The following is a 115,343-nucleotide window of genomic DNA, read 5'->3' on the forward strand; positions in this document are numbered from 1 at the left end:
GGACAACTGCCACCAGAAAGCATCCGCAGTTGCTGGAAGAAACGCAAAAAGGTTTCAAGTTCACAGGTTAAACTGGCAAAACAAATATGGAATGCGCTTTGCCAACCAGATCCTTTGGCGGTGGTTAGCTTGTTGAGCGGTAATACTCAAGCGAGGTTCCCGTTCATTCATCCGGTTCTTATTCGTCATTTACAGCAGCTTCCAAGCGTGAGTCATGGCCTAAGCATGACTTGTTATCTCACGTTGGAAGTATTAAAAGACAACCCTGAAATCACGGTATCTGATCTGTTTACCCGATATCAAAGTAAAGAACCTCTTCCTTTCCTAGGTGATTTAATGTTTTGGGCCATGTTGAAACCTCTAGTCCAATGCGAGGTTCCTCTTCTAACCGTAAATTACAGTCAGTCTAGTTTCTTACAGCACAAGCTAAAGTTAACCGAGCAAGGCAATCAGTGTTTGCAAGGAAAATATGTGCATCGTCCTAATGAAGAGTTTGTTGGTGGGATAAAACTGGCCAAGGATAGTGGTTGGGCTTGGGATCACAAGCAGTTGGCGACGATGATCAAGTACCGCAATGGCAGCTAACACCTCTGTTTGATAATTTGATCCTGCTAATAAAACCATAAAACAGACTTGTAATGCGGCTTATCTTTGCGTTAAGTTCTTTTTGGGGAAGAGGTACAGGAGTGGTTAAAGTATGATTAAACAAATTTTAGTAGCCAGCGTTTTTCTAAGTGCTGTTGCAAATGCCTCTGACATCGCGGAAAAAGAAGCGGCGGCTTGGCTTCAAGTGGTTGACTCTGGGGCTTATGAAGTGAGTTGGCAACAAGCTGATTCACATTTCAAGGAGCAAGTTCCACAAGAAAAATGGATTCAAGCGTTAAACCAAGCAAGAATGCCATTGGGAACACTTGTCTCACGCACCAAGTCTAAAGAGGAAACCGTCGTTAACCCACCAGAAGCACCAAAAGGTGAGTATAGTGTTATTCAATATGTGACGGACTTTTCATCTGCTCAGAAAACGGAAACGGTAACGGTGACCGATGCCAGTGGTGAGTGGAAGGTCATTGGTTATTACATTAATGATCGATAGGTTTATAGGCCTGCTTAAACTTACTGACAAAATCTGACAGTTCAACATTATAAACTTCATATAAACCAGTTGTTTGTATGGAGTTTATATGAAGTTTGATCATCAAAAAGGTCGCTATGTAGCCGTTAACGGTGCATCACTGTATATTGAAGAAACAGGTTCAAAGGACGCTGTTGCAGTAATTCTGCTGCATGGAGGATTGGGTAATCTGACCGAGTACAATGGACTATTGGCTTCTCTGCCAAAAGATTATCGATATATTGGTGTCGATTTCCGTGGGCACGGGCTATCGGAGCTAGGCTCATCCCCTCTCAGTTATCAAGTCTATCAAGAAGACATCGAAGAGCTTTGTCATCAACTCAAACTCAAAGAGTATATCATTGTTGGTTTTAGCGATGGCGGTATTACTGGTTTGCGGTTGTCCGTATTTAACCCAAACAAGGTATTGGGCTTGGTTGCGGTAGGTGCTCATGGTCAAATTACAAAACAGACACCGGGTTACCAAATATTTAGTCAAATGAATGAAAAACTTTGGCGCGAGTACTTCCCAGAGCAGGTCGAAGAATATGAAAAGAGTAATCCTGCCCCGTGTTTTACACGCCTTTCTACTGCCGTGTTCTCTATGTGGTCTTACCTAGATCCTGATAACTATCCGCAGACCGCTATCGAGGGTATAGAGTGTCCCGTTTTACTTGTCAGAGGTGAAGAAGATCATTTGTATACATCGGCGGATTTGAGGGCGGATAGTAGTCTTATTGACAACTGCCAGAGGGTAGAATTAGCTGGTGCTGAACACGATGTGCACGTTCAGAGTAGTTCGGAGTTGGCAAAAGAGATCGAAACATTTTTCTTGTCTCTAGAACAGAATATTAAATAGCGCTTACAAAGTAATTTACTGATATTGATAGTTCTTCCTTGTTTTCTTTGCAGAATTACTCACAGTTGGTTTAAAGCTACTCCAAAATAGGTGGCGGTGGTTGTTCGTTTAGCTAGCCGAAGATAGTTAACTAAAGTAATGAAGGTAAAGGATTATGCAGATAGCACTTGTCACTGGTGGAACAAAAGGTATTGGTTTAAGTGTGGTTCGTCGTTTGGTGGCTTCAGGTGCAACGGTGGTCACCTGTTCGAGAACAAAAGAGAGCTGGCAACACGCTTTGCAGCAGTATCCTGAGTTGGATAAGGTACTCCACAAAACCGTGGATATGACAGTTCAAAGTGATGTTGATGAGCTTTTTTACTTTATTCAACAGACGTTTTCGAAACTCACTATTGCCGTTAATAACGCGTCGCCGGCCATCGCTTCACTGGGTAAGTTCAGGGACCTACCATTTAGTAAGGCAACCCAGACCCTAAATTCTGATTTTCTTGCGCACGCATACAGCCTTCAACATGAGCTTAAACTCATGGAGAAAGGCAGCGTGATAATTAATGTCAGTTCCGTTAACGGTCTAAGGCCGACACCTAATGCTGCGATGTACAGTGCCGCTAAACATGCGCTAGAGGGTATGACTCGGACATTGGCGCTTGAGTCGGTGGCTGAGGGAATTCGAGTCAATGCTGTCGCTCCTGGCGTGACGTGGTCACCTAGGTGGCAAGAAAGAGTCGAAGCCGAACCGGAACTGAAAGTGCAAGTTGAACAGGAAGTACCGATGGGACGCTTTGCAAGCTGTGAAGAGATAGCTGATGCCATTGAGTTTTTAATTAGCGATAAAGCCAAGTACATTACGGGTCATACACTTGTCGTGGACGGTGGTTTAAGTCTGGCTTAGTGACTTATCTCGCCACAGAATATCTATTCATTAAAAGTAACTAAAATTCACTCATTCAATGGCTTCCCTTTGACGTGCGAATTCATTAGACTGAAGCGGTATTTGATGTATATATATGAATTGATCGAAGGAAAGACCATGGATTCAAACAAGATTCTTAATGATTCTCTGATAGTAAGTGGAAGAGATATTCCACTTAATGAGCTTGTCTATGCAAAAAGAGTATTGGATAACTATATGGTCGTTGCTAACGATTCTAGCCCTGTCGAACTGTTGGAAGAAATGAAAAACGCGGCTAAAAGTGTCGAGTACTTTAAGACGACGGAAAATCCGTGTGAAGCTCGCAACTTTATATCGGCTCTGTTTGTTAAGATTGAAAGTGCCAATACATTTGAAGAGTTTAAAACCGTGGCAGGAGAGCCTTCTCAAGCTTTGCTAGAACTGATACAAGATCGCGCTCAGTTAATTAAACAAGAACGCGATTTATTGGTTGCTTCTGGTTATATGTCCGGTAAATAACCTGATATTGATTAGAAACCCGCGTGACAGTCGCGGGTTTTTTAGTTTTTCCACTGGGTAACTTATTACTCGTAGAGACCTGTCTACTCAACTTCCTTTTGGCGCCAAGCAAGCCAACCGTAGGCCAACGCCGAACTCATCAACACTGCTCCGGCAATGAGCCACGAAAACTCTATCGATTGATGCTCAGCGGCAAAGCGAGAATCAAAGAACCTAACAGCCCACCTATTTGCATGGCAAAAGATTCAAATGAGAGCAAGGTCGACCGCTTATCCGATGGAATCGCTTTGTTGAACATCGCGGTATGGGGGGATTCTTTCACGCCATTGATCAAAAATAGTAACCAATAACACAGCGCGAAAAGATAAAGCGTATTGCTTACTGCCAAGGCGATAAGTGCACCACCCATAAACAGTCGCATTACCGTTAATAGCTTGGCGTGGTTAAAGCGAAACAGGCGGCTGAATGGCGTAGCCAGAGCATTGCCCACAGCAGCAAAAAGAAAGTACCCCGCACCCAAATAGCCAAGCATCACTGTAGAGTATTCTTCTGCGGCAATATCTCTTACTTGAGGCTGCCAAAGCATCTCGACACCGGCGATAGCAAAGCACCACATACTAGACGAAATCACCAGTGCGAGTACGTGTTTGTTTTTCACCCCAAAGGTAGCAGCATCAGAAATAATCGACGGGAAGGCCTTCAACCCATTCAAAATCCCCTGTTCACCATGATTCTCTTTGGGTTCTTTTACAAGCCATAGTGTTAGCCCCATTTGGCAAATCATCAAAAACATGATGCTCAACAGGTTTAAAGAGTATTGGTCAGCCCACGTTTTTTCAGCGATGTATAAGGCAAGTTCGGTTTGAGGTAAATAACCGCCTAACAGAGAACTGACCCCTAATGCCAAGGTGACAAAAATGCCCAATTTAGCAAATATGGGTTGGAGATCTTCTTCAGGTGCTTGCTTTTGATAAGTGTCTACAAACCACGCATCTATTGTTCCCGACATCAAGGCGCGCGCCGCACCTAGCAATGCAAAAGAGAACATGACACCAATCAGCGAGTTGGCCAGTAATAGAGCGAGAGCGGCAAAGAAGGTGACGGTTACAGAAGTCAAAAATACTCTGCGTCTACCAATCGCGTCAGCTAAGCCACCAGTGGGGAGCTCGAACAAAATAGTCATTGCAGAGTAGATCGCTAAAGATAGTCCAACATCCGCAAGTGAGAGCCCTTTATCCAATTGAACTAGGGTCATGACGGGTAAAAGTAGACCAGTAGCAAACCATTGAAAAGATTGATTAAACCAATAGATTCTAGCTAAGTTTCTGTTTTTCATAATGTTGTTGGGTTTTTTGATCACGAAACTCTATATGTGAAGTGTTTAATAGTCAAGCGGCTATCTCGCGAGTGCGATCATTTTTGAAATTTATTATTGAACGGTTGCGTACAATAATCTAATTGGATATCTTTTATGCAACGAAGAGGGGGGAACGATGAACGAAAACAAAACGTCGTCTCAAGCAGGAAGACCAATCGATAACAAAAAAACCGAAAGAATCTTTGCTGCGATTAATGAAATATTTGTTAGCCAAGGCATCGCAAAGCTTTCTATGGAGAGAATTGCAAGGCTGGCTGGTGTATCTAAGGTCACGCTGTACAACCGCTTCGGCAGCTTAGAAGGCATTATCGAAGCGTATGTAGAAACACTGACCGAGCAGGCCTTACTTCTCGAACGAACCAATGACCCACAAGCAAACATTGAGGCGTCGTTAGTGCAACTTGGACACCAACTGGTTCACTTGTTGAGCCAACCGGAAATTGTTGCCTTTGATAACGCAATGGCCGCATCAGGAGACAGCTTTGCGTCATTGCGTAAAAAGGTCTACAAAATGGGTCCCGGAAAAGCAGAAATGAAGATCAGCGAGTTATTAAGCGAAGCCGGTTTATCGCACTCAAGTTTTAGTCAGTTAGAACTAGGACGAATGCTTTATCACTTGTGGATCAGCCCATTTTACGATCAGCTAAAGTTCACGGGTTATATGTGCTTAAGCCCAGATGAGTTAAATGAACACGTTGTAAAAACTACGCATTTTTTCTTTCAGCTCAGCAAGCTAGAGGAGTAAATATGGATCGCCAACCAAAAATACTAATAGCAGGTTCAACTGGCTATCTGGGGTTACATATTGTCTCAGAGTTACTGGCTAGCGACGCCAATTTTGTTGCGCTATCGAGAAGTAAAGACAAATTACTCAAACAAGGTGTACGTGATGAGCAAATTTGTATCGCCCAAGTGACCGATCCTAAGTCATTAGTTGGGTGCTGCGATGGCTTTGACGTGGTGATTTCCTGTTTGGGTATTACACGCCAACGAGATGGCCTGACCTATATGGACGTCGACTATCAAGCAAACATAAATCTGCTGGAAGAAGCGAAAAGTGCCAGTGTTGAAAAGTTTATTTATATTTCCGCACTGAACGCCAACCAAAATCAACAAGTACGATTGCTACATGCCAAAGAAAAGTTCGCTCAAACGCTGCTAGACACCGAAGAGTTGGAAGGGTGTGTAATTCGGCCGAACGGATTTTTTTGTGATATGGCTGAGCTTTTCAATATGGCCAAACAGGGGAGGGTTTACCTATTTGGCGATGGCGAGCAAAGGTTAAATCCAATTCACGGTAGAGACTTAGCCAAGTTCACCTTACAGGCGATGCATTGGAAAGATAAAGAGCTCGATGTCGGTGGTCCGGAGATCCTCAGTCATCGCGAAGCGGCAGAGTTAGCGTTTGAAGCAATCAACAAAAAAACCAGAGTGACTTATCTTCCTGATAGGTGGAGACGTGGTCTGGTTTGGGGAGCGAGTCGACTACCTGAACAATGGACGGGTCCTGCAGAGTTTTTCTTAACAGTCAGTGGGAAAGACATGCTCGCACCAACTTACGGCGGCGAAACATTGGCTGAGTTTTATGGCCAACTTGCGGCAAATGATTAAGTAAAATTTCCTAGCACTCTTCTATACCACACTGCTGGCGAAGAAGAGTGTTGGGCAATATTGATGACAAAGGACAACGTATGAAAACATTTCAAGTACCCAAAGCCTTACACGAAGCCCTTGGCGAAACGCAAACTTGGTTCGAAGCGGGCGTTATTCTAGTGTTTACCGTGTTAGTGACAGCCTCTATTTACATATATCAGTTTGATGCTAAGTTCAGCGTGCCTGTATGGTCACAAGTGATCGGTTTTATCATCATTGCCGATATCGTTGCAGGTTGTGTGGCGAACTTTTCGAAAGGTACCAACAGTTTTTACGCGGCTCGACCGAAAAGCCGCTGGAACTTTATTGCCATTCATTTCCACCTGCCATTAGCAGCTTGGCTACTTGGTGGAGATTTAAGTGATTCTTTTGTGGTTTGGGCGTTTACCATTGCCTCTGCCGTGGTGGTAAATTTGCTTAGAGGGCATTCCAAGCAGCTCTTTATCGCAGCAACCTTGTTGTGTTTGGGGATGACGATGACCATTCAAATGAATATGCCGCTTTGGATGACGAGTACCTGTCTGTTTTTTATAACTAAAGTGATGTTTAGCTTTGCTGTTGAACACTACCAAAAAAACGTTGACGATTAATATAAGGTATCTCGTTTACCATCAGAAGACATCGCCTAAGTTCTCCGCCGCAATGCAGGCTATTTAACTTATTGATTTATAGGTCTAACTTTCATTTCAATGGATATTTAGCATTAAAGACGACTTAAATAGCACAAACATTTAATTATTTATAAAAATGCTCTATGATACATTTTTATTACAATTGTTTGTGTTTTTACTCTCAATTTCTAACCCAAGATAGTAATATCTATTAATAATATTTACTAATATTGTAATTTATAGTTTTAATAACATGTTGTTTTATAAATGCAATATTTACTAAGCTTATAAGTTAATAAATATTATAATATATTTAGTTTGACTATTTGATATGGCAGCTACAAAATTTTAGATATAGGCAAATACATAAATAGTAAAAATATTTTGCCTTATTTTAAGATGACGAATTTAGTAGCAGAACATTGTCAATGTTCGGGAGGCCATATGAATACGTTAGTTAGGATTTATTTAAAAACAGCAACTCTACTATTAACCCTGCTGTACTCTCAACTCTCTTTAGCGAGCGACGAGCCTTTTGTGATTTTAGGTGACATAGTTAGTGACTATCGGTCAAGCTTCATGGCAAGAATTGTCAGAATTGAACCTGAAACGAGCAATATATTTGCCGTTTGTTCGGGATCTTTGATTGACGATACTCATGTATTAACCGCGGCACACTGTTTTAATGAGTGGGACGATAATACTTTTGTCGCGTTAGGTACAACAAATGCGAGCCAATTAACTAATGAATTATTAGAAATCAAAAATGTTTATGTTCACGAAAGTTATGAACAAAACAGTTTGGTACACGATATTGCAATTGTAAATATTTCAAAAAGTGCAAAACTAAATCTCTCAAAAATCTCTATATCAGATAATGAGCAAGATTACCGTTCAGAATATTCAATGCTCTCGAAAGATGGTTTGCTATATGTTAACGGGTATGGGGCAACGGACCCATTCTCTAAAACCGCAAACAGCTTTTTGCACTCTGCTGAAGTGGATCTTATTACTCATGATCAATGCTTAGGCTATCGCTCTAACCTTAGAGATACACAATTGTGCAGCCAGTTCTATTCAGACTCAAATGGATCTTTTGGGGCTCCTTGCTTTGGAGACTCCGGTGGACCACTGTATTACGAATCGGAGCAGGAAAGTGGAAAGTATATCCAAGTAGGCATCATTAGTTTTGGTAGCAAGTCGTGTTCTACTATGTCTGGTGATAACCCTACATCTGTTTATACTGAAGTGACCGATTACCAAGATTGGATCTTCGCAGCCATCAACGGTAACCTAGCTACAGTTAACCCCACTTCGAATCAAAATGACCAATCGCCACCTCATTACAGTGAACAGAGTAGCGGTGGTGGTAGTATCTCTGTTTATATAGTTTGCTTAATACTCTTTTTGTCTCTTTACAGGGGGCACCATGTATATAAGCATCGGCAAATTGTATTTGAGTAGCACAATTGTTAACGCCATTCTCGTCTCTGGGAATGGCGTTAGCTGTTGAACAAAGAAAGCTTCACCTTACTTCGTCAAACACGACTTCTCCTTGAAGAAGGGTCAGAATAACTCTGGACTGCTTGATTTCTTCTGGTGTGCTTGCTTTGGTTATATCCTTATCCAATACTGCGAAATCTGCGGACTTTCCTATCTCGATGGAACCAGTGACAGTTTCTAACCCCAAGCTTTCGGCTGCATTGATGGTATAGGCGTTAATCGCTGAGGTAATATCCGGAAGTCCTTTGTTTTGCATCGATAAACTATTAGCAATACCAACGATAGGATTGATGTCGTGTACGTTCCAATCGCTACTTAAGGTGACGTTAGCACCTGAGTTGTACATGCTCCTGAGGTTCATCAAAGCGTGGGATCTTTTTGCCCCAAGCAACAGCTCTGCCCATCTATGGTCTTGCTGTGCGACATAATCGGAACCTACTTGGAAATCAGCGGTTACGTTCAGCTTTGCAAAGCGCTCCACGTCGCTTTCATCGACAAGCTCAATGTGGGTTAGAGTAAAAGGCGTTTCCATTCCTTGTAGTCGAATGTTTTCAATGGCGTCTAGGGCTTCTCTTACTGCACCGTCGCCAATTGCGTGGATGTGTCCGCCATATCCTATGCGAGTTAATGACTCCAACCATCCTGAAAGTGCTTGCGGTGGTATATAGTTGATTCCAAAAGGGTGCTCAGGTAGATAAGTGTTTAGGTAAGGCGCCAACGTTTTTGCCGTTCCATTGATGAAGATACCATCACTGTACATTTTTACTTGATTAACAATCAATAAACGAGCTAAGTCATCAGAATATATGGATTCAAAGTATTTTAGTTGGTTTAGCATTGGTGAGGCGGGATAGATCCAAGGCCTTACTGAAACTCGCGCAGTTAAGTCACCTTCTTGTTCTGCTTCCATCCAGACTTCATACCAGCCGCGTTTCCAATACATGCGCCCGTCACCGATTGTGGTGATGCCGTGAATGGCCGCTTGCTCTAAACCGGCCAGTAATCCCTCGTAACTGGCTTCGAACTGATCATCGATACTGTTCCACGCGAGCTCCATCAATCTGTCACCAGCGTTGTCTAAAAGGATGCCAAGTAGCTTTCCAGTTTCTGGATCTTTGAGTATTTTTCCTCCGGCGGGATCGGGTGACAAGATGGTGATTTTGGCTTTATCGAGCGCAACAGAGTTCACCCACATTGAGTGGATGATTGCTCCATAATAATGATGGGTTGATCGGGGAATATACTATCAATGACTTCCAATGGCGTCATTTTTGCCTGGCTTTCTAGGATCGAATCTATGGTAAAACCGTAACCAATAATCCAACCCTTGGTCTGATCTTCTCTGCGGCATTTTTTGAGATAGGGGACCTGATCTAGTAGCGTTGCATCTGATGCCAGTTCACATCCCCCACCAACGGGCGAAGCCGCTTCAAAAACGTGGTTGTGGTTGTCAATAAAACCAGGCATTACAAAAGCGTTCTCTATGTCGACAATATGGGTGGCATTTTCTCGGTAGATAGCCATATCGACATTACTTCCGATATCCAAAATTTTACCATCTTTTATTGCTAGCGCTTGAGCTTGCGGATGTTGGTAAATGTTAGCATTTATTAAAAGGGTGTCTGCACCTTGAGCGTGTAAAGCCCAAGAGCACGTCAAAGCACAAAGTCCCACCACGACCTTTACTGCGTCTCTCATCAGAGGGTCCTATTGATTATCCACTGCTTAGCTAAGTATAGAGAAAATATAACTTTGGCAAATGGCTGGGGAGGTGAAGTGTTGAGGAGTTATCAATAGTGATAAGTTGACTGTGTGAAAAACAGTCAATTATTCAAAGCTTTACATATAGGTTAAAAAGTATTACTGTCTTTACATACAGTAATTTGGAGTAAAAAGTGGACCATATTTTACAACGCGAGTTTAAATTCGAAGGCCATACAATCAAATATGATGTAAAAGGACAAGGTGAACCTCTAGTCCTTGTGCATGGGACACCGTGGTCGTCATACAATTTAAGACATCTTATCAAGGGATTGTCTCAAAGGTTTAAAGTCTACTATTTCGATTTGTTGGGTTACGGCCAATCAGACAAGCCTGACGCCGACGTCTCCCTAGGTGTTCAAAACCGACTTTTAGACGCTTTAATTAGAGAGTGGGGAATTGAAAAACCCTACGTCGTAGGCCATGACTTTGGTGGGACGACAGTACTTAGATGTCATTTACTTAACAAGCAGAGATTCAAGAAAATGGTGGTTATTGACCCCGTGGTATTCTCTCCGTGGGGATCTCCATTTTTTAAGCATGTAAACCAATATGAGCAAGCTTTCGCTGGGGTACCGGACTATATTCATAAGGCTATTGTTGAGGCATATATCAAAACAGCCGCTTATCAAGAACTCAGTGAAGAGACTTTATTACAAACGATAGGCTTTTGGACTAGAGACAAAGGCAAAGCTGGTTTTTACCGTCAGATTGCTCAAGCGGACATGGCCTTTACACAAGAAATTGAAGAGAAGCTTGCGGAAGTTGATACTCCAACACTTGTTATGTGGGGAGAAGAAGATACTTGGATCCCTGTAGAACAGGCTTATCGTCTCGCCAACGCTATTCCACAGGCACAGCTTTCGACAATAAAGAATGCTGGTCATCTGGTGATTGAAGAGGAGCCAGAAACACTGATTCAATCAATCTCGACCTTCTTAAATTAATGATATGGCCCCACCATGGGGCCAAATGCTGATTGTTAGTTTCAATAGCTGTAAAAATAGACAAACTTATTGAGTACTGTTCGCGGCTTAACACTAATCAAGATAAATCGCTTTCCAAAACCTGAAGCATGAATTTATTGGCAATAATTGGCAGGATTTGGAATGTTGTGCAACCAACTAAGGTCCCCATTTTCACCTGCGATGTAATCATCTAACCTAATAGCGATAAAAACAGTGTTTGACACAATTGCTCTGCTTGAAAGGCGTGAGACATATCGTTTGATATCCGAAAATGTAGTGGAATACATACTCTCGTGCACTAAGCCACAATAACGAGTAAACTAGCATGCAATAAAGCAATTAAGAAGATACAAAATGCAAATTTGGGTCGATGCTGACGCTTGTCCAGTTGTGATTAAAGAAATTCTATTCCGCGGTGCTGAGCGCACGAAAACCAGCGTCACCTTAGTGGCGAATCAGTTTATTCGAACACCACCAAGTCAATACATCAAATCGGTTCAAGTACAGGCGGGCTTTGATGTGGCGGACAATGAAATTGTGCAAAGAGTTCACGAAGGCGACCTGGTGATAACGTCAGATATTCCCCTAGCGGATGAAGTTATTACTAAGGGTGCATTAGCCTTAAGCTAGGGGGGAAGCAATGACCAAAGAGAATATAAAGTCTCGTCTGAACATGCGTGATTTCATGGATACACTGCGCAGTAGTGGGATCCAAACCTCGGGACCTCCGCCATTGTCACAATCCGATCGCCAACAGTTTGCGAATGAACTAGACAAATGGTTGTTGAAAGCACAAAGGTTCAATGCCAGCCAAAAGTAAGCTAGTCCAATGGCGTGGGGTATTGAGGTGCGATGGTCATCGTTTCACGCCCTTTGCGTAAGAGAAGAGACGTCAAAAAATGCTATCGCATCTTTAAGGTGCTTCGATTCGCTTTCTATACTTTGTGCGGTGATTAACAAGTGTTTACTAGTTTGAAGGTTCGACGCAGTGACACTGCTGATAATCTCCATACTCTCGTTGACGGATCTCGCTCGTTCGGATTGGGCAATTGAAGCTTTGGTAATTTCTCTCACGGCGTCAGAGGTTTGATTAATAGACGGGACAAGAGTGTCTAACAGTTTGCCCGCTTTGTTAGCTAGAATGACACTACTATCAGCGATAACACCGATTTCTTCTGCTGCGACTTGGCTTCGCTCTGCGAGCTTTCTAATTTCAGCAGCGACGACTGTAAACCCCTTGCCATATTCTCCTGCACGAGACGCTTCAATGGTGGCATTGAGTGCTAACAGGTTGGTCTGATACGCAATATCATCAATAATTTTGGTTTTTTGAGCAATGTTACGCATGGCATCGACAGTGGCGGAAACCACTTCACTGCCTTGTTGCGTGTTGGTCGATGCTTGAGAAGCGGTCGCTTCAGTTTTAACTGCGCTTTCCCTATTGCTGTTGATAAATGAGGTCATTCTAGTCATGGCTGCTGTGGTATTTTCTACATTTAACGATTGCTGTTGAGCAGATTCACTGATGGTTTTGGCATTGCCGTTAACGGTTTTTGATTCATCGGACAACTGTTCTGAAGAAGAGCGCACTTGGGCTAATACTTTTTTAAAGCGCGAAACCATGTTAGCCATAGCAGCTAAAAGGTCAGCGGTTTCATCATTGCTTTTGATTTCGATAGGAATGGATAAGTTACCTTGTGCCAATTGCCTAGCGATAGAGACAGACTTTTGAATGGGTATGGTGACGGATTTGGCGATGATAAAGGCGGAGCCAATTGCAACGGTAAAAGCAATCAGACTGATTGAAATGAAAAAGACCAAAAAACCTTCTTTTTTCGATTCTAGTTCTGGACCTAAAATATCTTGTCGTTCTTTTATGTCTAGCTTTAGGTCTTCTGCCATAAGTGCAACATCTTGACCAATGATATCCAAGCGATCTCGTTTAAGGGTATTTCTAGTTTCTATGAGCAAAGTAAGCTCATTAAATGCGGCAATATATTTGGGAAGAAGCTTTTGAACTTCTTCAAATAGCCGTCTTCGCTGAACGTCTTGTAGTGCCGTATCTAAACTGATTAAGTTATTTCTAAGCTCGCGATATTCCTTAGTTACCCGATCTTTTTCATCGTTGCCATTAGTGTCTAGAAACTTGGTGACGTAAAGCCTAGCAAGTAATAGGTTTCGGATGGATAAAGAAGCGAGGTAAGCCGCCTCCATGTCAAAATCTTCTTTAGCAGTGACTAAGATTTGAGATAGGGCTCTCTCCATTTGAGGCCCCATAATGTTGAGTTGGTCTCTCACAATAATGTTTCTAGCGTCGATTTTTTCTTCGACTAAAGAGAACACCTGAATGTACTCATCAAACTGAGCCTCGATTTGATGGTAGGTGTCTAATTGGTTGTCAGTGATGGCTTCTGATTTAGCCTGAGACATGAGTTGTTTAAAAAGTCGGAAACGCTGCTTAGAAGCCGCTAAATCAGTGGATTCGTTGTGGATTATGTATCGCAGAGCTGCAATTCTCACACTGAGCAGATTCGCTTGAATTCGGCCAGAATTATTCGTGTTTCTAGCTAGACTTCGGTATTCGCTAAACCCCTCTTCAGCGGAGTATAGTGATACAACGGCCACGGTAGCAATAGATGCGAGAATACAAAGCATCAAACCGAAACCCAGATAAATTTTGCGCGAAATTGAAAATCGAGTTTTCATTTCAACAACCTCGTCGCTTCCATCATGGTGAAATTGATAATATTAACTATAAGTCAGATTGTTACTTTGTGAGGAGATTATGGTGAGTTAGATGAGTTTTGAGCTATAAACAGTGAACATTTTGGCGCCGATGCGCTGTTTAGGTTGACTGAGTTCACCAAATCTTAAGATGGACTTGGCTCTAATACAAAAAGGGTATTAAGAGATCAGCTAAGGCTGCCATATTTTTCTTTCTCCAGACGTGATTGAAACTGGATCAATAGCTCTTCTATCAGTGTCCATCCCGCAGATTTTAAGGATTTACTCACGGTTGCGTTTGATACACCTAACTGTGAAGCAAGCTCTCCGTATGAAATTTCACCAAAACTTCGAAGAAGCGGCAGCATTACTTCGCATTGACGTGAGGTTAGTTCCGTTACTTGTCGGTCTAAGTATTTAGTAAAAAGACTAAACTGCGACGTAATGGCTGGATCACTGCTTTGAAATGACAGGTGATTGTGTTTCATGGTTTTTAAATGGCTTCCAGACATAACAAATGCTGGCCCATGGACTCACCAACTGAATCTCTCAAATAGGCACCAGAGGCGATAGCAAAACTGATTCTGCAATCAAATTTTTTGCCCATTGCTTTAACTCCCACTCGATAGAGGAGGGCATAGTTGAGAGCGGACTCGAAGTTATGTACAAGAGATTGGAACTCATCCCCGCGAGCAATGTTGTGTTGGTTACTCGGATCTCCACGTTGGATTAAAGCCTGAGTTTCTTTAATGTTCATCAATACACGTTCAAACTCGTCAGAGGTTAAGTCTGTTGAGTTAACTATGTCACCAGTTACACGGCGATTGTGCTGTTTGATTTCATTGGTTTATCTACTCAGTATAGAATGAGCTTGTTTTAACCAAATTTGGCTAATTAAGATGGATGTATCTTGATTACTCCAGCTAAGTTGATTAAAGGTGCTTAAAATTATTAAGAATCAATTGGTATGGTTAAATTGAAGATAACTGTAAGATTTGATTACTTTAAAATCAACGTGTTACATGACCAATGTCACAATTACAAAAGTAAAGAGCATTTTGTAGATAAAACATCTTGGCAGATCACGGTAGTCAGCAAAAAGTTTAGGTAGTTATAAAGGTATCAAATTTAATGACCTGATCATCCGTAAAGGGGTAGTTTTATATGCATAAAAAAAATGTCGTTATCACCGCAGCAAGTGGTCTTCACACTCGTCCAGCCGCTCAGTTCGTAAAAGAGGCTAAGAAGTTTGCAGAGGATGTTGAAATCGTTTCTAACGGCAAATCAGCAACAGCAAAAAACTTGTTTAAACTACAAACTTTGCAGTTGGTTAAAGGTACTGAAGTGACTGTTCAGTCTACCAATGCGCAAGCAGTAGAAGAACTCGCAACGTTTATTGAAAACGTTACGGGTTAATTTACTCAGATAGAAAAACGGCCGCCCAGTTAGGCGGCCGTTTTGCGTTCAAAATTCAAAAAGCACTATTTTCTCGACTCTCTTTGCTCGGCTTTTTTGCGTAGTTTCTCTTCTCTACGTTGTTGTGCCTGCGTATGCGCGTCACCACCTACATGAGAATTTCCTCTATCTTTTGCCAGAGACACTTGTTTTTCGCGTTCTCTAAAACGGGTGATCTGTTCTTCGCTGTGCGTTCCAAAGCACTTAGGGCAACTTACGCCTTTTTCGTACTTGTCCGACTGCATATCATCCAAAGTAATTGGGAGACGACAAGCGTTACACATTTCGTAGTCGCCTCGCTCTAGCTGGTGGTTAACGGCAACACGTCCATCAAAAACGTAGCAGTCGCCCTTCCACAAGCTTTCTTCCTCTGGCACTTCTTCAAGGTACTTAAGGATACCGCCCTCTAGGTGATAGACCTCATCAAAACCTTGCTCCTTCATATAGGCAGTTGATTTTTCACAGCGTATGCCACCAGTGCAGAACATGGCTACCTTTTTATGCTTGGCAGGGTCCATATTGTTCTTTACATAGTCTGGAAACTCTCGAAATGTTTCGGTGTCTGGGTTTACTGCGCCTTCAAAAGTGCCAATTTCAATTTCGTAATCGTTACGCGTATCTACCACAAATACTTCTGGATCGGAGATTAGTGCGTTCCACTCTTCTGGCTTTACGTAGGTACCAACAACATGGCGAGGGTCAATGCCTTCGACGCCCATAGTAACGATCTCTTTTTTTAGTTTTACCTTAGTGCGATTAAATGGCTGTTGATCGGTGTAAGACTCCTTGTAAACGGTGTCTTTAAGGCGTGGTTCTTGGTTCAGCCAATTTAGCAAGGTATCAATACCTTCTCTGGTAGAAGCTACCGTACCATTTATCCCTTCAGAAGCGAGAAGCAGAGTTCCGCGAATCTGATTCGCCTCCATCAACTCGGTAATTGGTGCTCGCAATGCCTCATGGTCGTTAAGCTCGACAAATTTGTAGAGAGCACAGACAACGATTTGGCTCATGGGGAATCCTCTTATGGGTGGCGTACCTATGGTACGTACGTTTAGTAAATGTAGATTGCGGCGCATTGTAGCGAAATGTTAGGCCGACAAATACCGAGAGAAAATAGGGTTTTGACCAATGTTTTGTTCAACAATTAAACTTTATGCATATTGTAAAAATGTCAGATTGATCACAAAATTAAAAAACTATAAAAATGACCTAAGTTGTTGATATTAAATGACTAAGTGTATTTTTGGCCAAAGGTTACGATCGTTATAGGATTATCTCATCCATAGCGCGCAAGGGGTTAAAGAAGTGTCAACAGTACGGTGAGTAATAATTAATCACTCAGCAGAAAAGTAAAATAAATTTGAAATGAAAATCATTATCAACTAGATCTAATTGCGCACATATGGTGTTTAACTAGAAAATAAAACACAAGATATAGTTATGGACGTTATAAAAAGAGACGGTAGAAAGGAAAAGGCAAGCCTAGATAAGGTTACACGACGCGCAGAGGCGTTAGCAGATGGCCTTAAAGTAGAACCAATCGCAGTTGCTCAGCGAGTGGTTAGCGGTTTGTACGATGGCATTAAAGTTACAGAAATCGATGTGTTTCTTGCAGAAACAGCAGCAAGTATGGCTGCAGAACATCCTGATTACAGTAACCTTGCTGCTCGGGTCATGGTTAGCTCACTTCAAAAGGAAACAAAAGGGTTTGTTGAAGCGACAAAACAGCTACAAAAAATAGGCATCTTAGACGATGATTACGTGGCATTTGTTGAAAGTAATGCAACACAACTTCAAGAAATCATTGATTATACGCGCGATTATCGCTTTGACTATTTTGGCTTTAAAACACTAGAGCGTTCTTACCTTCTCAAGGTAAACGGTGAAATCGCTGAGCGTCCTCAAGATATGTTCCTAAGGGTTGCAATAGCAGTAGCAGGCAGTGATTTCGATGAGATTAAAGAGCTGTACGATTTGGTCAGTCTTGGCTATTACACTCACGCAACGCCAACTTTGTTCAATGCTGGATGCAAAATGCAGCAGTTGTCGAGTTGCTTCTTGTTGGCGATGGAAGACGATTCTATTGCTGGTATTTATGACACGCTTAAAGACTGCGCTTTAATTTCAAAGTCCGCGGGTGGTATCGGTTTACACATTCACAATATCAGAGCAAGTGGTGCACCAATAGTTGGAACAAATGGTGTTTCAAACGGTATTGTACCAATGCTAAAAGTGTTTAACGAAACCGCTCGATATGTTGATCAGGGCGGCGGCAAACGCAAAGGCTCTTTTGCCATCTACTTAGAACCTTGGCATGCGGATATTGAAAACTTTTTGGATCTGCGTAAAAACCACGGTAAAGAGGAGTTCCGTGCACGGGACTTATTCCTGGCGCTTTGGGTTCCTGACCTATTTATGCAACGCGTGGAAGAAGATGGCGACTGGACACTGTTTAGTGAGCACAATGCAAAAGGGCTATCAGATGTCTATGGCGCAGAATTTGTAAAACTATACGAAAGATACGAAGCTCAGGGCTTAGGTATCAAGACGGTTAAAGCTCGTCAGCTGATGACTCAAATCATAGAGTCACAAGCGGAAACGGGTACGCCTTACATGCTGTACAAAGACGCGTGTAATGAAAAATCTAACCAGAAGAATCTGGGAACGATTAAATCGAGTAACTTGTGCGCAGAAATCATGGAGGTCTCTACTCCTACGGAAACTGCTGCTTGTAACCTTGCATCGATTGCCTTGCCTTCATTTGTAGATGATAACGGCTTTAACTTTGAGAAACTTCACCAAGTGACCAAGGTGGCGATCAAAAATTTAGATCGAGTGATTGACGTCAATTATCACCCCACGGATAAGATCGAAAAGTCTAATCATGCGCACCGACCGATAGGCCTTGGTGTTCAGGGATTGGCAGATGTCTTCTTTAAACTGAAATTGCCATACGACAGTGCTAAAGCAGGTGAGATAAACCGAGATATTGCTGAAACCATGTATCACGCCGCGTTGGAATCTTCCTGTGAAATAGCGAAAAGCAAAGGCTGCTATGAAAGCTACGACGGCTCACCGTTAAGCCAAGGAAAATTTCAGTTTGACTTGTGGGGCGAGAAGCCAAGTAGCCGTTGGGATTGGGATACTTTAAAGCAGAACATCGCAGAAAACGGCGTTCGCAACTCTTTGCTTATTGCCCAAATGCCAACAGCTTCGACTGCGCAAATTTTGGGTAATACCGAAGCATTTGAGGCTCAGACTAGCAACATATACAAACGCCAGACCTTATCGGGTGAGTTTATCCTTGTTAACCGTTACTTGGTTGAGGAGTTGGAGTCTATCGGCTTGTGGAACGAAAGTACGAGAGACGCGCTTATCCTCAATAATGGCTCGGTTCAAGATATTCAAGACATACCAGAAAACGTGCGAGAAATTTACCGCACCGTATGGGAGATTTCGCAAAAAGTCATCATTGATATGTCGGCAGCCCGGGGACCATACGTGTGTCAGTCACAAAGCCTTAACCTATGGCTTGCGACTCCAACCTTTGCTCAAATTAATGCCATGCATTTCTACGCTTGGAAGCAAGGGTTAAAAACAGGTATGTATTACCTGCGTACCAAACCATCGACCAACGCCGTCAAAGTGACAGTAGGTCAGCAGCAAGATGAAGACTGTCTGAACTGTGGTGCTTAATAAGGATTTATTATGATTGTTAAAAACAAATTTAGCCTGTTTCCGATCCAGTACGAAGAGATTTGGGATGCATACAAAACTCACGAGGCGGCATTTTGGACAACAGAAGAACTTGATTTCGCCCAAGACTTAGCCGATCTAGAAAAGCTTGGAGAAGGTGAAAAACACTTTATTCGACACGTATTGGCATTTTTTGCGCAAAGCGAAGGCATGATCAATGAGAACTTATTAACGCGTTTCTATGGTGAAATTGAAATAGCGGAAGCGCGTTGCTTCCTTGCACTTCAAGCGTTTAACGAAGTCATTCACGCGGAAACTTATGCGCTTCAGTTGGAGACGTATATTCCCGACGTGGAAGAGCGAGAAAGGCTGTTTAACGCTATCGATAATGTTCCTACTGTGAAACGCAAAGCCCAGTGGGTTATGAAATGGATCTCTTCGGATCGACCGCTACCTATGCGCCTTATCGCGTTTGGCTTAGTGGAAGGTCTGTTTTTCGCTGGCAGTTTTTGTGCGATTTACTACTTCCGCAAACGCGGATTGCTGGCAGGTTTAGCGGCCAGTAATGATCTGATTGCCCGCGATGAAGGCTTGCACTTTAGCTTCTCTGCGCTGCTGTTTAAAACCTTGGGTCAAGGACAGGTAACTCAAGCTCAGTTCGAAGAAATCTGCCGCGAAGCGGTTTCAATAGAAAAAGAGTTTGTCACCGAAGCTCTACCAGTAGACCTGATCGGAATGAATGCTGAACTAATGTGTCAGTACATTGAACACACCGCCGATGTTATTGCGGGGCTGTTTGGCTTTAGCCCAGTATTTGGTACTGAGAACCCATTTGATTATATGCGTCTATTAGATATGGAAGGAAAAACAAACTTCTTCGAAAAGCGTGTGACCGAATACAAGCGTCCACAAGAAAGACAACTGAGCTTTGATGCGGAGTTCTAAAATGAAAATTGAAATGTATAGCAAAGACAATTGCTCACAATGTGTCAGTGCTGCGCAGTGGTTAACGAGCCAAGGACTGCCATTGCAAACGCTAAAATTAGATATAGATTTTAGTCGAGAAACATTATTGTCCATTTTTCCTCGGGCCCTACCTATCCCCAATTTTCTGTGAATGGTCAACCAGTCGGCGACTTTAATCAGTTAAAAGCGTCCTTGGCGTTTACCCAAGAACCCGCATTTTAAATTGACGTCTAGCGTTAGAAAAACGGCTTCATTTTATGAGGCCGTTTTTATTATAAGCACTAAGTAAAAGATCGAGTTCTAGGCAAACTAATAAAACAATAGAATTATATTGATATGTTGTCGTAGCAAAAATCCCTGAATAATCATTTTTTGTCTATAAAAACAAACAGGTTGAATATTTATGGGATTTAATAAACTGACAACGTTGATACTGCCAATGATTTTTGTTCCAGTATCTGCGCTGGCTGATCAACAGATCTACAACAGGGATGCTTTTTACGTCGGGGCTGATGTGGGGCTGAGTTCATGGTATGACTTGTGCGATGATGCCAATGATACTCTCGCTTGCGATGACTCAAGCTTAGCTTATTTTGGTAAGTTTGGTTATCGTTTCTCGGAAGGAGCTCGATTGGAGCTTGATGCAGGCAAAATAGGCGATTTTACAAAAAATGCCATCGATGGTGATGTGTTATCGGTCGCTGCGCGAATGGGATATGACTTTTATTCTGTCGATGCACATCAGTTTACCGGCTACTTAGGTCTAAAGTGGCGAGATTTTGAAAGTGTTATAAAGGAAGTTGATGACTTTGCACCAGAATTAGGTATTGGATATCAATACTATTTGACTCCTGCATTCAGTTTGGGTCTAAGCTATTTCCACGGTTTAGATATATCAGACAACGATGAGTTTGGGATCCTAAAAGCGGGCTTCCATTATTACTTTGGGCAAAAAGATGATGCGATCAAAGAATCCGTTGAGCCAAGACCTGTCGCTGTAGTTGAAGATCCTAAACCAGAGCCGGTTCGTAAAGAGCTGACAAATCAAGAAAAGCTTGAGCAAAACATCGCGACCAACATCTATTTTGGTTCATCGAGCGCGAGCCCGAGAGGACTGCAATTTTTATCTGATGTGATTGACTATATGAAGGACAACAAGGAAGTAAAAGTTCATTTGGTTGGTCACACCGACTCCGTGGGCAGCGCTGCAAGTAATATGCGTTTATCTGTTGATAGGGCAAATGCGGTACGTTCTTATTTAATGAGCCAAGGTGTGAGTCAAAATCGTATCATGACGTCGGGCAAAGGCGAAACTCAGCCGATTGCGTCAAATGAAACGAGTCACGGTCGGTTACTCAACCGACGCGTAGAGTTAACGACCTTCGATTAAAAATGACGATTGGAATGGAGCTGGCTTGTATTTTGAGCCAGCTTTTTTTGTGCGGTAAGTTGCATTTTACAGAGCAACACAAAACTGAAAAAGTCGATTCACCACCATCAAGTCTCACTTATATCCAACTGCTTTGTTCTTCAATTCCTTGCTATTACTGCAAATATGCACATGATTGCGGTATGGGGTGCTGTTATTTTGGCCTGTTTCTCAAAAAATAAAATGCAAGATGAACGGAATTATTATTCTGGTAGATTGAACTAAGGTCTCATTTTTAATGGTATTGGTTGCAGTATGGGAAAGCTATCATCGTCTCTGATGGAATTATTTGGCATTGGTGCCAATAAGGCCAAAAAAACCAACACAGTTCGAACGGAGTTTTATCGTGGTCATTTGTTGAAGCGCAACATTGCCCATTTAGAAAACTGGAGCGTAGATATTGCTGACAAATGTTTTGTGGGAAAACTTGAATACATTAAGATGTCGGTAGATCAATGGTGTGACAACAAAGTGATCGTTCCACCTGACTACTTTGAAAAGAACGTCAAAGAGCATAAAGAGAATCAAACCGTCGAATACAAAGGTTTTGTTATCAAAAATGATACCGGAAAGCGCAATGATTGGTATGCGACTTATCGCGGCCGCTTGATGAAAGGTTGTAGAAAAAAAATCGAGCAAGCGATTGATGAGATAAGGGAGCGCGAACTGGCTGCGAGAGACTAAGTTTTAAATCATCTTAATTACATGGATTTGACAGTCACTTTTCCCACTTCATAGTGGTATTATCTCTTCGGCTCCGTTGAGGTAAAGAAGACAATGCTGAAGATATCTAATAAGGTCGCAATTCCTGACCATGAAATTGAAATGACCGCAGTAAGAGCCATGGGATCGGGTGGTCAAAAAGTTAACAAAACCAGCAGTGCGGTCCACTTGAAATTTGATGTACCCAAATCGAGCCTACCTGAATTTTACAAAGAAAAACTGCTACGCCTGAATGACTCGAGGGTCAGTAAAGATGGTGTCATTGTTATTAAATCCCAATCTTACCGATCTCAGCAGATGAATCGGGATGATGCATTGCTCAGACTACAGCAGATGATCGCTTCGGTTAATGTTGTCCAGAAAGCGAGACGCGCGACCAAGCCAACAAAAAATTCCCAAAAAAGACGTGTGGATAACAAGAAGAAAAAAGGTCAGGTTAAATCGCTACGCCAAAAAGTGGTTTAGGCGATAATGGGGCGATGTCACGGTACTTTATTTGGGCGAAGCAAGCTTCGCCACACGTGAAATACAACTGGTGTTAAAACACGCCATTGGCATTTTGAATGTCGCCTCCAGAAAATAGTGAATATAAACGCATTGTAAAGTCTAGTGCCTGAATTGAGTCCCAGTGTTCAACAATTTTCCCATCTTCAATTCGCCACTTGTCTATGATATTCATGCCTTTTTCATCATTTCCTCTATCTTCTCTGTTCAGAGTGGCGTGTGAGTGAAAGATGACATAATCACCGTCTGCATAGATGTGCTTAACGTCGTACGTATAGTCTGGATAGTCTTCTACGAACTCTTGTAAGAATCCGACAAGACCGGAAATTTTATCAGGTAGGTTTCGATTGTGCTGAACGTAAGCGCTACTGTTGTAGTTTTCTAATATGTACTCAAAGTCGTGGTCGTTCATAAGATGCTGGACAAAATCTGTCACGATTCGAGCATTCTCTTTCTCTTGTTCCGACCAATTTGGTTTTTGTAAAACGTTTAAGTCTATGGTGAGCTTTTCTTGTTCTGATGCAAAAGCAAACACACTGGTCAACAGAAGCATTACTGATACAAAAGATTTCAACATGGTGCACTCCTCTGGTATAAAATGAGCTGGGAAGTATACATTTTTAGTTATGGTAACTATTAGTAACCTGCGTTACAAGAAGGCACATTATTGTGGTGTAGGCACATTTTGGTAACCCAAAATTCTTCGCAACATAAAGTAGAGAGAAACAATGAAAGAACAGAGAAGAGTGTTTTACAACGATGAATCGTGTCCGGTTCGCAACGTGGTAGCGCAGATAGGCGATAAGTGGTCAATGCTAATTTTGTTTGCATTAGTGGATGGCCCAGACAGGTTTAATTCCCTCAAATCAAGAATTAATGGCATATCTCAACGTATGCTGACGCAAACGCTCAGAGATCTAGAACGCGAAGGCTACGTCAATCGTACCGTTTACCCAGAAGTCCCCGTCAAAGTGGAGTACGAACTGACCGAAATGGGGCAAGGTATTGTTAATCCGCTATATCAACTCGTGTTATGGGCTGAAGAACACAAAGTAAAGATCGAACAAGCCAGAGAAGCTTACGACAATCGAAAATAACGTTTAACCGCAACATGAACGTGCGTTACAAATACCCAAGTTTTCGTTATTAGATGTACGGTTTTCTAGTCGGAAGCAGGATCTTTTGACAAAGTTTGATTATCAAAATATATTTAAGCTAGTAATATTTGATTATCAAACTAAATGGGAAGGCAATGTGACCGCTTCGACTACGCACACTCATAACTTTTCTGAGCACAACCACAAGGGTGAGAAACGCACCATTTATGTTCTCATTCTGACCTTAACCACAATGATCGTCGAAATATCTGCGGGAACGGTTTTTGGTTCCATGGCGTTGCTGGCGGACGGGTGGCATATGGGGACACATGCGGCTGCGTTTTGCATCACTTTGTTTGCCTACCGGTATGCGAAAAAGTACCAAGACAGCGAACGGTTTTCCTTTGGCGTAGGGAAGGTAAGTGTATTAGGTGGGTATACGAGTGCTATTGCACTAGGGATTGTTGCGTTGCTGATGCTAGTAGAGTCTGTCCATCGACTGTTCAATCCGCAAACCATTTATTTTAATGAAGCTATTGCGGTGGCCTTTATTGGTTTGGCTGTGAATTTAGCAAGCATGTTTTTGCTTGGAGATCATCATCACGGGCATTCACATGACCACCATGACGATCACCATAGCCATCACCACGATCACAACCTTAGAGCCGCTTACTTACACGTCCTAGCAGATACCTTAACATCGGTGCTTGCCATTGTTGCTCTGTTTTTTGGTAAATACTACGGTTGGAACTGGTTGGATGCGTTAATGGGGATCGTGGGAGCAGTAGTGATCTCAAAATGGACACTAAACCTTCTCAAACAAACAAGTCCTATTTTGCTGGATGAGAATATTGAAGCAAGCTATCGAGAGCGTGTTCGCAAAGCGCTAGCGCCTTTTGGCGACGTGGTTGATTTACATATTTGGAAGGTCAGTGGTCATCATTATAGTGCGGCAATATCCATTGTTTCCAACAGCGGTCTATCGGCCGAAGATTACAAGAAAAAATTGGCTCAGTTTGATAAGATTAAGCACCTCACTGTAGAAGTTAATTTAGAATAATGTTGAATATTGAAACCCTTAATCACCTGTTGACTGAGTTTTACGACAAAATGTCATCTTGGGAGTTATCAGTGGTAAAAGAAACTGGCTATTCACTAGCACAGGTTCACACGATCGAAGTTTTGGGCAATCACGGCCAATTGAAGATGAAAGAGTTGGCTGAAAAGTTGGGTATTACTACAGGAACTTTAACAGTCCAGATTGAAAAACTGGTATCTGCGAATTTAGTAGAGCGCCTTGCCCACCCAAATGATAGAAGGGCGATTGTGGTTTCACTGACGGATGAGGGGCAAGAAATTCACAAGTGCCACAATCAACTGCATATTGACTTGGTTAAAGACTTAACCAGTAACTTTGAGCCTGAAGATGGTGAGCGCCTAATTGAAATATTGAAAAAGATGAACAGAGAGTTTTGAGGCTAAGCTGTTCTTTCAATCAAGCACATTTGGCGTTCATTCTATTACTGCAAAATACGACTTCAGTTTGGCCCTTAACCACTTGTTAGCAGGGCTATGTTTCATCCGGTTATGTGCCATCAACCTGTATCGTACCGGAATATTGGTAAAAGGCGCTTCTAAGATCTGTAATTCGAGCTTTTGAGCGAACGTGTTGGCCATACTTCTTGTCACCGCTGCAACACAATGGCTATTTGATACCATTGACATCTGTGACATCAAAGAATCGCATTCAGCGGCGACACGCCGTGCGCCAATACTTTCTTTTGTATGGTAGTCCGCAAGGTATGCGTCTTCCCGTCTGAGCTTGAGTGTTATGTGTCTTTCGGAGTAAAACTCGTCCAGTGAAATCGCGCCTTGGATCCTTGGATGGGATTGTTGAGCAATGATACAGATATCGTCATCATACAAATATTCAGAGAAAAAAGACGGCGCGGAGTAATTGGCGAAATCGATCGCCAAATCGGCTTTTTGCTGATTCAAGTGGTGCAGTAGGGATTCTTCATCGAAAAGGGTTGGCTGTAGCTCAATGGTTATGTTTTCCAGTGATTGATCCGATTCAATCTTGGGCAGCAGCATAAGCATGGTTGGTTCAGTAACTAACACTACAAATCGACGGGAATGTGTGACAGAAAATGTTTCAATACCTTCAACGGCGTTTTGAATTTGAACTAAAGCTGGCTCTATCTGGCGAATTAATTCCTCCGCCTGATGCGTTGGCGCGATACCTCGACCAGAACGAACAAACAGCTGAATACCTAACTGTGCTTGTAACCTCTTAAGAAGACCACTGACAGCAGGTTGGGTCAATCCAAACTCTTCAGCAGCAAGGGTAATTGAGCCGTTGCGATAAACAGCTTCACATACCCTAAGTAGGTTCAAATCCAACTTATTTTCCATACCTATACATAACGTTTTGTGATGTTATGTATATATTTTCATCTCTTTATTGTTATTTGTCAAAGCACTAAATTGGTCTTGTACCCACAAAAAATAATGAGGCCGTTATGAAAACTCGATTTACTCCTACCACGCTTTCTATTGCCATTGTGATGTCATTTAACGCATATGCCGATTACGCAAGCTTAGAAAACTACCAAGGAAAGCCTGCTTCGAATCACACGGTAATAGCAAACACAGAGTTAGCACAGCAACTGCCATGGGAAGACAACACGGCATTTGAACGCACAAAGAAAGGCTGATTGCCGAGTTCGGCGCGCATGAGGCGGGAGAACTCAAAAATCGTTTTGATTATATAGCGGATTTGAGTCTTGAAGAGATCCCGCCTACGGTGAATCCGTCGATTTGGCGACAAGGTATGCTCAATTACACTGCTGGTGGCCTTTACCAAGTGACCGATGGCGTCTATCAAATTCGCGGGGCAGATTTGTCGAATATGACGATTTATCGCACCGATAATGGCTATGTTATTCACGACCCGCTTATCACTAAAGAAGCGTCTACAGCGTCTTGGGAATTTGCAAAAATGCACCTACCTGCAATCAATGGCGAGCATAAGATTACCGGAATGATTTATTCTCATATGCACGTTGATCACTTTGGTGGGTCAAGGGGAATTGTTGAGTCTGGAGACTTTGCAAAGGACGCGTTGATCTATGCCCCTAAAGATTTTATTAAAGAATTAGCCGATGAGAACGTTATTGCTGGTACAGCGATGGGACGTCGCGCTAATTATCAATATGGCACCACACTGGATAATACTCCAAAAGGAATAGTAGACAATGCACTTGGCCTTGGTACTACGAGAGGTGAAGTGACGCTAGTGGCTCCTGACCGCGAGGTAGTCGAACGAGAAGAAGTGATCAATATTGACGGTATAGACTTCCATATGATCAATATGCCAGGCGCAGAAGCACCAGCGGAAATTGTGCTCTATGTACCTCAGTATCGTTCACTAAATACCGCTGAACTCACTTATGATGGCATGCATAATATTTACACCTTCCGAGGAGCGAAAGTACGTGATTCACTGGTATGGACTAAATATCTGACCGAACTTAAGTTGCGTTTTGTAGACAGTGGTTTAGTGGATAATATTCACGCTGCGCATTCTGCCCCAGTTTGGAACAATCCAGAAACAGAGGTGAATGAAATATCGCAATACATGACGCTGCAGCGCGACAATTACGGTTTCATTCATAACCAATCAATGCGCTTGGCCAATCATGGTGTGACTATCAATGATGTGGGTAGAGAAATAGAAAAAATTGTACCTCAAAGTCAGTTGAATACTTGGCATACCAACGGCTACCACGGCTCGTATAGCATAATGCAAGGGCGGTAGTCAATTTGTACTTGGGGTACCACGATTTGAATCCAGTGAACACAAATCCCCTGCAAACCCGCGATAAATCATGTGTGTATGTCGAAGCGGCAGGCGAAGAAGCCCTTTACCAAGCGGGCATGATCCACTTTGGTAAGGGGGAGTATCAGCAAGCGTCACAGCTGTTTAACGACTTAGTACAGTGCGAACCATCAAACGTGAAGTACCGTTTTGCGCTTGCCGACAGCTTTGAACAACAAGGCTATCAATCGGAAACTATGGCGTGGCGTAACTCGTATTTGCAAGGGGCAGTTGAGCTGCGTACTGGAGAAATTCGACCGTCCCTAAAAGCCGCTTCTGCGGATGTGATTGCAAACACACCGACGGGTATGTTCTTAGATTTTGTCGCGGTTAAACTGAATGCAGAAAAAGCGGAACAAGCGGGGCTGAATTTTAACTTTGGTCTAGAGCATCCCGATTTAAATGAGAGCTTCTACGGTGAAGTGTCCAACTCCAATATGGCGAACATTCAAGTCGATGAACTGCCCAAAACCGATGTGGTTTTGCGTATTAACAAAGAAGATTTGACTAAAGTGGTACTTGGGGAAACCAGTCTGAAAAGCTTAATCGAATCAGGCACTGCTAGAGTGGATGGGCAAACAGAACTGCTCACTCAATTGGCAAACTGCTTAGATGAATTTGATGGGCTGTTCGATATTCTGCCGATTGCCAGAAAGTAGTTTGATGTCTCTGCAAACTCGCCTCACTGAAAAGTGGGGCGTTTGCCATACATCAAAACATAATAGGCGCTATTTTTCTTCTTCAACCGGCCATTTAATAAAAGCAAACATCCAAATTAAAATTAGGTTGAGCACTGGAATAGCGAGGAAAATAATCCACCAACCAGGAAATCCCGCTTTTTTTGCAATTGGTCGCGCAACAAATATCAAAAATAGAAATGCTAAAGCGTTGATTAGGGTTTTGAACTCACTATCACTCATGGTGTTTCTCCTTGCCTAGAGAGACATCCCATGTTGAGCTGGCGAGATAAACGAGTGTGAAAATAAGCCCAACAAATGGGATTAAAACAAAAAGAGCGACGTTAGGGTTGAGCCCAGCTCTGACAATTATCCGTCTCAGAGGTACCCAGAATAGGATCATCTGAAATAGCACAGCTAAAAATATTTCCATGGTAAGATCTAAGTTTATTCGTCTCTAGATCAAGCATAGATTGAGTCGCCTCCGTTTTCCTGCTGGCCACAATCTTAAAACTCAGGTTTTATCCACTCATCTGCGAGGGCTGACATCAATACCTTGTCGTGGAAGCTACCGTTTCGATAGCCGCTTGTCTCATTACGCCTTCTTTTTGATAACCAGCCTTGGTATAGGCTTTTATTGCCCCTTGATTATTAGAAAATGCAGTCAACTCGATTCGGTGCAAACCCAAAGTTTCAAAACCGTATTGAGTGACACAAGATGTGATCTCTGTACCTATGCCTTTTCCCCAGTACTCCTTGTTGCCGATAAGGATAAAGTATTCACCGCATCGATTGAGTGCACTTATCGAAGCGATCCCGGCGTAACCAATAAGGCGACCTGAAGATTTACAGCAAACTCCAAAAGAAACGGATTTGTCTGTATTGTTAATCGTTAACAGCCAATTAGAGATATCCGTTTTGGATTGTGGGTAGGCAAATGACGAAAGACTGTACTGGGTAACTTGCTTGTCTTTTGCCCATTGATAAAAGATAGATGCATCGTCAGTATCGAGCGGACGAAAAGTAATTCTTTCTGATTCAAACACAATATGACCTCTTAGCTAGACTCAAGCAGACTTGCAAGAAACAAACGCATAACCAAGAGTGTATGATGCCGTTATCACTGATAACTTTCAACGTTAAATCATTAAGTTATATCGCTTTGAATGGATGTGATTCCAGCTGTACGACGAGCTCCAAAGTCTTGCACATTATGTCTTTTTATCACTTGGTTTAACGTAAGTCTAAGCTTGTCATATTTCTATAGCACGGTAAAATCGGCTTGGTAATCTAACACAAGATAGATAGTTTCATTTTGGGGGCAGGATGACTCAGATAGTATTAAATGGGGTCTATCGCGGAAAAATCGCGCAACGATTTGGAATGCGAACGGCAATGGACAAAACATCGACAGAAGAGACGATATTCCTTTCAAAAACCGGACTTGAAGGCGACGAATGTGCCGAGCAGCGTTTCCACGGTGGGCCAGAGCGAGCATTACATCAATATCCCGCTGAGCATTACTCCTATTGGTTAGAACGTTTTGAGATTGATGTAGATTGGAAGCCTTGTGGTATGGGTGAAAATATGAGTTCCGAAGGAATGTTGGAAACCAATGTTTGCATCGGTGATCAGTACCAGTGGGGTGATGCGATTATTGAAGTAAGCCAACCTCGCTCCCCTTGCTTTAAATTAAGTAAACGTTGGGGTATAGAAGATTTTGCGGTAACGATGCAAGAGATTAGTCGATGTGGTTGGTTGTATCGAGTGATTAAGGAAGGGCAGGTAAGCGTAAAGCAACCCGTTGAGCTTATTCACAGGCCGGACAATGCCATGACCATCAAGCAAGTGTGCGACATCTATTTTGGCGACCCACTTAATAAAGAAGGGCTCTCTTTACTGCTTAACCAACCACATCTGTCCGATAGCTGGCGCTCAAAAGTAGAAGAGCGATTAGAAACAGGAATCGTAGAGAATTGGAATTTCCGCTTATTGGGTCACGCATAATCAAAGCACTCTTCTAACCTACTTTAACGCAGCGTACTATGAGTGTTGTTCGTTCAGCATATAGTGCGCTGGCTATTCCAACTCAAATGGCGGGCAGGCCGTGCCTGATGATATTTGAGTTGCCAGTTCATGCCTGTAAATGCCCAAATGGAAGAGCGTTTAGCAAAGTGGCTTACTCGGCCACTTGCATCGATGACCGCAGACTTGTACAAGAGTAGATGAACGGAAGGTTCAAGGGCAATGCTTTGGAACTCTTGAGAGTGGATTTTGGCTAATGAAGGTCTTTCTTCCTTCATCATTTCAATAATGGTTTCCAGATTGTAACTGCGACCTGATTCGCCAACTTCTACAAAACTGGGGTGTAGAAGACGCTCAATTTCGCTAATGTTTTGGCGAACATCGTATTGGTGAAGCGCGGTTTCTTGTTCAATTAGGATATCCATAGCGTGCCTATACAAACAGTATTTAGTTGACCGTTAAACCTCTAATTGACTAATTTATATAGGTTTTTGTCTTTTAGCAACAATAAGTTAAGCGCGATTGTTAGAGGCCGTACTTAAAGCGAAGCTGCTGGTATCGGTTACTTTTCTTGAACTCTTTCATGGCTTGTGTAAAGGCTGCGTACGCGTGACGGTTTTCTCCAGCCTTAGAGAAACCGATGTAAACAGTGGTGGAATACAATACGGGTTCTAAGAACTCTATTTTGTCGATCAACTCTGAAGCTTCGGCTCCTCCTAAATCGGCAGGGCTGACAATTCCAATGTCGTAGCGTCCTTTGGCAACGAGTTCTACGACTTCTTCGGCATTCTTAACACCAGCTTTTTGTACAAAAAGCACTTTGTCAAAGTCATCACCAAAGGTATAACCGTCGATATGTACCAAAGAGAAAGACTCTATACTTTTGTAGTCGCCATCAAAGCTAATATCGGTGCGGTCTTTACATTTGATCAGGTAATGGTCTGTTCCAGAGAGTACATTGTTATCCGAGAATACGATGAACTCTTGTCTTTCCTCATTTTTAGCTAAATAAGAAACGGCGTCGGAACGACCCGTTTTAGCCATTTGCACCGCACGCAGCCAAGGGTAAGTTTTAAAAACGACATGGATATTGGCTTCTTCAGCCACGGCTCTTATTAAATCGATATGAAAACCCGTGAGTTTGCCGTCTTGAATCATTTCAAAGGGAGGCCAGTTACCATCACCACGAGTGACGACAATTTCTGTTTGAGCATAGGTATTGCAAGCAGCAAAACTACCTAATAGGAAAAGCAAAATACCTATTAACTGCTTTGCGGATGTATACGGTTGAGCGAAATAGCGCATCAAAAAACCTCTACCCAAAGTAAGGGTGAACTGCATAGTTATTCTAATGTTTCGTTTGCGTACGGATAACATCACATTAACCTTGTGTTTGCAAGCGAACGAAAGTTTATTAATTGATAGTACAAGGTTTGATAAATCACCAAGGTTTCATTTGCAACAAACTGTGATGTCTAGCATATGCGTTCGAGATATACATTCATGCTGCGAATGGATTAAGCCCGAACGAGTCAGCCTCTTTGATTGCACTAAGTACGAAGGTCTGACTCTTGTTTGGTTGCCTTTGAGTTAGCCCAATAAAAACGGTTGGTTGGGCTAAAAACGAGCTTTAATTTTCTCAACGAAAGCGTCTACTTTTGCTTTTGACACATTCTCACTTTTGTACAGTGACAGGTAGGTAAGCGAGCATTTTTTAGCACAGGCTCCTAATAAGGCGATTTTCAGCACTCGCTGGACTGGTTTCCAAAGTACTAAGTTGTCTACCCACCACGGTGCCCCTAAAGTCGTGACCACTTTCACCTCTTTTAAGTTATCGAGGCGCGGCTTAATGGCACCTAACTCCTTATCGTGGTCGTAGGCGTGACCCGGTGCCCATACTCTATCAAACCAACCTTTTAAAATTGCAGGAAAGCTAAACCACCAAGTAGGGTAAACCAATACTAGGGATTCAGCTTCCTTCAATAGTGTGATCTCTTTTTCAACAGAGCTAGAATCGAACTTAGCTCCGTAATAACTGCTTCGTTCCTCAGTGGTTAATACTGGGGAAAACTCATTCTCATACAGGTCTAATTTAGTTATTTCATAGCCCTTTTCGGCTAAGTGCGAAACAGTTTGGTCATACAAATAATGACATAAGCTTTCTTTGACTGGATGAGCTAAAACCACTAAACACTTCATGCGAACTCTCCTTGTTTATAATGTCTTGTTACCTATCGCAGTGCGTTGCTATAGGTAAGAAATTGCTCTACTGATGCTATAAGTTATTGTTATTTTATTCAAATATATCGAGTGTTTATTTCTCCTCTAGCTCAAGATTAAACAGTGTTTTCGGTATGACAAACAGTTTGGGCCATCTCAAGATCCCATTCACTACTCGCGTTGGTGTGTGTTTTTTTGGTTGGATTTCGAAATTGAAAACAGTGCTAGATTTTTAGCGCGGTAAAATTGGCAAGCTTGTTGTGAGCAGAGGAGTGATAAAAAGATATGGGAGGCGGAGTGTTTTACTCCACCTCTACTTTAATTAGTTTTGGGTCGGGGTGTGTTCTAGAACGAATCGGTATGCAACCGACAAGGCAACGGTGGTAAGCAACGACGAGAAAATACCAAAGATACTGACCACCCAAATTGGTGCGATAAAAGCTAAAGGCATAATAGCTAATCCCAATAACAGGGGAAACAGAAGAACGACTTTAATCATGTAGCTTTGAAAAGGTTCAGTGAGCTTCCACGAGTAGCCAAACGAGACGGCTTTCCCAGTGGCAATCGCGGGAAATACAAGAGACCACCTAGCGGAAATGTAAACACCGATAAACATGGCAGGAACAACCATCCAGGTTGCAATAAAAGCACTCATTATCATAACCACAAACAGTAGAACAATGAGTAAAACGTGGCCAAAGAACCAAAAGAACCCTTTGTCGAATTTTAAGCTGCTAAAGAAAGAGGTCGGTCGAAAATCACTGAGCACCGCTTTGTGAATGCTAAATGTAAGCAAACTGGTCAGCAACAAGGTTAACAGCTGTACCGATATATAGAGACCAAGGTTTTCTGCTTCGGTAAAGGATAAGTCTAGAATGATAACCAAAAGGCTAGGGAACAACATCGCCGTAAACAGTGGCTGTTTATAAGCTTGAATAAAGCGAAAAGTGGCGGAAATGGTTTCTCTTAACATGTACTTACTCGAAGGTGAAAACAAGAATAACGAAGTTTACTTTGGGGCCCTAGTATAGCTATCAATTTCTTAATTGATAACTCTGGGTTGTAAGTTTTTGTTTTGCTTTGCTAATCGAGCGCTAACTCCCATAGCGCAGAACTTTGCAGGTTACTCGGTATTTAGGCAAAAACGCGGGCTGAAATTTAGTTTGGTCGGGCAGGTTTGTAATTTTTTATTGAAAAGGGTAACTGCGCGACTCTTCGACTACTATTAGATAATTAAGTGTATGGATTCATTACACAAGGGCTAAGTAGGCTGAAGTTGTTAGTGATACAAAAAATGCCAGTGATGTGAGCACGTATCGGTTACAAGGGAGAGCGATGATTATAAGACTATTGGTGTTGTCGATAGCCATAGTGGTGCTGGCCTTAATGGTCAAGGCACCTTCTACGTCATCGAATGTCTATGGGGACATTGTTGCTTACAGGGGGGGCGGTCAGGTATCGCTAGGATTGACAGTATCTGATCAAGTTTGCAGTAGCGAAAATATAATCGAAAGCCACAATCCCTATATTGAACACACCTTTCCGGCCATCCACCATGCAATTAATCGAGGGATCGTCAGCCTTTACCTGAATATTCGCCGAACCAGTGACAATGATTTCGCGGTCTTTCACAACGAATCTGTCGACTGTTATACCGACGGTAACGGCAAGGTACAAGAACTGAGCCTGCTTGAACTGCAAGATTTGGATGCGGGTTATCGATATACCTATGACAACGGAGAAACCTACCCGTGGCGCAATCAAGGCTTGATGATCAAATCCCTGAGGGAAATTGTTGAGGTCTATCCGCACCAAGAGTATTGGTTGAGTCTTGACTCACCTGATTTTCACTCGATTGAAAGCCTAATGAATTATCTATCCACCCTGCCTTTTAAAAGCAGTAGACAGCTTGTTGTACTCAGTTCTGATACCGCTGTTGAAAGATTGCAAGCAATAGCTCCTGAGTTAACTTCCGTCAGTGAAGGGACAATACAAAAATGTTTGACTGATTACACTCTCTACGGATGGAGTCGCTTTTTTCCATCCAGCTGTAAAAACACGATTGTTATTTTACGACCGGAATCATTGGAATATCTCTGGGGATGGCCAGAATCCTTCGCTGCGAGAATGGCAGAGCACGGTAGTAGGGTATATCTAGAGACGAAAAACTTAGCGTTTGATCCACAGTACGATTTACGGGAGTCAGGTGTTGGTATCATTAGCGGCGATTTAGCGGCCTTTAAATGATCTTAGTGCATCACAATATGCTAATCATCAAGAAAGCAGTGAACCTTGTCATTTTAAGGACCAACGAAACGTTTATGTATCGGCATACACTAATCAGTACAGGTGAATACCGAACTGCCTGACAAACGCGGCAACGATTAAAAACGCACAAATCGACACAGCGGCGCATATTCCCAATGATACCCAGAATGAGAATCGTTGAATCAGCAGCGGGAAAATAAGGAACATGGGAAGGGTAGGCAACACATACCAAAAAGTATAATAAGAGTGATTGGCGAGTTTCGCTTCTCCTTGTCCTTCCACATACATCCAGACAAGAGCCAAGATGGTCACCGTAGGCAGAGCCGCAACCAGTGCGCCAATTTTGTCACTGCGCTTGGCAACTTCGGAGACCAAAACTACGATGCCCGCTGTCATAAGGTATTTTGTGGCTATCCATAACATTGGTAAACTCCTTGAAGACGAATCTTTATTATAAGATTAATTAGAGCGACTTATTTCATATTAATCAAGCGCTGACGTTCGGATTTAGGCAGTTTTTCCAAGGCGTAGCGAAAGGCAACACGGGGCATCCTACGGTGGTTTTGTTCCAAATATTCAATTACTTGATGGGGTTCTTTTTGGGATAACACTTTTAACATCCAACCATAACCTTTTTGAACGAGGTCGTGAGGATCTTCGATGAGTGCATCAGCGACGGTTAATAAAGGTAACGTTTTATAGCGATCGCTTCTTATGGCGAGAATAAACACCACGGCTGCCGCTCTGCGAACGGCAAAGTGTTCATGTGTCGTCCAAGCCATTACTGATTCAAAATGTTGCGGATATTGGCACAACAGTTCTCCAAACGCATGGGTGCAAAAATCGTCACAATCATACCAATCTTGAATATAGGCGAATAACCACTGCTCAAAGTGATAATAGAGTTCTTGATCATACTGTTTTTTTAATCGGAACGCCCAATCAAAAGCAACCAGTGAGTGGGTGCTAGACTGCGCTTCTAATAAACGGTCGCACATTGGCAATACCGCGTCGATAGATTTATTGCACAACTGCCGATAGTACTTGGCGGACTCTTTGCGTATTGCTCCTGTTGTCGGTAACTCAGTTGTGAAAAGATCTTGGATCATCGCATCAATAGTAAAAGTGGAATGTTGTCTCACGATCGCTGGCCTCGTTACGCAAAGATAGTGTTGCGCACATTCTAATTTGTTCTGTTTCTTTCTACCTCTGCCTTTGTCCTATCTAGGCTAGCAATTGAGAGAGTGGTCTCATCCCAGCGACTAACTCGGTATATTTTTCTATTAACGCCTTACGAAAGGATTTACATTGGTAACCTGGTGTTTACAAATATTTAACTGGGAGTTTTGCTGTTGGTTGAGTTGAGCATTTTATTTGTGGCTGGTGTATTGGGCGGTGTGATAAATACCGTTGCCGGTGGAGGCAGCTTTATTACCTTTCCGACATTGATGTTTGTCGGCGTGCCACCTATTGTCGCCAATGCAACCAATACATTTAGCGTATGTGCAGGATATTTAAGCGGTGCTTACGGTTTTAGGCATGATTTAGCAGAATGCAAGGCCCCGATTGTTTCTACCGTACTTTGGAGTTTATTGGGCGGCGCAATAGGTGCATATCTATTGTTGAACACACCAGAGCACCTCTTTATTGAGTCAATACCTTGGTTGCTTATGTTTGCTACCGCGTTGTTTATGTTCGGTGATAAATTGGCGTCTAGACTAACCACACTCCGCGAGTCGAGCCCTAAGGCCACTGCACTTACCAGCGCTTTCTTTGTTCTACTGCTCGTTTCTGTTTCTGCTTACGGCGGTTTTTTTAACGCTGGGCTCGGCATCATTGTTCTGAGTTATTTAGTCGTGTCGGGGTACAGTGATATTAATCAGATGAATGGCCTTAAACTGCTGGTCTCTTCAAGTGTCTCTTTGATCGCTATTACCATATTCGCATTAGATGGGGCGATTGACTGGTGGAGGGGGGCTGTGGTGATGTTGGGTACTTTGGTTGGTGGATATGTCGCCGCTAGAGTCTCTCGTTCGATGCCTCAGCATTTTATACGTCACTTTGTTTCACTTTCCAGTGTCGCAATGACAGGCTACTTTTTTTGGGATGTATACGCCTAGGATTTGTTTGTTAAATGGTGAGCTTAGCATCTATTCGGAAGACTTTTTTGGGCCGTGATCAATGCCACTAATTCAGCTCTTTTGAGAACGTTTTAGCACACCTTTTTTACCAAAATGGAATAATGCGTATGAAGCTTCATAAACCTTGTTAGCGGTGAAATCGTCGGGGAGGCGCTATGAATAAGAAACTAGGACATGTGATGTCATCCAGTCGCTTGTGTGCATTTATTTCGTTCTTGAGTGGGGTATTGGCGTGGGTTTTAAACATGCCCCTGCTATGGAGCATAGCAGGAATTGCGTTAGTGATTAGCGCGGTTATTTACCTTGGTGAAAGAACAAACAAAGAAAAATTTTCGTAGCGTAATTCTCTTTCAAGTGTTCAGAGTTGAGCCCCTGTTATACAGGGGCTCTTTGGTATTAAAAGAAACCTAATGGACTTACGTCATAACTCACCAGCAAGTTCTTAGTATTTTGGTAGTGGTCAAGCATCATTTTGTGTGTCTCACGACCGATTCCCGATTTCTTGTAACCACCAAATGCTGCGTGGGCAGGATAGGCATGGTAACAGTTAACCCAAATACGCCCTGCTTCAATCTTGCGTCCCATGCGATAGGCAAGATTGGCGTCTCTCGTCCACACACCTGCACCGAGTCCGTATTCGGTGTCATTGGCTATGTCGAGTGCGTCCTGCTCATCTTTAAAAGTAGTAATTGCGATTACGGGACCAAAGATCTCTTCTTGGAACACGCGCATCTTGTTGTTGCCTTTGAGCATAGTTGGTTGAATATAGTACCCGTCGTCAAGCCCATCAGTTTGCTTGGCAATATCGCCACCAATTAAGACCTGCGCCCCTTCCTGTCGTCCGATTTCTAGATAGCTAAGGATCTTGTCAAATTGCTGTTGCGAAGCCTGTGCTCCGACTTGAGTATCGGTATCGAGCGGGTTGCCCTGTTGAATGGTTTTGGCACGCTCAATCACTTTATTAATAAATTTGTCGTATATGGATTCATGGATTAGAACACGCGATGGGCAAGTACAGACTTCGCCTTGGTTAAAGAAGGCTAGCAGCATACCCTCTACGCATTTATTGAGATAGTCATCTTCGTAATCGAATATATCTGGAAAATAGATGTTAGGTGATTTTCCGCCTAGCTCAACAGTGGATGGAATCAAGTTGTCTGCTGCGCATTTCAGGATGTGGTTACCCACTTGGGTTGAACCGGTAAAAGCCAGTTTGGCAATTCGTTTGCTGGTGGCGAGTGCTTCGCCCGCTTCAGCGCCGTAGCCATTGACAATATTGATCACGCCAGCGGGAAGTAAATCTCCAATTTTCTCCATCAGTATCAGAATGGATGTTGGGGTTTGTTCGGCTGGCTTCAGCACGACACAGCAACCAGCAGCAAGCGCAGGGGCAAGTTTCCAAGCCGCCATTAACATGGGAAAGTTCCATGGGATGATCTGACCAACCACACCGATGGGTTCAGGGAAGTGGTAACTTGCGGTATTGGCGTCAAGCTCCGCAGCACTACCTTCTTGTGCGCGAATACAACCAGCGAAATAACGAAAGTGGTCGACCACTAGGGGTAAATCAGCGGCAAGAGTCTCGCGCACCGGCTTGCCGTTTTCCCACGTTTCTGCCACTGCAAGCTCTTCGATGTGCTGTTCAATTCTATCGGCAATTTTAAGTAGAATATTGGACCTTTGGCTAGCACTGGTCGCTGCCCATTCAGCCCTTACGGCGTGAGCTGCATCTAAGGCGAGGTCGATATCCGCTTGTTGAGAACGGGCAACCTGACAGTATTCTTTGCCGTTTACCGGAGAACTGTTGGCGAAGTACTCACCGTTGACAGGTTTGACCCATTCTCCACCAATGTAGTTATCGTAGTGAGTTTTAAATGATACAACAGATTCTTCACTGCCTGGCTGCGCGTAGATCATACTGGTTTCCTTTTTGTTTCTCGTTCATATCCTTCGGCTTGCGTTAGGCCAAAGTCTTATTGTTTGAACAGTCGATGACTGTTTTGATTATTCGAAGGGATAAACGCAAATCACAAGCCAAGTTGACAATACTTGTTGTTAAATTCTTGCAACACTATGATTACCAGCTGGTAACAAATAGATTTACTAGAAAAAACACCCGCACTATGTCGTGTTACAGGTGTTCAAGTGTTCCAAAATGGCACACCCCAACTGTTAACAGGTGGAACAGATATGGACTTACGGACTCAATCACACTCGGATTGGCTTGCGACTTCTTGGCTAAGAAGTTCGGATGCTGGTCTGCGCGAACGTTCATTACCCGATCATCACCCAATTGCGCCTAGTGCGCTCAAACAGCGTCAGACAGACAAAAAATTGGTTATAGAAGCGGTAGAGCTATGTGCTCTCCCCCTGTTTAACCAGATGTTTGCTCATACCGACAGTCGACTGATACTGTCAGATGGTGAAGGAGTGATTGTCGCAAGCTGGGGACAAGAACGGTTTGGCGAAAAACTCACCTCCATCGCGTTGAGTGCGGGAGCGTGTTGGCAGGAGAAGCTAAAAGGCACCAATGCCATCGGTACGGCTATTATTGAGAAAAAACCAGTAACCGTGGTGGGTGAACAACATTATATACGTCAGCATAGGTTTATCAGTTGCTCTGCGTCACCTCTATTTGATCATCATGGACATTTAGTGGGTGTTTTGGATATTACCAGTGAGCAAAGCCAGCACGATGTTTCTACACAGGTTTTGGTGCAAAACATGGTTCAACTGGTTGAAAATTATCTACTTAGTTCGGTTCCCCAAGGAGTGCTACGCATAGACCTTTCACTGGATAAGGAGACCATAGCGTCGGGTTGGCAAGGCATTGTTATCGCCGATGCCAATGGTCAAATCTTGGCACATAACCGCGTCGCCTCTCATCTGTTGCGTTCGAGCAAACTACTGGGTTATCAGTTGGAAAGTGTATTGGATTATGATCACCAACTGCATATTGCCAAGCATCATTTAGAAAGCAAGCCCAAGCGCAGTCGAGTGGTTAGCGCTTCTTGCGAATTGCATCATGGCGACCATCGTATAGAGGCGGCGTGGCAACAAGCGAATAAGGTAATTGGCAAAGAGGTACCGTTACTTATCCTTGGTGAGACCGGTGTAGGGAAAAGCCAGTTTGTTAAAGCTCTTCACAAAAACAATTTGTGTGGTCATGCACCATTGGTGACGGTGAACTGTGGGGCTTTGCCAAAAGATCTTATCGAGTCGGAACTGTTTGGTTATGTGGGGGGCGCGTTTACTGGGGCGAATCCCAAAGGATATGAAGGACGGATAAGACAAGCCAACAAAGGGATGCTTTTTTTAGATGAGATAGGTGAGATGCCGTCTTCTGCGCAGTGCCGTTTGTTACATGTACTGCAAGATAAAGAAGTTGTTCCAGTCGGGAGTAGCTCGCCAATTAAAGTCGACATTCAGATAGTGGCAGCCACGCACCAAGACCTTGCTCTTTTGGTTGAAAAAGGGGATTTTCGACAAGATCTTTTTTATCGACTCAACGGTTTGGCACTAGAGATGCCACCATTGCGAGACCGTCATGACAAAACAGACTTGATTCACGCAATCCATCGTCAGTACACAAAAAGCCAATGCCTTTCAGATGAACTCTTGCAGTTGTTTGATAGCTATCACTGGCCGGGAAATATTAGGGAGCTAGACAACCTGATTAAAGTGGCGAGTTTAATTGCTGGAGATGAAGAAGAGCTTAATATTGGGCATGTCCCTTCAGGTCTCAACAAGGCTTTACTCGATGTAAAAAATGGGGTTAGCAAAGGGTGTCAGCTAAAAGAGACGGTTGATGAAACTTTGCTTTCCACCTTTAACGCAAATGCTCAAAATGTAAGTAAAACTGCAAGGGTTCTGGGTATAAGCCGCAATACCATCTATCGAAAACTCAGAGCGTTAGGCGTTTTAAGATAACAAAAAGGGCCTTCCGGCCCTTTTTAGTTATTTGGCTCGGCTAGGCGATACCACCTTGCTGCTGAGCCTGTTTAACCAATTTCTGACGTTGAGTTTCTCTTTGATTTATCGATTTAGACTTTGGGTTTGGTTGATTGCTAATCGCTTTGGGCACCAAGACAAAGTACTTGTTGATAGTCATATGTAGAACCTCAGTATTATTCCTAAGTAACATTTCGTTCTTTAAAACAGTTTTAGAACGTGCACAAAGGTAGGAGATGTTAAAAGAGCTAACATCCTCCTATACACAAAAATTATAGTATGACTTGGGGGGTGGGGCCGTTAATTATACTCATCCTTTTTCACTGCATTTTTACCGAAAACTATTGATTGGCTTAATAAGATGCCAATTTACTATCAATTGTTGACCGATTAGGTCGCCTTTTAATTCACCTGCCTTGTTAACCTATTTCTAAACCAATAGGGAGGTCAATATGGTCAATATTATCAAACAGTTAGTTAGCAATACTCGCGCTCAATGGGCAGCGTTTATCATTAGAGAATTTTCGTTGGACAGACGACATGTATGGCGTGCACTTGGCTATTCGAGCGAGCATGAAATGAGAAGGGATTTATATCTATACGATGAGTCTATCTAGTAGGGATAGAAAGAAAACACCCCGGAAAACCGGGGTGTTAAAGGGCTGCAATTTGACTAAGGGGAACTCGGTGAATGAGTTGTACAGCCCCTTTTAATTTTTATACGTCGTAAGTGGTTGAAGCGGTATCGCCGCCAGTTCCAGTCCAGTTAGTGTGGAAAAATTCACCACGAGGACGGTCTGTACGCTCGTACGTGTGAGCACCAAAGTAATCACGTTGAGCTTGTAGTAGGTTTGCTGGCAAACGAGCAGTGGTATAACCGTCTAGGAAGGTAAGCGCCGATGTTGTACAAGGCATTGGAATACCGACTTCTAATGACTTAGCTGCAACTTTGCGCCAAGCCGCAAGACAGTTATCCAAAATACCTTTGAAGTAAGCATCAGAACCTAAGAACGCCAGTTCAGAGTCGGCTTCGAATGCATCGCGAATGTTGCCTAAGAAAGCACTGCGGATAATACAACCACCACGCCACATTAGAGCTACGTTTCCGTAGTTTAGATCCCAGCCATTTTCGTTTGACGCTTCGCGCATCAACATAAAGCCTTGAGCGTAAGAGATGATCTTAGAAGCCAATAGCGCTTGACGAAGTGCATCAACCCACTCCTGCTTATCACCTTCAACTGGAGCAATGGTTTTACCAAACAGCTTCTCTGCTTCCACACGCTGATCTTTTAGTGCAGATAGGCAGCGAGAGAACACTGATTCAGAGATAAGCGTCAAAGGAATACCTAGGTCAAGCGCGTTGATACCCGTCCACTTACCCGTACCTTTTTGACCCGCAGTATCGAGGATTTTTTCTACTAGAGGCTCGCCGTCTTCATCTTTGTAACCAAGAATGTCAGCGGTGATCTCTACAAGGTAGCTGTCCAGCTCGGTTTTGTTCCAATCCGCGAAAACTTTTTGCATATCGTCAGCAGAAAGGCCAAGGCCGTCTTTCATAAATTGGTATGCTTCAGTGATAAGCTGCATATCACCGTATTCGATACCGTTGTGAACCATCTTAACAAAGTGGCCAGCACCGTCGTTACCAACCCAATCACAACATGGTTCACCGGCGTCAGTTTTCGCAGAGATCCCTTGGAAGATAGGCTTGACTGCTTCCCAAGCTTCAGTTGCGCCACCTGGCATGATAGAAGGGCCAAAACGCGCGCCTTCTTCACCACCAGACACACCAGTGCCGATAAAGTGAATGCCTTTTTCGCGAAGTGTCGCTACTCGGCGGTTGGTATCTGGGTAGTTTGTGTTACCACCGTCGATGATAATGTCGCCTTTGTCTAACAGTGGTACAAGGTTGTCGATAAAGGTATCGACCACTGCACCAGCGCGTACCATTAGCATGACTTTGCGCGGAGTTTCTAGTTTTTCTACCAGTTCTTCTAGAGAGTATGCACCTTCGATGTTAGTGCCCTTTGCTGGACCCTCAAGAAACTCGTCAACTTTTGCCGCAGTACGGTTGTGCGCGATAACTTTAAAGCCGTTATCATTCATGTTTAGGATAAGGTTTTGGCCCATAACCGCTAGGCCAATTACACCGATATCACCTTTCATTCTTTTATTCTCCAATATTTTGTCGAGCAGCAAACTCAGTTAACGATTTTTGCTGCCGCATCTGAATCTAAATACCACTGAGTTTCGCCATTGCGAGACTGAATTTTGGCTGCAGGGTAGGGTAGTTCCTTTGCAGCAGTGGTGTTAATTTCGTGTACGATTTCTGTTTTGCCCGCCCCTAACACTAGGTAGCTAATTCGTTTTGCCGCCTCTAAAACTTTTGCTGTTTTAGATACGCGAATTTGTCCAGATTCTGGATGGCTTGCGAGTACGGCTAAGTTCTCATCATCATAGTCGGTTTGATTCGGGAACAGAGAAGCCGTGTGTCCGTCAGCACCTACACCGAGTAAGATCCAATCGAATACTGGTGTATTGTTTTGTGACGGGATGACATCTGCCATCTCGTTGGCAAATCGAATCACTTCGTTTTCTGGGTTCTCTTCGCCGCGAATGCGATGGATATTTTCCGCTGGAATACGGATCTGGCTAAACAGAAGTGCATTAGCTTCGCCATAGTTGCTTTCAGCATCGTCTGGTGCCACGCAGCGTTCATCACCCCACCAAAAGTGCAAGTTTTGCCATTGAACAGAAGTTGCGTAGGCTTCTGTTGCCAAAAGCTTAAACAGCATCTTGGGAGTGCTACCACCGGACAGTGAAATGTGCACTGGACGATTGAGTTCACTAAGCGCTTTGAAATCATCCGCTAGGCTGATCACTACCTCATTGGCAGTTTGAAAAATTCTATTCTCAATCATAGTTCGCAGTAGTCCGTATCAGTAAGGTTTTTACATGGGAAACGCCACGCGCGTTCGTCGCGTTGTAAAAGGTCGTCAGACTCTTTCGGACCCCATGTACCACAAGCATAACCAAAGAGTGCTTGAGGATCCTGTTTGAAATCGAGTATAGGTTGTACATATTGCCAACATGCTTCAACGGCATCGCTACGAGCAAATAGCGTTGCATCGCCATTGAGAGCATCAAGCAGAAGTCGCTCGTACGCGGTTAGCATTTGGGTTTCTTCTAGAGAAGCGTAGTGGAAGTTCATCTTTACTTCCTTGGCGTTAAAGCCGGCCCCTGGTTCTTTCAAACCAAAGCTCATCTGAATGCCTTCATCTGGTTGGATACGGATGATGAGTTTGTTCTCTGGGGCATTTTGACCAAAGACAGGGTGCGGAGTACGTTTGAAGTGGATTACCACTTCGGTTACGCGGGTTGGAAGACGTTTGCCTGTACGAACGTAAAACGGCACACCATTCCAACGCCAGTTATTGATGTATGCTTTCAAGCCTACATAAGTCTCAGTGCGGGAATCGTCTGCCACACCAGGCTCTTCTCGGTAGCCTTTTAAGAACTCTCCGCGAACATCTGAACCCGTATATTGTCCTAGTACTAAATTGTTGCGAAGGTCATCTTCATCTAGTGGTTTTAGACACTGTAGTACCTTTACCACTTCATCACGCATAGAATCTGCATTGATTTGTGCTGGCGGTTCCATACCAACCATTGCCAGTACTTGTAGCAAGTGGTTTTGGAACATATCTCGAACCGCACCGGAACCATCGTAATAGCCACCGCGCTCTTCAACGCCCAAGAACTCGGCACCAGTGATCTCTACGTAATCGATAAAGTTTCGGTTCCAAAGGGGCTCGAACATAGCATTTGAAAAGCGGAAAACCAGCAGGTTTTGCACTGTTTCTTTTCCGAGGTAATGGTCGATGCGATAAATTTGGTGCTCTTGGAAGTGATCGTGGATCTCTTCATCTAACTTTTGAGCTGACGCCAAGTCATAGCCAAATGGCTTTTCGATAATCAGGCGCTTCCAACCATCTTTTTCGTCATTTAAGCCGTGAGCCGAAAGACTCGCTGGGATCACGCTGTAAAGGCTCGGCGGCGTTGCCAAGTAAAATAGGGTATTGCGTTGCTCAAACTTATACTGGTCGGCTAATTGGTCAAGTCTGGTGGCTAGTTTACTGTAATCTTGGGTATCAGACGTGTTGATAGCTTGATAGTGAAGGTGATCGATAAACGCGTTCAGAATTTCTGGCTCTGTTTTCTCCATTTCCTGAAGCGATTTTTTTAGTTTTTCTCGGTAAGATGCGTCGCTGTACTCCGTACGCTGACGCCTAGAATCGCAAAGTTCGCGGGTAGCTGATTACTTGCAAAAAGGTGATATAAAGCTGGGATTAGCTTTCTATAAGTTAAATCACCGGAAGCACCAAAAATTACGATGCTACTGTTTTCTGGTATTACCATCATCTTTCCTTCAAAACGAGGTATTTGTAATGTGCCTGGACATGATTTAAGAAGCGAAACCAACCTTATCAACGACACCAAAAGATGGAAAATCGATATTCCCTATTACTTTAATAGGTCATACCATTTGGCCACTCTTTATGTCATTGCTGAGTATAGCTAAAGGCCGGACAACCATGTTTTCCAATTCAATTCCCTTATCTCACTGGCACTTATAAATAAATGTTGAGCATTGTGCTCAGCAAAAAGTGGAAATACCTTTCAAAATCGGCACGGTATTGTCTACGACTATTTGACTTACATCAACTCTCTCCAATGCAATCGATTAAATTGTGACACGAAAAACTTGTAACTAACTGTTTTACAAAACAATAAATTTTAGTGTTATCAACCTAATTTCTCTTCACATTGCAGAGGGCGACGTCGCAGATAAATCTACTCGGTAAAACGGCCCTTTCGCTTATTTAAATCAAGCAAGCTAGGACAATATATTAACCAGTAACAATTATCATTAACATTTGTGAATAACCTATTGCGGATGGGTATATAGATTGTGGTGCTTGCGTTAAATTCCGTTGGCGTTAGGTGAAATGCCTTGTACTGTTGTCACCGCTGTTAACGAAGATTTACCAAGCGTTAGAACTGGTATTTTAGATATTGCTTCATCTTTAGTACGTGCTGATGGTTGCTAACCTTGGTTAGCGTCTCGTTAGGCATAAACTCTTTTACGTAGTCGACGTACAGTTCGTTTTTCAAAAACAGCATGTAAAGTTTGGGATCGAGCTTACCCGAGGTGGCCATTTCCGTCATGAGTTCCAAAGCTTCGCCAAGGGTGTAGGCTCGTTTGTAGGGCCTGTCGTCAGAAGTCAGGGCTTCGAACGTATCCGCTATCGCCATTATTCTCGATTGGATGGATAGTTTTTCTTCTTCTAAACCTCTTGGATATCCGCTGCCATCCATCCTTTCGTGGTGATTAGCCGCTATTTCTGGGATGTTTCTCAAGTGATCAGGGTAGGGAAGCTTGTTGAGCATTGCCATGGTTTGCACCACGTGATCATTGATCAAAAAACTTTCTTCTGTAGTGAGTGTCCCTTTTTTAACAGAAAGATTATAGATTTCGCCTAAATTGTATTTCAGCTCACCCGGTTGCAATATGTAATCTTGTGTCCATAGATCAGAAGTCCGTTCTGATTTGTCCCAAGCGACTTGATGGATCACTTTGTCGGCAAGTAACGACTCCCAAACGGGCAGACTTTCAATTTTGTAATTGCGGCTGACGTTCATCCAACCAAGTCCGGTTTTGTCACACAACGTCCGTTTCCACTTTCTGGTTGAAATAGTTTTTATACGCTCAATGTCGTCATCAGTGAGCTCGGTATCACCGCGGTTGCATTTGCCAATAAACTCAAACTCTTCATCGAGCTGAGTGTGCAATACTTCTAACTCTTTTGTTAACTTCTCTTTGTCGCCACCTTCACTCACTGCTTTCCAAAAGTCTGTTTCAGCCTGTTGCTTGACGAGTTCAAATCTCATTCGTACCTCGTGAATGCGGTCGTAAACGGTTTCGAGTTTGGTCGCCTTATCGAGTACGTGCTCCGGTGTGGTTATTTTACCGCAATCGTGAAGCCAAGAAGCGAGCTGAAGTTCCTCCCACTGTCCAGCGGTCATGCCAAACTGAGGGTAGTAGTTTTCGTCTTTAATCACGGCATCAGCGAGAAGAGCCGTGAGCTTAGGTATCCGCTGGCAGTGGTCACTTCGATAGACGGATTTGGTATCAATGGCATTGGCAATTAATTCGACGAACCCACTGAACATCGCTTTTTGTTGTTGCATTTGATCGATGTTTTCTTTGGCTATTTCTGCGAAGCTGACGAGTTCTTTTAAAAATGCGTGTTTGTCGTTTTGCTCTTTGGTAATCGCTCTTTCATAACCCAGTAGCAAAATGCCAACCAGTTGAGAATCTCTATTGAGTAACGGGAACAGATAGATATCAGAATTGTAGAACTGCTCGCGATAGAGGTTGAGTGCGTTGTCATGTCGATTTAAATGTACGACTTCGCCTTTGCGTAAATCTTCTTTTAACCATGCGGTGTCGAGCAGAAAGTGATTGATATTGATCTTAAAAGGAATAATGGCATGGTTGGCAGCGACGACAAACTGTTTATCTGATTCTGAAAAAGAGAACAGCTTGATGGTTTCGGCTTTGGTCACCAGGTAACTTTGGTGGGCTATGGTTTTTGCCAATACGTTGAAATCTTGGTTACTGGCGGTTTCTCTTAACAAGTGCAACAAGTCGTGCAGCGTGTGTTCCATCAGTTCGATGGACTCGGTGAGATTAGCTACCTCCGTTATTCGGCTTTTGGGGTAGCGTGTCTTTTTAAAATCGAATCGCGCAATGTTGTCGGTTAAATTGACCAAATTTTTAATTGGAGATGCCAACCGTTTAGCCGCAAGTAACACAACGACAAAACCCACGGACAGCAGCAACAAAGCAACGATTGATTGTCTATCTCGCATGGACAATAGGTCTTTTAACAAATCGTCTTGCGGTGTGGCTTCTGCCAACAGTAGTTGAACATTTTTGTTAAGGTAAACAGGGGTTAAGGTAATCGCCCAGTTGCCGTTGGTCGCTTTGTAAATTTCGAAAATGCTCTGCTTACTAAGTCTATTTAGCACGGGTGCAAACTTAGTATCTTCCATCGCTCGCGCAATATCGCTCTGTTCTAAATCTAGGTTCAAATTGGCCTGATGTTGTGCCAAAACCTTAAACTGAGTATCAAACAGTACCAGCTGAGACTTTCTTGAAAAGCCAAGTTCACTGATTTTATCGGACAGTGATTCCAAGGTGAAATCTGCACCCACTACCGCTTTGGTGTCTTTCGATTGGCGAGAAAACGTAACGCCGTTTGTTTTTAGGAAGTAGAAAAAGTAGGGTTCGGTTAAACGTACTAACCCATCGCTGTCAGCGTTGGTGTACCAAGGTCTTACTCTCGGATCGAACTGGTTATCATCACTGCGAGTAAAGCCAATTTGCTTGTTGTTACCGTCTAGATAATAGAACTCATTGGTTCCATCGATTCGAGTGTAGTTGATAAGCAAAACGGCTTTTAAAGGTGCATTAAACCTCGCTCTGTCTTTGATAGAACGAAGGGGACGCATCATCACGAAATCCCCTTCTTGGTTGGCATAGTACAAAGCGACCAAGTGCTTGTTTCGCTCAAATATCAGCTCGATAAAGGAAAGGAATCTTAGCTCCTCTATCGGCGGCCCATCTTTAATAACTACTTCGGAAAGAGCCATGTAATCCAAGGTTGTTAATATAGGAGCGGCATTTTGAGTAAAAACCGATTCTAATGTGGAGCTATTTTCATGACTCAGTGATCGGGCGCTACCAGTTAACAGCGCTTCAGAATGACGATAACTAATGGCAATCAGTATCGCGCCAATAATGGCAGTGATAACGACAAAAAGGGTAGTGATGTGCAAACTGAGGGAGTATCGACGCCTGATCATGAATGCTCCTTTACAAATTTATAAGTAAAGTATTGTTCATCGTTGCGACTATGCAAAAAAATCGACATTTTTTAGGTGGTTAAATTTTGTAATAAAACCAAGTGAGTTCTCAAAACAGGTTGAAGAATATGCAGTTTCTGTTTTGTTTATCGCCAAAAAAGCTATGCTAAAAGTACAAAGTTTAGACAGTGGAATAGTCATGATCACTTTGAATTATCAGATAGAAATATCGGCGAATGCAGAAAAGATCTGGTCAGTATTGACCGAACTTGATAAGTACAAACAGTGGGCGATTGCGTTCTCTCCTGATTCCCAATTTTCAGGGCAATGGCTTGAAGGTGAAAGCGTATCTTTTTTTGACCCCAATTTCGGTGGCACTAGGGCTTTGATAGACAGGGTAGAGCTAAACAAAGCGATTGAATATCATCACATAGCTATCTTCAGTCCTGACCACTTACAGGATATTGATAGCGATGTGGCAAAGAAGTGGATTGGTTGCCGAGAGACTTACGACATCACCCCACTAGAGAACAGCATAATATTAAAAGTGACCATTGAAACACATCCGGATTTTGTCAATATGTTCAACAGTGGTTGGCAGCAAGCATTACCTTTAATTAAGCTTGTATCTGAGCAAGACGATGGGGCGACAAGTTGATACACTAGTCTTACCTCACTTAAACGTTTAGTTCAAAATGAATCTTGTTGTCGATACTCATACACATACTTATGCAAGTGGCCACGCCTACAGTACGTTAATAGAAAATGCGCGAAGTGCAAAAGAGAATGGGTTACAAATGTTCTGCACTACGGATCACTCTGAATCCATGCCAGGGGCTCCCCATTATTGGTTCTTTTCAAACCAGAGAGTGCTGCCACGCTTTCTAGAAGGGGTGGCTGTGATTCGAGGTGTGGAATCAAATCTATTAAACCCACAAGGTGAAATCGACATTCATCATACGGTTGATCGCAATCTCGATTGGGTCATCGCGAGTTTTCACGAACCAGTGTTTCGACCCCAAGACAAAGAGACTCATACTCAAGCTCTGATTAATGTAATTCAAGGTGGGCGAGTAGATGCTTTAGGGCATCTTGGTAATCCAAATTTTGACTTTGATTTTGAACGAGTTATTTCCGCTGCGGTGGCTCATAATGTGGCATTGGAAATCAACAACACCACGCTAAAGGGAAACAGTCGTGTTGGCAGTGTCGAAAGGTGTTTTGACATCGCCCAAATAGGCAAAGAGATGGGAGCGTTTTTTACCACGGGAAGTGACGCTCATTTCTGTCAAGATGTGGGTCAATTAGAGCTGGTAAGCCGCTTACTTGACGATGTATCAATACCTGAGAGCAAGGTGATAACCAGTAGTAGCCGCCAGTTTCTCGATTTTCTAGAGCTTCGCGGCCGCAAGCCGATAGAAGAGTATTCTGCTCTATAGCTTTTGAGATTAGATTGCAGTTCAAGTCTGGTACTTGAGCTGTGCTAAATCGCTTTGGCTTAGATAAAGTATCGCCGTGTTATAAAATTGATACAATTCTAATTTTTCTCTTAACACTTGGTTGTTTACACTGTGCATTTCAACTCAACATCAATAGTGACCCAATGAAAAAAATCGCCGCTATTTTGCTTTCTTGTGCCTTAAGCATGAATGTTTTTGCCAATGACTTTGACCTTAAAGCTGCCATGAAGGAAATGGGGTTAGAGTTTAAGCAAGCAGCAAAAGCGACGAATGTTGAAGAAATGCAACGACCAGTTAAGCGATTAACGGATTTGGTACTGCAATCTAAAACGGGCGAGTATCCCGCTGAAAAACAAGATTTGTATATGCAAGGTTTTGAAAAACTGCACTCAGCGTTAGTCGATGTACAAGGTCACTTAGATAACCAAGATTTAGAAGCAGCCCAGCAAGCCTTACGAGTGGTTGATGACTTGAGAGTTGAGTATCACGATCGACGCAATCCAAGCATTTGGAGCCTAATTTTCGGTTAAGCTATGACCATGATTGGATTTTTCGATCATGCGGCTGTCTTTGTACTACTAAGTCTATATAGTGATATTAATATAACTTTACGCTGACTCATTATTGGGTAATCGAGTTCTAAACAGAGAAGCCATGCGAATAGGTTCTAAGTTTCATTTTAATATGTTACTTGCCAGTGCTCTAAGTTGGGTACTGGTAACAATGATGCCTGTTATCAACGCGCATGGTGCGAACGCTGGCGTCTGGGCCACCCTCTGTACAGTTAATGGTTTTGAACTGATTCAAATTGAAGAAGGGGAAGCAGAAACGCACAACGGCAAGCCCTGCCCATTCAGTCACTTCTCCAGTTTTCACCAAGACAGACTTCCAACGACACTAACACTTCAACAACGCGGCTATGCGGAGTATGAGCGATACACTTTTTTGGCTCTAAGTGTTCGCTATGAAACGCATATACCCAGGGCTCCACCTCTCTCACCTTTTTCTTAAATTACAAGCAAGTAAAACTATGATCCTTCCCCTATACAGGGACTACAAGAAGGACAGAAATAAGTAAAGTAAGTCGCTCAATACCGATTGCATTCCTTTTACATGGGTATGCGAGGTTTTGACGCGTATAAGAAAGGAAAAAGTAATGATGAGCGATCAGAAAAAGATCGAACAAAGCTCTAAGCAACGCGCAAAATCCCTCTATTTTATGACTTGGCGATGGCATTTTTATGCCGGTCTTTACGTCATCCCTTTTATGCTGATGTTGTGCGTGACAGGTTTGGTCATGCTGTTCGATGATGAAATTGAACAGGCTCGTTATCAAGAAATCTTAGTGGTTGAACCACAGCATCAAATGCAGCCTGCGTCGCTACAACTCCAAGCGGTGAAAAAGGCCTTTCCGGATTATCAGATTACCCAATACGCACCTAGTAAGAGTGAAGAACTCGCTTCAAGGTTTAGCATACGCTCTGAAGGTGGAGAGTCGCTGGTTGCCACGGTTAACCCTTACACGGCAGAGGTATTGGGAACCTTTGATCGAGGCAATAGTATTTACGGCCTTATGGTAGATATTCATGGCACACTGCTTATCGGGAAGTGGGGAGATTACCTTATTGAGATCTCTGCGAGCTTGGCAATCCTGCTGTTAGTCAGTGGCATTTACTTGTGGTTGCCGCGAGACAACGCCTCGAAAGCTGGTTTTCTAAAGCTTCGCCGGCGGAGCGGTACAAGAATACTGATGCGAGATCTCCATACTAACCTCGGCGGTACACTCTCTTTAGTTCTGCTGTTTTTCTTAATTTCGGGCTTAGCTTGGGCAGGTGTTTGGGGGGCGAAGTTAGTTCAGCCATGGAATACTTTTCCAAATTTCTATACTTGGGGGGAAAAGCCAGAATCTAACATGACTCATGCGCACTTAAATCACGGTGCGGAGAAAGAGCTGCCGTGGAATCTTGAGCTAGCCGAAGTCCCAGAATCACACGATCATTCAAGCATGGGGCATGGTGAGCACCATATGATGTCCGAACAAGCCGTAGATATTGACCACGTGGTAGCTACAGCTAAACAACTGGGGTATGGCTACTTTAAAGTGTTTTTCCCTACCAGTGAGACAGGTGTCTATACTATAGCGGCGAACACAATGGCCGGTGATATCACGACCCGCGAGACGATCGAACTACCCATATTGACCAATACTCAGGCCAAAAACTGATTGACGTAACTTGGGAAGACTACAGTACGTTTGCCAAGTTTATGGCGGCGGGAACCTCATTGCACCAAGGCGACCTGAGCCTTGTAAACAAAATAGCGAATGTTATCTTTTGTCTGGCGTTTATCTTGGTATCAATAACTGGCGTTGTGATGTGGTGGATGCGCAGGCCTAAGGGCAAAAACGTACTGGGTGTACCGCCGAGATTCGAATCTGCTGGGATATGGAAAACTGGGTTATTTACCCTAGTTGCGATAAGTCTTGCGTTTCCAATGGCAGGTGCTTCAATTGTTCTTGCCCTAGTGCTGGATTGGTTGCTTTTCAATCGAGTAGAGCGATTAAAGCTCGCACTGAGATAAAAAATAGAGCCAGCATTCGCTGGCTCTTCTATTTTTGATAAAGCTCTAGGGGAAGGCCATCAGGGTCACTGAAAAAGGTAAAGGTTTTTCCAGTAAATTCATCCATTCGTATTGGTTCGCACATAACATTGTGCTTAGCGAGATACGTGATGGCTCTTTCAATATCATCGACTTCGAAGGCGAGATGCCTCAGTCCCTGAGCTTCGGGGTAGCTTGGTCGGGCTGGTGCGCCTTCAAAACTAAACAACTCTATTTGTCCGCCATCTGGTAATGCGAGATCCAACTTGTAGGATTTTCGCTCTTCTCGGTAGTGCTCACCTAAGATGGATAAGCCTAATACCTGATGATAGAAACGCTTGGATATTGGGTAGTCTGAGCAGATGATTGCGACGTGATGAATACGATTAAACATTGGGAAATTAGCGACCTAGAAGTAAAGTTGTCATTTCTGATCCAGTTTAACACCCTATGAGTTTCTGTCTGTTGTAAGTTCACAACTTGAATGTTTTATCCATCCAGATATTTTCGATTGATATTTTTCTAACCACTTTTGCGCGGCATAGGGAAGGGAGTATTGCTGAACATCGAGCAGATAAGCCGCGTAAGCGATCTCTTGGTTAGATAGGCTAAATGCGCTGGTAATATCGGCAGCACACTGAGATTTTTTGTTTAAGTGAGTGGATTTAGCCACTTTGAGCCAACCGCCAGAAGGGTTGCCGCAATCCCAAGGCAAAGAGGGGTTGATCCCCCATAACGAGTTGGATTCACACGCTTGCTCATAAGGGGGAAACTCGACAAATTTACCGGCGTAAGTTTCTTCTACCCAGTTGGGACTCCAATTGAAGATGAGAATTGGCGCTTTGTTATTAATGGCATTAATGAGCATCTGGTTGATTTCATCGCCACTGGATAAAGTTTCTACCCGAAAAGGCAACTTGAGAGCTCGAATTCTTGCCATGTCAGGCTTTTCCCAAGGTCCAGAATAGTAAATTCCCTTTGTGCCACCATCGGCAAATATCGCGGCACAGTATCTGAGTGCTTTCCAATCAGGTAATCCGGGACAGAGTGTCTCTACGTATTCAGGATACCACCAATCTTCTCGCGTAGTGGCGTTGTGCACTGTCGCCTGCTCCAACTTACCTGCCTCAACAAGCTGAGAGAACTTGTGTTCCATTGTGCCCTGCCAAATTTCAACTTGAACGTCGGCAGCGCCACTGGTGAGATAAAACCACTGACCGTTTGAAGGGGCCGTTAGAATTTCGCTTTCTACTCCGGCGGTTTGGAAAAGCTGGTGTAAAGCATGAGTAAGTACCCGTTGGCTGGCCCAGTCAAGTTCTAGCAAAACCACTTTGTCGCTGGCTGAAAGGGAGAATGATGCAATGAGAGCGAGTAAAGCACCTCGAATCATACTGTATTCCTAATACTGTTTTTGTTTTCTAATAAGTTCTTAAACGCTTTAATATTAATTCCTTTAGCGTATAAGAACCCTTGAGCTATATGGACTTTTTTACTCAACAACCAAGCTTCTTGTTCTTCCGTTTCTACCCCTTCTGCCACAATGCTCAAATTAAATAGGTCCGCCAAGTACAGGATGCCGCAAATGACTTTAACCGACTTCTCATCGTGGGGTAGAGATCTCACAAAACTTTGGTCGAGCTTCATCTGGTCGAAGCCAGTTTTGATCAGGTACTCCATGGTAGAAAATCCGGTGCCGAAGTCGTCAAGGGTTAAAGAACAACCTTGTTTGCTCAACCAGCGAAAGTTTTCGTAGGTTTCGGGCTTTTCCTGAAGTGATGTCACTTCGGTAATTTCAATGTCCAATTGGCTCATTTTCAACGAGCTATTTTTCATAATGTCGATAAATGCATCTTGAAAAGCAGACGAACTCAGTTGCTTTGGTGAGGCGTTGATACTGATTTTGAAGTTGCGCGGTAAAAGAGAGCTAATACTCTCTAGTTCGGTAATCGCCTTGTTTAATATCAAACTACCTAGCTGGACAATTAGACCTGTTTTTTCTGCCATTTCTATCAACTGGAAAGGGGCTTTGTTCGGTAAATCAGGTAAGCGTAGTAACACCTCACAGCCAACGACCTGATAATCTCTCATATCTATTTTGGGTTGATATACAAGTTCAAAAGATTGATTTTTGATCACATCTAACAGTTGGATGCGAATGGCTTGCCGCTCTGTATTGGAATCGGCCAGTTGGCGGTCGAATAGCTTTACACAACCACGGCCGCTGCTTTTGGCTTTTTGCAGCGCGGCATTGGCGTTGGTTAATAGTTTTCTCGGGTCGTGGTACTGATGCGGTTGTACTCTAAGCACACCGACAGAGCAAGTCAGGGTGTACGTAGAGCTCAGTACCATTTCATTTAATTCTAATGAAGTGACTTTTTCCAACCGGTGAAGTGGTTCGCTGAACCCTTCTTCGTGTGAAGAGGTAATATAAACGAAGGTTCCGCCATTTAATCGACCTATAAAACCTGAGTTCCCCATACTCTCTTCGATGTGCAAGTACAATTTGGCGAGAACAACATCCCCGCGGTCGTGTCCAAAACTATCATTGAACTGAGAAAAAGAGTCGATATCGATAACAGCGATAAGCCAATGATTCTGCAAATTCTTGATCACTTCATCGAGCTTTTGATTGATTCCCCTTAGGTTTTGCGCCCCTGTTAAGGTATCGGTTTTGGATAGTGTGTAGGCTTTGTCAGAGTCTTCTTTAAGAAAACTCAAGTAATCAGAGGTCAGTTTTAATGAACGGTTAAATACAGTGACAAACTGACCAATTTCATCGAACTGGTGGTTTTTTGGTAAGTCGATGGGAGTGAGGGTTTTTCCATCCTCAGGTGGCCACCTTTGTTCAACTTGACTGGCGATTTCTTGAAGTGGTTGCGCAACATCCCGTTTAAACAAACGAATAAACACTAGAGTGAGGATAAACAGCTCAATCATCACTGTTCCCAGAGTTGAAAGCAGTATTTCAACAATCATAGTAGAGCTAACGGTCGTGTTAATCGTGCTTGTAAACTGCCGACGTAAATCTTTCTGGTGCTCTCGCCAATTGGCTCTAGATAAATGATATCTGAACTGATTTTGTTTCTGGTATTTCCCGCTAGCCACTCGTTTAACCAAGAGGGTAGAGCGCGTGTTCTTGATGTCTCGACCAGTGAATGTGAGCGACGCTGATGTCGGTAACATCTTTTACAGTGATGTCACTGTACAGGTCATAGGCGTCCAATCCATTGACGATCGTTTGTGTATGCACCGGATCGACATTGTACAAAGAGAGGGCAAGCACATTACTTAGCCCAGAAAGTTGTTGCTGTGCGGTATCGTACCGATTACTGACCTGATATTTAGTATTGAGTACCAGCAGTATACTGCCCATGATTAAAGAACAGGCCAGAAGAATAAAGGCAGCTTGAGCAGTATATCTCGCCATGACACTTTTAGTGTGGAAGGCTTTCCATGTCATTTTTGAATGTCGCTTTATTGAGGGTCTATTACTAGGTATAGCAAAAAGAGAGCGACTTAGAGTAGTTGATTGCGTTCGGCTAAGGGGAGTTGTGCGGTGAAGCAAAACTAACCTCTAGCTCGACCTGAATCGTCAGAAGACCTACCGAGATAGATGCAGATGCATAAACTCCACCAACTGTTTGGTAATGAAAGATTGATAGCTTATGGGACGGAAGTGAACATACAAGGTTAATGGTGCCAAAGGCTCATCTAAAGCCAGTTCGATCAGTTCTCCTTTTTGAATCTCTTCTCGGCAAAAAATGGTTGGTAATGCGACAAAGCCGATACCTTTGACAGCTGCCGCTTTTGCTATAAATCCGCCGTCAGCGTTAAAAATCGAGTTGACCTTAAGACTCTGGTATTCGGTTGACCCTGTCTGGCGAAATACCCAAGGGTTGCCGCCAAATGCTTTATAGCTTGAAATACAGGGGAGCTGTTTTAACTTATCTAGAGTGTTAGGGGTTCCAAGGCGTGTTAAGCAATTTGGTGATGCCAATACGCTACTTTCCCACTCACAAAGTGGCTTTGACACCCAATCTTTGCCATCTAACGGGCCTCTTTCAAAGCTAATGACCACATCAGGTTCATTCATGATGGCGTGTTCTAATGACGTGCTGTGCTCACATAGTAGTTGGATGTTGGTATGTTTGAGAGCGAAGTCTGTCAACACGTCTCCAATCATCGGGATATCTGGAGAACTCAGTCTAATGGTTCCTTGAAGCATGCTTGGTGCTTGACACACTTCGTTGAGGTGTTGATTAAGGGTATACAGAGGCTGCTTAACATTTCGGTACAGCATGTTTCCTGTATTGGTAGGGGATACCTTACGAGTGGTTCGATAAAACAACTTGCTACCAAGTTCGGACTCTAGTTGCTGAATGTATCGACTGATGTTGGAGCTGGGAACATCTAAATGCTCTGACGCTTTAGCAAAACTGCCGCGCTCGTAAACACATACAAAGGCGTGTAGCCATATATTATCAATTCTATCCAACATAATAATCCCAATATACAGGTAATAGATTCCCATTTTATCCTATTTAATGGGATTTTGGTGAAGTGTAAAGTGACGCCAGTGCTTTAATAGCTAAAAGGAAAGTCAAACAACATGACAAAAAGTGTGTTTCGCCATTCTGGGTATCAGTTCAAAGTGGAAAGGTGTGGCAGTGGGCCAAACCTTTTGATTATAGGTAGCGTCGATTACTACAAAAAAGTCGTGCCCAAACAATTACATCAATATTTCACCTGTATTTATCTAGATCATCGCGGGTTTGCAAAGCATTCAGTAAACCAACCCGAGACAAGGGTAAGTTTGCAGACCATCTCAAATGATATCCAAATGATCTGTAATGAACTTGGGATTATAGACACCTGTCTCTTGGGGCATTCAGGGCATGCCTACATGGCGCTCCATTTCGCTACTCAGACAAAGATTAACATCAATCAAGTCTTTTTAGTTGGTGCAGCGCCAAGTTTGTCAGAGAGTATGCAGGCCGAGCAGTTAGCCCATTGGCGTGACTTTGCCTCAAAGGGGAGACACGAGTTATTAGAAAAGAGCATCGCCATGTTAAAAGAGGATATCGCTGATGACCCTGAACGAAAATTTGTCCACATCTGCCGAAGACTAGGCCCAATGCGTTGGGCGGACCCGAGTTTTGATGAGGCGAAGCTCTGGGATGGGGTAAACACAAATACTATGCTATTGGATCACTTATGGGGAAAGGTGTTTCGCGATATCAACGTAAATCAGTTTGATAGTAGTTTAGATGTTACGGTTATCTATGGTGAGTATGACTTTAGTATTGCTCCCATTTCATGTTGGTCGGAGTTTTCAGGCATTTTTAGTTCACTCAAGCTGATAACAGTGAAAGGCGCAGCGCATACACCAATGTATGAGCAACCGATGGAGTTTATCAAGATTATCTCTGAGCAATACCAAGCAGTGGCATCAAGAGTTACTGATAGATTATAAGCAAGCAGGACTTGATACATTATTGTTTGATGATTGATTACTGAACTCTATTTTAGATGCTTTTAAAAGATTGATAAATTATAGTAGGTTAACTATTTCAATTAACTGAGAGGGGAAGAGTGATTCGTATAGTGTTACTTTTATCAGTTTTCTTGTTCGGTTGTGTATCAACTCAACAAAAAGATATTAATTATCGGTTTGCTTTATGCCCAGATAAAACAAACGTTGATGATAAGCAGTATTTTGAGCAATGCTTAGGTGAAAAATATCCTGAATTGCCGAATGAACTGAAACGAGCTTTTAAATTTATTCGGTTGTACTATTTCTATGATCTTAGTGATGAATCGATATCTCAGTATTTGGATGTTGATAAAGCTTATACGAGAGATCTGTTTTTGAACTCGATTTCAATAACTGATTCGCAGTTAGTCGATGAGGTTCGCGTAAAGAAAGCTGAAACAATACTTAAGCAATGTAGTGATTTTACTATTGAGCGTATCTCTTATCGAGTTGGCTATATGGATGAGAAGAAACTAGTAGATGCATTTACTTATTATATAGGTGTAGCTCCCGAGTTCTATCCGACTAACTGTAAGTAACTTTTTTTGAGTAATTTATGGTGATTAACGCTATTGTTTATCAGGTCAAAACTAACTATTTACTCTGGAAATAGTTGCCTTTTCCTGTTAGCTTGAAGTGATGAAATCAATTTCAATCTTCACATCATTCTTTTTCTGGTGGCGCTCTCTTTAGAGCGGCACAGAATTCTTACATTCTTACGCTGCTGGAAGGTAGCCTAAGAATGTCATCTCTTTTTGTATCTCCAGTAGCAAACTATTTAACTAGGAGATATAACAATGGAATTCCAAACGGCGACCTGCAAACCAACAATCTTAACCGGTGATAGAGCAACCGGACCTTTACACCTTGGTCACTATGTCGGTTCGTTAGCGCAGCGAGTTGACTTACAGCAGAAATACGAGCAAACCATTCTTGTTGCAGATATGCAGGGGCTAACTGATAACGCGCATAATTCGAAAAAAGTGTCGTCCAACATACTCAATGTTGTGGCCGATTACTTGGCCGTTGGAATAGACCCAGAGAAAACGACTATCTGTCTTCAATCTCAGTTACCGGCATTGGCTGAACTCACCATGTATTACGCCAATCTCGTCACCATTAGCCGGCTGGAAAGGAACCCGACAGTAAAAGCCGAAATTCAAAGCAAGGGTTTTGAGCGCTCCTTGCCGGCGGGATTTCTCACTTATCCCATTTCGCAGGCGGCGGATATTACAGGGTTCAACGCCTCGTTAGTGCCAGTTGGGGATGACCAACTGCCAATGCTGGAGCAAACTAATGAGATCGTGCGAAAAATTAATTCTTTGGCTGGTCGCAGTGTATTAAACGAGTGCAGCCCGTTATTGAGCAAAGCTCCGCGGCTTCCCAGTACCGATGGTAAAAGCAAAATGTCAAAGTCCTTGGGCAATGCGATCAACTTGGGGGCATCAGAAAAGGAAATCTCAAAAGCGGTTAAATCCATGTATACCGACGAAAATCATTTAAAAGTGGAAGACCCGGGCAAAGTAGAGGGCAACATTGTATTTACCTACCTCGATGCTTTTCATCCCGACCACGAGTATGTCCAATCGCTTAAAGCGCACTATCAACGCGGTGGATTAGGTGATGGAACCACCAAGAAGATATTAGAAGAGTGTCTACAAGAGATGCTCAGACCCATCCGACTAAAACGAATGGAGTACCTCGACGATAAGGCACAGCTAATTGACTTATTAAAGCGCGGTAGTGAGGTTTCACGCGAGAAAACCAATCGGGTGTTAAGAGAGGTGAAAGGCGTATTTGGGCTTAATATTTTTTAAGTAAACCTCTTTGGGTTGCAGGTAGAAAGACGCGATGACAGGCTAGGGTAATTGTGCAAGCTTCGTCCAATTGCGCCAAGCCCCTCACTTCGGCCGTGGCTAACGGTATTTTTGCGCTGTATACTTCTTGAATCTCCGCTCTAATAGATGAAACCAATACAATGATGACTGATGAAGAAAGAATTGAACTGCAACAAAACAACCCGTTGCACGGACTCAAGCTAGAAACCATGTTGCAAGAGTTGGTGGACTTCTATGGCTGGGATATTTTAGATACTGCGATGCGCTTTAACTGTTTCAACACTAAGCCTTCGATTGCGAGTAGTGTGAAGTATTTAAAGAAAACCCAATGGGCGAGAGAAAAGTTAGAAAACTTTTACCTATATCGGTTTAAACGCATGCCACGTGCGAGTGCGGAAGAGTATGAGCTGCCTCCTAGAGCGCGCACATTTCCCCATGGACTGAAACCTAAAGAGCCTATGGCGCTTACCGTTGATTCTATTTTGAAATCACAGGCCAAAGCTGCATCTGCCTTTAAGAAGCGCTCACCTCGTGGACGTCCTTCTCGTCGGTAGTCGGATATAAAAATAGAGCCTTGTTTTATCAGCTAAGGCTCTATTGCATATTCAAAGTAATGAGAGAGGCGAGTAACGCAGGGGCCAGTTTCTACTGCTTGCGTTTTTTCTTCTTTTTACCAGTTCCAGCGGGCTTTGCGCGTGGCTTCATTGGCGCAAAGTAGGCTTCACTTTGGTCTTCTTCGACTTCAAAACCTTCAACTTGCTCTCGTTCAAGTTGAATCTTATTTTTCTTTTCTATCACTTTAAAATGATGGTAGTCATCGTAATCGATAAGCGACAACCCTAGGCCTATTTCTCCAGCACGACCACTGCGTCCGATGCGGTGCATATAGTCAGCAGGGCTGCGCGGAAGATCAAAGTTAATCACCACGGGTAGTTTTTCAATATCTAGCCCGCGTGCAGCGATGTCGGTAGCAATAAGGACTTGGATCTCTCCTGACTTGAAGCCTTCTAGGACGCGAGTACGAGCGCCTTGACCTTTATCACCGTGAAAAACCTCAGCAGTGATACCGCGTTTAGATAGCTTTTGAGCTAAGTGGTTACAGGCATTCTTGGCGTTAACAAAAATCAAGGTCTGTCGCCATTGGTGTTGTTTGATAAGATGCGCTAGTACAGCGGTTTTTTGACCCTTGTTGACACTAAATACTCTCTGTACCAAAGTGCTGGCTTCTGCACTTTGCAGTTGAATTTCAACTGGGTTGCTCAGTAAGTCTTGCGCTAAGCTTGTGACTTTCTCAGGGAAGGTGGCAGAAAAGAGCAGTGTCTGCTTTTTCTTTGGTAACAACGCCAAAATCTTATTCAGTTCTTCGGTAAATCCGAGACTAAGCATGCGGTCAGCTTCGTCGAGAACAAGTGTTTCAACTTGTTCTAGCTTGATAGCATTGCTAGAAATGAGATCGAGGAGTCGGCCCGGCGTTGCGACAATAATGTCACTGCCACCGCGAAGTGCCAGCATTTGAGGGTTGACCGATACGCCACCAAAGACTGCTACCGTTTTGACCTTATCTCTTAGGTGATAAGAGTAGGATTTAATGTTGTATGCCACCTGTGAAGCCAGTTCCCGAGTTGGAACTAAAACGAGGTGAGAAACAAAATTGCCACGACGACTACTGGATTGATTTTGTTTGATAATCTTTTGCAGAATAGGCAATGAAAAAGCGGCGGTTTTACCAGAACCCGTGTTAGCTCCCCCAACAATATCTCTCCCCTCAAGTACGTAAGGAATAGTATGAGATTGAATCGGTGTTGGTTGGCTGTATTCCAACTCCTCTAGTCGTTCAACTAGAGTAGGAACAAGGCCAAGATCAGCAAAAGTCGCTAGCTGTGTTTGATCTGTCATTGCGTTATGTGGCTCAGTACTTGATAAAGGCCGTGTATCTTATGCTATTTACCGCAAGGATGTTAGCGAAAATGATCTAAACATAATAATGTCGAACGAATAGCCATCGGATCCCAGTATTCATGTTTACCTAACGTCTGTGAAATAGGCTAACACTTCAAAAATAGCAAAGCGCTTAGAGAGCTCTCATTCTAAAACTGTTTGGGACTTTGCAAGTGCTGTTATCAAAAGCTGCTGCATTCCCTTCCTTTAGAAAATTCTCACGCGCACTGCAACCAGTAGATTAGTAAAAGTGCCCGATATATATACCCTCTGCCCGTTTAATTGTGACCAAAACCAACTTATCGGTCATGTTCAGTCACAAACCGCAATTTGAGTGATCAAAGTCACTTAAATAACGCGTTTAAAATGACAAATTCCCTATTAATTCAACGACTGACCCAGAGAAAATTATGAAGGCCGCGACAAGAGCAAACCATATATTGAGAGTGATTTCTGAGTTTGGTCAGGCATCGGTTGTTGATCTAACTGAAGAGTTAGGGGTTTCTCCAGAAACAATACGCCGAGATCTGAAAAAACTTGATAAATCGGGAGAGTTGATTCGCGTTCACGGCGGCGCGATAAAAAAGAAAAATGAAGATATCGGTACATCATTCAACAAACGAGCTGGTCACAACGTGGGTGAGAAAAAATCATTAGTTGATGAGGTAATACCCTATATATATGAAGGTTCAGTTATCGGACTCGATGCCAGTTCGTCGAGTTGGTTGGTCGCTCAGTCTCTACCAGATATAGAGTGTACGGTCGTTACTAACTCTCTTAATAATATTACAGCGTTGGCAAATAAAACAAAGGTAACCATTATTAGTCTCGGTGGTGTTTTTTCCGAAAAATATAAAGCGTTTTATGGAAGAATTCCACAAAAGACATTATCAGAGCTGACTTTGGATATTTGTATTATATCTTGTGAAGGTTTTGATGAAATTACCGGAGTTTGGGATTCAAACGAATATAATTATGAAATTAAAAAAACACTAATTTCATCATCTAGACAAACAATTTTAATGGCGGATAAAAATAAGTATAAGAAAAAAAGCCTAATTAAAATATGTGAATTAAAAGAAATTGATACTTTAATTACAAATAAAGACTAAAAACTATATCCAATAGCTATTAACTTCACATCACACTTCGTGAAGTGGGGTTCCCTACATCAAGGAAAATATAATGACAGATATATCAGTAAACAATAGAGAAGGTATCGAGGAAAGTAGTCGAGTGATACCGAAATCGATTCTTATCCCCTTTGTATTATTGACCTCATGCTTCGCATTATGGGGCCTAGCAAATAATATGACAGACGTTCTTATTGCTCAGTTTAGAAAAGTATTTACGCTGACGGATATGCAATCTGGATTGGTGCAAACAGCATTTTACGGCGCATACTTTGTCCTTGCATTACCAGCGGCTATTTTCATTCAACGATTTAGTTATAAAGCAGGGGTTTTACTTGGGTTGGGCTTGTTTGCTTCTGGTGCATTATTGTTTTATCCCGCGGCACAAATGATGGAATACATGCCGTTTTTAATGGCGTTATTTGTTCTCGCTGGTGGACTGTCCATATTAGAAACAAGCGCAAACCCGTACATAATTGCAATGGGGCCGCAAGAAACCGCAACGCGCCGACTTAATATTGCACAAGCGTTTAATCCAGTGGGTTCAATTACGGGTGTTTTGATCGGAAAGTTCTATATTTTGTCCCAACTAAATCCTGCTACAGACACTGAGAGAACAGCGATGTCCGCAACTGAGCTTGGGGCAATTCAATCCGCTGAACTTAACGCGGTAATGATGCCCTATCTTGCGGTGGCTGCTGTCATTGTCATTGTTTGGCTAGCCATCGCCTTTACAAAAATGCCACAAGCGAAAGAACAAGTCATTGCGAGTAACAACGACAGTTCTCTTTCAGCAACCTTTGCGCGTTTAGCCAAGAAAAAGCACTTTGTACGCGGAGTTATTGGTCAGTTCTTCTACGTTGGGGCGCAAATTTGCTGCTGGTCTTGGACTATCCGATATGTGATGACTCAAGTCGGCGGAAGTGAAGCTGAAGCGTCAAACTTCTTGCTTGCTTCTATTGTGGTGTTCAGTGCATTCCGATTTATTTGTGTTGGTCTTATGAAGTACATCGCACCTGAAAAACTATTGGCTGCTTTAGCGTTTGTCGCAGCTGCATTGGTGTTGGTGCTAATGACCATTGGAGGCGAAGCCGGTGCTTATGCACTGATAGGTATCTCTGCTTGTATGTCTTTGATGTTCCCTACTATTTTCGGACTTTCCCTTCAGGATTTAGGCTCTGACTCTAAGTTTGGTGGCAGTTGCTTAATCATGGCAATTCTAGGTGGCGCAGTTCTCACCGCGTTAATGGGGCAACTGTCTGATTCCTTCGGTATTCAAGCGGCCTTTGTGATTCCGTTCATCGGCTTTATCTACTTAGTTTATTTCGGCCTTAAAGGCTACAAAATTGAAAAATAATGAGTTCAACTACGAGAGAAATATTATGAGTAACTTAGTTAAAATTGGTATCCGTCCAACCATCGACGGTCGTCAAATGGGCGTTCGCGAGTCTCTCGAAGACCAAACCATGGGTATGGCAAAAAGAGCGGCAAAGTTCATCGAAGAGAATATTCGCCATGCTAACGGGGAAAACGTGGAATGTGTTATCGCAGACTCTTGTATTGGCGGTGTGGCGGAATCAGCAGCGACTGCGGATAAGTTCAAACGTGAAAATGTTGGACTAGTGTTAACGGTAACCCCTTGCTGGTGTTACGGCACAGAAACGATTGATATGGACCCTCATACACCAAAAGCAATTTGGGGCTTTAATGGTACTGAGCGCCCGGGCGCTGTATATCTAGCTGCCGCAATGGCTGGTCACTCTCAAGTTGGTCTTCCTGCTTTCTCTATCTACGGTAAGGAAGTACAAGACGCAGGTGATGAAACTATCCCAACTGACGTACGAGACAAAATCTTACGTTTCTGTCGTGCTGGTCTAGCTGTCGCAACGATGAGAGGTAAGTCTTACCTATCAATGGGTAGCGTTTCAATGGGCATCGCAGGTTCAGTGGTTAACCCAGAATTCTTCCAAAAATATCTAGGTATGCGCAATGAATACGTTGATATGACAGAGATCAAACGTCGTATTGACCGAGAAGTTTACGACAAAGAAGAGTTTGAACTAGCGATGTCGTGGGTTAAAAAGTACTGCAAAGAGGGGAAAGACTACAACGGCACACCATTCTCAGAAGAACGCAAAGCAGAAGACTGGGAAACCGTGGTTAAGATGACCATGATCATGCGTGATCTGATGCAAGGAAACCCAAAACTCGCCGAACTTGGTTTTGGTGAAGAAGCAATGGGTCGCAATGCAATCTTGGGTGGTTTCCAAGGTCAACGCCACTGGACGGATCACCTACCAAATGGTGACTTTTCTGAAGCCATTCTTAACTCATCATTTGATTGGAACGGCATTCGAGAGCCTATTTGTATCGCAACAGAAAATGACGCGCTTAATGGCGTTAACATGATGTTTGGTAAGTTACTAACAGGTGAAGCGCAAGTGTTCCATGATGTTCGCACTTACTGGTCTGAAGACGCAGTTGAGCGTGTGACTGGCACTCGTCCTGAATCCGGTTTTCTTCACCTAGTTAACTCAGGCTCAGCAGCGCTTGACGGCGCTGGAAAAGCGAAAGATGAAGATGGTAAACCAGCAATGAAACCTCACTGGGAGCTCACGCAACAAGATGTGGAAGCGTCACTTGAAGCCACTAAGTGGTGCCCTGCGATAGAGGAGTACTTCCGTGGGGGCGGTTTTTCATCTCAGTTCTTAACTGAAGGTGGTATGAAATTTACCATGCACCGAGTGAATATCATAGATGGTTTGGGTCCTGTACTTCAGATTGCGGAAGGTCACTCTATCGAGCTACCTGAAGACGTTCATCACATTCTGAATGAGCGCACAAACGCAACATGGCCTACGACTTGGTTCGTTCCTCGACTAACGGGTGAAGGCGCGTTTAAGTCAGTCTACGATGTTATGGCGAACTGGGGTGCAAACCACTGTGTGATCACATCAGGCCACGTTGGTGCTGACCTGATTGCTCTGGCAGCAATGCTACGAATCCCAGTATCCATGCATAACGTCGATAGCAAAGACGTGTTCCGCCCACATACATGGTCTGCATTTGGTCAAGATGTTGAAGGTCAAGACTATCGCGCTTGTCAAAACTTCGGCCCTATCTACAAGTAAAAAACGTTGTCGTATACCCGTCCATTAGGGCGGGTATCTCTAAGGAATAATCTATGTCTATTGTCATTATCTTAGATTGTGGTGCAACTAACGTACGTTCGATCGCTGTCAATGAACAGGGTGACATTGTCGCGTCTCACTACATTGCTAATGAGACTTTGCAAACAGGCACTCAACACGTTTGGGATTTTCAACAAATTTGGCGAAAATTGGTGGAGTGTTGTCATAAAGTGACGGCTCAAATCAACGCGAACGACATTGTTGCTGTCTCAGTGACGACATTTGGTGTAGATGGCGCTCCATTTGATAAAAACGGACAGCAGATCTACCCAGTCATCTCTTGGAAGTGTTCTCGCACCGCCCCTATGATGGAAAAAGTGGCCAAAGAATTTGACCGCGGTGAGCTGTATAAAGTGAACGGCATCGGCGACTATTCGTTCAACACCCTATTTAAGCTGAAATGGCTAAAAGAGAATGAACCCGACGTCTATGCTCGCATGGATAAATGGGTATTCATCTCATCTATGATTACTCATCAACTTACTGGTGAGTTCACAACAGACCGCACTATGGCCGGAACGTCAATGTTAACTGAGTTGGACAGCGGAGACTGGCACCAAGAAGCCTTAGGTTATCTGTGCCTAACTCCTGACCATTTCCCACCTTTGGTGGATGCGGGTGAGAAGGTTGGCTCTCTGCGTGAAGATATCGCCTACTTGTTGGGTATTCCAAAGGATATTCCAGTGATATCGGCGGGGCATGATACCCAATTTGCATTGTTTGGTTCAGGTGCAAAAGAGAACCAACCCTTTTTAAGCTCTGGGACTTGGGAAATATTGATGGCCCGCTCCCCGAAGCCAAGCTTAGATTCAAGCTATCTTGAACAGGGCATGACAACCGAGTTAGATGCAAAACCTGGTATATACAATCCAGCAATTCAATGGCTATCTAGCGCGGTAATGGAATGGGTCGCGAAGACCTTCTTCATCGATGTGATTAATCAAGACAACAAATATGCGGTAATGGTTGCAGAAGGCGAAGCGGCACCGCTTGGCTGCAATGGAACCACATTTGATCCCGCTTTTTTATTGGATGGTGAGCAAAAAGGCCACGGCGCACTTCAGGGGCTTTCGATCAACACCACTCGCGGCGAAATCTATCGCGCGGCACTTGAGGGGCTAGCTTTTGAATTGGCTCGTAGCTTAAAAACGTTATCTGAGATTAGTGGATTTCGTCCAGAAGGCTTGATGGTGGTCGGCGGTGGTTCAAAGAACACGTTGTGGAATCAAATTCGAGCAGATGTATTAGGACTGCCGATTTATGTCGTTGACCAACCTGAATCAACCGTAACAGGTGCGGCAATGTTTGCTTTTGCAGGCGCTGGGGTGTTCCCGGATGCAGATGCAGCACAAGATGCAATGAAACCATCCTATACCCTTGTTAACCCAGGGAAAAACTACGCCCAGTACCAAACCATTATGGAGAACAGACATGCTTAAAGGTATTCACCCAGCAATTAGCCCAGAGTTACTGTCGGTATTGAGCCGCATGGGGCATGGAGACGAGATTCTCTTTTCAGATGCTCATTTTCCCGCAGAAACGTTTGGCAAGAATATCGTCCTAAGAGCGGACGGGCTAGGTATTGACACTTTGCTCACTGGAGTCATGCAGCTTTTCGAGTTAGACCAGTACGTCACTCACCCTTTAGTCATGATGGAAGCCGTAGCTGGTGATCAATTGGACCCATCAGTAGAAGAAAAGTACATCGCTGCAATTTGCTCTACAGGGGCTGAGCCGCCGGCCATAGAGAGGATGGAGCGCTTTGAATTTTATCAACGTGTTGAGCAGTGTTTTGCCGTCGTAGTCACCGGAGAAACGGCGAAATACGGGAACATTATTTTAAAGAAAGGCGTAACGCCAGTTAGAGGAAATTGAGATGTCGGTAGAAAGATCCAAATTAGCACTAGAAATCATAGAAACCTGCCTAGAAATGAACCGCCTTGGATTGAATCAAGGCACTGCAGGTAATGTTTCTGTCCGTTATGAAAGAGGTATGTTGATCACCCCAACTGGTATCGAGTATGACAAGCTAACACCAAACCATATTGTTTATGTAACCGAAGATGGTGAGTTTGAAGAGGGTAAAATTCCGTCAAGTGAATGGGCGTTTCATATGACGTGCTACAAGGCGAGGAATGACTGTCAAGCGGTGGTCCACAACCACGCGATTAACAGTGCTGCTGTCTCAATCTTAAATCGTCCAATTCCGGCTATTCACTATATGGTTGCCGCGTCTGGCACAAATGAAATCCCGTGTGTCCCGTATGCCACTTTTGGTAGCCCTGCACTCGCTGGTTATGTTGAACAGGGTATTAAGAAAAGCAAATCGATTCTATTACAACACCACGGGATGATTACGGTGGGAGACAGCCTTAAGAAAGCGTTGTGGCTAGCGCATGAGACAGAAGTACTAGCAGAACTCTACCTCAAATGTTTGGCAGTGCAAAAAGAGGTGCCAGTGTTACCAGAACAGGAAATGAACCACGTGTTAGACAAGTTCAAGACCTATGGTCTGCGAGTTGAGAAATAATCCATAAAACATAGAGCCTGTTTCGATACAGGCTTTTTAATTTTTTATCAGAGTTTGAGGTAATACTATGTCAACTTTTTCACTTAATTTGCCAAAGTTAACACTGTCTGGAGTCGGTGCAGTAGCAGAGTCCATCGCGGTTTTAGAGAGAAAATCAGTTAACAAACCCATGATTGTGACAGACAAAAACTTACTGGACTTAGGCGTACTAGATTCATTGTTTGCTGAGCTAGACAAGAAGGGATTTGATTACTCGATTTTTGACAAAGTAACGCCAAACCCAACGGCGTCGTTGGTTAGAGAGGGTGTCAAATTTTACGACCGTTCAAGTTGCGATAGCTTTATCGCGGTAGGCGGTGGCAGTCCAATAGATTGTGCTAAAGCAATTCGCATAATGGTATCCAATGACGGTGACATTTGTGACTATGCGGGGGTAGGTCTAGTAGAAAATGATGGAGAGTTCTTTGTTGCGATTAACACTACAGCAGGGACTGCCGCTGAAATGACGTCAAACTCAGTGATAACTGATGAAGAAAAACAGATAAAGATGGTGTTGGTCGATCCTAAGCAAATTCCTGATGTATCCGTTAACGACCCTTCGTTAATGGTCGGTTTACCAGCGTCAGTAACGGCAGCGACTGGTATGGATGCGTTAACTCATGCCATTGAGTCTATTGTTACGCCGGGAGCACATCGTCTGACTCTTCCAACAGCTTTAGAGGCGGTAAGACTAATTAGTGAATGGCTTCCTGTTGCTGTAAAAGATGGACAAAACATTGAAGCTAGAGCAGCGCTTGCGGATGCGCAGTTTTTAGCGGGTATGTCTTTTAACTCTGCGGGCCTCGGTGCTGTTCACGCGCTAGCACACCAACCAGGTGCAACGCACAACCTACCTCATGGTGTGTGTAACGCTATATTGTTACCCATTGTTTGTGAGTTTAATGCTGAAGCCTTCCCGGAAGCATTTCGAAGGGTAGCAGAAGCTATGGGGGGAGATACGAGTAATTTAAGTGATGAACAAGCGGCTGATCTCGCCGTATCACTAATAAGAAAACTGTCGGAAGAAGTTCAAATTCCCACTGGATTTAAAGCGTTGGGAATAGAGAAGCAGGATATCTCCGGCTGGATACAAAAGGCCTTAGATGACGTGTGTATGGGAGGGAATCCAAGACCTATGGACGGCAATCAAGTGGAAGAGTTGTATATGGCTAGTCTTTAAATAAGGTGAGTTTGTTTTAGCCAAGTGCAACAACACCCTAAGTAGTGACTAGTTAAAAAATCGACTTAACTATTGAATGCCATTTGCATTTTCAATTAAGTTAATCGGCTCGAAGTGTAAGAGTAATATTAACGCTTCGAGCCTGTTAAGTTGTACTAGTCGTTATCAAGCCTTAACGCCTTGCGAATGTTGAACGCTCTCGTCTGGGTAGCACTCTCTAAGGGCAATAAAATCATCTAAGTGATCTAACAACAGGGACGACATAACAGGATCAAACTGTTGCCCCGCTTCTTTGTTAACCAGCGCTATCACATCTATGATTGGCCAAGGTTCTTTGTAACAGCGTTTGCTCAGCAAGGCGTCAAACACGTCGACTAAAGCAGTAAGTCTCGCAAATACGTGGATGTTTTCGGCTAATAAACCGTTCGGATAGCCGTTTCCATCCCATCTTTCGTGATGTTCATGCGCAACAGCAGAAGCTAGAGAAAAGAGCTCACCTTCACTTTTAGAAAGCATTTTGTAGCCGATAGTCGTATGAGTTTTCATCACTTCCCACTCTTCACTATCCAGTTGCCCCGGTTTTTCCAAAATGTTTTCTGGTATGCCTATTTTGCCAACATCGTGCATGGGGCTAACAATCTCTAACATCTCGACCTCGCGATGAGAAAGACCATACAACCTACCCAGTAAAGCAGACATCTTTGCCACTCGTTTAACGTGATTGCCGGTTTCACCGGAGCGAGTTTCTATCGCTTCACCGAGCATTAGAATCATCTCTTTCTGTACCGCCAACGTTTTGTTCCTGAGTGCAAGTATCTTCCTTGTGTGTTTGGCAATAATTCGCTTGTTTCTAATCCAAGCAGCCTGAAGAAATATAACGAGTAGCAAGATGGTGAAAACCGCGGAAACAATAATGATAGCGACCCAGTGCTCTTGCCAGATGCTTACTGGCTTGTTGATTAACAGCGTATTCTCTGGCAATAGCTTTGCAGGAATTTGGTGTTTAATCAGGGCTCTATAGTCAATGATAGGTCTATAAGAGGTGTCTGGTTTGTCGTTGCTTTGAACGCCTAAGTTGATAAATTGACTTAAGGATTCCACGGCCAATTCTCCCAACCTTTTGGAGTGGTTGACGTACCCGCCCAAAACACCGTTGCGCAGATAGAAATTCCACAATACAAAAATGGGAGCGTTGCTTTCTTGACCAAGGGTGTTGCTAACCTGATTGTAGGTATAGTAAATGTTCTCACTCAGCTGAGTATTAAAATGTGTGAGTAGAATGGCGTCGTTGGGTTCGAGTGTCTTGGCAAACTTTTTTGCTTCCTCTAAAGATAAATCAGTGACTTCTAACAAAGGAATATCGCTGACACTGCTTTTGGCATGCTCTTTTTTTATCTGCTCTGACAAAAGCTTGCCGCTAGTCGTCAGGTCGTGAAACAAATAGATGTTTTTTACATTTGGGATAATTCGCTTAATTAGGGTCAAGTTACTGCTGATGTTGTCTTTTGAGAAGAACACTTTAGAGCGTTTACCCAAGCCAGTGGCATTGAACTGAGAGTTGTTTATTCCCACAGCGACAACAGGAGTGTCAAGCATGCCATCGGGATATAGTTCTAGAAAAAAGTTGGCTGCGTTGTCATCTGTAATGATAACGCCATCGAACTTATAGTGTTTGTACTTATCTTCGAAGTATTGCTTAAAAGATTCTAGGTAATCGGGAGATAGGTTTCGTTTGCTATCCATATACTCGATGGATAGCTTTGTTTCCTTGTTGCTGTGTAATAAAGCCGAATCAATTCCCTCTTGGAGATCTTTTGTCCAATGATAGGAAGGGTCGTACGAGTGAAGAACGAGAATTCGCGCTAAATCACTTTGACCTAAAGAGACAGAAGAGTAGCAACACAGCAGGAGAACTAGAAAACGCTTCAATACTAACTTTGTATAGTTCTTTTTCAAATTTTACCCCAGAAGCCATCAACTTTTTTAAAGCTTAGGATACAAACTGGGGCTTGAGTAGTGCGCCGATGGCTAACGGGTTTTGCATCGCCCGATTTATTTTAGATTTTTCAGGCTTTTTTATTGTCTAATCGGTCAACGCTTGATGGATGTAATCAATGAAGACTCGCATTCGCGCTGACATGTATTTGCTCTGGGCAAACTGCATCGCTATTGCGCCGTGGTAGCTGCTTTTTACAGTCCAATCATCGAGTACTTTAATGACTTCGCCACTTTTTAGGGCTTCTTTCACCACGAAATCGTGGAACAGGCCTATTCCCAAACCATTCTTCACACCAGTTAGACGCATTTGCGAGTGGTTAACCGCATATCTCCCTTTGACTTTAACGGTGTGAAACTCATCGTCTTTTAGGAAGTCCCACACGTTGTCTTTGTCTGTTTCAGCTAAGTAGAGACAGTCGTGGTCGAGCAGTTCAGTAGGATGGACAGGTACACCTCTCTCAAACAGATACGAAGGGCTAGCCACCAACACCAAATTGGTTTTTCCGATTTCTTTGAGAACGAGATTTTCATCTGGATGGTCAGTCAGTTTAAAAGCGATGTCTATTCCATCTCTTAAAAGGTCGATTTCTCCATCGGCTACGCGGAGTTTTAACTGAATGTGTGGATAGAGTTTGAGGAAGGGAACCACGTGTGGTTGCAACACCGAATTAAGAAAGGCTTCTGGGGCTGCAATTGTCAATGAACCTTTTGCTTCTTCGTGTTGTTGATCTGCGATATCGACCGCTTGTTGTGCGGCGTTAACCATGACTAACGCTTGGTCGTAAATCTTTTTCCCAGCGTTGGTGATAATGAGCTGGCGGGTGGTTCTTTCAAAAAGCTTAACCGATAGTGCGTTTTCAAGACGAGTGATCAGCTTACTTAATGCCGAGGGCGTAACTTCGAGTTTTTTTGCTGCGCCGGTAAAGCTGCCTTCGTTCACCACTTGGATAAAAGCGGCGAGGTCAGGTAACAGGGCAACTAACTTGTGATTAAGCATATAGAATGACAGTTTGGATTTTAACTAAAATTATTGAATATTTTAGGTTAAACGTCATTAATAAAAAGCCCGAACGAGTCGGGCTTTAAGAGGGGTCACACTTTAAATTCAGCCACTAATGCATCTAGATGGGCACATTGCTGAGAAAGGCTAGCGCATGCGTTGTCGGCGCTGTTAACCATTTCTACCATTTGAGTGGTGTTTTCGGCGATGCGGTGAACATTGCTGTTGACTTCGTTACTAACGCTAAGCTGCTGAGAAGCCGCAGTGGCGATATGAGTGTTCATGCGATTCATTTGCTCGATGGAACAGCGAATATTCTGCAGCGACTGCGAGGCATTACCTGCTGCCTCAATGGTGTTTGCGCCGCTTTCTCTACTCGAATCCATTACTTCAACGGCTTGATTGGCCCCTGATTGGAGTTTCTCAATCATCGCCTGAATTTCACCAGTACTTGACTGAGTTCGACTGGCCAATGAGCGAACTTCTTCTGCAACGACAGCAAAGCCACGACCTTGTTCACCTGCGCGCGCTGCTTCAATTGCGGCATTCAGCGCTAGTAAATTGGTTTGATCAGCGATACCGCGAATGACGTCCAAGATAGAAACGATGTTAGACACCTCGCTTTCAAGATCGTTTATCACTTCGCCTGCCATGGTGACTTCCGCAGAAAGCATACTGATAGAGTCGACGGTAGATTCTAGAGTGTTGCTGGTTTGGTCTGCTTCGGAGTTTGCATTTCCGCTGGCCTCTGCCGCTTCCTGAGCATTACTGCTGACTGATTCACTGGTCTGTTGCATTTGATGGACGGCTGCGGCGACGGCTTCGCTTTCCTGCTGCTGATTACTGCTAAACTGAGCAATACCTTGAGTCAGGGTTTTGATGTTCTCCATTTCGCAACGAACGGCATTGGAGGAGATAATCACTTGTTCAACGGTTTGGTGGATCTTACCAGTAAATCGATTGAAAGCGGCAGCGACGGAACCGAGTTCATCTTCACTTTCGACAGAAATGCGTTGTGAAAGGTCACCTTCACCGTTGGCAATTTCGTTCATAACCGAGTTGATGCGTTTGACTGGTTTAACAACATAACGAGCCGTCGCCCAGAAGGCGAATAATCCAACAAGCAACACAATAACACAGCCAATCTCTACGGTTAATGCAATCAAAAAGCTAATACGGCTTAGCTCTTGTTGGAACGACTGATTCAATAGCTCTATCTGATCATTGATATCAGATGTAGTGCTCGTCATGTGAATAAAATCCTTTTCGAGCGCGTCTCGATGTTGGGCGTAATAAGTCGCAGCATCGTCAGTGTTTTCGACTAGTGGTTGATGTAGAGCAACCCAGTTTTTAGCCAAGACGACCAGTTGGTTTAACGCGTTGGCTGACTCTTGATCAAGCATGTTTGCGTCATTCAACATTGTGACTTTTTCCAATCGAGGAACGAGCTTGCTGGCGTTATCGGTATATTCGGTAATATGGTGCTCTAACTCACTTTGACTTTTGGCATCAGCAATCCCTCTGGCGGCAACTTTGACCTGATACAGATCGCGGTAGGCGTCTTGCAGATTCGCTTGTGCTGGCGAAACGATGGAATTAATCGTTGTTCCGAGGTTTTGTTGAGCATTGACAAGGTATACAGACAGAACCGTTACCACTAGAGAACTCACCATAATAGCGATGAGCGGTAACCGAATTTTGTAGGATATAGATAAACGTTTCATAAGTTTTTCTCAATGAGGCTTAACTCGATCTTTTGGCTCTTTGGTTGATATTTGATCGATTTAACAATTTTTTCATACCGACCAATAATACCAACTTATTGTTTAATAAGAATAATATATGTCACAAAACCGTACGGAATTTTGATTTATGCCTCAGATTCATCAATGTTTTTCCGAGCTGAGGGATAATTGTTTTAGATCGCATGAATTACACTATTGAGTAATCGCTTAAAATTTTTGAACGCTTAAGCCATATAGATTTTAGGCTTATTAATAAGTCGGACAATAATCGACATTTAATTAGGAAGGAATGGCAAATGTCCTCTGAATTTTATCAACAGATCCAACAGCAAATTGAAGAAGTCAAAGCTGAAGGTCTTTACAAATCCGAACGCGTGATCACGTCACAACAGCAAGCCGCCGTAAAAATCTCATCGGGGGAAGAAGTGCTGAATTTTTGTGCTAACAACTACCTTGGTTTAGCGAACCACCCAGAGCTTATCGAAGCAGGTAAGTCAGGTATGGATAAGCATGGTTTTGGCATGGCGTCGGTACGCTTTATTTGTGGTACTCAAGACATCCACAAAGAACTCGAGCAAAAACTCTCTACTTTTTTGGGTAAAGAAGACACCATTCTTTACACATCTTGCTTCGATGCCAATGCGGGATTGTTCGAAACAATACTAGGCAAAGAAGATGCAATCATCTCAGATGCATTAAACCACGCCTCAATTATTGACGGTGTTCGCCTGTGTAAAGCGATGCGTTTTCGCTACGCAAACAACGATATGGCAGAGCTAGAAGCTCAATTAGTTGCCGCTAATGAAGCGGGTGCACGCCATAAACTGATCGTTACCGACGGTGTGTTCTCAATGGATGGTGTGGTTGCCAATCTACCAGCAATTTGTGATTTAGCGGATAAATACAACGCTCTTGTTATGGTTGATGATTCTCACGCCGTGGGCTTTATGGGCGAAAACGGAGCAGGTACTCACGAGTACCACAACGTAATCGATCGCATCGATATCATTACTGGCACGCTAGGCAAAGCAATGGGCGGCGCTTCTGGTGGCTATACGTCAGGTAAAAAAGAGGTCATTGAATGGCTTCGTCAGCGTTCCCGTCCGTACCTATTCTCTAACTCCGTTGCACCTGCAATCGTTAACGCTTCCATTCGCGTTCTCGATCTACTGCAAGAGAGTGGTGATCTTCGTAAACACTTATGGGAGAACGCGACGCACTTTAGAACTCGTATGACAGAAGCTGGATTTACACTGGCGGGTGCCGATCACGCAATCATTCCAATTATGCTTGGGGATGCAAAGGTCGCAGCAGAGTTTGCCGAAAGAGCATTAGAAAAAGGGATTTACGTCATTGGTTTCTCTTTCCCAGTAGTGCCGAAAGGCCAAGCTCGAATTCGTACACAGATGTCTGCTGCGCATAGCCGTGAGCAATTAGATCGTGCCATTGATGCCTTTATTACCGTTGGCCGCGATATGGGGTTAATCAAATAATGAAAATCAAAGCACTTTCAAAACTAAAGCCTGAAGAAGGCATCTGGATGACTGAAGTGGAAAAGCCTGAAGTTGGACACAACGATCTGCTTATCCGCATTAAGAAAACATCAATATGTGGTACCGACGTGCACATCTATAACTGGGATGAGTGGTCTCAAAAAACCATTCCTGTTCCTATGGTTGTTGGGCACGAATACGTGGGTGAAGTGGTCGGTATTGGCCAAGAAGTACGCGGATTTGAAATTGGTGATCGCGTGTCTGGTGAGGGGCATATCACTTGCGGACACTGCCGTAACTGTCGTGGTGGTCGTACACATCTTTGCCGCAATACGATAGGGGTTGGTGTAAACCGTACTGGATGTTTTTCTGAATACTTAGTTATTCCAGCATTTAACGCGTTTAAGATACCTAACGAAATTTCAGATGATCTCGCGTCTATCTTTGACCCATTTGGCAATGCGGTTCACACGGCTTTGTCTTTTGACCTCGTTGGTGAAGACGTACTGATTACTGGCGCAGGCCCTATCGGTATCATGGCTGCCGCAGTAGCCAAACACGTTGGCGCTCGTCACGTAGTGATTACTGATGTAAACGAGTACCGACTAGATCTTGCACGCAAGATGGGTGTGACCCGTGCGGTGAACGTAGCAGAAGAAAAGCTAGAAGATGTGATGGCAGAACTTGGCATGACAGAGGGCTTCGATGTCGGTATGGAGATGTCTGGTGTACCGTCTGCATTTAACAACATGCTTTCAACCATGAACCACGGTGGTCGTTTGGCCTTGTTAGGTATCCCGCCATCGGATATGAGTATCGATTGGAATCAGGTGATTTTTAAAGGCTTAGTTATTAAAGGCATCTATGGTCGAGAAATGTTCGAGACTTGGTACAAGATGGCAAGCTTGATCCAATCTGGGTTAGATCTCACGCCTATCATCACCCACCATTTCAAAGTGGATGATTTCCAACAAGGTTTCGATATTATGCGAAGCGGCATGTCGGGCAAAGTTATTCTTGATTGGGAATAAAACAAGATTAAAAAACGCTCTGCAAGGAGCGTTTTTTTTACCTGAAATTAGTGAATAACCAATACAATCTGCATAAGCTAAACTCAGATTTCTTTTCGCAATCCAACAACAGAAAGCTGCATAGGTACAAATCCCGTAAGGGACTCTATGCGAATAAGCCATGCCTCAATGTTTGGGTAGTCTAGCAAACTCACGCCACCTTCAGGTGCGAGCTTGATGTAACTGTACAAGGCGAGGTCGGCAATAGTTGGATTTGTTGCAACCATCCACTCTTTGCCAGCCAAATAGCTGTTGAGCTGACCAAGTACTTGATGAGCTTCACTAACCAGTGATTCATTCTCAACTGGACGATTAAATAAGTTGCTGCCCGCAACTTAGCGATTGAACCTGCTATGCGATGGGCGGCCAATGATAAAAACTGTTCTACGTTTGCTCTTAAAACAGGAGAATTTGGTAGCCAAGTGTTTTGATCATCATACACGCTAGCTAAATAGACCAAAATGGCATTGGAATCGGCGATAACCGTGTCACCATCGACCAATACAGGGACTTGACCAAAAGGGTTAAGTGCTAAAAATTCTGCTTGTCGGTGTTCACCTGCGGGTAGATCGACGGTTACAAGCTCATACTCTAAATTAAGAAAACTTAATAACATATGTACGCGATGAGCGTGGCCTGAGAGGGGGTGCCAGTATAATTTAATCATGTTAACTCCTAACTGCTTGTCTGCTTTACATTTAAGAACAGCTTGCCAAGAAGAAAAACCCAGTTAACATGGAATAATAATTTCCACTGCGTTGATAATCTATGGATACTATTGATGGAATGAGAACAGTTGTCGCCGTGATTGAAACGGGCTCATTTACAGCGGCCTCGGAGCGGTTAGGGATCTCTAAATCGTTAACTTCCAAATACGTAAATCGGGTAGAAGAGCAGTTGGGTGTAAAGCTGTTTCATCGAACGACTCGCAAGCTTACCGTTAATCAAGCTGGTCAAGAGTATTACCTTCACGCACAACAGATTTTGGCAAACACAGATAGGCTTTATCACCAACTTCACTATAGTAACAAAGAAGCGTCAGGCCCTTTGCGTGTCACCGCGTCTCAGGGGTTTGCAGAAGAGCTATTAAGCCCTGTTTTACCTGAATTTCACAAGCGCTATCCAGATATTCAAATCGACATGATTGTTACCAACCAAAAACTTGATTTGGTGGAGCATGCGATAGATATTGCGTTTCGAGCTAGCGAACTAGAGGACTCGAACTTTCGATACCGAAGGATCATGTCACTGCAAAGTTCGGTGTATGCGGCCCCAAAGCTCCTTGAGCAATATGAAGGCGAGTTAGACGCGGCTCAATTACCTTGTTTAATTGATACCAATATCCACTCAACCGCACGTTGGCCATTAGAAATCTCTTCTAGCACAAGTGCCAATACAAGCAGCCTTGCAGTAAATACGGTATTTAAAAGCAATAGCCCAAACTTAATTAGAAAACTAACGCTCTCTGCAATGGGAGCGAGTTATCAGCCCGATATTCTCGTAAAACCCTATGTTGAAAAGGGCCTACTACAAAAGCTAGATATCGGCTTTAAGCCGCTTAACTACCCGTTAAACGCCCTATATCGCGGTGGAGACTTCCAGCCACAGCGCGTAAGAGTATTACTAGATTTTGTTATCGCAAAGCTTGGTACGGAAAGTTTGTAGACATGGGGCGGGACATAAAATGGTGAGTTAGGGCCAAACTAAAGGAAAAAATCGAAGCTATTGATATAGGCACTGTGAATAAGAAACACTGACAATCCTTAATATCGCCTAATACCGTGTAAACTACAACGCGATTTGAAGATGTAATATAGGAATTAAACCGAATGCGTAAAACAGATAAGAAGATAGAAAACCAGATTAGAGAAGTGTTGACCGAGGTTTGTGAGGACACATTAAAAAGCTACGATGGTTTTCTCTGGGTGACTCATACGGTTAAATACTCTTCTTTTCCAGAAAGCTTAAACATCATCTGCGTATTTGAAACAGTTCAAGATAGAGCCAAATTTTTATCAGGGGAAGGCCCGTATCACGTCTCCATCGTTATCCAAAAGGCGTTCGAAAAGGTTGGGGTTCAACTAAAGAAAGTTGATAAGCAGATTAGTTACGATGTAAAAACAGGTTAGCAGCGCCTTGCCCACAAGGTCTGTTCGTGAAATGTGGCTTAACAGAAAATTGTCCGATCAGGTAGAAACTCATACCGATTAACATGAAATGGCCACCTAAATGGTGACCATCTCACTCGTATACGGTTATGTACTCCTGGTTCAACGTTCCATCAAAGTAAAGCGCGATAGAATGCGTTCTAATGCTTTAGCCTGATGAGCTAATTGCTCTGCCGCCGCCGCACTTTGGTGTGCGATACCACTGTTTTGCTGTGTTACTGTATCTATATCTGAGATCCCTTTATTAATCTCTTCCGCACCAATTGCCTGCTCTCGACAGGCGCTGGCAATTTCTGAAACAAGTTCAGTGGTCTGATTAATGCTATCAAAAATCTCTTCCAAGCTCTGGGCCGTTTCTTTTGCAATATGGCTGCCATTGGCCGTCTTATCCACTGAGCTGGCAATGAGTTTTGAAGTCTGTTCTGCCGCTTCACTACTGCGAGCCGCTAACGCTCGTACCTCATCGGCAACAACGGCAAATCCGCGACCTTGCTCGCCAGCACGAGCAGCCTCAATAGCTGCGTTGAGCGCTAATAGGTTAGTCTGCTCTGCAATGTCATCGATTGTGCTCACAAACGACGAAATGCTTTCACTGGCGTCTGAAATTTCATCCATAGCTTGGACCATATCAGACATTTGCGATTTACCTGTGTCTACTGCGCTGCGAGCACTAACGGTTAAACTTTGAGCTTGCTCTGCATTGCCTGCATTGCTGCTAATTTGTGTTACCAGTTGATTTAATGAGGCTGAGATGTTCTCTAAACTTTGGGCTTGTTGGGATGAACCTTCTGAAAGACTATGGCTTGTTTCTGAGACACTTCCACTGCCTTGGGTTATTTCGTTACTTACGAGTTGTGTTTCGGATAGTACTTCATTTAAGTTTTTATTCATCTCTTTTAGAGCCGCACCTAGAATGTCATCATCGGAAGCCAAATTGACCTGATGGTTTAACTCACCACCAGAGATACATTTAGCTAAATGAGCTTTGTCACCTAAAGATTTCACCATATTGAGCATTTCAGCATAAATACCCTGTGCTTTTACATTGGACTCGGTATCAACATTGAGTTTTCCCAAAGCGACAGATTTAACTATGCCTGCAATAAAGATGGGCTCACCTCCAAGGAGGCTCATAACGTGACGGGTTAGCAAAAGAGCGACGATGAGCCCCGCGATTATCGCCCCGATCGTTCCGATAGTGGTAACAAGTAACACGGTATTCTGTGTGCTTTCAAGTGAGTCCATTCGAACCGCCATTAATGCACTTTCCCTATCTTTGAATAGCTTTATCTGTTCGCGGAACTTATCAAAATAGACTTTACCTTTGGCCTGTCCCACGATATCGGCCATGTCATCCATGGTTTTGGCGTCGCCAATCTGGCGGCGAAGAGCTATTTGATGCTCGACGACATTGGACATCCAATCATCAATAGTTTGTTTGGTTTCTTTTAGTAGGGTTACCTGTTGAGGGTTATCTGAGACGGTTTGAGCAAGACCATCAATCTGGGTGTAAAACTGCGACTTTCCTTGATTAAAAGGCTCTAAAAATTCGTCGTGGCCCGCTAACAGGAATCCTCGCATTCCCGTTTCCATATTAACGGCGGCAAGCACTATTGACTGGGCTTTCCCAAGAACCTTATAAGTGTGTTCTACCCATTGGTTTAACTCTTTTATTTCTAAAATGTCAGTACTATTTCTCGCTTTAATCTGACGCTGTTCAAGTAGTACTTTCTCGCGCTTAATGAAAGTCGCCATTTGGCTTCGGAATTTATCAAAGTAAACCTTGCCTTTCGCCTGCTGAATCAAGGCAGCCATATCGTTCATGGTTTGAGCATCACCAATCATTTTGCGCAACTCAATGGTAGGTTCGGTCACGTTGAGTTTCCATTGTTCAATCGTGTCGGTGATTTCACGGAGCAAGCGTACCTGATCTGGGTTATCCGATACCGTGTTGGAAAGCTTACCCACTAGAGTGCCAAATCGCTTACCACCACTATTGTATGGGGCCAAAAAGTCGTCTTGTCCAGCGAGTAGATAACCTCGCATTCCGGTTTCCATGTCGACAGCAGCCGCTTCAATACTGGATGCTTCGGCAAGTACGTTATGTGTATGGTTTACCCACTTGAAATTGCTATCAAGAGATTTGACGCTAGAAAACACGGTGGCTGTCACGATCAACATTAGCCCGAGTATCAACGCATAACTCGAAAGCAGTTTTGCTTTGAAGCTAAATACACTACTCATATTTGCCTCTTTATTGATGAATTAATAAATTGTAATTTAATGTTAGTAGATGCTTATATTAAGTGTGCTAAAAAGTATGAGTTTTTGGAAAGTAATTTCATAGCAACCGATGTGGTAGATCGCATCCCACACCCTTGTTCAATCGTTCTAATGGCAATTTTGACAACAAGGGGTTGGTTGACTTTATGCAAAGCCTGCCTTAGTTGCAGCGTAAGTAAAGTGTAGTTGATGAATGTGCTACTAGTTTCTATAAAGGGATAACTGTGTCAAATGGTACTGTTCGTTGGTTTTATAGCTAATAGTAGTTCAATCTGCAGTTGCTAATTTATTTTAATTATAAACCCTCTCATCTAATACAAATAACTAAAGGTGACATTAAGTCAAAATTCCCCCAAAGTTATTAGTTGAACTTACTATTATTACTGTACTCTATTGTCGTGAAGAACTATTTACAGTTGTATTATTGATGGCTTAGACAAAAACTGACCAAAACTTGTGTGAGTATCTGACATGTAATCGTATAAAGTGAAATAGTTGAAGTTGCTAATTTATTCAGACAAAAAATGGAACAACTCGTTTTCAGTAAATTGAAAATTCCTTACTAGGTCATGTAGGCAAAAGTAAATGTCGATATCTACAATGCTACATACACAGAGTTAAATGGATTTTACAACGGAAAATTTAATGATGTGAACACTCTTTTAGGTCGGGCTGTAGGTGACAAGTAGAACGAGGTTTATAATAATGCACCTATCCAGATGTTATTATTAAATTTGGGGGGTGAAGTGATTTTTAATATATTAATATGAAGGTTAGATATATAATCATACTATTTATACTACCAGAATTTATCCTTAGTGATTTTCAATATCCTAATTATTACAATAGTGATATTGGTTTGAACTGGTATTGGATTGACATTATTTCTTATTTGCCAGCTCAATTTTTTCTTATGTGTTTGGCTTTTATTTTGATATATGAAAACAAAATTGAAATAATATCTCACCATATAAGTTTAAAGAGTCAGGTTTCAATGTCGTTTTTAATCTCATTTTGTATGTTTTTAACTGTATTTGTATTATATCTATCATACTGTCGATTGTATAACTTAGACTTTGACCAACCATCCACTAGAATTATATACTTAGAGTATGGTTCATTATTATTCATGCCAAACATTATATCAATTATATCTCTAATTTTTATTGCCCCTTTTGTTGAGGAATTTTTCCTTAGGTTATTGTTTATCAATAGGATGATTGACAAGGGGTTTCATGTAATGATACCTGTTGCGACTTCGAGTGTTTTTTTTAGCATTATTCATGACTTGTCGATTATTGCATTACTTTCTGGCCTGCTATTTGGACTGCTATATGTAATTTATAGAAACATCCTTATCCCGATGCTAATTCATTCATTCTATAACTTATTTTCTGTTTTAATGGAAGCTTGTAGGTTTTATTTTTTTGGTCCTTATAGTAATTTTATTATTGAAGTTGACAGCCAATGGATTTATATCCTCCTACTAAGTGGTACATTGTTAATTACTATGGTTTCGTTGTATAAGTTGACTAAAAAATGAAATCTTCCAGTCTCGCTGTATTATTGTGAAGATTTAGTGTTTTTTACAATGTGCATAATTTATTATATTGTTTTTTATAATTATCATCAATCTCTAGTTCAGTTATCTCTGATGATATAAATAAGTAATATGTTGTTTAAAATTGATTGTAGGATTATATAAAGGAGTTATCTGACCGATAGTCCTTGGGGTGTATGTGGGTTTTAGTAGAAAAACCATATTCTTTACTATTACGGTATTGGTCTCGTTTGAAATAAATCTTTAACTTTTTAATTATAAGGTAAATGATGGAGGTTTTCTTGAAAATGGATTTTTTTATTTCTTCTATCTTGATGTTTATATTTTATAATTTTTTGTTTGGTTTAGACGGTTTGCTGTCTTTTGTTTTGTCGGTAATTATGGCTTTGTATTTTTCAAAACATAATAAAAGGTGATGTTTTTAATACTATTTAATTGTTAGAGATGTATTAATAAGTGACGTTGTAATAATCCGGTTTTTATAATTGGATTATTGTTTTATTACGAGGTTTTTCTACTTTTTCTACTATCTATTTCAAAAGTGATAAAATAAGTTGTTAAAGGTTTTCGATATTGCTATTTCGACTGAAGCCCAGACACAAACTCGACAAAATGGCGACGTGTGATGTTGTCTTTATCGTCATTCCAAATAAGGCCGATATCCCAGCTTGAGTGTTCTTCAAAAAGGGGAATTAATCGAATGTTTTTGCGGCTAATTTCTTCGGAACTGGCGGGTAAAATGGTGTAACCCAAGTTGGCTGATACTAGCGCTAGTAGGGTTAAAATATCATCGGCTTCTTGTCCCGCTTCAAGGTGGTGGTTGTGATGTAACAGGTACTTGGTGATCTGTCTGTGAAGCCCTTTGCCTCGTTCTGGGTTGAGTTGTAGGTAACGCTGTTTCGATAGTGAATCCCACAAGTTGTCTAAATCAATATCGACCTCTTCATGCACTGCGATTACAAGGCTGTCTGAAAACAGCGTTATTGAACGCAGGGGAGGCTGTAGGGTTTCTAGTCGGTTAAAACTTAGGTGTAAATCACCGGACAAAAGCTTCTCTTGTTGGAGTGAAGAGGGCATATCATTAAGGCTGATGTGGACGTCGGGGTAGCGCCTTTTAAATTTTGCCGTGATTTCTGGCGCGTGGATATAGGTTGAAATACCAAACCCTATACTTAGGTGGCCTTTTGTTCCTTGAGACAAACGATCGGTATATTGCGCAAACTGGTTAACGCTTTGCAGCAGTCTTTCAGCTTCTGGCAATAAGTCTTTACCGGATTGAGTTAACACCGCCCCGTATCGACCTCTTTCAAACAGCTGCAAGTCAATATCGCTCTCTAACCGACGAATCTTTTTGGTTAGTGCCGATTGGGTAATGAAAAGATGCTCAGCGGCAACTCTAAAATTCCCATCTTGTGCTAGTTGGCAGAAAGCTCTTACTGAATCTATATCCATTCCTTTTGCTCATTGAATTTGGAATATTGTTCATTATACGGAATGAGTTGGCTTGATTAAAGTAACATCAGTTTTCGAGCAAAAGGAACAGCAAAATGAAAGGCCAATATGTGTTTATCAATATCGATGGGGTCGTGATGCCGCAACTGCTAGATAGTGAAGAAGCAGGAACGGTACTACGGAGCGTGTTAAAACAAAATGCGATTGTACTGCCAGTAGTGTGTAGAGCCAGTAATAACCAAGACGCGTTAGCCATTTATAAAGAAAAGGTTGTCGGTAATCTCGAAATGATCGAACTCTCTACTAAAAAGGAAGCGGTACATGTCCAATAAATACTCGGCAGTAATTTTTGATTTGGATGGAACCTTAATCGATTCAAGAAAGGTCATTGAACAGGCTTGGAGATATGGTGCAAGCATCGTTGGGCAAACCATCGCAGACGAGGAAATGGAAAAGCACGTACATGGGAGAAGCGCCGAATATACTATGAGCCACTTTTTTGGGCACCTCAAAGCAGAGGTTATTGCGGATATCAAAACAGAGGTGAACAATTTTGAAGAGCAAGCACATTCCGATTTAATCGCTGGTAGCAAAGAGTTTCTACTGAAGCTTAAACGCGCCAATATCAAGGTAGGTTTGTGTACTGGAAGCTGGCGAGAAAGAGTGGGTTTTGTTTTTGCTCAGCACAACTTTGCTCCTTTGTTCGATGTCGTAATCACTCGGGAAGATGTCGAACAAGGCAAACCAGACCCAGCGGGATTTTTGAAGTGTGCCAATCTACTTGGTGTGCCAATCGAATCTTGCTTACTGTTTGAAGATTCCACAAGTGGTATTCAAGCAGCGTTATCCAGTGGCGCAGATTGTATTGCGATAGGTGCTCAAAAGGAGGAGTTGTCTGAAAAGCTGTTGAAAGAGATCCCTCATTTTTTGCAGCTCGATGTTGTTCTCAATTCAAATGAGATTGAAGTGCTTTGATGTCTTTTTTAAAGCTGATTTAGCCATCGATAGTGCTTGTTTTTTAGTGTTGCTCAATGGGGTGAACACCGTGTTCGGGTACTATCCATGGTGATATAGAATCAGCACTATTTTTTAATCGTGAAACATGGAACGGGTCTCTGGGCGATCAAGCATAATCGAATCTCATCGAGTAACCACATCAGTGCAGGGTTCTGATGTTTCCTTCGATGCCATGAAATCGATATAGGGGCAGGGCTAATACAAACAGGCAAATTTAGCTCTACTAAGTTGCTGCGCTGGGTAGAGGCGCGAACAATGGTTTTGGGCAACACTGCTATCAAGCTAGACTGCAATAGTAATTCAATCGCGGCTGAAAAGCTGTTCACCGTCATGGCGACGCGGCGCTCCAGTCCCAATTCAGATAGCGCAGTGTCGACGGTTCCCGTCGCATCTCCAGTCAAAGAGACAAACAAGTGATCCTGTTTCACAAATTTGTCTAACGTTAATTCTGAGCCTGCCAGCTCGTGCCCCTTTTTAACTACGGCGGTAAATTGATTATCAAACAACCACTCTCGGTGGATGTGGGGATGGGGGTTGGTATAGCAGTCGAACACTAAATCCGCTTCAGCGCTAAGCAGTAACTCTTCGCCATTGCCTTTAAAGGGTATGGCATGAATATTAACTGCGTTGGCGCGGCTTTCGATTACGCTGCGTATGTAGGGCCAAAATATATGAGTGATACCGTCGGTGAGGGCGACTCTCAATGTCGTTTCTCGGGTTAGAGGATCGAACTTGGTGTGGGTAAACTGCTGCTCTATCTGTTGTAAAGGTTCGCAAATGTTTCTCCATAAAGTGATGGCATGGGGTGTTGGCTCAATACCCCTCCCTTTTTTTACAAACAAGGGATCTTGCCATTGATGACGCATCCTAGTCACGGCTTTTGAGACAGAAGGCTGAGTCATATTTAATGTTTGCGCCGCTACGGTTATAGAACGTTCTTGCATGATGGCGTTGAAGATAGCGATCAATTTAAGGTCTAGTTTACTCACAAATGCATGCTTAAAAGGAATGGTAACTATATGAAACATGCATTAGAGGGTATAGGTCAAGTGAAACATAATGCATTTATCACTTAGTCACTGTTAAAAAAAGAAATCCAAGAGGAGAACTATATGAAGGCTGCATTTATCAAGGAGTATGGAGACTCATCACAGTTGGTGGTTGGCGAGCTTGCCAAACCTACAATTCAACCGCATCAGGTATTGATCAAAGTGGTGGCATCCGCGATTAACCCTGTTGATTTTCACGTTCGCAACGGTATGGCGAAAGACAGTGGAATACATACTCTGCCATTGGTGTTGGGCTGGGATGTGTCTGGGGTAGTGGAGCAGGTGGGGAGTGAAGTTGAAGGTTTGCAAAAAGGGGATTCTGTATTGGCGTTTACTCCAGTGAGTGAACAGGGTACGAATGCAGAATACGTTGCGACGAGTTCAGAGTTGGTCATCAAAAAGCCCAAAGATATGAGCTTTATAGAAGCGGCTGGATTACCTCTCGCCTCGGTAACAGCGTATCAAGCGATAGAGCAGATGGAAGTTTCCAGCGGTGACACTATGTTGATCCACAATGCATCCGGTGCGGTTGGTGCGTTTGCTGTTCAAATTGCAAAAGCGCTAGGGGTTAGAGTCATTGCGACCGCCTCAAAACCAAAACACGAGTTAGTCAAAGGCTGGGGTGCGGACTTGGTATACGCGTACGAGGACAAAAGTTGGCAAGTAAATCAGAGTGTAGACGCAACACTTGTGGCAATAGGGAATGACGAAATTATCAAGCAATCTCTAGTTGCAACCAAGGGTGGAGGATGGGTTATTTCAACCTTGAACGAGTTACCAGAAGGCGAAGCGACAAAACACGCTATCAATTTTGAAAGAATGTGGGTGAGCAACAGTAAAGAGCAACTTGAAAAAGTGGTCGAGCTGTACAATCGCAAGCAATTGATTGTTCCTATCGACACGGTTCTTCCACTGGATCTTGTAAAGTACGCCCACCAACGGAGTGAGCAGTATTTAGCTGTAGGTAAAATCGTTCTTTCTATCGATCCGTTAAGAAAGTTCTAAGGTGTTACGCCTTGTGAATGGCAAACTGGCTTCGTGTACTCTCACGAATCGTTGGTTTGCCTTTTTTGGGCATTACAAGTTTTCAAACAGTACTTCAAGCCTGAAGGTGAACTTGGCTTCGTTCCATTTATCTTTATAAACTTCGCGATACCAGTTGTATTCTGGGGTCACTTCATAAAACAGCCACTTTCTAAGAAAATTTTGACGGTAAGTGACAGATAGGTGGTTCTGCGTGATGTGATGATAAGGGCGATTTGTCCCTGAGGTGCTGGCTCGATAGTTTAGCGCCTGTTTGTCGGACAGGTATTGATAGAAGGTTACGCCACTGCCGAGTTCCCAGCCACTGATGTCATCTTCATAGGTGCCGAAGTTTGACCAGCGAAAAAGCACGTTTGGCGTGACGGAATAATCGACGTCTATTTGTGTGTAACTCCCATTGACTGAGCGTTTTCGATAAAGCTTCTGAGTGAGCTGTAATACCGTGTTGTCGCTAACTGGATAGGAATAGCGATATCGAGCCTCAATCCCCGGTCTTGCTGTGACGCGAAAGTTAAGGCTAGTACGAGCTTTATAAATCCAATCGTAGCGCAGGCCAAGGGTGTTTTCAGTTTCGTCAGTGGTGGATGGGAACAAGTCGCCAACGCTTTCTTCTTCATCCGATTCGAATACTAACTTTAAACGCTTGGTCAAGCCGGGTAAGTGCAGACGTGCTTTTAGTTTGGTGGAATACTCATACCCTTTTCCTTCGGTGAGTGAGTAATCGTTATACCATCGGACAATCGTTCCAGCGCGACTATCTTGATCGGCTCGTTCTTCGACAAAGAAGCCGTCAAACCACAACGCGGGCTGGCAAAATTTGGTGTTTAAATAGTGGTAGGCGTTATCGACTAATCTGGCTTCTTGCTGACGGCTATGGCAAGGGTCTTCCTCAATAGGAACATCGGCTGCAAATACCAGTGGAGTACAGGCTATGCTAACTAAAATCCAATAAGAAGATCCCTTGAAAGTCACCTTGGTATTTGTCTCCGTTTATAGGTTACAACTTATTGATTTTGGGCCAAATCGGAGTATTGGTGTAACAAACTGGTTAGCTTGTTCATCCATCCATAGATATCGCCAGCCGGATTAGTAACTAGCTTTTCAGCCAACTCGCAGTGCTGCTCTAATGAAATCGCACTTTCTAGATTAAACGCGATGGCGTAAAAGTGCCACAGGAGTAGACGCGCCATTCGCTGTTGATTTTGCTCAGCATTTTCCGAATCTGCAAATGCCGTTTTAATCGTATCTAAAGCGATAGCTGTCAGCCTTAAATTGGCGTCCATTCTCGCTGCAAATGCTTTTTCATCATCTGCCACTTCTTCAGATTCAAAGGTAAACAGCTCTTCAAGGTGTTGCTGTGGGACGAGGCGTTGAATAAGGCGCATGCTTAAGGTTTGTAACTCTTCGCGAGGCATGGTTTGTAAACAGGTTAGAGAGTAGTCGGTTTGCATAGTGATTCCGCGCTAGCTATTGCTCATATTGGTCGGTGCAATTCATTTAAAGAAAAACATTTTTGTAATAGCGACATTGTAATGATTCGTTCAATCAATACCAGTGTGGCTGGAATAAATTAAAAAGCGTGAATGAAAATTAGGAAGCAGAAAACCAAAACTGGCCGCTAACGATATGATTACATTACAATTCCACTGTGCGAATACATATCTGTTTTATATAGCTACTACCTTTGCAGTGCCCGAAATGTACCACTTCAACAGCATTTTTCAATGCAATAGCGCATACCTGATGGTTAAATATTCTTGATGTAGTATTGATAATCAATCTCGTTTCTATAAAATACGGCCGCGTTGTTATGTTATAAGGTAACAAATTGTAATTGTCGGTTGGAGATAGAAATGAAGAATAAGTTATTAAAAATAATAGGATTAGGTGCATTAGCGCTGGCAAGTATTTCACATGCCTATGCGGATATTCAGTTCAAAGATGTCATCGGAAGAGACATTCAGTTAGAAAAGCCAGCTGAACGAATTTTTCTAGGGTTTTATTTTGAAGACTACTTAGCCATCGCAGGGCCAGATGCATATCAAAAAGTCGCGATCTTCCCAAGACACTCATGGAAGGATTATCGCCAATCTCAGTGGGCCACTTATAGCAAGATTATTCCTGAGCTAGAAACCATCGTCGACTCTGGTTCGATTTACATGGGCACGTTTGATTTCGAAAAACTACTCGCAACAAAACCAGACGTTGCCTTGGTTGCCGCGTGGCAGTTTAAATCTCTTGGCGACAAAGTTGCGATTCTAGAAAAGAGCGGTATCAAGGTTGTCGTTGTTGACTTTAACGCCCAAACACTAGAAAAACATGTAGCAAGTACCCGAGTTATCGGCAAAGTGATGGGCACTGATGAACGTGCCGAGGCCATTGCCACTGAGTACGAAAACACCGTGAACGATGTAAAACAACGCGTCGCTACTTATCTGAAAAACCACGATGCTCGCCGCGTTTATGTCGAAATTGGTAACGCTGGCCCTAATGAATATGGCAAGTCTTACACAACCACCATGTGGGGTAACATCCTCAATATGGCTGGTGCAGATAACATCGCTACTGGCAAATTCAAAGGCTCTGCACACTTAACGCCAGAATATGTACTAAGCAAAGACCCAGAAGTGATTTTTGTTTCCGGTGCTCACTGGGTGAAACATGGTGACAGTGCGCTGCTTGGCTATGGCACAACGCTAGAGCAAGCTCAGGACAGATACAAACCTTATCTAGCCGTGCGGGTTGGAAGCAACTTACTGCCGTTAAAAATGGCGATGTCTATGGCATGTATCACTCTGGAACACGTACCATTTACGACCACGTATTTTTGCAATATCTAGCTAAATCGGTTTACCCAGAAGCATTCAAAGATATCGACCCTAAACAGTCACATCAAAACTTCTTCAAGAACTACATGCCACAAGAGCTAGAAGGCACGTTCATGATCAAAGTTGAAGGATAAGCCATGAATACCTCGGTCACGGAAGAGTTGCCGTCTAAGTCTGGTGATTCAGGCAGTCTCTATCAGCAATTGCAGCAACAACGCACCAGAGTTTTGTTACTCACTTTACTATTGGTGTGTATTTCGGTTCTGTTTGATATAGGTACGGGCTCTTCTTGGATCGGGGTCAGTCAAGTTGTAGAAGCTTTGATTAACGGCCCTTCAGGAGACAGTTTAGCGACGACTATTGTCTGGGATTTAAGACTGCCCGTGACATTAACTTGTCTTGTTGTGGGAGCCTCTCTTGGTCTGGCTGGTGGTTTAATGCAGACTTTACTTGCAAACCCATTGGCTAGCCCATACACACTTGGGGTATCTGCTGCAGCGGGTTTTGGTGCTTCGGTGGCCCTTTTATCAGGTTTTTCTCTATTTGGCCTTGCTTGGTTGGGCGTTCCAGCGGCGGCGTTTGTCACTTCTGGGCTTGCCAGTATGGCTATTTATGCCATTGGCCGCAGCCGCAATATGGATGCCAAGGTTCTTATCTTAGCGGGTATTGTGGTGCTGTTTTTCTTTCAAGCTTTGCAATCACTTGCTCAGTATTTAGCCTCGCCAGAGGTACTTCAACAAATTGTTTTTTGGCTATTTGGTAGCTTGTTAAAAGCCAGTTGGTTGTCGTTTTTTGTCTCTGGTGTAATTTTACTAGTGGGTTTGACATTGGCTTTACCTAAGGTATGGGCTCTCACAGCGCTGTCATCCGGTGAGGAACGTGCTCAGGCATTGGGTATCAATACCAGCCGACTGAGATTACAAATGTTTCTTTTGTGTTCGCTGTTAACGGCGGGTGCGGTTTCTTTTGTTGGTACAATTGGCTTTATAGGCCTAGTCGCCCCTCATTTCGCAAGAATGTTAGTCGGTGAAGACCAAAGGTTTTACTTACCCTTGGCGAGCTTGATGGGAGCTCTACTGTTATGTGCCTCGTCACTGGTCGCCAAGCTAATTATACCGGGTACCATCATTCCGATTGGTATTGTTACTTCTTTGGTTGGCGTTCCATTTCTCCTTTATTTACTGGTAAGCCGCAGGTTTAACTGATGAAATCACTCTCAATAGAAAATTTGGCTGTCAGCTTCGTGGTAAGTCTGTTCTCAACAACGTTGAAGCACGTTTTTTGGGTGGCGAGTTTTCCGCTATTTTGGGCCCCAACGGGGCCGGAAAAACCACCTTGCTCAAATCAATAATGGGTATTCTGCCGCACCAAGGTAAGGTCATTAGCCAGGGACAAGACGGTCTTAGCATTCCGTCTAAAGGTTTTTCTTATCTCTGTCAGCTAAATAAATCGTCAAGCCAGTTAAAGGTTATCGAGTTTGTCTTGCTGGGTTTGGTTCACCAATTGAGCTGGAATATCACCTCTGAGCAAGAAGAAAAAGCGGTTTCTATTTTGTCAGACTTAGGACTGCTGCATCTCGCTCGCCGTCAATTTTCCCAGTTAAGTGGCGGTCAGCAACAACTGGTTTCGCTAGCACAAGCGTTAGTGTCGAAACCAGAAGTATTGCTATTAGATGAGCCAACCAGTGCTCTGGATCTAAAGCATCAAGTTGAAGTTCTTGATCTCGCGCGTCAATACACAAAGCAACACAACACGATTACCATAGCGGTGCTTCACGACCTGTCGCTTGCCGCGCGTTATTGTGAGCACTTAGTGTTATTGGATGGTGGAGTGATTAAGTACAGCGGTCACCCCGATGAAGTTCTCGACTCAGATAAACTATCGCAGATTTATCAAGTTCATGTAGATGTGGGCTGTTGTATCCACGGGCATACACATGTGACGCCCGTCAGAACACTCGCGTCTGAGTCTCTATAATAGGTTGTTGTTTATGAACAATGGAGTGGTGCTTGCCATTTTTTCCGCATTGATATTCAGTGTGATGAACGCCCTGATCAAAGCGGCAAGTCTTACGATACCGAGTGCTGAAATCGTCTTTTTTAGAAGCGCAATTGGCAGCTTTCTCATTTTGGCATTAATGTGGCACAGCAAAGTCAGTTTCTCGACAAAAGGTATTCCGCTGCTTATTGCCCGTGGTTTGTTTGGTTCTGCTTATTTGCTGGCATTTGTGTTTACCATTGCACACATTCCGTTAGCCGATGCCGCAATTCTAGTTTATCTATCGCCATTTTTTGTATTAGTGCTCTCTAGTTTGGTTTTAGGGGAAACATTACCTAAAAAGGCGATGTTACTGCTCCCAGTGGTGTTGTGTGGAGTGGCATTAGTGGTCAACCCATTTAACTATGACTCCTTTAACGTCTATGCTCTCGCTGGAGTTGCAAGTGCATTTTTTGCTGCTGCTGCTTCAATTACCATTCGTCATCTGAGTAAAAAACATCATACCTATGAGATCGTTTTTTATTTTCTCTTTATCGCCATGTTGGTATCTGGTTATTTGATGAAAGATGACTTTGTCGTTCCACAACAAATTGAATGGGTATATTTAATTGGCATTGGTGTCGTCTCCCTTATTGGACAGATTTTCCTTACCAAAGCCTTTACTCATGAAAATGCGGCGGTAGTAGCGGTTATCCGCTATATCGGTTTGGCATTTAACATTTTGTGGGGAGTCATATTCTGGCACGAAATCCCTGATTGGATAACCTTGCTGGGTGGCGCTATTATTGTTGTGGCCTGCATTACCTTGTCGTGGAAAGGGCAATCAAAACAACCAGCAGAATCGAAAGAGCAATCCGCAAGTACTTAGCAATCCATCGCAGTGTTGTGCGTTATCATTCAACAGAGCAAGGCGATAAGCAAAAAAAAGCCCCACAGTACTAAGGGGCGTAAGATGGTTGTTGTGTTTGTTAAATCTCTGACGTTGTTAGGGAACTCAAGGTAGTACGTTTATTGGATAATCAAACCATAGTAGTGCAATTTTATCCCTACAAATTAATCGATTAAAAATTACTCATTTCATTGCATATATGTGATATGGGTTCAGTAATTTAGTGCAACTGGATTCACTTTCTTAAAAGTATAAATATCAGTTGCTGCGCACCCAACTGTTTACGCTTTAACCGCGCGAACGTTTGCCTAAATAAATGTGATGAAAATCAAATTTTGATGGTTATACTTTCCGCCCGGTTAAGCGTAACTGCTCTGCCAATACAAGCCGTCACAAGGATATGTGAATGACCCCACGGACCGGACCAGCTGTTAGTTCACTGCTTGTAAAGGTTCAATTTAATGAATGTACTATTTAGTCTAATCGGGGTAGCAGTTTTACTGTTATGTGCTGTTTTACTGTCTGAGAGCCGTCAATCCATCAATTGGAAAACTGTTTCTCGGGCTTTGTTGTTGCAAGTTAGCTTTGCTGCGCTTGTATTGTATTTTCCTTTGGGGCAAGCGGCCCTTAGTGGCTTGAGCTCCGGCGTATCTAGTCTGTTAGGCTTTGCCGACCAAGGCATCGGTTTTCTGTTTGGTGACCTTGCTAACAATGGCTTTGTATTTGCTATCAAAGTTCTGCCTATCATCATCTTCTTTAGCGCCTTGATTTCAGCCCTTTATTACTTAGGGGTGATGCAAAAGGTCATCTCTTCTATTGGCGGGTTTATTCAACGTTTTCTAGGTACGAGTAAAGCTGAGTCTTTGGTCGCTACGGGAAATATCTTTTTGTCACAAGGTGAATCGCCACTCTTGGTGCGTCCGTTCTTATCTAAGATGACTCGATCAGAGCTGTTTGCAGTGATGGCGGGCGGTATGGCTTCTGTTGCCGGTAGCGTTTTAGGGGGGTATGCCGGCTTAGGTGTCGAACTAAAATACCTTATAGCGGCAAGTTTTATGGCGGCACCGGGAAGCCTATTGATGGCGAAAATCATTGTTCCTGAAACAGGCACCCCTGTCGATCAATCGGACATCGAAATGGATTCAGCCAGTGAAAGTAATGTGATTGATGCTTTAGCCAGTGGTGCGATGAATGGCATGAAAGTCGCGGTTGCCGTTGGTACTATGCTTATCGCCTTTGTCAGTGTTATTGCCATGGTAAACACTGGCCTTGAAAGCTTAGGCTCATTTGCTGGTTTTGATGGTGTTACATTGCAGCGTCTATTTGGTTATCTGTTCTCACCGCTAGCGTGGTTGATTGGTGTTCCGGCAAACGAGATTTTGATGGCAGGCTCCTACATCGGACAAAAAGTCGTGCTTAACGAGTTTGTGGCCTTTATCGATTTTGTCGAAAACAAAGCATTGCTTTCAGAGCATACTCAAGTGCTAGTTACCTTTGCATTGTGTGGCTTTGCCAACATTGGTTCTATCGCGATCCAATTGGGCTCTATTGGTGTTATCGCTCCGGAGCGACGTTCAGAAGTGGCGAGTTTGGGTATTAAAGCAGTAATTACTGGTACGCTGGCTAACTTGATGAGTGCCTGTTTGGCGGGGATCTTTATTCTTTTGTAGTAGCCGAAATAGAAAGTTTAAGCCCAGTTCAACACTGGGCTTTTTTTGTCACTACACTTTAGGTATTAGCCATCTAAAGGAGTAGATATGAGTGCTACAGCGAAAGACACCATGGTTCATTTAGGATATTTAGGGCTGATCCCCTTTGTTTTCTGTCTGATACTGATTGTTTTTGATGTTCGGTTATTTGAACTTAGTGGGCACAAAATGTTTACCGCTTATAGCGCGGTGATTTTGAGTTTTTTATCCGGCGTTTTGTGGGGAAATGCGATTGACCACTTTAGTCATAAGTTGAGTCGTAACGCTTTAATATTAAGTAATCTTTTTGCACTGATTGCTTGGGGAGTGTTACTGACGAAAGAGGGCAGTTATTTCAGTGCTATTGTCATGTTGTCATTTGGGTACTTGGCAGTGTGGTTTGCAGAAAAAACCATACGTCAAAGTGAACACGAGGAAAAACCTGCGGGTTACAGTGAAATGCGCGGAAAACTCACTCTTGGCGTTATGATTATGCATGGACTGGTTTTGATTGCATAAAACCTGATTTACAGCAATATTCACTGATTTTGTGAGCGTACTATTAGCTATGTGCTGATTAAGAACCCATTTCGGGTTGTTTTCTAAAGTGAGAGTACGCATGAATACTGTAGTTGAACGTTTTTTACGATATGTAACTTTTGATACCAAATCAAACCCTAAAAGTGACCACTGCCCAAGTTCACCGGGACAAATGGTTTTTGCTAAAGCCCTTCAAGCCGAACTTGAAGAGATGAAACTGTCAGATGTTTCTCTCGATGAGAATGGCTATCTGATGGCTAAGCTACCTTCTAACGTGGATTACCCCGTACCCGCCATCGGGCTTATTGCCCACATGGATACTTCTCCAGATGCGAGTGGCAAAAATGTCGTGCCGCAGATTGTGGAAAATTACCAAGGTGGAGATATCGCTCTGGGTAAAGGTGACCAAGTATTGTCTCCTATCTATTATCCTGATCTACACAAACTGCATGGACACGACATTATTACCACTGATGGTAATACGCTGTTAGGTGCAGATAACAAAGCGGGAATTGCTGAGATCCTCTCTGCGGTTGAATACCTGCAAGCTAATCCTGATATTCCACATGGAGATATTTGCATTGGCTTTACACCGGATGAAGAGATTGGTCGCGGTGCAGACAAGTTTGATGTGGAAAAATTTGGCGCTGAGTGGGCTTACACCGTAGATGGTGGGCCGATTGGCGAGTTGGAATATGAAAACTTTAATGCCGCGAGTGCTGAAGTAATTTTCCACGGTGTCAATGTGCACCCCGGCAGTGCCAAAGGTAAGATGGTTAACTCGATGAACTTGGCAGCGAAGTTTCAGTTGATGATGCCAGAACTAGAGACTCCGGAACACACTGAGGGGTACGAAGGTTTTTATCATTTGAGCAACGCGGAGATGAGTGTAGCTAAAAGTACTCTACATTATATTTTAAGAGACTTTGATCAAGAAGGGCTTGAAAACCGCAAGGCGGTAATGAATCAACTGGTAAATAAGCTTAACCAAACCGGAGACAAAGATCGCATTGAGCTGCACTTCAACGACAGCTATCGAAACATGAAAGAGATGGTTGAACCGCATACCCACATTATTGAGTTAGCTCAAGCGGCAATGAAAACAGTTGGAGTAGAGCCAAATATCAAACCAATTCGCGGTGGAACCGATGGAGCACGTCTCTCTTTTATGGGGCTTCCGTGCCCAAATGTGTTCACTGGCGGGTATAACTTCCATGGAATTCATGAGTTTATCACTGTCCAAGGAATGGATTTTGCCGTACGAACGCTGGTCACATTAGCAGCAAAAACCGCAACAAGTCATCATAACTGTTAACTTAAACTACTGCGATCCTATGAGTCATAGTGTACATTGATGAGTGTAATTGATTACATAGGGTCGGCTAATGAAATGGATATTATTGCTGATCTCCCACGCTCTGGTGGGGATCGCGGGGTTTTCTCTTGGGGTGTATTTACTCCCCATTCTCATTCAACCTGACGCGCCACCTATGGCATTGGTGGAAAGCGCGATACAGAAAGCCAGCTATAGCGGTAATTTTGAGCGCAGCCGTCAAGACAGTGATTTCTTACATTGGGGTGAAGGCTCAGTCGCAGTCAGTGCCGATACCATTGTTTTTGTCGGCGAACTGGCGCCGGGACCAGACTACAAACTGTACCTCTCCAATCGGTTTATCGAAACCGAATCAGAATTCTTATCTAATAAAGCCCAAATGACATACGTTGGCGATGTAAAAACCTTTGATCGGTTTACGCTAACTCTACCTCATGATGTTGATATCGAAGAATTTAATACCGTAATTGTATGGTGTGAGACCTTCGAACAATTTATTACATCCGCTAGATACAAATAGTTCAAACACTCTTATTGACACACTTTGTTTCATTTTGGAAAAAATTGACACAAGTGTGACAAAGGAGTGTCGATGAAATCAATAATGTGATCAGTATTGCATTTTTATGCAAACGCTAGCCCCTTTATTAAGTTGGCAATTCAGTGGCTATTGGCCCTGACAAAAAATTAAAGGACACCCACGTGTTTACTCAGATATCTCAAAGAATAATAGTACTTTTTCTTGCTTTGATTTTTATGGCCTGTTCGTCTTTTGCGATGGCAGCAGAAGGTCTTACCGTAGAAGTAAGTTCAGATTCTTCAGTGTATGAAAACGGTCAGAAAATCGACTATTTAATCACGGTCAGCAATCCAACGCTGAAGACGGTTAGCGACATTGAAATTAAAGATGATATCTGGAAAACCACGGTTTCCGGTCAGCGGGCATTCACTAGTATTGCTTCGACAGCGAGTAACAGTTGGGGATCGCAAGCGGGTGTTATTGCCACGGATAACACTGATTTCTCGGTGTCTGCAGCTAAGTTACTACCCAAAGGTAAAATTACCTATCGCATCTCCGCCCAAGTAAGCGAAAAAGTAACAGAGAACATTCCACTAGGGGCGACTCTAGTACAAGCCGACGTTAACAAAGATGGAAAAAGTGAAACCTACGTTCCAACGAAAACGTTTGAAGTAGAGCCCGTTCCATACGAATACAGTATGTCATTAACCGCGTCGGCCGAGCATTACCAACTGGGTAAGCCGCTTACGTATACACTAACCGTGTCAAATACGGGTGAATATCAAGTTCAAGGTCTAGACATATCCTTGCCCTTAGAATCTCTGAAAGTAGAGGATATCAACGGTAACCTAGTATCGCCATTTAGCTCAATTAATATTACTGCTAACGAGCAGGGGAGTGGCAGTGATGCAGGTACGTTTTCGCCAACAGGTGATTTGAGTGTTAGCAATGCAAAAATTAGCCGTGGTGGTTCCATTAGTTATACCATTTCTACTACTGTCGCCTCTCAACTTGCGGATAATATTGTTATACAGGCCAAGTCAGAAACCAAAGATGGAGAAGTATCAACAGAGCAAGTTGTCGTATTGCCAAGTGTTGCTCAGATTGAGTTAGAGCACAGCATTGATAACTCCAAACCCTACCTAATCAATGGTGAACGAGTTTATACGGTCGAAGTAAGAAATACGGGATTAGGTATAGCTCATAACTATCGCGTTAAGCACAACATCGCTGAAATGCTTACCAATCAAGGGTTAGCCAACAGCCTGCAACCAGAACACAATGAAACGGATGTTTCCGGTAATCCTTTTGCCCACTGGAGTATTGAGGTTAAGGAAATAGGCAGTCATTCTGTCTCTGACTACGCCGTGAAAGGTAAGCAGCAAGATATTGCCTTTGAAGATACCGTCTCAATTTATCCCAATGAAAGTATCACCTATCTAGTTAGCTCTACGTTGTCTCCAATCGCCATAGGAAAAATAACTGGTGCAAACGCATCGGTAATAGATGAGAACGGGAGTTTGGTTAAAGACGAGCAAGCGGGTGAAAATATCAGAGCCGAACGCGTCCTTGACGTTTCTGATCCAGAAATAAAAATAGTCAAAACGACCGCAGAGTCGCAATACATTCCGGGCAATCAAGTTGAATACGATATAAAAGTCACTAACAGCTCGAATAAGTACTTCGCAAACAACCTCCAAGTGGTTGATGATCTGACTTGTGTGCAAACAGAGCAAGCGGGTGGTGCAGGCCAAGGGCAAGCCTTTAAACGCTGGAAGCTTGAAGTTGTAAGTGGTGAAGACCCTCAAGGAACAGACCCAGGTCAATATTCTTATGGCTCTTGGTCAACTTCTGCTGTTACAGTGTCACCTGATATTGCGCCGGGTGAACAAGTCCACTACAAGCTGATTGCCGAAGTCAGTGACACCAGCGTTGGACTGATTGTCGATGACAATCCGGCTTGTTCAGACAACGTGACGGAAGACGGTTCGGGTATCGAGATGCCACAGGATGTGTTACGCGCCAGCAAAGATGTGGACAGTCGTTACTACTCCGCTGGGGACAACCTAACCTACACAATTAAGGTGAACAATGACGGTGATGGGTTTGCCGACCAAGTTTCGGTTATTGATGATATCTCAGCGGTACAAACCACGGATATTCACGGTAATACTATGCCCGCATTTGACAGTTGGAGTATTACGGCACAAGCGTTTAAAAATGACGGAAGCCCTGCCAGTGCAACCGATACAGGTGTAAGTGGAAGCATCGAAAGTCCTAATATCCTCGATGTAACCGCAGTGATTGAGCCTCATAGCTACGTCGTATATACCATAGTGGCAAAAACCGACCCACTGGCGAATGGCCATATTCAAAATAGCGTAGTAGTTGATGGTGACGTTTATGCAGACCGCGGTTCCGATCCCCATGACTTTAAAGTTACCGTAAATAAGACTGTTAAAACCAATTCTGATTCCAGTTTCCGAGCCGACCAAACTGGTTACTCGAAAAATGAAAACCAAGTGACTTACAAGATAAGTCTAAAAAATGAAAAAGGTAACGGCTACGCGACAAACGTCAAGGTACTTGATGAGATTTCAAAAATTGAAGCTCAGCTACTAGAGCCTGAAAACAAAAAGAAAAAGGTATTCACAAGCTGGACTATCAGTGCTGAGATCTTGTCTGACGATCCAATCCTAAGAGGCAATAGCACTTATACCGATGTAGGTGATTTTAAAGACAATCAAGACTTAGATACTACGGCTCAAATCCCACCTAACGTCGAAGTGATATATACCATCGTTGGTAAGATTGACCGCTCGGTTAGCGATGAAATTGTCTATGGACGATTTGATAATACGGTCCATGTGACGACCAAAGATTCTGCGATAGAGTCGGGTACTTCTGACACGGCAGTGGTTTACCCGAAATCGCCTGACGTAGTGGTGGTTAAAACCACCGATGAAAACCAATTTGTACCAGGTGAATGGGTAACCTTTGATATTACGGTGTATAACCGAGGAGCGGGTTACGCCAACGAAGTGGCGGTAAACGATGACATTCGAGGAATGAATGCCTTTTCTGAGTGGACGGTTACGTCGAATGTGGACAAGCACAACACGCCGATTCAAAGCGGCAGTTTTGCCGATAAAAAATCTGCTTATCCAGACAATGGAAACATCAAGTCTAAGATAGATATCGACCCTAAAACGAGTGAAGGTATGGGCTTTGTCAGCTATACCATTCGGGGCAAGGTAAAAAATGACTACGCCAAAGATGAGATCTCAAATACGGTCACTATCCACGACCCAATCAACAACTTAGATCAATCGGCTTCGGCTGAAATTGGTGATAGCGGCGATGCCAAGCTTAATGTCTCGATACTTAAGACCGCAAATGTTCATAGATTTACTCCTGGTGAAGATGTTACCTACCAAATCATTGTTCAGAACAACAGTGAACACGATGCAGATAATTTAAAACTGGTTGATCCGCTAACTCAGATACGCTCTGTTCTAGCCAATGACAAAGACGATCACTTTGCAGATTTAGGCGATCAATCGCCTTTTGAATACTGGCAGTTTGATTATGCAGATGGTTCTGGTTGGCGGTCAAAAACAACGGACGATTTGATTTATCCGGAAGGTGGCGTTGATAACACCTTTACGCTGGCAGCGGGTGAACGTCGAATTTTCCAAGTTAAAGCGAAAATCAAAGACAACGTTGTAGGCTCTAAAAATAGTGCGGGAATACTAGAACGCATTATCGGCAACGACGCTATATTTTCAGGGACTACAAAAAAGTATCCGAAGAGTCTCATGTCTCACACCACGAAATGGAAATCGTTGATAACGGTGCATATACCGCAAGAGTGTTATTGGTCAATGGCTCGCCCAACCGCAACTATACACCCGGAGACACACTGACCTACAAAGTGAAGGTGGGTTCCAACCGCGGCTATTTAAATAATCATCGAGTTTTCGAAGATATCAAGGGCATTCAAGTATTGCTTAGCAACGGTGAAAAGGGCAATCCATTTAATGGCCAGTTTACGGTGAGAGTGGAAAAAGAGGACAGCAACGGTGGTAAAGGAACGACTGACGGCACGCTCGACGGCACGGTAGCAGACAATCAAAACATTGATACGACCATTGATGTCGCTGGAGACGACTACACCCAGTTTATTGTAGAAGGTGTTGTTCGCAACGACGCGGCGGGGGATATCACCATAGGTGATGACACGGTTTCCCCTTATGACTATCACATTAAGTTTTCTAAACTCGTTGACCCGAAAACGTATCAACCGGGCAAACCTCTGGTTTATCACTTGAAAATTGAGAACGACAGCAAGGGTATTGCGTATCGAGTTCCTATTGTTGACCAGCTATCAAGTGTCCAAGTAGAACTTCTTGATGGAACTACGGGGCCAGCGTTCCCTGAAGGGTGGACAATTGAACCCAAAGTTTTAGGTGGCAACACAGCGACGGTTGTCGATTTTGACGCAAGCTTGGCCGATAACCAAGATATTGATATCCATGCATCGATACCCGCAGGAGAGACGATCGACTATGTCGTGACGGCTAACGTGAATGCTAATGCTGTTGGTGAGATTGTTAACTTGCTAAAGGTAGATGGCGACACAGTAAGTGCTAAGTCCTTCCCTGATACCGATAAGTACAGCTTTGAAAAACATATCACTAAGTTTTTCGATAAAGATGGTGTGGCTGAATTGTCAGGTGGGTATACACCAGGCGGTTATATTGAGTATCAAATTAAACTAGAGAACAAGAGCTTTGCTCACTTGAAGGATATTGCCATTACCGATGAAATATCTTCAATTACCACCGACTACTTTGATGGTACCAAAGGGCAGGCCTTTGACAGTTGGACTATAAAAACTCAAATGGATAGCAGTGGTTTAACCGACGCAGGGACAGTTTCAGACAATACCAATATCGACACCAAGTTTGATCTGGCGAGTGAATCTTTTGCTGCTGGCGGCACATTTATTGTTTATACCATCAAAGCAAAAGTATCTGAGAAGGCAGTGGGCAGTATTCAAAATGTTGCCTATATTGAGCAACACCACAAGGTACCGTCTGAGCGAGCAGATATGCTGCCGGCTAAGTTGAAAAAAATCCACAAAGCCTATACCGACACAAGTTTTACAACCATTAAGAAGACGTATAACCACAGTGATAGTGGACAGAAAGTCGTGTACCACCTTCGTTTAGAAAACAGTGGTAAAGGCACGGAATATGGTGCGTCCCTTACTGACACTATCTCCAGTATAGAGTCACGCTTAGCTCAAGATGCTGAAGGTGAATCAAATAGCCAAACAGGTGCGGTATACCAACCTTCAGGGTGGACAGTAACCGTAACCAAAACCGATGAGCTAGTCACTCAAATCAGTGAGTTTAAATCGGGTAGCAACTTGGACATCGACATTCCTAATCTATCTATTGCGGCTGGTGGCTGGGTAGATTTTGTGATTGAAGGTCGTATTCGCGCCGACGCCTTGGAAAACGTGGTTTCACGTCCAAAGTACAGTGGAAAAGCGTTTAGCCAATCGACCATTGTGCCCGACGCTCAAAATGTGGAAGTCAGCAAGAGAATTGTCTCTATAGGCGGACGGACTTACAGTGATGGCGATACTTACAAGCCCGGTGAAGAGGTGGTTTATCAGTTAGACGTCGTAAACCGAGCGAAAGTGTGGGCGGACCAAACTGCGATTCGAGATCTTGTCTCCTCCGTTAAAGTTGAAGTGATCGGCGGAGCTCGAAATCCGCTTATGAGTCTTATCAAATAGATCATACCATCAGCGAGGGATTGGGAAGTAAGGTGGATACTTACCTGCCTGGCTACGATCCAAATAGCGATCTAAATCTGGTGGCGGATATTGCTCCAGCCGAGGACGTCAGTTTTACCATTAGCGGTCAGATCAGAGCGGATGCCTTGGGCGATATTGATGCTAACCGAGGTAGTGCGGCTGGCCACAACGCGGTAACGCCAGTGATTCCACCGGTGCCACCAGTACTAGAATTCGAAAAACTGGTGACGAATACCACAGCAGATAGCAGCAGCTGTAGTTTCCCTTCGAATTCCGGTTCAGGTTGTGAATACAACCCAGAAGGACAAGTTAGTTATACGGTTACCATAGAAAATACGGGTGAAGGTATTGCTAACGATGTTTCTATTGTTGATAAGCTCAACAACATTAGGACTTCGTCTGGTGGTAAGGCGTTTAGTGCGCTCTCTACGACAATTCTAGAGCAACCACCAGCAGAGCGTTTTTCAATTAGTGGTAGCTACCAGAGCAATAAACCACTCGATGCTCGTTTTGATCTCATGCCCGGTGACAAAGTGGTATTTGGATTACAAGGGACAGTAGACGGTGATGCAACGGGAACCATCACCAATGTAGCTAAGGTCGATGGGCAAGACACCAATGCCATTATCTTGGGGCAGGGAGAGGCGCAAGTCTTAGCGTCTAAGTCCACTGATACACCGACTTATGTGCCAGGCGGCGAAGTTCGCTACACCATGTATGTGGCCAATAAATCCGATTCAAATGTCGACGTCCAAGTAGAAGATGAAATCAGCAAGTTTATGGTTGAAACCATAGATGGCAGCATGCAAACCGCTCTAATGGATTGGACAATTAGCAATGAGTTTATTAGCAATGCCGCTGCGAGTCACAACGATGCTAGCGCAATTCCAAATTCCGGTGATATCAATGCTCTGGTCAAACTAGGGGCTGCAAGTAGCGAACCTACGATATTGAGGATTGACGTAGTGGGTACGGTTCGCAATGACGCAATTGGAAAGTTTGGCAATACACTGTATGTGGACAAGATAGCTCACGATTTGGAGCAACACTTTATTTATCCCGAGAACGGTGAACTGGTGTTGACCAAGCAAGCCTCAGTGTCTCCAGCTAGATATGCGCCGGGTGATAACATCGGTTTTGATATTGTGTTGGAAAACGTGGGAGGTGGATACCTTCGCAACGTTAGAGTTGAGGAGTTAGCCCAGTCCATCCGGAGCGAAGTCGTGGACAGCGACATAGAAGGTCAGGTATTTGAACGCTGGGCACTAGGCACCGTGAAAACGGAAGATGCGGGAAGCAGCAAGTCACAATTAGTTAAAACCGAGTCCGATTTCGATTCGGCAAACGGCTACGTTGGCATCTACCACATCGCCCCCAATAGCAAACTGATAATGCATGTCGAAGGGGTTGTTGGCGATAAAGTTGTAGGACCAATCACCAATACCGTCAATGTTACTGGTGAAGGTATAGACCCACAAAGCAAACAGGCAACCTATTTGCCCTACGACGCTCAGCTAGATTTGCAAAAAACGGTCGACAAAGAGACGTATATCGCGGGTGATACGTTAACTTACACCATCACATTGACCAATAGCCAAGCAGTGTGGGCGAAGAATGTACACCTTGTCGATCGACTCGATCGAGTGGTTAGCGAGTCTATTTCAGGGGAAGAGGTTTCTGCATTTGAAGACGGCACAGTTTCAATCTCTGCAGTATCAAAGCTGGGGACAACAGAGTTTCCAACCCTCGAAGGGACGTACATTGATAACCCAATTTCGGTGGCTCCGAATGATGTAGTGACTATCACTGTAACAGGCACGTTAAAAACGGATTTAGTAGGAGAGGTCAAAAACGTCGCATCAATTGAATACGACGGTAAGCGAGTCGAAAGCCAAGCGGTTAGCGTACCACTAATTCCAAAAGTAGAAGCGAGTAAAACCGCTTTAAGCGAATTCTACTCACCCGGCCAGTCAAACGGCTTCATCATTAGAGTGGAAAACAAGGACCAAGCTTGGGCCAACGATATTGAGTTGAACGATATAATTTCGACATTAAATGTGTCGACGGCTGATGGCGTGGAGAGAAGTGCATTTACTCATTGGAATCTGGATGTTCATTCTGACGATAGCTCAGTAGTGACTAATAAGAGCAGTAAAAGTGCCAACAGTGACGTTGCACTTACTATCGACCTTGCGCCACTGGGATATGTGGAAGTCAGAGTGGAAGGTCAAATCGATAACAAAGCCATCGGGAAGATCACCAATACCGCACAGCTTGAGTTTAACGGTGAGCAACAAAAACCAAGTGCGGTTATCAAGCCGCAACCTTCCGTTATATCAATTGTAAAAACCGCAGACAGAGAGTTTTATCAGGCTGGTGAACCCGCTCAGTTTGTTGTCACAGTGCGCAATGAAGGCGACGGATTCGCCAACGACATTTTAATTAATGACCTTATGAGCAAAGTTAACGTCACATTAGTTGACGGCTCAGAAGGAACTGCGTTTGAGAACTGGACGATCAATACCGATATTTCTAGTGCGCAAACCACATTGACGGATATTCCTACAGGAAAGAACCCCGACATAAATACCCTGGCGGACATTGCCCCGCAAAGTGAAGTCCAGTTCACTATTAAGGTATCGTCAATCACTATGCGACGACTGATATCGTTAATACTGCGTCTTTTGCCGATGGTGATATTGATTCGGGTAGCGCGCAAGCATGATTAAGCATCGACCAGTATCCGTCGCGCTAAAAAAATACGTAGGTGAGACGGGTACGGAAACAGAACAGATTTACGAACCGGGTAAAGAGTCAATCTTTAGAGTGGTTTTAACCAACAACAACGAAGCGTTTGCTTCGGGTATCAAGATAAAAGACCTGATCAACTCCCTAGAAGTAGATACCGTTAAAGGTACACGAGAAAAAGCGTTCGACACGTGGACTATTACGGTAAATACGGGTAATCCTCTTACATCGGTCTCGCCAGACCCTTCAGGTATGGGGAAAGATATAGATGCTCGTGTCGACCTTGCACCAAATGACACGGTCGAGTTCTTGATTAGAGGCGTGGTGAACGAATACGCGAGTGGAAGAATCGATAACAAAGCGACGATGTCGGTAACCGTTGACGGTTCGAGCAAAGCGTCCGCAGAAGCGAGTTTACTTGCGGCAGAAGAGAATGTTGTGGTTACGAAAACCGCCGACAATCCTATCTATGTGGCTGGAGAGAAGAGCACCTTCCGTGTCCGTTTAGTCAATGACAGTAAAGGCTTTGCCCAAAACATTGTTGTGCGAGACGTAATGTCCAATATCAAAGTACCGACTAGACCGGACATAACAACAGGTAAGCGAGAGGTGGTACCAGCTTTCACCGATTGGGTTATAGAGCAAACCCAGCAAGATCCGCGAACTCAAGTTAGTCAAAGCGCGTTTGCCATCAACTCTGATATTGACGTGGTGATGTCGATTGCTCCACAAGACACTGTAGAGTTTGCCATTACTGGTACGGTTGACCCAAGAGCGATGGGTGAGATTGTCAATGTGGCTCAAGAAATTGAAGAGGCTCCGGTTTCGCGCAAGACAAGTGGTGAATACCGTGTGGTTAGGGCTGGAGCAAATGTAACCACTGTCTCAGCCATGATCACACCACAGCCCGTTCACTTTGCTATAGATAAAACCACCAACAAAGGGGACGATGCGGAGTTTACTAACGATGATGAAACCTTGACCTATATCCTTAAAGTAACCAATGAAGGTTCTGGGACGGTTAGTGGTGCAGAGATGTTAGACGAAGTGAGTCAGTTAGTTGGCAGCAATGGAAATGCGCTCTTTACTGATTGGACAGTCAAGATTGAAGAATGGCCAACTGGAGACGTAAAAGCAGAGTTTAGTAATCAAGATCTGAACCTACCAGATAGTGGCCTATCGTTAGACCTTCTTCCTTATATGGGTAACGGTTATGAGATCACTATCGTAGGACAGCTCAACAAGGGCTTAGATGACACCATCACAAACACTTTTACGGTGACGGACCAGCTAGTGGGAAATCGGCTTCGGACGATGCAGTTATTCACGTGAAACGTTTCTCAGACAACGAAGGCGAACTGTTAGTAACAAAAGAGGCGATGCAGACGGACGCTCAGGTCGGTGATGTGGTTGAGTATGAGGTCAACATCTATAACAACAATGAATCGGAGTTTAGGAACGTTAAGCTGGTAGACCGATTCCCGTCCGGCTTCGCATATGTCCCAGGATCTACGGAACTGGTTAATAGCGGGCCAGATGGAGAGTTTGATACGGGCGATGATGTCATTCGCAAAGAGGACCCATCGGTTACCCAGCAGTTAACCTTTAATGTAGGGGATATGCTGGCGTATGGGGGAGAAGAAAAAACCATAACAGAGAAGGTGAGAATACGATATCTGCTGCGTGTCTCAGTCGGGGCAACGTTTGGTAAGTATGTCAACTCAGCTACTGCAAAAGCACCACCTAAAGGGGAAAGTGGGGGCGTCTTGGTCGATAAGTCTAATACCGCAACAGCAACGGTAGAAGTCTTGCCGGATAAGGTTTTTGATACCGCTTCAATCATAGGTAAGGTATTTGAAGACCACAATAAAGATGGTTTCCAAGCGGATGCCACAGCCTACAACGTAGTGTTAACCGTTGACCTAGATAGTAGTGATTATGTACCTAACACTACCTTGTTGGTAGATAAAGGTAAGGAGATATTTATTGCCGACAAAGGTCACTCATCGTCACCCAATAGTGCGTTGGCAAACGGTGTTCGAGTTGGCAAGTTGTTCGGCACGTCATCTAATCGAACACTGAAAGGCGTTCACAAACGCGTCTACCAGCTAGAGACCAAGAGTGATAAAGGTTTTCACTTTACCGTGACTACCGACTCAGGTAGCCGAATAGAGTTTGCTGCCAATGGCGAAATATCTCATTTTCACAGCGGTGATAAAGCCGATGGCCTATCCGCAGAAGAACTCGATATCACGCGGAATCTCTATCGCGATGGTGACAAATACTTGTGGGAAATCATCATTGAAAACAAGGGAATTTACGAAGATGGTATTCCTGGAGTAAGGCTGATGACAGTCGAAGGAATAGTGATAGAGACCGACCAGTTTGGGCGATTCCACGTACCAGACCAGTGGGTGTTGGACAAGAAGGGTAAGCAGTTTTTGGTGAAACTGGATACGGACTCTTTACCTACAGGAATGAAAGTGTTTAGTGAAAACCCAAGGGTTCAGGTGATTTCTCCAAATAAACTCACCAAGTTTAACTTTAGCGTGTCGGTGGATAAGTAATATGGTCAATAAAAGCAAAAATAGTCGCGCAACAAAAGCGGGTAAGCGTCTGATGAAAACCCAATTGGCCATTTGCATTTTGGCTGCTATACCCATGTTAGCGGCGGCTAAAGATACCAGCCAACTAAACCAATTGGATCACGATACCACTGGCGTAGAGGTGAGCCCTCATAAACAAGCTGATAACTCTAGAATCTATCTAGAACAAGGTGCAATTTGGGCTAGCCGAGATATTACCCGCTTTGACCCAGTGTTAGACGTCAGTGTTGGTGACAAGCTTGAAGTCGCAGAAGGTAAACTACTTGACGAGGTGAGTTTTACCGTTAGTTCAAACTACAGTTATTACGTTACGCACTATCAAATCGAGATCTACCGCGGTGAAGACAGTAGCTTATCTCAGCCATTGAGAGTTTTGGAAGGAACAGACGTCGCCAATGACTACGATATCAGTTGGGATGGCAAAACCGATGTCGAATACCCGTTCCAACGTGGAAAGCAACTGCAATTTCGACTCAAAGCGTGGGATAAAGATGGCAACATGGATGTCACTACTATCGGGGTGATGGACTTAGTGAAGCCGGACTCAGACACGGTGGAAATTGAACGCAACGATGGACAAGAAGAAAACAGCCGGACCTATGGTCGAGCTGAGCTTATGCGCCACAATATTCCCACTAATGCAGGCTTGGCGAAGTTTATAGGAACGGGTCTTGTTGGTGTCGACAAAGTCGTGATAGGAGAAGACGAGTTTGATGTTGAAGACGGAGAACTGTACGCAGAGCGCTTTTTGCCCGCCGACGCATATCAGTTTCCTACCAAAGTGGTGTTTGATAGTGGTGACGAAAGACGGTTTGTTCTCTCTGTCCGTATCCCCAATGAATACTATGCACAAGCAGGTTTAGCCGATTTCTACATTGGCAAGAACCGCGTGACAGGTAATACGGGGGCCCTTGGAGTTAATGAGCAGTACCTCGGTGATGTTTATAACCAAGGCCGTATCGCCTATTTTGGACAAGGTAAGTTTGGCGACAAACTAAGGATTACGACGCATTTTGACAGTAAAGACGGACAGATAAAAGATATCTTCAAGCATCCGTTTGCGTCAGATTCTTCGGACGTGTTTGACATATTGGAAGATGATGATGAGCTTTACTACGGTGATTACGGCGACGGTGCTAACATTCACAAAGTGGTTAATACCAAAGGTAAAGTTTACGCCGATATTCAGTATGACAAATCACAACTGCTTTGGGGGAACTACAACACCGGACTCACAGGTACAGACAATAATGACTACAACCGAAGTCTATACGGTTTTAAAGGTGACTACCGAACTCGCTCTACTACTAAATTCGGTGACGATCGGCTCAATGTGGTCGGTTTTGCAGCCTCTGCCGAGTCTGCGTTTGCTCATGATGAGTTTCTGGGAACGGGTGGCTCTCTCTATTTCCTACGTCATGGAGAAGTGGTTCCGGGAAGTGACAAGGTTTACTTAAAAGTGGTTAACAAAAACAGCGGGATCTCAGAGAAAGAAGTACCGCTTCAGTCTGGGCGAGACTACGAAATTGATCCCTACCAAGGACGAATCATTCTAACTAGACCACTCAACAATATTATTTCGGACAACTTTGGTTCTGTTATCGAAGATGATCCGGCTGACGGCTACGAAAACTACTTAGCCGTCGATTATGAGTTCGTACCTCAAGGTCGAGAAGCAAGAGATTCAATGAGTTATGGTGGTCGTGTTAAAGGATGGGTGAACGATTACATTGGTGTGGGGGCAAACTACACAACGGAAGAAAAAGACGCACAAGATTACGAGTCTTATGGCACTGATCTTACCTTACGAGCAACAGAGGGAACCTATATTAAAGGGGAGTTCGCTCATAGTAGGGGACGTCAAACGGACTCAAACTATGTTTCATTTGATGGCGGCTTAACATTCTCTCCAGTGGGGGACGGTTTAAAAGAACGACAAGGTGACTCTGTTCAGATTAAAGCCGTCGCAAACCTGTACGATCTTGCTCCAACGATCTTTTCGGCCGTTGGCAACGATGTTAAGGCTTGGTACAAATCGAAAGATGCGGGCTACAGCTACGCCAGTCAAAGTGACGACGTTGAGCAAGAGTCATTTGGTACTGAGTTGCGTCTGCAAGTGACGGACAGAGTGTCGTTCGCCACTCGCTACACCGACATAGAAGAACGAGAGGTCGATAGAACACTGAAAACCGATACTCAGCAAGCGGAGGTAGAAGCGCAGGTTAAAGTCAGCGAACACATCAAACTCTCGGTGGCAGGAAAGCAGATAGACGAACTCAACAAAGAATGGAAAAAGGGCAAAGGAACATTAGCAGGTGTAAGAGCAGACTATATTTGGGATAGTGATAACAGCGTTTATATCAAAGGACAAAGTACCGTCGATAAAACGGACCAGTATGAAGACAATGACAGCGCAACCATAGGTGCTGAGTTTCGAGTATGGGAAGACTTGAAACTAGGAGGGGAGTACACTCACGGCGACCGAGGTGAAGTGACTGAAGCGACAGCTACTTATGATGTGACCCAAGATTATTCTACCTACCTCACTTATAGCAATGACAACTACGAGGGCAAAAACGACGTTATCGTTGGGCAACGAGCTGACTTGACTTCCGATGTCGATTTTTATCAAGAGAATCAGTTTGTCGATGAAAACAATGGCAAAGGTCGGATTGATTCGTTTGGTTTCGGTTATGACATGACTGACGATATCGATTTCGGTATCGGTTATCAGCAAGGTAAAATTGAAAAGCCCAACGCTATTGACCCTTCCAAACTCGAAGTCACGAGAAGAAAGGCCATTACCTTTACCACTAACATCGATATCGACAACGTCAGTTTTAAAAATAAGGTGGAGTATCGCGTCGATATAGGCAACGAAAACGTCGATATTTCAAAACGCCGAATAGACCAGTGGGTGACCACGAATCGCTATACCCAGCACCTAACTGATGAGTACACGGCTTTCGGTAAGTACAACTTTTCTAAGTCGGTGAGCAAAGAAACCGATGAAACTTTAGAAAGGTTTATCGAGGCTACAGTGGGTCTCGCATACAGACCCGTGTTTAACGACAGATTAAACCTTCTTACCCGTTACACCTATATCGCTGACCAAGACAACTTAGACCGAGATGTCGATTACAGTAACGAACAATCACATATCATTGAGCTAGAAGGCATCTATTCCATTGATGAACATTGGGATATAGCTCAAAATATGCCCATAAAGACAAGCAAGAGGATTTCAACCGCCAGTCGGGAACGACCGTGCGTGTGGAAAACAATATCAATCTATACGGCTTAAGTGCGGCTTTCCACATTATTAAATCTTGGGACATTACTGGGGAATACCATTGGAAGACAGACACGATCAACGATGAGCTAGAGCACGGTGCACTGCTTTCCATAAACAAACACCTAACCAACAACTTTAAACTAGGCGTTGGGTACAACTTCTCTGGTTTCGACAGTAACTTAGCCAACGATGACGATTACAACGCACGAGGTGTATTTGTTAACTTGGTCGGCAAGCTATAAGGGAATGAAAGTGAAAAGAGTAAATGCTTCTATAGTTATCGGTTTGATGTTGTCTACGCTAGTCGGCTGTTCAACGGACACTTACGTCAGCGAAGAGAACAGAGACAAGTTCGGCGATCCGTTGGTGGAAAAGTTCCTGATTCAAGAGTGTATTGTTCCTCAACGTGACATTCACTTTGCCATGGCTTCTCATTTTGATTTTGATAAGTCTGAACTCAAAGAAGCGGATAAGGCATCCATCGACAAGCTGATTAACAGTATTCGACATCTTCACGGTCAAATTGCCATTGTTGGACACACGGATTACCAAGGCAGTGATAGCTATAACGAACAGCTCTCTCTGCGACGAGCAGAAAGCGTTAAGGCATACATGCAGAGTCATTTAGACGCTTCGCGTTACGACTGGGAGGTTAAGTACTACGGAGAATCAAGGCCTATAGTACAAGGTGTATCTAAACAGGCTAACGCAGAAAATCGACGCGCTTATGTGGTGTTTGAGCAAACGCAAACGGAGCAAGAAAACCCTCTTTGCAAATCACCAGAACCAAAGCGAAAAGTGTATGTCTCTATGACTTCGCATTTTGATTTTGATAAATCAGTGTTACAAGAACAAGATAAACCTATGCTAGATGAGTTCGCACAAAATCTTCAGGGATTAACGGGGCGCGTACTTATTGCTGGTCATACGGACCTACAAGGGGCGTTAAGTTACAACCAAGTACTGGCTGAAAAAAGGGCGGAATCTGTGCTGCATTATTTGCAAAGCAGGCTAGATCCTAACCAGTATGTATGGGAAGTTAAATCTTTTGGCGAACTGGATCCGGTAATAGAAGAGCAAAACAATGAAGCCAACGCTTTAAATAGGCGTGCCTTTATCGTTTTTAAACAAGGCGAGTTACCGAATTCGGAGCAATAATAACTAGGAAGGGGCACAAATGTCCCCTCTATTAACTCTGTTTTGGCAGAAGAGTAGTAAAAGTAACAGGAGTAGAGGATGGAGAAGGTACAAGCGGTTATAGATTTTCTTCTTGCTCATAAAGTCGTACTCACCGTCATTGTAGTAATGATAATTTCGGGTATACGCCGTATAACGCTCTGGAAAATACGAGGCGAAGTCGACTTTGTCACTGAAGATCAGCGGAAGTGGATGTCACGTACCAAAAATGGCACGTTTGCCTTTACCGTTATCTTACTGTTTATGCTTTGGCAGTCTGAAATCAGTGAATTCGCCCTATCGGTGACCGCGATTGCTGTTGCAATTGTGGTAGCTTCAAAAGAGATCATACTCTGTTTTACAGGCTCAATTCAGCGCGCCAGTTCTCGCTCATTTCGCATTGGCGACTGGATTGAAGTGGGCAAACTTAGCGGTGAAGTGATTGAGCACAACTTAATGGCGACCGTAATTCAAGAAATCGACTTGTATCACGGCAACTATCACTACACGGGAAAAACGGCCACATTGCCCAACAGCATGTTTTTTTCCTATCCAGTAAAAAATCTCAATTTTATGAAGCGCTACGTATACCACAACTTCACTATCGTGGTACCTGAGTTCGTTAATCTTTACCCAATGCTACCGGGTATAAACAATAAAATTGAACAACACTGCCACTATTTCAGTGAAGTGGCAAAACGATACAACGCTATCATCGAAAAGCACGCAGGTGTGGATCTACCCGGCGCAGAGCCTCATATCCACATTTCAAGCGGGGCGACGGGAGAGCAAGTTGTGCACTTTATGATATTTTGCCCAACAGAAAATGCCGTTCACTTGGAGCACCTTATCCGACAGGATTTTATGACCCAGTATGAAGCGACATTTCCCAACAGTAAAACAACTATGGATGTTGCTAATGACAACGACTAATAGACGAAGACGGCCCCAGAGTTAGTGTGGGTGCTATCTTTGTGAGGCGCACCAACGGCCAAAGTGCTACCGTCATCCGAGAGGCTGATTGAGTTTCCAAAACTGCTGGTATCTATTACTTGAAGCGCTTTTAAGAAAGCAACTTGTTGCCAGTTACCACCGTTAAAGCGAAACAGGTAAGCGGCCCCTGAATCTGTTTTTGATGACGTATTGAGAGTAGTATCGCCGTTTATCCCAGTGGTGTCTGAATTCTCACCAATCGCTCCTACAGCTAATGTGGCGCCATCATAGCTCAAAGAGATATCTGCACCAAATTGATCCAACAGTTCGGGTTCTTTTGCTTTTATTATGTCGGTCTGGTACCAGTTATTCCCTTGGTACCTAAAGATGTAAACCGCGCCAACGGGTACACCAGTTTTTGTTGTAGCAGCACTGTCATTAACTCCTTTTGCATCAGAGCTTTCCAATGGAGCACTCACCGCTAGAGTTTCGCCATCGCCGCTCAAGCTGACCGAAAAGCCAAAAAACTCATCCACACTTGCATTAGACGCTTTAACGTAGATCTCATTGGACTTATCCCACTGGCCATTGGAATAATGGTATAGATAAACGGCTCCAGAGTTTGTCGCAGTACCTGTTCGTGCGGAACCAATACCTGTAGACGCGGAATCTTCCCAAGGTGCACCAACTGCGAGT

95 protein-coding genes and 9 pseudogenes (2 of these 104 running past the window's edge) are annotated in these 115,343 nt (G+C 43.4%); 65 read left to right on the forward strand and 39 right to left on the reverse strand.

Annotation, left to right across the window (positions count from 1 at the left end; genetic code table 11):
- The 5 genes from BLO31_RS10490 to BLO31_RS10510 form a co-directional block, all read left to right on the forward strand.
- A protein-coding gene (locus BLO31_RS10490) for a DUF1835 domain-containing protein (RefSeq protein ID WP_070965728.1) crosses the window boundary here: on the forward strand, nucleotides 1–585 show its final stretch. 690 nt of this gene lie to the left of the window's left edge; 585 of the gene's 1,275 nt are visible here — the last part of the coding sequence; the start codon falls outside the window, past its left edge; it ends in the stop codon at nucleotides 583–585.
- Between the two features lie 112 nt (nucleotides 586–697).
- Nucleotides 698–1,093, forward strand: a complete 396-nt coding sequence (locus BLO31_RS10495) for a DUF4019 domain-containing protein (protein WP_070965732.1) — start codon at nucleotides 698–700, stop codon at nucleotides 1,091–1,093.
- Nucleotides 1,094–1,181: 88 nt separating this feature from the next.
- Nucleotides 1,182–1,970, forward strand: a complete 789-nt coding sequence (locus BLO31_RS10500) for an alpha/beta fold hydrolase (RefSeq protein WP_070965736.1) — start codon at nucleotides 1,182–1,184, stop codon at nucleotides 1,968–1,970.
- A 154-nt stretch (nucleotides 1,971–2,124) separates the two neighbouring features.
- On the forward strand, nucleotides 2,125–2,862 hold the full coding sequence (locus tag BLO31_RS10505) for an SDR family NAD(P)-dependent oxidoreductase (RefSeq protein WP_070965739.1): 738 nt from the start codon (nucleotides 2,125–2,127) through the stop codon (nucleotides 2,860–2,862).
- A 138-nt stretch (nucleotides 2,863–3,000) separates the two neighbouring features.
- Nucleotides 3,001–3,381: a hypothetical protein gene (locus tag BLO31_RS10510; RefSeq protein WP_070965743.1), complete on the forward strand. Its 381-nt coding sequence runs from the start codon at nucleotides 3,001–3,003 to the stop codon at nucleotides 3,379–3,381.
- 172 nt (nucleotides 3,382–3,553) lie between these two features.
- Here BLO31_RS10510 and BLO31_RS10515 read toward each other — a convergent pair whose 3' ends face one another.
- The gene (locus BLO31_RS10515) at nucleotides 3,554–4,741 is read right to left on the reverse strand and encodes an MFS transporter (RefSeq protein WP_070965746.1); all 1,188 of its coding nucleotides are present in this window, start codon (nucleotides 4,739–4,741) and stop codon (nucleotides 3,554–3,556) included.
- Between the two features lie 133 nt (nucleotides 4,742–4,874).
- On the opposite strand from BLO31_RS10515, the gene BLO31_RS10520 reads away from it, so the two are divergent.
- From BLO31_RS10520 to BLO31_RS10535, 4 genes are all read left to right on the forward strand, one after another.
- Nucleotides 4,875–5,504 carry a TetR/AcrR family transcriptional regulator gene (locus BLO31_RS10520; protein WP_070965750.1) on the forward strand — a complete coding sequence of 210 codons (630 nt, stop codon included), beginning with the start codon at nucleotides 4,875–4,877 and terminating at the stop codon, nucleotides 5,502–5,504.
- Between the two features lie 2 nt (nucleotides 5,505–5,506).
- A complete protein-coding gene (locus BLO31_RS10525) occupies nucleotides 5,507–6,370 on the forward strand; it encodes an SDR family oxidoreductase (protein ID WP_070965753.1) in 864 nt (287 codons plus the stop codon).
- A gap of 80 nt (nucleotides 6,371–6,450) precedes the next feature.
- The gene (locus BLO31_RS10530; RefSeq protein WP_070965757.1) at nucleotides 6,451–7,002 is read left to right on the forward strand and encodes a hypothetical protein; all 552 of its coding nucleotides are present in this window, start codon (nucleotides 6,451–6,453) and stop codon (nucleotides 7,000–7,002) included.
- Nucleotides 7,003–7,467: 465 nt separating this feature from the next.
- Nucleotides 7,468–8,487, forward strand: a complete 1,020-nt coding sequence (locus tag BLO31_RS10535) for a S1 family peptidase (protein ID WP_070965759.1) — start codon at nucleotides 7,468–7,470, stop codon at nucleotides 8,485–8,487.
- A gap of 61 nt (nucleotides 8,488–8,548) precedes the next feature.
- On the opposite strand, the pseudogene BLO31_RS10540 reads toward BLO31_RS10535, so the two are convergent.
- Nucleotides 8,549–10,224 (reverse strand): annotated as a pseudogene (locus tag BLO31_RS10540) (amidohydrolase).
- A gap of 197 nt (nucleotides 10,225–10,421) precedes the next feature.
- Here BLO31_RS10540 and BLO31_RS10545 point away from each other — a divergent pair.
- Both BLO31_RS10545 and BLO31_RS10550 read left to right on the forward strand, forming a co-directional pair.
- Nucleotides 10,422–11,234 carry an alpha/beta fold hydrolase gene (locus BLO31_RS10545; protein ID WP_070965762.1) on the forward strand — a complete coding sequence of 271 codons (813 nt, stop codon included), beginning with the start codon at nucleotides 10,422–10,424 and terminating at the stop codon, nucleotides 11,232–11,234.
- Nucleotides 11,235–11,609: 375 nt separating this feature from the next.
- Nucleotides 11,610–12,075: pseudogene (locus BLO31_RS10550) on the forward strand (YaiI/YqxD family protein).
- Between the two features lie 44 nt (nucleotides 12,076–12,119).
- Here BLO31_RS10550 and BLO31_RS10555 read toward each other — a convergent pair.
- From BLO31_RS10555 to BLO31_RS24480, 3 genes are all read right to left on the reverse strand, one after another.
- Entirely contained in the window at nucleotides 12,120–13,961 is a 1,842-nt protein-coding gene (locus BLO31_RS10555; RefSeq protein WP_070965765.1) for a methyl-accepting chemotaxis protein, read from the reverse strand.
- A 206-nt stretch (nucleotides 13,962–14,167) separates the two neighbouring features.
- Entirely contained in the window at nucleotides 14,168–14,491 is a 324-nt protein-coding gene (locus BLO31_RS24475; protein ID WP_245688469.1) for a hypothetical protein, read from the reverse strand.
- A complete protein-coding gene (locus tag BLO31_RS24480) occupies nucleotides 14,473–14,736 on the reverse strand; it encodes a hypothetical protein (protein ID WP_245688470.1) in 264 nt (87 codons plus the stop codon). Before BLO31_RS24480 ends, BLO31_RS24475 begins: the two co-directional genes overlap by 19 nt.
- 407 nt (nucleotides 14,737–15,143) lie before the next feature.
- Between BLO31_RS24480 and BLO31_RS10565 the strand changes: the two genes are divergently transcribed.
- Nucleotides 15,144–15,395, forward strand: coding sequence for an HPr family phosphocarrier protein (locus BLO31_RS10565; protein ID WP_070965768.1), 252 nt, complete (start codon nucleotides 15,144–15,146; stop codon nucleotides 15,393–15,395).
- Nucleotides 15,396–15,460: 65 nt separating this feature from the next.
- On the opposite strand, the gene trhO is transcribed toward BLO31_RS10565, so the two are convergent.
- Nucleotides 15,461–16,444, reverse strand: a complete 984-nt coding sequence (trhO, locus tag BLO31_RS10570; protein WP_070965771.1) for an oxygen-dependent tRNA uridine(34) hydroxylase TrhO — start codon at nucleotides 16,442–16,444, stop codon at nucleotides 15,461–15,463.
- A 430-nt stretch (nucleotides 16,445–16,874) separates the two neighbouring features.
- On the opposite strand from trhO, the gene BLO31_RS10575 reads away from it, so the two are divergent.
- From BLO31_RS10575 to arfB, 6 genes are all read left to right on the forward strand, one after another.
- Nucleotides 16,875–19,130 carry a ribonucleoside-diphosphate reductase subunit alpha gene (locus BLO31_RS10575; protein WP_070965774.1) on the forward strand — a complete coding sequence of 752 codons (2,256 nt, stop codon included), beginning with the start codon at nucleotides 16,875–16,877 and terminating at the stop codon, nucleotides 19,128–19,130.
- 12 nt (nucleotides 19,131–19,142) lie between these two features.
- Nucleotides 19,143–20,075 carry a ribonucleotide-diphosphate reductase subunit beta gene (locus BLO31_RS10580; protein ID WP_070965776.1) on the forward strand — a complete coding sequence of 311 codons (933 nt, stop codon included), beginning with the start codon at nucleotides 19,143–19,145 and terminating at the stop codon, nucleotides 20,073–20,075.
- A 13-nt stretch (nucleotides 20,076–20,088) separates the two neighbouring features.
- Nucleotides 20,089–20,247 carry a thioredoxin domain-containing protein gene (locus tag BLO31_RS24485; RefSeq protein ID WP_342668981.1) on the forward strand — a complete coding sequence of 53 codons (159 nt, stop codon included), beginning with the start codon at nucleotides 20,089–20,091 and terminating at the stop codon, nucleotides 20,245–20,247.
- Between the two features lie 252 nt (nucleotides 20,248–20,499).
- On the forward strand, nucleotides 20,500–21,486 hold the full coding sequence (locus BLO31_RS10585; protein ID WP_070965778.1) for an OmpA family protein: 987 nt from the start codon (nucleotides 20,500–20,502) through the stop codon (nucleotides 21,484–21,486).
- A gap of 294 nt (nucleotides 21,487–21,780) precedes the next feature.
- Nucleotides 21,781–22,209 carry a DUF3319 domain-containing protein gene (locus BLO31_RS10590; protein ID WP_070965782.1) on the forward strand — a complete coding sequence of 143 codons (429 nt, stop codon included), beginning with the start codon at nucleotides 21,781–21,783 and terminating at the stop codon, nucleotides 22,207–22,209.
- 93 nt (nucleotides 22,210–22,302) lie between these two features.
- Nucleotides 22,303–22,713 carry an alternative ribosome rescue aminoacyl-tRNA hydrolase ArfB gene (arfB, locus tag BLO31_RS10595; protein ID WP_070965785.1) on the forward strand — a complete coding sequence of 137 codons (411 nt, stop codon included), beginning with the start codon at nucleotides 22,303–22,305 and terminating at the stop codon, nucleotides 22,711–22,713.
- Nucleotides 22,714–22,786: 73 nt separating this feature from the next.
- Here the strand turns inward: arfB and BLO31_RS10600 are convergent, their stop codons facing one another.
- On the reverse strand, nucleotides 22,787–23,329 hold the full coding sequence (locus tag BLO31_RS10600; RefSeq protein WP_070965788.1) for a nuclear transport factor 2 family protein: 543 nt from the start codon (nucleotides 23,327–23,329) through the stop codon (nucleotides 22,787–22,789).
- 151 nt (nucleotides 23,330–23,480) lie between these two features.
- Here BLO31_RS10600 and BLO31_RS10605 point away from each other — a divergent pair, with 151 nt between their 5' ends.
- The 3 genes from BLO31_RS10605 (at nucleotide 23,481) to BLO31_RS10615 (ending at nucleotide 25,325) form a co-directional block, all read left to right on the forward strand.
- Entirely contained in the window at nucleotides 23,481–23,849 is a 369-nt protein-coding gene (locus BLO31_RS10605; RefSeq protein ID WP_070965792.1) for a winged helix-turn-helix transcriptional regulator, read from the forward strand.
- A 157-nt stretch (nucleotides 23,850–24,006) separates the two neighbouring features.
- Nucleotides 24,007–24,909 carry a CDF family Co(II)/Ni(II) efflux transporter DmeF gene (gene dmeF, locus BLO31_RS10610; protein ID WP_070966624.1) on the forward strand — a complete coding sequence of 301 codons (903 nt, stop codon included), beginning with the start codon at nucleotides 24,007–24,009 and terminating at the stop codon, nucleotides 24,907–24,909.
- The gene (locus BLO31_RS10615) at nucleotides 24,909–25,325 is read left to right on the forward strand and encodes a MarR family winged helix-turn-helix transcriptional regulator (RefSeq protein WP_070965795.1); all 417 of its coding nucleotides are present in this window, start codon (nucleotides 24,909–24,911) and stop codon (nucleotides 25,323–25,325) included. Before dmeF ends, BLO31_RS10615 begins: the two co-directional genes overlap by 1 nt.
- A 36-nt stretch (nucleotides 25,326–25,361) precedes the next feature.
- On the opposite strand, the gene BLO31_RS10620 is transcribed toward BLO31_RS10615, so the two are convergent.
- Nucleotides 25,362–26,264 (reverse strand): LysR family transcriptional regulator, encoded by a 903-nt coding sequence (locus BLO31_RS10620; RefSeq protein WP_070965799.1) that lies wholly within the window; start codon nucleotides 26,262–26,264, stop codon nucleotides 25,362–25,364.
- 107 nt (nucleotides 26,265–26,371) lie between these two features.
- Between BLO31_RS10620 and BLO31_RS10625 the strand changes: the two are divergent.
- A pseudogene (locus tag BLO31_RS10625) lies at nucleotides 26,372–28,388 on the forward strand (alkyl/aryl-sulfatase).
- A 69-nt stretch (nucleotides 28,389–28,457) separates the two neighbouring features.
- Here BLO31_RS10625 and BLO31_RS10630 read toward each other — a convergent pair.
- Nucleotides 28,458–28,649: a hypothetical protein gene (locus BLO31_RS10630; protein WP_070965804.1), complete on the reverse strand. Its 192-nt coding sequence runs from the start codon at nucleotides 28,647–28,649 to the stop codon at nucleotides 28,458–28,460.
- A gap of 264 nt (nucleotides 28,650–28,913) precedes the next feature.
- Nucleotides 28,914–29,455 (reverse strand): annotated as a pseudogene (locus BLO31_RS10640) (GNAT family N-acetyltransferase).
- 277 nt (nucleotides 29,456–29,732) lie between these two features.
- Here BLO31_RS10640 and BLO31_RS10645 point away from each other — a divergent pair.
- Nucleotides 29,733–30,413: an MOSC domain-containing protein gene (locus BLO31_RS10645; RefSeq protein ID WP_070965810.1), complete on the forward strand. Its 681-nt coding sequence runs from the start codon at nucleotides 29,733–29,735 to the stop codon at nucleotides 30,411–30,413.
- A gap of 72 nt (nucleotides 30,414–30,485) precedes the next feature.
- Here BLO31_RS10645 and BLO31_RS10650 read toward each other — a convergent pair.
- The 4 genes and pseudogenes from BLO31_RS10650 to BLO31_RS10665 all read right to left on the reverse strand — a co-directional run bounded on the left by BLO31_RS10650 (nucleotide 30,486) and on the right by BLO31_RS10665 (nucleotide 33,624).
- A pseudogene (locus tag BLO31_RS10650) lies at nucleotides 30,486–30,856 on the reverse strand (nuclear transport factor 2 family protein).
- Nucleotides 30,857–30,956: 100 nt separating this feature from the next.
- Nucleotides 30,957–31,772, reverse strand: a complete 816-nt coding sequence (locus BLO31_RS10655) for a substrate-binding periplasmic protein (RefSeq protein ID WP_070965813.1) — start codon at nucleotides 31,770–31,772, stop codon at nucleotides 30,957–30,959.
- A 276-nt stretch (nucleotides 31,773–32,048) separates the two neighbouring features.
- The gene (locus tag BLO31_RS10660) at nucleotides 32,049–32,630 is read right to left on the reverse strand and encodes an NAD(P)H-dependent oxidoreductase (protein ID WP_070965818.1); all 582 of its coding nucleotides are present in this window, start codon (nucleotides 32,628–32,630) and stop codon (nucleotides 32,049–32,051) included.
- Between the two features lie 343 nt (nucleotides 32,631–32,973).
- Complete coding sequence (locus BLO31_RS10665; protein ID WP_070965822.1) at nucleotides 32,974–33,624, reverse strand: hypothetical protein; 651 nt, start codon at nucleotides 33,622–33,624, stop codon at nucleotides 32,974–32,976.
- A gap of 362 nt (nucleotides 33,625–33,986) precedes the next feature.
- On the opposite strand from BLO31_RS10665, the gene BLO31_RS10670 reads away from it, so the two are divergent.
- Nucleotides 33,987–34,898, forward strand: a complete 912-nt coding sequence (locus BLO31_RS10670; RefSeq protein ID WP_070965824.1) for a glycerophosphodiester phosphodiesterase family protein — start codon at nucleotides 33,987–33,989, stop codon at nucleotides 34,896–34,898.
- A 93-nt stretch (nucleotides 34,899–34,991) separates the two neighbouring features.
- Here BLO31_RS10670 and BLO31_RS10675 read toward each other — a convergent pair whose 3' ends face one another.
- Both BLO31_RS10675 and BLO31_RS10680 read right to left on the reverse strand, forming a co-directional pair.
- Nucleotides 34,992–35,342 carry a DUF3147 family protein gene (locus BLO31_RS10675; protein ID WP_070965826.1) on the reverse strand — a complete coding sequence of 117 codons (351 nt, stop codon included), beginning with the start codon at nucleotides 35,340–35,342 and terminating at the stop codon, nucleotides 34,992–34,994.
- 50 nt (nucleotides 35,343–35,392) lie between these two features.
- Nucleotides 35,393–36,061: a DNA alkylation repair protein gene (locus BLO31_RS10680; protein WP_084659770.1), complete on the reverse strand. Its 669-nt coding sequence runs from the start codon at nucleotides 36,059–36,061 to the stop codon at nucleotides 35,393–35,395.
- Between the two features lie 207 nt (nucleotides 36,062–36,268).
- Here BLO31_RS10680 and BLO31_RS10685 point away from each other — a divergent pair, with 207 nt between their 5' ends.
- The gene (locus BLO31_RS10685; protein ID WP_070966633.1) at nucleotides 36,269–37,039 is read left to right on the forward strand and encodes a sulfite exporter TauE/SafE family protein; all 771 of its coding nucleotides are present in this window, start codon (nucleotides 36,269–36,271) and stop codon (nucleotides 37,037–37,039) included.
- Nucleotides 37,040–37,215: 176 nt separating this feature from the next.
- Nucleotides 37,216–37,398, forward strand: a complete 183-nt coding sequence (locus BLO31_RS10690; RefSeq protein ID WP_070965830.1) for a hypothetical protein — start codon at nucleotides 37,216–37,218, stop codon at nucleotides 37,396–37,398.
- A 58-nt stretch (nucleotides 37,399–37,456) separates the two neighbouring features.
- On the opposite strand, the gene exaC is transcribed toward BLO31_RS10690, so the two are convergent.
- Nucleotides 37,457–38,977, reverse strand: coding sequence for an acetaldehyde dehydrogenase ExaC (gene exaC / locus BLO31_RS10695; protein ID WP_070965834.1), 1,521 nt, complete (start codon nucleotides 38,975–38,977; stop codon nucleotides 37,457–37,459).
- A gap of 273 nt (nucleotides 38,978–39,250) precedes the next feature.
- Here exaC and BLO31_RS10700 point away from each other — a divergent pair, with 273 nt between their 5' ends.
- Nucleotides 39,251–40,990, forward strand: coding sequence for a sigma-54-dependent Fis family transcriptional regulator (locus BLO31_RS10700; protein ID WP_070965838.1), 1,740 nt, complete (start codon nucleotides 39,251–39,253; stop codon nucleotides 40,988–40,990).
- 40 nt (nucleotides 40,991–41,030) lie between these two features.
- Here the strand turns inward: BLO31_RS10700 and BLO31_RS23830 are convergent, their stop codons facing one another.
- Nucleotides 41,031–41,171 (reverse strand): hypothetical protein, encoded by a 141-nt coding sequence (locus tag BLO31_RS23830; protein WP_175443208.1) that lies wholly within the window; start codon nucleotides 41,169–41,171, stop codon nucleotides 41,031–41,033.
- A 292-nt stretch (nucleotides 41,172–41,463) separates the two neighbouring features.
- Here BLO31_RS23830 and BLO31_RS23835 point away from each other — a divergent pair, with 292 nt between their 5' ends.
- Nucleotides 41,464–41,628, forward strand: coding sequence for a hypothetical protein (locus BLO31_RS23835; RefSeq protein ID WP_175443209.1), 165 nt, complete (start codon nucleotides 41,464–41,466; stop codon nucleotides 41,626–41,628).
- A 100-nt stretch (nucleotides 41,629–41,728) separates the two neighbouring features.
- Here BLO31_RS23835 and gnd read toward each other — a convergent pair whose 3' ends face one another.
- From gnd to BLO31_RS10720, 4 genes and pseudogenes are all read right to left on the reverse strand, one after another.
- Nucleotides 41,729–43,177, reverse strand: a complete 1,449-nt coding sequence (gene gnd, locus BLO31_RS10705) for a decarboxylating NADP(+)-dependent phosphogluconate dehydrogenase (RefSeq protein WP_070965841.1) — start codon at nucleotides 43,175–43,177, stop codon at nucleotides 41,729–41,731.
- A 35-nt stretch (nucleotides 43,178–43,212) separates the two neighbouring features.
- A complete protein-coding gene (pgl, locus tag BLO31_RS10710; RefSeq protein WP_070965845.1) occupies nucleotides 43,213–43,932 on the reverse strand; it encodes a 6-phosphogluconolactonase in 720 nt (239 codons plus the stop codon).
- Nucleotides 43,929–45,433: pseudogene (gene zwf, locus BLO31_RS10715) on the reverse strand (glucose-6-phosphate dehydrogenase). The gene pgl and the pseudogene zwf overlap by 4 nt, the downstream one beginning before the upstream one ends.
- Nucleotides 45,434–46,066: 633 nt before the next feature.
- Entirely contained in the window at nucleotides 46,067–48,943 is a 2,877-nt protein-coding gene (locus tag BLO31_RS10720; RefSeq protein ID WP_070965848.1) for an HD domain-containing phosphohydrolase, read from the reverse strand.
- Between the two features lie 199 nt (nucleotides 48,944–49,142).
- Here BLO31_RS10720 and BLO31_RS10725 point away from each other — a divergent pair, with 199 nt between their 5' ends.
- The 5 genes and pseudogenes from BLO31_RS10725 (at nucleotide 49,143) to BLO31_RS10745 (ending at nucleotide 52,983) form a co-directional block, all read left to right on the forward strand.
- The gene (locus tag BLO31_RS10725; RefSeq protein WP_070966636.1) at nucleotides 49,143–49,601 is read left to right on the forward strand and encodes an SRPBCC family protein; all 459 of its coding nucleotides are present in this window, start codon (nucleotides 49,143–49,145) and stop codon (nucleotides 49,599–49,601) included.
- A gap of 37 nt (nucleotides 49,602–49,638) precedes the next feature.
- Complete coding sequence (locus tag BLO31_RS10730; protein ID WP_070965851.1) at nucleotides 49,639–50,382, forward strand: phosphatase; 744 nt, start codon at nucleotides 49,639–49,641, stop codon at nucleotides 50,380–50,382.
- 164 nt (nucleotides 50,383–50,546) lie between these two features.
- The gene (locus BLO31_RS10735; protein WP_070966639.1) at nucleotides 50,547–50,933 is read left to right on the forward strand and encodes a cytochrome b562; all 387 of its coding nucleotides are present in this window, start codon (nucleotides 50,547–50,549) and stop codon (nucleotides 50,931–50,933) included.
- Nucleotides 50,934–51,057: 124 nt separating this feature from the next.
- Nucleotides 51,058–51,414: a hypothetical protein gene (locus tag BLO31_RS10740; RefSeq protein ID WP_070965856.1), complete on the forward strand. Its 357-nt coding sequence runs from the start codon at nucleotides 51,058–51,060 to the stop codon at nucleotides 51,412–51,414.
- A gap of 148 nt (nucleotides 51,415–51,562) precedes the next feature.
- A pseudogene (locus BLO31_RS10745) lies at nucleotides 51,563–52,983 on the forward strand (PepSY-associated TM helix domain-containing protein).
- Between the two features lie 28 nt (nucleotides 52,984–53,011).
- On the opposite strand, the gene gloA2 reads toward BLO31_RS10745, so the two are convergent.
- From gloA2 to BLO31_RS10770, 5 genes are all read right to left on the reverse strand, one after another.
- Nucleotides 53,012–53,395, reverse strand: coding sequence for an SMU1112c/YaeR family gloxylase I-like metalloprotein (gene gloA2 / locus BLO31_RS10750; RefSeq protein WP_070965859.1), 384 nt, complete (start codon nucleotides 53,393–53,395; stop codon nucleotides 53,012–53,014).
- A 54-nt stretch (nucleotides 53,396–53,449) separates the two neighbouring features.
- Nucleotides 53,450–54,391 (reverse strand): ABC transporter substrate-binding protein, encoded by a 942-nt coding sequence (locus BLO31_RS10755; RefSeq protein ID WP_070965862.1) that lies wholly within the window; start codon nucleotides 54,389–54,391, stop codon nucleotides 53,450–53,452.
- The gene (locus BLO31_RS10760) at nucleotides 54,388–55,938 is read right to left on the reverse strand and encodes a putative bifunctional diguanylate cyclase/phosphodiesterase (RefSeq protein WP_070965865.1); all 1,551 of its coding nucleotides are present in this window, start codon (nucleotides 55,936–55,938) and stop codon (nucleotides 54,388–54,390) included. The genes BLO31_RS10755 and BLO31_RS10760 overlap by 4 nt, the downstream gene beginning before the upstream one ends.
- Nucleotides 55,939–56,110: 172 nt before the next feature.
- Complete coding sequence (locus tag BLO31_RS23515) at nucleotides 56,111–56,461, reverse strand: hypothetical protein (protein WP_070965868.1); 351 nt, start codon at nucleotides 56,459–56,461, stop codon at nucleotides 56,111–56,113.
- 141 nt (nucleotides 56,462–56,602) lie between these two features.
- Complete coding sequence (locus tag BLO31_RS10770) at nucleotides 56,603–57,499, reverse strand: LysR family transcriptional regulator (RefSeq protein ID WP_139158993.1); 897 nt, start codon at nucleotides 57,497–57,499, stop codon at nucleotides 56,603–56,605.
- Between the two features lie 111 nt (nucleotides 57,500–57,610).
- On the opposite strand from BLO31_RS10770, the gene BLO31_RS10775 reads away from it, so the two are divergent.
- From BLO31_RS10775 to BLO31_RS10790, 4 genes are all read left to right on the forward strand, one after another.
- Nucleotides 57,611–58,474: an alpha/beta fold hydrolase gene (locus BLO31_RS10775; protein WP_070965874.1), complete on the forward strand. Its 864-nt coding sequence runs from the start codon at nucleotides 57,611–57,613 to the stop codon at nucleotides 58,472–58,474.
- A 119-nt stretch (nucleotides 58,475–58,593) separates the two neighbouring features.
- Nucleotides 58,594–59,073: a helix-turn-helix domain-containing protein gene (locus BLO31_RS10780; protein WP_070965877.1), complete on the forward strand. Its 480-nt coding sequence runs from the start codon at nucleotides 58,594–58,596 to the stop codon at nucleotides 59,071–59,073.
- A gap of 258 nt (nucleotides 59,074–59,331) precedes the next feature.
- Complete coding sequence (gene trpS, locus BLO31_RS10785) at nucleotides 59,332–60,351, forward strand: tryptophan--tRNA ligase (RefSeq protein WP_070965881.1); 1,020 nt, start codon at nucleotides 59,332–59,334, stop codon at nucleotides 60,349–60,351.
- A gap of 161 nt (nucleotides 60,352–60,512) precedes the next feature.
- Nucleotides 60,513–60,926 (forward strand): VF530 family protein, encoded by a 414-nt coding sequence (locus BLO31_RS10790; RefSeq protein ID WP_070965884.1) that lies wholly within the window; start codon nucleotides 60,513–60,515, stop codon nucleotides 60,924–60,926.
- Between the two features lie 91 nt (nucleotides 60,927–61,017).
- Here BLO31_RS10790 and BLO31_RS10795 read toward each other — a convergent pair whose 3' ends face one another.
- Complete coding sequence (locus tag BLO31_RS10795) at nucleotides 61,018–62,268, reverse strand: DEAD/DEAH box helicase (RefSeq protein WP_070965887.1); 1,251 nt, start codon at nucleotides 62,266–62,268, stop codon at nucleotides 61,018–61,020.
- Between the two features lie 452 nt (nucleotides 62,269–62,720).
- On the opposite strand from BLO31_RS10795, the gene BLO31_RS10800 reads away from it, so the two are divergent.
- The 7 genes from BLO31_RS10800 (at nucleotide 62,721) to BLO31_RS10830 (ending at nucleotide 70,383) form a co-directional block, all read left to right on the forward strand.
- Nucleotides 62,721–63,422: a DeoR/GlpR family DNA-binding transcription regulator gene (locus tag BLO31_RS10800; protein ID WP_070965890.1), complete on the forward strand. Its 702-nt coding sequence runs from the start codon at nucleotides 62,721–62,723 to the stop codon at nucleotides 63,420–63,422.
- Nucleotides 63,423–63,495: 73 nt separating this feature from the next.
- Nucleotides 63,496–64,800: an L-fucose:H+ symporter permease gene (gene fucP, locus BLO31_RS10805; RefSeq protein WP_070965893.1), complete on the forward strand. Its 1,305-nt coding sequence runs from the start codon at nucleotides 63,496–63,498 to the stop codon at nucleotides 64,798–64,800.
- A gap of 25 nt (nucleotides 64,801–64,825) precedes the next feature.
- Nucleotides 64,826–66,574: an L-fucose isomerase gene (locus BLO31_RS10810; RefSeq protein ID WP_070966642.1), complete on the forward strand. Its 1,749-nt coding sequence runs from the start codon at nucleotides 64,826–64,828 to the stop codon at nucleotides 66,572–66,574.
- 53 nt (nucleotides 66,575–66,627) lie between these two features.
- Nucleotides 66,628–68,073, forward strand: coding sequence for an L-fuculokinase (gene fucK, locus BLO31_RS10815; RefSeq protein ID WP_070965896.1), 1,446 nt, complete (start codon nucleotides 66,628–66,630; stop codon nucleotides 68,071–68,073).
- Entirely contained in the window at nucleotides 68,066–68,509 is a 444-nt protein-coding gene (gene fucU / locus BLO31_RS10820; RefSeq protein WP_070965899.1) for an L-fucose mutarotase, read from the forward strand. The genes fucK and fucU overlap by 8 nt, the downstream gene beginning before the upstream one ends.
- Nucleotide 68,510: 1 nt before the next feature.
- Nucleotides 68,511–69,164 carry an L-fuculose-phosphate aldolase gene (locus BLO31_RS10825; protein WP_070965902.1) on the forward strand — a complete coding sequence of 218 codons (654 nt, stop codon included), beginning with the start codon at nucleotides 68,511–68,513 and terminating at the stop codon, nucleotides 69,162–69,164.
- Between the two features lie 67 nt (nucleotides 69,165–69,231).
- The gene (locus BLO31_RS10830) at nucleotides 69,232–70,383 is read left to right on the forward strand and encodes an iron-containing alcohol dehydrogenase (protein ID WP_070965907.1); all 1,152 of its coding nucleotides are present in this window, start codon (nucleotides 69,232–69,234) and stop codon (nucleotides 70,381–70,383) included.
- A 165-nt stretch (nucleotides 70,384–70,548) separates the two neighbouring features.
- Here the strand turns inward: BLO31_RS10830 and BLO31_RS10835 are convergent, their stop codons facing one another.
- From BLO31_RS10835 to BLO31_RS10845, 3 genes are all read right to left on the reverse strand, one after another.
- Nucleotides 70,549–72,339: an HD domain-containing phosphohydrolase gene (locus BLO31_RS10835; RefSeq protein WP_070965910.1), complete on the reverse strand. Its 1,791-nt coding sequence runs from the start codon at nucleotides 72,337–72,339 to the stop codon at nucleotides 70,549–70,551.
- A gap of 127 nt (nucleotides 72,340–72,466) precedes the next feature.
- Nucleotides 72,467–73,378 (reverse strand): LysR family transcriptional regulator, encoded by a 912-nt coding sequence (locus tag BLO31_RS10840; RefSeq protein WP_070965913.1) that lies wholly within the window; start codon nucleotides 73,376–73,378, stop codon nucleotides 72,467–72,469.
- Nucleotides 73,379–73,473: 95 nt separating this feature from the next.
- Nucleotides 73,474–75,105 carry a methyl-accepting chemotaxis protein gene (locus BLO31_RS10845; protein WP_070965917.1) on the reverse strand — a complete coding sequence of 544 codons (1,632 nt, stop codon included), beginning with the start codon at nucleotides 75,103–75,105 and terminating at the stop codon, nucleotides 73,474–73,476.
- Nucleotides 75,106–75,422: 317 nt separating this feature from the next.
- Here BLO31_RS10845 and BLO31_RS10850 point away from each other — a divergent pair, with 317 nt between their 5' ends.
- Together BLO31_RS10850 and tdh are read left to right on the forward strand one after the other, a co-directional pair.
- Nucleotides 75,423–76,619: a glycine C-acetyltransferase gene (locus BLO31_RS10850; protein WP_070965920.1), complete on the forward strand. Its 1,197-nt coding sequence runs from the start codon at nucleotides 75,423–75,425 to the stop codon at nucleotides 76,617–76,619.
- Nucleotides 76,619–77,650 carry an L-threonine 3-dehydrogenase gene (gene tdh, locus BLO31_RS10855; RefSeq protein ID WP_070965923.1) on the forward strand — a complete coding sequence of 344 codons (1,032 nt, stop codon included), beginning with the start codon at nucleotides 76,619–76,621 and terminating at the stop codon, nucleotides 77,648–77,650. Before BLO31_RS10850 ends, tdh begins: the two co-directional genes overlap by 1 nt.
- An 83-nt stretch (nucleotides 77,651–77,733) precedes the next feature.
- Here tdh and BLO31_RS24490 read toward each other — a convergent pair whose 3' ends face one another.
- Nucleotides 77,734–77,934, reverse strand: coding sequence for a glutathione binding-like protein (locus BLO31_RS24490; protein ID WP_245688471.1), 201 nt, complete (start codon nucleotides 77,932–77,934; stop codon nucleotides 77,734–77,736).
- Entirely contained in the window at nucleotides 77,841–78,356 is a 516-nt protein-coding gene (locus BLO31_RS10860; RefSeq protein ID WP_245688472.1) for a glutathione S-transferase family protein, read from the reverse strand. The genes BLO31_RS24490 and BLO31_RS10860 overlap by 94 nt, the downstream gene beginning before the upstream one ends.
- Nucleotides 78,357–78,457: 101 nt before the next feature.
- Here BLO31_RS10860 and BLO31_RS10865 point away from each other — a divergent pair, with 101 nt between their 5' ends.
- On the forward strand, nucleotides 78,458–79,354 hold the full coding sequence (locus tag BLO31_RS10865; RefSeq protein ID WP_245688473.1) for a LysR family transcriptional regulator: 897 nt from the start codon (nucleotides 78,458–78,460) through the stop codon (nucleotides 79,352–79,354).
- 164 nt (nucleotides 79,355–79,518) lie between these two features.
- Nucleotides 79,519–79,818 (forward strand): Fis family transcriptional regulator, encoded by a 300-nt coding sequence (locus tag BLO31_RS10870; protein ID WP_070965927.1) that lies wholly within the window; start codon nucleotides 79,519–79,521, stop codon nucleotides 79,816–79,818.
- Nucleotides 79,819–79,959: 141 nt separating this feature from the next.
- On the opposite strand, the gene BLO31_RS10875 is transcribed toward BLO31_RS10870, so the two are convergent.
- Nucleotides 79,960–82,101 (reverse strand): CHASE3 domain-containing protein, encoded by a 2,142-nt coding sequence (locus BLO31_RS10875; RefSeq protein WP_070965930.1) that lies wholly within the window; start codon nucleotides 82,099–82,101, stop codon nucleotides 79,960–79,962.
- 1,168 nt (nucleotides 82,102–83,269) lie between these two features.
- On the opposite strand from BLO31_RS10875, the gene BLO31_RS25165 reads away from it, so the two are divergent.
- Entirely contained in the window at nucleotides 83,270–83,683 is a 414-nt protein-coding gene (locus BLO31_RS25165; protein ID WP_175443210.1) for a CPBP family glutamic-type intramembrane protease, read from the forward strand.
- A 594-nt stretch (nucleotides 83,684–84,277) separates the two neighbouring features.
- Here the strand turns inward: BLO31_RS25165 and BLO31_RS10885 are convergent.
- Nucleotides 84,278–85,153 (reverse strand): LysR family transcriptional regulator, encoded by an 876-nt coding sequence (locus BLO31_RS10885; protein WP_070965938.1) that lies wholly within the window; start codon nucleotides 85,151–85,153, stop codon nucleotides 84,278–84,280.
- 95 nt (nucleotides 85,154–85,248) lie between these two features.
- On the opposite strand from BLO31_RS10885, the gene BLO31_RS10890 reads away from it, so the two are divergent.
- Together BLO31_RS10890 and BLO31_RS10895 are read left to right on the forward strand one after the other, a co-directional pair.
- A complete protein-coding gene (locus tag BLO31_RS10890) occupies nucleotides 85,249–85,485 on the forward strand; it encodes a hypothetical protein (protein WP_070965940.1) in 237 nt (78 codons plus the stop codon).
- A complete protein-coding gene (locus BLO31_RS10895) occupies nucleotides 85,475–86,128 on the forward strand; it encodes an HAD family hydrolase (RefSeq protein ID WP_070965945.1) in 654 nt (217 codons plus the stop codon). The genes BLO31_RS10890 and BLO31_RS10895 overlap by 11 nt, the downstream gene beginning before the upstream one ends.
- 107 nt (nucleotides 86,129–86,235) lie before the next feature.
- Here the strand turns inward: BLO31_RS10895 and BLO31_RS10900 are convergent, their stop codons facing one another.
- Nucleotides 86,236–87,159 carry a LysR family transcriptional regulator gene (locus tag BLO31_RS10900; protein ID WP_070966649.1) on the reverse strand — a complete coding sequence of 308 codons (924 nt, stop codon included), beginning with the start codon at nucleotides 87,157–87,159 and terminating at the stop codon, nucleotides 86,236–86,238.
- Between the two features lie 123 nt (nucleotides 87,160–87,282).
- On the opposite strand from BLO31_RS10900, the gene BLO31_RS10905 reads away from it, so the two are divergent.
- Entirely contained in the window at nucleotides 87,283–88,224 is a 942-nt protein-coding gene (locus BLO31_RS10905; protein ID WP_070965949.1) for an NADP-dependent oxidoreductase, read from the forward strand.
- 72 nt (nucleotides 88,225–88,296) lie between these two features.
- Here BLO31_RS10905 and BLO31_RS10910 read toward each other — a convergent pair whose 3' ends face one another.
- The gene (locus BLO31_RS10910) at nucleotides 88,297–89,181 is read right to left on the reverse strand and encodes a hypothetical protein (protein WP_070966652.1); all 885 of its coding nucleotides are present in this window, start codon (nucleotides 89,179–89,181) and stop codon (nucleotides 88,297–88,299) included.
- Between the two features lie 86 nt (nucleotides 89,182–89,267).
- Nucleotides 89,268–89,714, reverse strand: a complete 447-nt coding sequence (locus BLO31_RS10915; protein ID WP_070965953.1) for an exoribonuclease R — start codon at nucleotides 89,712–89,714, stop codon at nucleotides 89,268–89,270.
- 402 nt (nucleotides 89,715–90,116) lie between these two features.
- Between BLO31_RS10915 and BLO31_RS10920 the strand changes: the two genes are divergently transcribed.
- From BLO31_RS10920 to BLO31_RS10975, 13 genes and pseudogenes are all read left to right on the forward strand, one after another.
- Entirely contained in the window at nucleotides 90,117–91,103 is a 987-nt protein-coding gene (locus BLO31_RS10920; protein WP_245688474.1) for an ABC transporter substrate-binding protein, read from the forward strand.
- Nucleotides 91,091–91,225: a hypothetical protein gene (locus tag BLO31_RS24880; protein ID WP_281182260.1), complete on the forward strand. Its 135-nt coding sequence runs from the start codon at nucleotides 91,091–91,093 to the stop codon at nucleotides 91,223–91,225. The genes BLO31_RS10920 and BLO31_RS24880 overlap by 13 nt, the downstream gene beginning before the upstream one ends.
- Before the next feature lie 3 nt (nucleotides 91,226–91,228).
- Nucleotides 91,229–92,296, forward strand: a complete 1,068-nt coding sequence (locus BLO31_RS10925) for a FecCD family ABC transporter permease (protein WP_070965956.1) — start codon at nucleotides 91,229–91,231, stop codon at nucleotides 92,294–92,296.
- Between the two features lie 76 nt (nucleotides 92,297–92,372).
- Nucleotides 92,373–93,068 (forward strand): ABC transporter ATP-binding protein, encoded by a 696-nt coding sequence (locus BLO31_RS10930; protein ID WP_245688475.1) that lies wholly within the window; start codon nucleotides 92,373–92,375, stop codon nucleotides 93,066–93,068.
- Nucleotides 93,069–93,081: 13 nt separating this feature from the next.
- Nucleotides 93,082–93,957 (forward strand): DMT family transporter, encoded by an 876-nt coding sequence (locus tag BLO31_RS10935; RefSeq protein WP_070965959.1) that lies wholly within the window; start codon nucleotides 93,082–93,084, stop codon nucleotides 93,955–93,957.
- A gap of 482 nt (nucleotides 93,958–94,439) precedes the next feature.
- Entirely contained in the window at nucleotides 94,440–95,648 is a 1,209-nt protein-coding gene (locus BLO31_RS10940; protein ID WP_070965964.1) for a NupC/NupG family nucleoside CNT transporter, read from the forward strand.
- 87 nt (nucleotides 95,649–95,735) lie between these two features.
- Nucleotides 95,736–96,185, forward strand: coding sequence for a DUF3429 domain-containing protein (locus BLO31_RS10945; protein WP_070965967.1), 450 nt, complete (start codon nucleotides 95,736–95,738; stop codon nucleotides 96,183–96,185).
- A 100-nt stretch (nucleotides 96,186–96,285) separates the two neighbouring features.
- Nucleotides 96,286–97,521: a peptidase T gene (pepT, locus tag BLO31_RS10950; RefSeq protein ID WP_070965971.1), complete on the forward strand. Its 1,236-nt coding sequence runs from the start codon at nucleotides 96,286–96,288 to the stop codon at nucleotides 97,519–97,521.
- Nucleotides 97,522–97,591: 70 nt separating this feature from the next.
- On the forward strand, nucleotides 97,592–98,059 hold the full coding sequence (locus tag BLO31_RS10955; RefSeq protein WP_070965975.1) for a DM13 domain-containing protein: 468 nt from the start codon (nucleotides 97,592–97,594) through the stop codon (nucleotides 98,057–98,059).
- A gap of 236 nt (nucleotides 98,060–98,295) precedes the next feature.
- Nucleotides 98,296–109,204 (forward strand): annotated as a pseudogene (locus BLO31_RS25170) (DUF11 domain-containing protein).
- Nucleotides 109,205–109,256: 52 nt separating this feature from the next.
- Nucleotides 109,257–112,780, forward strand: a pseudogene (locus tag BLO31_RS10965) (hypothetical protein).
- Between the two features lie 46 nt (nucleotides 112,781–112,826).
- Nucleotides 112,827–113,696 carry an OmpA family protein gene (locus tag BLO31_RS10970; protein ID WP_425425289.1) on the forward strand — a complete coding sequence of 290 codons (870 nt, stop codon included), beginning with the start codon at nucleotides 112,827–112,829 and terminating at the stop codon, nucleotides 113,694–113,696.
- A gap of 78 nt (nucleotides 113,697–113,774) precedes the next feature.
- Nucleotides 113,775–114,647 (forward strand): mechanosensitive ion channel family protein, encoded by an 873-nt coding sequence (locus BLO31_RS10975; protein ID WP_070965982.1) that lies wholly within the window; start codon nucleotides 113,775–113,777, stop codon nucleotides 114,645–114,647.
- Here BLO31_RS10975 and BLO31_RS10980 read toward each other — a convergent pair.
- A protein-coding gene (locus tag BLO31_RS10980) for an FG-GAP repeat protein (RefSeq protein WP_070965985.1) crosses the window boundary here: on the reverse strand, nucleotides 114,644–115,343 show its 3' end. 1,160 nt of this gene lie beyond the right edge of the window; only the last 700 of its 1,860 coding nucleotides appear in the window; its start codon lies off the right edge, out of view; it ends in the stop codon at nucleotides 114,644–114,646. The two genes, BLO31_RS10975 and BLO31_RS10980, sit on opposite strands and share 4 nt — an antisense overlap.

This window comes from Vibrio sonorensis, assembly GCF_001854765.1.
Lineage (GTDB): Bacteria > Pseudomonadota > Gammaproteobacteria > Enterobacterales > Vibrionaceae > Vibrio > Vibrio sonorensis.

Coding starts and splice junctions, on each gene's coding strand:
- BLO31_RS10495 (WP_070965732.1), top strand. CDS start 698: ATGATTAAACAAATTTTAGTAGCCAGCGTTTTTCTAAGTGCTGTTGCA.
- BLO31_RS10500 (WP_070965736.1), top strand. CDS start 1,182: ATGAAGTTTGATCATCAAAAAGGTCGCTATGTAGCCGTTAACGGTGCA.
- BLO31_RS10505 (WP_070965739.1), top strand. CDS start 2,125: ATGCAGATAGCACTTGTCACTGGTGGAACAAAAGGTATTGGTTTAAGT.
- BLO31_RS10510 (WP_070965743.1), top strand. CDS start 3,001: ATGGATTCAAACAAGATTCTTAATGATTCTCTGATAGTAAGTGGAAGA.
- BLO31_RS10520 (WP_070965750.1), top strand. CDS start 4,875: ATGAACGAAAACAAAACGTCGTCTCAAGCAGGAAGACCAATCGATAAC.
- BLO31_RS10525 (WP_070965753.1), top strand. CDS start 5,507: ATGGATCGCCAACCAAAAATACTAATAGCAGGTTCAACTGGCTATCTG.
- BLO31_RS10530 (WP_070965757.1), top strand. CDS start 6,451: ATGAAAACATTTCAAGTACCCAAAGCCTTACACGAAGCCCTTGGCGAA.
- BLO31_RS10535 (WP_070965759.1), top strand. CDS start 7,468: ATGAATACGTTAGTTAGGATTTATTTAAAAACAGCAACTCTACTATTA.
- BLO31_RS10555 (WP_070965765.1), bottom strand. CDS start 13,961: ATGAAAACTCGATTTTCAATTTCGCGCAAAATTTATCTGGGTTTCGGT.
- BLO31_RS24475 (WP_245688469.1), bottom strand. CDS start 14,491: ATGTCTGGAAGCCATTTAAAAACCATGAAACACAATCACCTGTCATTT.
- BLO31_RS24480 (WP_245688470.1), bottom strand. CDS start 14,736: ATGAACATTAAAGAAACTCAGGCTTTAATCCAACGTGGAGATCCGAGT.
- BLO31_RS10565 (WP_070965768.1), top strand. CDS start 15,144: ATGCATAAAAAAAATGTCGTTATCACCGCAGCAAGTGGTCTTCACACT.
- trhO (WP_070965771.1), bottom strand. CDS start 16,444: ATGAGCCAAATCGTTGTCTGTGCTCTCTACAAATTTGTCGAGCTTAAC.
- BLO31_RS10575 (WP_070965774.1), top strand. CDS start 16,875: ATGGACGTTATAAAAAGAGACGGTAGAAAGGAAAAGGCAAGCCTAGAT.
- BLO31_RS10580 (WP_070965776.1), top strand. CDS start 19,143: ATGATTGTTAAAAACAAATTTAGCCTGTTTCCGATCCAGTACGAAGAG.
- BLO31_RS24485 (WP_342668981.1), top strand. CDS start 20,089: ATGTATAGCAAAGACAATTGCTCACAATGTGTCAGTGCTGCGCAGTGG.
- BLO31_RS10585 (WP_070965778.1), top strand. CDS start 20,500: ATGGGATTTAATAAACTGACAACGTTGATACTGCCAATGATTTTTGTT.
- BLO31_RS10590 (WP_070965782.1), top strand. CDS start 21,781: ATGGGAAAGCTATCATCGTCTCTGATGGAATTATTTGGCATTGGTGCC.
- arfB (WP_070965785.1), top strand. CDS start 22,303: ATGCTGAAGATATCTAATAAGGTCGCAATTCCTGACCATGAAATTGAA.
- BLO31_RS10600 (WP_070965788.1), bottom strand. CDS start 23,329: ATGTTGAAATCTTTTGTATCAGTAATGCTTCTGTTGACCAGTGTGTTT.
- BLO31_RS10605 (WP_070965792.1), top strand. CDS start 23,481: ATGAAAGAACAGAGAAGAGTGTTTTACAACGATGAATCGTGTCCGGTT.
- BLO31_RS10615 (WP_070965795.1), top strand. CDS start 24,909: ATGTTGAATATTGAAACCCTTAATCACCTGTTGACTGAGTTTTACGAC.
- BLO31_RS10620 (WP_070965799.1), bottom strand. CDS start 26,264: ATGGAAAATAAGTTGGATTTGAACCTACTTAGGGTATGTGAAGCTGTT.
- BLO31_RS10630 (WP_070965804.1), bottom strand. CDS start 28,649: ATGAGTGATAGTGAGTTCAAAACCCTAATCAACGCTTTAGCATTTCTA.
- BLO31_RS10645 (WP_070965810.1), top strand. CDS start 29,733: ATGACTCAGATAGTATTAAATGGGGTCTATCGCGGAAAAATCGCGCAA.
- BLO31_RS10655 (WP_070965813.1), bottom strand. CDS start 31,772: ATGCAGTTCACCCTTACTTTGGGTAGAGGTTTTTTGATGCGCTATTTC.
- BLO31_RS10660 (WP_070965818.1), bottom strand. CDS start 32,630: ATGAAGTGTTTAGTGGTTTTAGCTCATCCAGTCAAAGAAAGCTTATGT.
- BLO31_RS10665 (WP_070965822.1), bottom strand. CDS start 33,624: ATGTTAAGAGAAACCATTTCCGCCACTTTTCGCTTTATTCAAGCTTAT.
- BLO31_RS10670 (WP_070965824.1), top strand. CDS start 33,987: ATGATTATAAGACTATTGGTGTTGTCGATAGCCATAGTGGTGCTGGCC.
- BLO31_RS10675 (WP_070965826.1), bottom strand. CDS start 35,342: ATGTTATGGATAGCCACAAAATACCTTATGACAGCGGGCATCGTAGTT.
- BLO31_RS10690 (WP_070965830.1), top strand. CDS start 37,216: ATGAATAAGAAACTAGGACATGTGATGTCATCCAGTCGCTTGTGTGCA.
- exaC (WP_070965834.1), bottom strand. CDS start 38,977: ATGATCTACGCGCAGCCAGGCAGTGAAGAATCTGTTGTATCATTTAAA.
- BLO31_RS10700 (WP_070965838.1), top strand. CDS start 39,251: ATGGACTTACGGACTCAATCACACTCGGATTGGCTTGCGACTTCTTGG.
- BLO31_RS23830 (WP_175443208.1), bottom strand. CDS start 41,171: ATGACTATCAACAAGTACTTTGTCTTGGTGCCCAAAGCGATTAGCAAT.
- BLO31_RS23835 (WP_175443209.1), top strand. CDS start 41,464: ATGGTCAATATTATCAAACAGTTAGTTAGCAATACTCGCGCTCAATGG.
- gnd (WP_070965841.1), bottom strand. CDS start 43,177: ATGAAAGGTGATATCGGTGTAATTGGCCTAGCGGTTATGGGCCAAAAC.
- pgl (WP_070965845.1), bottom strand. CDS start 43,932: ATGATTGAGAATAGAATTTTTCAAACTGCCAATGAGGTAGTGATCAGC.
- BLO31_RS10720 (WP_070965848.1), bottom strand. CDS start 48,943: ATGATCAGGCGTCGATACTCCCTCAGTTTGCACATCACTACCCTTTTT.
- BLO31_RS10725 (WP_070966636.1), top strand. CDS start 49,143: ATGATCACTTTGAATTATCAGATAGAAATATCGGCGAATGCAGAAAAG.
- BLO31_RS10730 (WP_070965851.1), top strand. CDS start 49,639: ATGAATCTTGTTGTCGATACTCATACACATACTTATGCAAGTGGCCAC.
- BLO31_RS10735 (WP_070966639.1), top strand. CDS start 50,547: ATGAAAAAAATCGCCGCTATTTTGCTTTCTTGTGCCTTAAGCATGAAT.
- BLO31_RS10740 (WP_070965856.1), top strand. CDS start 51,058: ATGCGAATAGGTTCTAAGTTTCATTTTAATATGTTACTTGCCAGTGCT.
- gloA2 (WP_070965859.1), bottom strand. CDS start 53,395: ATGTTTAATCGTATTCATCACGTCGCAATCATCTGCTCAGACTACCCA.
- BLO31_RS10755 (WP_070965862.1), bottom strand. CDS start 54,391: ATGATTCGAGGTGCTTTACTCGCTCTCATTGCATCATTCTCCCTTTCA.
- BLO31_RS10760 (WP_070965865.1), bottom strand. CDS start 55,938: ATGATTGAGCTGTTTATCCTCACTCTAGTGTTTATTCGTTTGTTTAAA.
- BLO31_RS23515 (WP_070965868.1), bottom strand. CDS start 56,461: ATGACATGGAAAGCCTTCCACACTAAAAGTGTCATGGCGAGATATACT.
- BLO31_RS10770 (WP_139158993.1), bottom strand. CDS start 57,499: ATGTTGGATAGAATTGATAATATATGGCTACACGCCTTTGTATGTGTT.
- BLO31_RS10775 (WP_070965874.1), top strand. CDS start 57,611: ATGACAAAAAGTGTGTTTCGCCATTCTGGGTATCAGTTCAAAGTGGAA.
- trpS (WP_070965881.1), top strand. CDS start 59,332: ATGGAATTCCAAACGGCGACCTGCAAACCAACAATCTTAACCGGTGAT.
- BLO31_RS10790 (WP_070965884.1), top strand. CDS start 60,513: ATGATGACTGATGAAGAAAGAATTGAACTGCAACAAAACAACCCGTTG.
- BLO31_RS10795 (WP_070965887.1), bottom strand. CDS start 62,268: ATGACAGATCAAACACAGCTAGCGACTTTTGCTGATCTTGGCCTTGTT.
- BLO31_RS10800 (WP_070965890.1), top strand. CDS start 62,721: ATGAAGGCCGCGACAAGAGCAAACCATATATTGAGAGTGATTTCTGAG.
- fucP (WP_070965893.1), top strand. CDS start 63,496: ATGACAGATATATCAGTAAACAATAGAGAAGGTATCGAGGAAAGTAGT.
- BLO31_RS10810 (WP_070966642.1), top strand. CDS start 64,826: ATGAGTAACTTAGTTAAAATTGGTATCCGTCCAACCATCGACGGTCGT.
- fucK (WP_070965896.1), top strand. CDS start 66,628: ATGTCTATTGTCATTATCTTAGATTGTGGTGCAACTAACGTACGTTCG.
- fucU (WP_070965899.1), top strand. CDS start 68,066: ATGCTTAAAGGTATTCACCCAGCAATTAGCCCAGAGTTACTGTCGGTA.
- BLO31_RS10825 (WP_070965902.1), top strand. CDS start 68,511: ATGTCGGTAGAAAGATCCAAATTAGCACTAGAAATCATAGAAACCTGC.
- BLO31_RS10830 (WP_070965907.1), top strand. CDS start 69,232: ATGTCAACTTTTTCACTTAATTTGCCAAAGTTAACACTGTCTGGAGTC.
- BLO31_RS10840 (WP_070965913.1), bottom strand. CDS start 73,378: ATGCTTAATCACAAGTTAGTTGCCCTGTTACCTGACCTCGCCGCTTTT.
- BLO31_RS10845 (WP_070965917.1), bottom strand. CDS start 75,105: ATGAAACGTTTATCTATATCCTACAAAATTCGGTTACCGCTCATCGCT.
- BLO31_RS10850 (WP_070965920.1), top strand. CDS start 75,423: ATGTCCTCTGAATTTTATCAACAGATCCAACAGCAAATTGAAGAAGTC.
- tdh (WP_070965923.1), top strand. CDS start 76,619: ATGAAAATCAAAGCACTTTCAAAACTAAAGCCTGAAGAAGGCATCTGG.
- BLO31_RS10860 (WP_245688472.1), bottom strand. CDS start 78,356: ATGATTAAATTATACTGGCACCCCCTCTCAGGCCACGCTCATCGCGTA.
- BLO31_RS10865 (WP_245688473.1), top strand. CDS start 78,458: ATGGATACTATTGATGGAATGAGAACAGTTGTCGCCGTGATTGAAACG.
- BLO31_RS10870 (WP_070965927.1), top strand. CDS start 79,519: ATGCGTAAAACAGATAAGAAGATAGAAAACCAGATTAGAGAAGTGTTG.
- BLO31_RS10875 (WP_070965930.1), bottom strand. CDS start 82,101: ATGAGTAGTGTATTTAGCTTCAAAGCAAAACTGCTTTCGAGTTATGCG.
- BLO31_RS25165 (WP_175443210.1), top strand. CDS start 83,270: ATGCCAAACATTATATCAATTATATCTCTAATTTTTATTGCCCCTTTT.
- BLO31_RS10885 (WP_070965938.1), bottom strand. CDS start 85,153: ATGGATATAGATTCAGTAAGAGCTTTCTGCCAACTAGCACAAGATGGG.
- BLO31_RS10890 (WP_070965940.1), top strand. CDS start 85,249: ATGAAAGGCCAATATGTGTTTATCAATATCGATGGGGTCGTGATGCCG.
- BLO31_RS10895 (WP_070965945.1), top strand. CDS start 85,475: ATGTCCAATAAATACTCGGCAGTAATTTTTGATTTGGATGGAACCTTA.
- BLO31_RS10905 (WP_070965949.1), top strand. CDS start 87,283: ATGAAGGCTGCATTTATCAAGGAGTATGGAGACTCATCACAGTTGGTG.
- BLO31_RS10915 (WP_070965953.1), bottom strand. CDS start 89,714: ATGCAAACCGACTACTCTCTAACCTGTTTACAAACCATGCCTCGCGAA.
- BLO31_RS10920 (WP_245688474.1), top strand. CDS start 90,117: ATGAAGAATAAGTTATTAAAAATAATAGGATTAGGTGCATTAGCGCTG.
- BLO31_RS10925 (WP_070965956.1), top strand. CDS start 91,229: ATGAATACCTCGGTCACGGAAGAGTTGCCGTCTAAGTCTGGTGATTCA.
- BLO31_RS10935 (WP_070965959.1), top strand. CDS start 93,082: ATGAACAATGGAGTGGTGCTTGCCATTTTTTCCGCATTGATATTCAGT.
- BLO31_RS10940 (WP_070965964.1), top strand. CDS start 94,440: ATGAATGTACTATTTAGTCTAATCGGGGTAGCAGTTTTACTGTTATGT.
- BLO31_RS10945 (WP_070965967.1), top strand. CDS start 95,736: ATGAGTGCTACAGCGAAAGACACCATGGTTCATTTAGGATATTTAGGG.
- pepT (WP_070965971.1), top strand. CDS start 96,286: ATGAATACTGTAGTTGAACGTTTTTTACGATATGTAACTTTTGATACC.
- BLO31_RS10955 (WP_070965975.1), top strand. CDS start 97,592: ATGAAATGGATATTATTGCTGATCTCCCACGCTCTGGTGGGGATCGCG.
- BLO31_RS10970 (WP_425425289.1), top strand. CDS start 112,827: ATGTTGTCTACGCTAGTCGGCTGTTCAACGGACACTTACGTCAGCGAA.
- BLO31_RS10975 (WP_070965982.1), top strand. CDS start 113,775: ATGGAGAAGGTACAAGCGGTTATAGATTTTCTTCTTGCTCATAAAGTC.